Raw genomic sequence first — 111982 nt, forward strand, 5'->3', positions numbered from 1 at the left:
GTGGGTAATCACGCACACAAAGCCGGTCGCCAGCAACGACGATCGGCAGTCTCAGATGCCATGGTGCCAATCGGGCAACGGGATCGCAGCGGATGACGGAAGACGAACGGCAAGGCATAGAGCGCGAGATGCGTGAACTTTCGAAGGCGGCGGCGGAACTCGTGAGTGCGACGCGCAAGGCGGATGAAAGCATGCGCAAGCTCGAAGACACCATGGCCGAGACACGCAGGACGCTCGTCGATGATCTCCGCACCCTCCTCCGCGCCGAACTGCAAGCGCTGCAGCAGTCGCTCGATCAGAAGTTCGAGCGACTGCTGCGCGGGCGCTGATCCTTCTCGGGGGACCGCGTTGCCGTGAGCCGCGCCGAACTCCGATATGCTTTAGCGGAGAGCGCCATGTCATACACGATCTGAGAAAAGGGGGAAAAAATGTCCACTCAAGCACTGCTAATAGTGCACGCCGAAGTTCCCAATGAAGTGGACCGAGCCCCGTTCGACAAATGGTACGATCGCCACATGCCAGACGCATTGCGCGTGTTTGGGGCGCTCCGGGCCTGGCGCACCTGGAGCCGAACCGATCCCTCGAAGCACACTGCCTTCTATGAGTTCCCCAGTTTGGAGGCGGCGAACGCCGCTATTCAATCGCCGGGCACAGAATTTGATGCCACCTGGGGCTTGCGCGCGACACGCACGCGTGACGTTGTCGAGGTTGTTCAGCGGCTGCCAATTTCAAACTGAGACACTACCGAAAATCGTGCCAGTTCAAGCTGGGCAAGAGGAAAATCGAACCGGGATCAGCGCTGTATTGCATGCCGCCAGCATCACCTAATGACCGATTGCGCTAAAACCTCGTCGTGGCGCATGGCGAAGCGGGCGCGGCGATATATTCGGCGCTAACTGAGCCAACGTCGGTGATTGTAGCTGGCGGCGGACGCATCACGCCGGAAATCTTAAACCGGGCTCGGTGGAAGGGAAAAGCGGGACCGTTGAGCCGCCGGCCCAGATACCGATTCCGCCAGTCGCGGCGCCTTTAGCCAAATCTATAAAACATTGGTCTTATTGAAGATTTTGGTGGGTGATCACGGGCTCGAACCGTGGACCCGCTGATTAAGAGTCAGCTGCTCTACCAACTGAGCTAATCACCCGTCCAGAACCGCGTCGCTGCGGTCTGGTGGGGCGTATAATGGCGTTCGCCCGGCTTGTCCAGCACCCTTTGCAAAATTTTTGGGAAATTTTTCAACGGTTCACAGCGTGGCCGCGAAGCCTGTGATGCGGGTGGCGTGCACGACGCCGCCTGGCCCTTTCCCGCTGTCGGGGCGGCGCCGTGTGTGCGCGAAACCGCTCACGCTTATCCCCGTCCCGCTCTAGACTGGGCTCATCGGGTCGGGCTTCTGAAGGAGCAAGAAAATGGCGTCCATGACGGTTGAATTGCGCAATGTCGAAGGTACGGAGGCGGCGATCGGATGGGCCGGCAGCCACACGGTGGTGGTCGATCGGCCAGAGGGCAAGGCGGGAGGCCGCGGGCTTGGCTTCAATGGCGCGCAACTGTTGGCCCTGGCACTTGGCGGCTGCTTCTGCAACGACCTGCGTTACGCCGCGCACCAGATGGGCGCCGCCCTCGGCAAGATCGCCGTTAGCGTCACGATCGAACTCGAAGGCGAACCGTTGCTGACGACGGCCGCGGCCATGTCGGTCCACTGCGAAACGCTCGACGGCTCCGATCCGCAGGAGATCATCGACCGCGCCAAGGCTATCTGCATGGTCGCCAACACGCTGCAGAAGGGTGTTCCGGTGGCGATCCGGTCGGCTGCCGCTGCGTGATCCCCGGATCGGAACCGGTGAAGGATGAAACCCGTGCAACAATTCAAACTGTTGCATCAACCTTTTGCGCGCCACGGGCACCCCACCCACCTCATTCCTGTGCTCGTCACAGGAATCCGGCGCGCTCAAGTCCTTGGGCGCGAGAGAATCATGGACGTAACAGATGTGGAATCACAACACTGGCAGCCCCTGTGTCGGTGCGAGACGGAGTCATTCACGGCGCGGACGCGCCGTGGCTGGATTCCTGTGACAGGCACAGGAATGAGGGCCCGGCAGAACCTTGCCGTACCGCCACAAAGGAGATGCAGCACGCTGCTGTCACATATGAGCGCGCCCGAAAGGACATGCGGCGCACGGCCGCCGCCCTATCCCACTTCTACGAGCAGCGCCCGATGGTCGGAAACTTCCGGCTCTTCGACGACGTCGAAGTGGAGCACCTTCACCTCCGGCGTCACCAGCAGGTAGTCGGCGAAGCGGTTCTTCTTTTCATAGTGGGAGGTCCGGGTATCCGTGAAGCCGCGTGACGTCACGAGATCGGTAAGCCCGAGCTTCCCCAGCACCTCGAAGGTCTCGCTTCCCGGCAGGACATTGAAGTCGCCGCAGACGACCAGCCGCTCGTTGTCGTGCCGGACCCGCTCCACCAGGCCCACTAACGCCTCCGCCTGCGCCCGGCGCGCCGGCGTGTCCTCTTTGCCGGCAATGTCGCGCAGGCCATGCATATGGGCGATGGTGATGGTGAAGCCGTCCTCGTAGTTCATCAGCCGCAGGCAGTGGGCGTTTCGCGCCCGCGGATGCGCGCCCCAGCCGTTGGCCGAGAAGCTGCCGTGGACGAAGTCGAGCGCCTGGCCGATGACCGGCAAGGACTTGCGCACGAAGGTCGCGAGCCCGAACTCGGAGTGAACCACATCCTCACCGTCGGAGAGCTCGCCCCTCGCCGTCGGGCAAAAGAACCCGTCATGCCCCGGAAGCACGGCGGCGATCTCGGCAAAGAGATTGGCGCGCTGCGGCAGTTCGAGCCCGCGATCGCGGTAGATCAGCCAGTCGGCCCCACACGCGACCGTGCGGGTCACTTCCTGCAGGCAGAGCACATCCGGGTCGATCTCGGCAAGATAGCGCAGCAGCGGCGCATGCACCCGGCCGCCCCAGGCGTTCAGCGAAACTATGCGCAATGCCATGCCTTTGCTTCCTCCGCACACCGATGAGCACGCACCTTGCCCTGAGATGAAGATCAGATCGCCAGTTCGCCGCCCGCAACCTTGACCGCATGACCGCCGATACGGGCGGTCGCGATCTTGCCGCCGGCGATGTCGAGATGCAGGTGGATGAAGGATGGCCGCCCCATCTCCACCCCCTGCTCGATCAGGATCGGATGGTGCCCGTCGACCAACTCGTCGAAGAGGTTGATGGCGCCGGCGAGGGCAGCGACGGCCGAGCCGGTCGCCGGATCCTCCCGCATATCCGGCTTGAACATGCGGGCGTGGAAACGCGCCATGTGGTTGACGCCGCCGCGGCAGTAGAGATAGGCGTTGGCGAGCCTGCCTTCGGCCATCGGCGCAAGCTGTTCCCAGCGTTGCGCGTCGAACTCCACCGCCGCCGCCGCGCCGACGTCGTGCAGCGGGACCATGACGAAGGGCACGCCGGCGGTCCAGAACGAGATCACGTGGTTCTCGAAGCCGATCTGCGTTGCCTTCAGGCTCAGCGCGTCGGCGATCGCCTGCTTGTCGAAGCGCGCGTCGAGCCGGCCCGGCTTGCGCGGCAGGTCGAACTCGGCAAAGGTCGCCTCCCCCGGCTTCAGCCGTACCGCCGAGCGCACCGGACCCACCCGTTCCTCGAGCACCTGCATCAGGTCGAGCGGCTCGCCGTAGTCGCCATGGTTGGCTTCCGCCAGCGCCACGGCGGCGCCGACGGTCGGATGGCCGGCAAAGGGCAGTTCATGCGTTGGCGTGAAAATCTTCAGCCGCGCCGAATGGGCGGCACTTCCCGGCCGCTGCACGAACACCGTTTCCGAAAGATTGAATTCCTGGGCAATCGCCTGCATGGCCCCGTCGCTCAGGCCATCGCCATCGAACACTACGGCGAGAGGATTACCCTCCAGACGCTTCTCGGTGAAGACGTCGTAGATCGCGTAGCGCCGTGTCATGCATTTCCCCTCGCCGGTGCCGCATGATTCCTCAAATCGGAACTGATTCAAGAAGAAAATCATGCAGAAATTCAAAATGCTACAGCGACCTGCGCCTCTTGATTGGACGCGCTGGCGCTATCGCGTGTGGCTATGGAGAACCGACCAGCCCTTGCGAAGGAATCACACGCATTTCAAATGTCGTGTCGCACTCACGAAGTCATCCGCAGGCATCGCGGCGCTCCACGAAAGACCTTGCAATGCCATCGCGCGGGCGGCAAGGCAAAAAGCGCTACGCGCGAGCAAGCGCCTCACTGCGCCTCGGGCGTCGCCGCGCTGATCTTGATGGCGAACTCCGCGATATAGCCGAGCAAAGGCGCCGGGTCCTGGCTGTCCACGGCCACCGCCACATGGCCGTCCGGACGCACGAGATACGCGGCGTCGCGGCTCAAGCCCGCCTCTCCGGCGCCCGGCGTCCAGGCAAAGGCGTGGATCGGAATCCCGGTTGGGGCAATTGCCGCGCGGAAGGCCGGGCTCGCCGCGCCGTAGACGTGGATTTGCCAGTCGAGCGAGGAAAGCGGCGCGAAATTGTCGCCCTCGCCAACATCGGCCAGCCCCTCGACGTAGGGCAGCCGATCGCCGCCGCGCACGCGCCCGGCCGCGCCGCGACTGAGGAAGCTGTCCCCATAGGCAATGCCGATCTGCGACACCGTCCTGAAGGCAAGCCGCGCGCCCGCCCTGTTCGCGACGAAGAGCGCGATCATCTTCGGCAGGAGGTAGCGCCGCCAGAGGCCGACGAGCGCCGAGCGGCTGGTGATCACCCGGAACACCTGGTCGGTGCTCTTGATCAGCCGCCGGGCAAACACGATCCGCTCCGGTTCGTAGCTGTCGAGCAGCCGTGCGTCCCCGCGCCCGCCAAGAACGGCGGCGAGCTTCCAGCCGAGGTTCACCGCATCGCCGATGCCGGTGTTCATGCCCTGCCCGCCGGCCGGGCTGTGGATATGGCCGGCGTCACCGGCAAGGAACACCCGGGCCACGCGAAAATGCTCGGCAACCCGGTGGTGGAGCCGATAGGTCGAGAACCAGTTGACCGCGCTGACCGTGACGCCGGTGATCCGCTCGACCTCGGCGCGGATGGTCTCGAAGCCTATCGCCTCGCTCGCCGCGTCTGCGTCCGGCACGACGCCGATCAGCCGCACCGAGCCCGACTGGCGCACCGGCAGCACGATCGCGAATCCGTGCGTATCGAGGCTGACGTTGAGGCCGCTCGGAGCATTCCCCGCCTCGACGTCGGCAACATAAAAGCACTGCTCGTAGGTGCCGCCTGGAAAGCCGAGCTTCAGGCCGTGGCGCACCGTGCTGCTCGCACCGTCCGCACCACAGAGATAGGCGGCCCGGATGACCTCGCTTGCGCCGTCCTTCATGACCGTCGCGGTTACGCCCGCCGGATCCTGCTCGAAGCCGACGAGTTCCGCCGGCCGCTCGACGGCAACGCCGGCCTTTTCGAGATGGCCGATCAGGATGCGCTCGTGGATGTCCTGCGGCAGCGCGAAGGCGAAGGGATAGGGGCTGAGCCCGGCGCCGAAATCGCCGAGCTTCAACGTTGCGGCGGTCCCCGAGGGCGTGCGCATGGCCAGCCGCTCCACTCGGATGCCGGCCGCCAGCGCGTCGTCCACGATGCCGAACTGGCGGTAGAATTCGAGCGTGCGCGCCTGCACCGCGATCGCCCGCGAGGTCTCGCCCGGCGCGGGTGCCTTGTCGATGATGCGGAGACCGACGCCGAGCCGCTTCAGCCACAGCGCCAGGACGAGCCCTGTCGGCCCGGCGCCGACGATCAGAACCTCAGTCTCTGAACTCGTCATCGAACTTGCTTTTCCTCCGTGGGCCAGCGCGGACGAAGGCCCCATGCGTGCGCCCGCTTTCATGGACCGCCTGCTCCACAGTTTTATCCTTAAATCGGCCAGGATTTAACGGGCGACGCAAAGGCCAAGCTACAGCGTTGCGTCGCGGACGGCGCAGCACACGACAGCCGCAACCAGGAAGCCTCGCCGCGGCCGACCGACATTTAGGACTTTAGCGATTGCTCAACAATGGGATCGCACATAAACTGCAACGCGCGAGATGCGGTAGCAACGGGGACGGTGATGGCCATTTTCATGGACCGGCATGACCTCAAGGGGTACACGGCGGCCGATGTCGCCGAGGCGCATCGCAAGGATCTCGAAATCCAGGATCAGTACGGCGTAAAATTCCTCACCTACTGGTTCGACCAGCAGCGCGGCACCACTTTCTGCCTCGTCGATGCCCCGGACAAGGAAACCGCCCAGTGCGTGCATCGCGAGGCGCATGGCCATGTTGCCGGCGAGATCGTCGAGGTCGCGCTTTCGGCGGTCGAGGCTTTTCTCGGTCGCATCCAGGACCCGGAGCCGCTCGCCGACCATCCGCAGGACAATAGCGACTGCGGCCATCGCGCCATCATGTTCACCGATATTGTCGGCTCCACGGAAATGACGGCGCGCCTCGGCGACCGCATGGCCACCGAACTGGTGAGAGCACACGATTCGATCGTGCGCAGGTGCCTGAACGACTTTGGCGGGCGCGAGGTGAAGCACACCGGCGACGGGATCATGGCGTCCTTCGCGTCGACGAAGCACGCCGTCGAGTGCGCAACCGCGATCCACTGGGACTTCCGACGCTACAACAGCGGAAACGCAGAACCGATCCACATCCGCATCGGTATCGATAGCGGAGAGCCGGTCGAGGACAGCAACGACCTCTTCGGCACCACCGTACAACTCGCGGCCCGCCTGTGTTCGGCTGCCGCCGCGGATCAGACCCTTGTTTCGGAGAATGTGTACCGCGAGTTTGGCAGCCCTGACGCCTTCAGCGCGACGAAACGTCGGCGGCTCAAAGGGTTTTCCCGGCCTGTCGCAGCATTCGAATGCACCCCGGCAGGGTCCGGATCACGGTGATTGTGGATAGAGTCCAGCGCCTCATTGTACCGCCACACTACCGCGCGGCTTTCCGATGAAATGAAGCAACGGCCCGCGTCCCTCGAGGGCCAGCACCTTCACGTCATCAACGTGGGCAACCGGGCCGCCAGCGCATCGACCGCATAGCGTACTTTCAGCGGCAGATGCGGCGTCTGCAGCCAGAGCGCATAGTTGTCGTAGTGAAGCCCGGGCTGGTCGGACAGCAGCGGCACGAGTGCGCCTGCCCGGATGCGTTCGCGGACGAGCCAGCCGGGAAGCCAGGCGAGGCCCATGCCGGCGACGGCAGCGTCGGCGATCGCATCGAGATCGTCGAGGCGCAGGCGGTTGAGCGGTGTCACCTCCGCCGGAGCACCATCGTCGCGCGGGAACAGCCAGGGGTGAACACGACCCGACCGGCTGTAGATGATGCCCTGGTGGCTGCCGAGATCCTCGATCTGCCGTGGCCGGCCGTGCCTGTCCAGATAGGATGGCGAGCCGCAGATGACCATGTGGTGACGCGCGACGCGGCGCATGATCGTCCCGGCGCGGTCGTCGAGATTGCCGCTGCCCGCCCCAAGGCTGCGGATCGCGAGGTCATAACCATCGCCCGCGAGGTCGGCGAAGTTATCGCTGAACGACAGGTCGAGTTCGAGCGCCGGATATCGCTCGGCAAGCTTGAGCAGGATGGGGACCACACAGCGCCGCCCGAACAGCGCCGGCATCGTGACCCGGAGCCGTCCGCGCGGCTCGGAAAGATGGTCGGCAGCGAGCGCATCCGCAGCCTCGGCTTCGGCGAGCACGACACGGCAGCGCTCATAATAGGCGCGCCCGAAGTCCGTCAGGCTCTGGCGCCGCGTCGTGCGATTGAGGAGACGCACGCCGAGCCGCTCTTCGAGGAACCGGACATGCTTGCCGACCATCGGCCCGGACAGTTCGAGCGCGCTCGCAGCGGCCGCAAACGAGCCGAGGTCGACGGCTTTGACGAAGACGGCCATGCTCGCAAGGCGGTCCATATTCAAAACTCCGGGTTTCTTCTGTCCTGCACATCAAGCTATTTATCCGCCAATAACGCGTTGGCATAGCTCATTCAGTTCAATTGCTTTGGAGTTGCGCCTATGGTCCGTGTCGTTCGCTTTCATAAGCTTGGTGGTCCCGAGGTCCTTCGCATCGAGGACGTCGACGTTCCGGCGCCAGGTCTTGGCGAGGTCCAAATCCGCGTCAAGGCGCTTGGCCTCAACCGGGCCGAGGCGCTGATCCGCGCCGGCGGCTATATCGAGACGCCCACGTTGCCCTCCGGTCTCGGCCTCGAGGCGGCAGGCATCGTGGAAACCCTCGGCGAAGGCGTGGAGAGTTTCGCACCGGGCGACGCCGTCAGCGTCGTGCCGCCACCGTCGATGGTCCGCTGGCCCGCCTATGGCGAGCTTGCCAATTTTCCGGCGAGGCTCGTCGTCAAGCACCCGCCATCGCTCGGCTTCGAGGCGGCGGCCGCCGTCTGGATGCCCTATCTCACCGCCTATGGCGCGCTGGTCGACATCGCCGGACTGCGCCGCGACGATTTCGTCGTCATCACCGCCGCATCGAGCAGCGTCGGGCTCGCCGCGATCGAGATCGCCAACAGGGTCGGCGCCACCGCGATCGCCGTCACGCGGACCTCCGGCAAGAAGCAGGCCCTGACCGACTTCGGCGCCGCTCATGTCATCGCCTCCGCCGAGGAGGATCTGGAAGCCCGATTGGCGGAGATTCCCGGCGCGGCCGGCGTGCGCGTGGTGTTCGACGCGGTCGGCGGCCCCGCCTTCGAGCCGCTGACGGCCGCGATGTCACGGGGCGGCATCCTCATCGAATATGGCGGCCTGAGCCCCGAGCCCACGCCCTTCCCGCTCTTTGCCGTATTGAGCAAGAGCCTGACGCTGCGCGGCTACCTCGTCCACGAGATCATCTCCGATCCGGCGCGGCTTGCGGCGGCCAAAGCCTTCATCCTCGAGGGGCTGGCGGACGGTTCGCTCCGGCCGATGATCGCCAGGATCTTTCCGTTCGAAGAGATCGTCGATGCGCATCGCTTTCTCGAGTCGAACGAACAATTCGGCAAGATCGTCGTGACGGTCTGATCGCGCGGCGCCGCGCCTCAATCGTCGGGAAAGCGTTCGTATTGCGGCAGATCGTCGGTGATCTGGAACCATGCCGCCTTCGATCCAACGAAAATATGCGCCGAGGGCCGGATCGCCGGTGCGTCGACGAGGGTACCGAGCGTCACATGCGCATAGGCGCCCTCGCGCACGACGGAATAAAGCAGGGAGCCGCAGGCGGCACAGTGGATGTCGTGTACGTCAGCCTCATCGCCATAAATCAGGCGCGCTTCCTCGCCCCGAACGAGGCTGAGTTCGCCGCGCCTGACGCCGGCGAACGGCTTGAAGGCCGAACCCGTCGCGCGCCGGCAATTCGAGCAATGGCAGTTCATTGCATATTCGAACCGGTCCGCCACCCGGTATTCGACTGCCCCGCACAGGCATCTGCCGGTCAGCATCCGGGCGGTGCCGAAACTCGCGTCAGCCATGGCGTCCTCCTGTCTTCGCCCGGCAGGCTACATGACGCCCGCCGAGGTCCGCAACCGGGTCAGCACGCTTGTTCCAACCTCGCCATGCTGGCCGCAGTCGCGGCCGGCGATCACCGCTTCGCCCCCTTGGCGTCAACGACTTGATCGGCGTCCACATCCTCGCCCAACAATTCCGAAATCCATTTGCTGGACGGATGCTGGCTGCAGAAGGTCAACAGCGCTATCGTGATCGGCACGCCGATGAAGGCGCCAAAGATTCCCCAGAGATAGCCCCACAAGAGAACGGAGAACAGGACAATGACGGGTGACACCGACAGCGCGCTGCCCGCAACGCGTGGCTCGACATAACTGCTCACAACGAACTGAATGACATTCAACCCCACGAAGACCAGCAAGACGCTTTCCGCAGTGCCGAACTGGATAAGGGCAAACAGCGTCGGGAACAGGGTGGCGAAGAGCGGTCCCAGAAACGGGATGTAGTTGAGAGCGAACGCAATGAAGCCCCACTCCTCGGCGAGAGACAGCCCGACGGCGCGGGCGAAAATCCAGACCAGAAGCCCGGTGACGACACTCATCGCCGTCCTGATCATCATGTAGCGGCGGATCTTCATGGCTGTTAGTCGGCTGCCATGAAGAAGCAATGCACTGGCGGTCCGGTTTCGCAGCGCCCCGATCCTGCGCTCGAAGGCCTCGATCTCCATCAGCCCGAGCAGGACATAGACCAGAGCGATCAGCCAGAAACTGAAAGTGCTGTTAAGGCGGCCGCTTACGGTCTGTACCGTACGCAAAATCCAGCCGACGCCGAAGTTGTCCGACCAAAGTACGTCGACGACGACGCCACGTTCCTCGAGCCAGAGGCGAACGTCGTCATAGAGCTGCTGAAAACGCGCGGCATCCGCGATGATCCACCGGCCGACCTGCCCGAATGCCCAGGCTATGAGCCAGCCGAATGCGAGGAAGGCTAGCACGACCATCAGGAAGCTGATGACGAACGCCAGATAGTGGGGGAGCACGACCTGCAACCGGCGCTGCACCGGCCATACGAGCGCGATGATGAACAGCGCGAAAGCAACGGGCGCAAAAACCGAACTCGCCACCGAGAGCATCGCGACGAAGAGCACAGCCACGATCAGCATTTGGGTGGTGTAAATTGCCTTGTATCCTGCGGCCCGCACGCGCTCCACCTCCCAGATAAATTCCACTTGTCTGTCGGGACGTCAGGCCGATCGCTCTCCCGCAGGGGTACCGCATGTCGAAAGGAAGCACGGGCTGCGGCGGTCCCCAATGGAGCGCCAGATGCAAAGAGGCGAGAGCGCGGGACAGCTCACAGCGTGTTCTTGTGGATCCTGCCATCTTTCATGATGACGACCAGGTTCTTTGCCGGGTCTTCGATCAGGTGAATGTCCTCGAGCGGATTGCCATCCAGAACCAGCATGTCCGCGAACGCGCCTTCCTCAATGACACCCAGCTTGCCAGGGTACGGTGTGCGAAGGTTGGAAAGCGCAAGCAGCTCCGCATTGACCGATGTCGCCATGCGCAGCGTCTCCGCGTTCGTGTACCAGTTGCTGAGATGGGTCAGCATGATGCCCTGGCGCGGTGTTATTTCAGGTGAGAACAGGACGTCCGAACCCCACGCCGCCTTGATCCCGTGCTTCCGAATAAGCTCGTAGATCCTCGGAGTCCCGGCAAACACCTGATGCATGCGTTCGGCGGATGGCCCTGACTGCGGAGCGACATCCTCAGTCGACAGGAAAGGCTGGGTGCTGAGCCAGACCCCCTTTTCTGCCATGATCCTTGCTGTCTCTTCGTCCATCAGATGCGCGTGCTCGACGCAGGCTGCTCCCGCCGCGATGGCCCGCTGGACGGTGTTCGGGGCATAGGCATGGACAGTGACGTAGGTGTTCCAGTCGCGGGCAACGTCGATCGCCGCACGGAGCTCGTCCTCGCTGAACGTGGACATGTCGAGGGGACTGCGCGGAGACGACACACCACCGCCGCCGACGATTTTGACCTGCGAGGCGCCCTGCAGCAGCTGCTCCCGTACGCGTTGCTTCAAGTCTCCGATACTGTCGGCGATCGCTGCGGCACCCACCAGTTCGCTCACGCTGAGCCGCCCTGAGTCGGGCGGAATCTCGCTCGGCATGCGAAGGTCGCCATGCCCGCCGGAGGTCGTGATCATCGCACCTGACGGAAAGATGCGGGGACCGGGTATCACCCCGCTGTCGATCGCTTGCTTGAACGAGAAGACCGGACTGCCCAGATCGCGTACGGTGGTAAAGCCGCGCATGAGGGTCCGTTCGGCTTCAGCCGTGGACGCGGAGAAGACGAAGCCGGGATCGCCGGTCGCTATAACCGCCAAAGGAACAGCTGCATACAAGGTGTGCCAGTGGGCATCGATCATGCCAGGCATCAGAACGCGATCGCCGCAGTCGATGACGGTCGCGTCGGACGGCGGCGGGCTGTTCGTCGTGTCGACGGACGCGATCCTGTTGCCCTCGATCAGGACCTGGACCCCTGCCCGCAATGTGTCGGACTTGCCATCGAACAACCGAACCTTGCTCAGGAGAACCTTGGAGACCGGCCCCTGGGCAAAGGATGGCGCAGGCATCATTCCGGCCATTGCCGCCGCTCCAGCCCCCGCGAGAAAGTACCGTCGCGAGAACGCATCGAGACGACGTGAGGCTTCCTGGAGAACGGGACTGAAGCAGGCGCATCCCGCGCCGTGAGCCAGGTGTTGATACTTCCTGCCTAACCGAAGCATGGCATCCCCCGACGCGCTGCAAGAAGAAGTTGTTCAACCTAGCATCCTACTCGCGCAGAATCCACCTACAGCGGCAATACTGGTGCGCGATATCCATCCTACCGAGCATCACAAAGTATTACGCCGCGGCGGGGGCCTGACGCTCCCATGGTCGCGGCGCTTCGATTCTTTGCGCACCGTCTGTCCCTATCGACCAAGCGTCCCGGACGACGCCACTTACAGCGTTAAATGTCCTTTTGTTGATTTTAATCGCATCAGTTTAAAGCGGATGCGAACTTAATACGGATCTCTCGAACCCGCATCAACACTGTTGCGATTTAATCGGATGCGATTTATATAATGACCGACAGCAAGAACCGGATTGGATATGCCCATGACCCCCTCCCAGACAGCAAAGAGCCCGGATGCGGCCACGCCCGCTCTCCCGCAAGCAGGCAAGGAAAAATCGAAACTGGCGAATTTTCTGTGCTTCGCGATCTACTCGGCAAATCTTGCCTTCGGCCGCGCCTACAAGCCGCTCCTGGACGAGCTTGGCCTCACCTATACCCAGTACATCGCCCTGGTGGCACTCTCCGAGAAGGACGACCAGACGGTCGGCGAACTCGGTGAAAAGATGTTCCTCGAATCCAACACGTTGACGCCGATCCTCAAGAAGCTCGAGCAGATCGGTCTGATCAGCCGTCGCCGCGATCCGGAAGACGAGCGGCAGGTTCGGGTGAGCCTGACACCCGCCGGCCGCAGCCTTGCAGACGCCGATCCCGGCGCGTCATTGACGGATGCCACCGGGCTTGGAGAAGAATTTGACGAGGTCCAGCAAAGCGTGGCGCGGCTGCGCGACAACCTCATGCGCGCCGCGCAGGGCAAGCCGTAATCGGCCGATCGGCCATTCCTTCCCTGTCGCGGAACAAAGTGTGAGCTTCGGTATTTATACGAAGTCGTCCTTTATCCGAGGTCGGCGTACACGTCACACCGAACAGCAGCAGTGTCCGCAATCCGGCGGGCACTGCCGGATTGCGGCAATGTCTCTAAAGCGTATCGCGTTTAATCGGCCTCATATCCGGCAGCCTTGAAGTAGTTGCGGCATTCTGTGACGGAGAAGAGGTTGCAGATGTCGCCGAGCGCCTGTGCGATGGCGTCAAAGCTGCGGGCGGCGCGTTTTCGCAAGAGTGTCTTGAGTTTGGAGAAGGCCATCTCGATCGGGTTGAGATCGGGCGAATAGGGCGGCAGGAACAACAGCCAAGCGCCGCGCGCTTTGACCAGGTCCTCGGCCCGTTCGCTCCTATGGAAGCCGACATTGTCGAGAATGACGACGTCACCCGGTGACAGGGTCGGGGCGAGTTGCGTTTCGACCCAGGTGTCGAAGATGCGCCGGTTCATCGGCGCATTGACGATCCAGGGCGCAACCATTCCATGCGAGCGCAGGCCGGCGATGAAGGTCTGTGTTTTCCACGAACCGAATGGCGCGTGACTGCGGTAGCGCCGCCCTCTCGGTGACCATCCTGAGCGCTTGGTCAGCTTTGTGTTGGTCGATGTTTCATCGATAAAAATCAGCCGCGCCAGTGCCTTGTTGAAGAAACGCCGGCGCCGCCTGATCCACAACTCACGGGCTCGCGCGATCTCCGGGCGTCGATGCTCGCTTGCCCGCAGGCTTTTTTTTGTGGCTCAGCCCGAGCCGATGGAGAAAACGGCCGACATTGGAGCGGTGCACGAGGACGCCGCGGCCAGCCAGTTCCACGCACAGCTCGTCCAGCGTCAACTCGCCATTCTCCGCCAGGCGCTCGCGCATCCATGCATCATGGGCATTCAACTTGCCGCCACCCAGATGACCTTGCCGCCGGGGCGCAAGCGATCCGGTCGCGCGTTTCAGGATCATCAGATTGTTCACAAAACGCGGCGACACGCGGAAGTGCCGAGCCGCCTCTCGATGGCTATGGCCTTCCTCGACAAACGCAACAACACGCACACGCAACGCGATCGGATGTGATTTGCCCACGGCGCTCCTCCCTCTGTCAATCAAAGGGAATCACATCTCCACTGATTTGAGAATCCTGAATCTCAAAAGCCGCGACACGCTTTAGTGCGCAACGGAAGAGCAAGACTCGCACTGGCTCTACCACGTCATCGACAGCAGCTTCGTGCCCTCAAGGACCGGGAGATGGAAGACCTGTTCGAGGCCTATGCTCTTGCTTCAGGGGCCATTGAAAGCCTGCGCAACGAGTATCCTCGGCGGGAGGAACTGCTGCTCGAATACCAGAACCTGTGTCTCGACATGCAGGCCGAGGTCGTAGCCTTCCTGGAAGGCGGCCCGGCCCCTGACGCACGACAGCCGGAAGGTGAGTAACAGGCTCCTGCCTGGCTCAGACAGGCGTGTATTAGGCCGATCGGCAGGTTTAACCCCAACGCGTTAGCAAACAGAGCCCCCAGTCATCTCTCAGGGGCTCTGCTCTAAATTGCTACTGAAAAGGAATGGGTGATGGTATGACGCTACAAAGTTGTAGCCGAATCATTTTGCCAAACTAAAATTGCATGTCTACTAGCCTATAAGGATTATTACGCGACAGCCGGCCGTGCCGAAGCTCGTCTGCGTTTGCGCTGCGGAAGCTGGGGAAAAGGAGCCCGCCACATGGAATGATCGGGAATCCGGCGGGCCCTGAGTTTGACGCCAATTATGTTGGCGACCCAATCGTGCCAGAATTGACTGATTTGTCTACTAACCGATAGGGCTAGATCAACCCGTGCTTGCGTCGGCAATGGAGTTGCCTACGCCAGCGTGCTCGTTGTTCGTTGATAGGCGACGAGAGCTATCATGCGGAAGAATGAAAGAAGCCCACTTCCGGGGAAGTGGGCCCTGAAAACGTTCTAAAACCACTTAACAATATGGGTACAACCTGCCAGATTTTTTCTCGTTTTCCAGTAACATTTTAGGGGTAATCGCAACCTGGCGTGTCCACCCGTCGGATTGCCCCCTCACCACTTCCCATGTCCCGTAAAGACGTAGTCCCTTGGCTTCGTAAGCTCGCGACACGCACGCCCGCACTTGCCGTCGTTGCCGTGCATGGAGGCGGTAGGTCTTAGCTCTCGGGGTTCGTTGGACGGAGCCGTGGCCTAGGGCACATGAGCCGGTTTTTGCGATCGCGCGACGATAATGATGCCGATCAGCGAAACGACCAAGCCCCCGGCCATCGCAAAGGACAAGGGTTCGCCGAACATCACCCAGGCCCAGATCATCGTCACCGGCGGGCTGAGATAGAGGATGGCGGTAACCCGGGCCGGAGAGGATTTGCGAAGCGCGATATAGTAGAGGCTCCATGCCCCGAAGGTCGCGACGAAGACGAGCCAGAGGATGCCGCCGATAAAGCCCGTGTCGAGCACGGGGAGAACGCCTCCTTCGTGCCAGGCGAATACCGCGAAGATCGCGGCCGCCGAAAGGCATTGGATGCACAGACTCTGGTAGACGGGCATGGAATTGGTCGGGCTGCGTTTCTGCAGCAGCGTTGCCATTGCGAGCGAAAGCGTGCCGAGAACAGGGAGGCCATAGGCCCAGAGCGATACGTCGCCCATGTTGAGCGACCAGCCAGAGGCGATCAACACGCCGGCCATGCCGAGGATGGAGCCGAGCCACTGGCGCGCGGTCAACGCCTGCCCGAGGACCGGACAGGACAATATCGCCACCGCCAGCGGCAGCATGTCCGCGATCAAGGCGACGAGACCGGTTGGCACCCCATAGGAAATCGCAAGCGCAAACCCGGCGAGGTAACCGGACATCGCCAGCGCGCCGAACAGCATCTGCGACAAGGCATCTTTCCACCGGATCGCCGGCCCCATGGCAAGCGCGAAGGGAAGCAGCACAAGGCCCGACACAAGGCTTCGCCACAGAAGAATCAGAAAAATCGGCGCGTGGTCGATCGCAAATCGGATGCCGACAAAGCCGGCGCTCCAGGAAATCACCAGAGCCGCTTCGAGGATGATCAGGACGAGAACCGCCGAGATTCCCCTCTTCGGACGGTACGGGACCGCGGCAACAGCTTCACTCATTGATGGGGTCCGTTTCAGGCGGTGGCAGAAGTTGTGTGAGAGATTCGAGGGGAGAACCTCCCCCTTCAGAACTGGTCCAAGACCGAGGTTGCGATCTTGCGCGCGGTTTTCAGCCGTGCGTCATGCCCGTCGAGGCCCGCGCGCGACATCGCGCCCTCGAGCAGAAAAGACAGGTGTTGCGCCGTCTCGTCGATGGCTGAGCCGGCTGCCGGTTGCATCTCGAGGAGGTGTTCCCTGAACAGCCGCTCCACCTCTTCCTTCTGGACCGCGACCACTGCCCGGCCGGGGTCGCCGACGGGAAGCTCCGCGGCGGCGTTGAGGAGCCCGCAGCCTCGAAACCCCCACGCATAGGCAAGGGCCGCATGGTCCACATAGGAGTCGAACACCGCCAGGATACGCTCCTGCGGCGTCGTCGCGCTCCTCAGCCGCTCCTGATAGACGTCCCGCCACTCATCGAGACGTCGCTGCATATACGCATTGACGAGATCGGCCTTAGACGAAAAATTGTTGTAGAGGCTCATTTTCGCGACGCCCGCATGGGCGGTGATCGCATCGATGCCCGTCGCTCCCACCCCCTCGCGGTAGAACAGCTCCGCTGCTGCATTCAGCAGGCGCTCCCTGGCAGGCATTCTCTCGGTCATACGGTCTCTCCAGAATTAGGTAGACCGATCTACCCAATTCTGGAGGTCTGTCAAGTCTGTTGGCGGATAATCTGACGTCGTCGCGGAGGGACGGCGAGAGCGAAACCAGCAGGCGGGGCCTTCACAACACCGCCTGTAGCTCACCTATCTACCGCTTACCCATCTATCGCTTTCCCAGGAGCGGAAGTGTCTGCAGCGACTTCGACAGTTGGATCGCGCTCCACGGCATGTATTCGGCGATCGCCAGCCCGACGACGTCGGCTTCGGCATCCACGGCCGTGAGGATCCTTGCTACCTCCTCGAAGCGCATGCGCCCTTTGGCGACGCCTTCGTAGGTATTCGGCTTGGCCGCGGGATCCTGGAGAAGGAGGAAGTCGTAGAGCGTGGGATCGAGCACATCCAGGTCGAAATGCACCGCGACCTTCTTCGCGCCGGCAGCGCGCAGCCAGTCAAGGACGGGCTCGGCCGAGCCTGCCAGGTCTTCCGGGCTGAGACGCGCCAGTCCATGCTTGGCAATGAAGTCTGTTTCGAACGGCGTGGTTTCGGTCAGACCGACATAGAGGATCTGGCGCGCTTGCACCGGCTTCGGGACAGCGGCCACAAAATCGGGATCGCCTATCCCCATCAGCATGGCGAGCACATGCGCATGGGCATTTCGGAACTGCCCTGCCCCCATCACGTCGGGGTGCGCATCCACCCACAGAACCGCCAGATCGTCGCCATAGCGCTCGTTGAGATAGGCAACCGGCGCGAGATTCACGAGGCAGTCGCCTCCGAGCGTGACGACAGCATCGGGACTGTGTCGGCGGATGGCCGACATGGCCGCCGCAGCGAGATCCAGAAGCGGTTGGCGGGAAACGATGCCTTGATCGGCCGGCCGAACATCGTCATGGGCTTCGGGCACCGCAACCGTCTCTTCCGGTCCGAGCGGCTCGGGGGCTATGGCGGCAAGAACGCGCGCGCCTATTCTGTAATCGGGGTGGTCGCCGCCCTGCCATTGAGGCAGGTTCAGGCGCAGAACCTTCTTCGGATCGATTGTCATCGTCTCACTCTTTCCTGTCAGCATCGGCACTCCCCTGTCGGGAGCAGGAAATAGCTGGTGATTGAAATCGGAAACAAAATGGCTCATCTGTGACATGTCTGTCCACGAGCGTGGACAATCCCAGCTGGAGAAACACGATGAACCAGTTGCTTGCGATGCGAGCCTTTGTGCGGGTCGTTGAATCCGGTTCTTTCCGGGGCGCTGCCAACCAGCTTCTGGTGCCGCGCTCGACAGTCAGCAAACTTGTGACGGATCTCGAAAAGCATCTCGGGACAAGGCTGATGCACAGGACCACGCGCAGCGTCGTGGTGACCCCGGAAGGCGAGGAATATTATCGATATGCGGCGCGCCTGGTCGCGGAGGTCGACGAGGCCGACAGCGCCGTGCGCGGCAAGAAGGTGACGCCCAGGGGCCATCTTCGCATCGAATCTCACCCGACCTTCGCGCAGAATGTTCTGATCCCCCATCTCCCGGATTTCCATCGGCAATATCCGCAGATTTCCATCGCGTTGGGCATTGGCAACCGAACTGCAAACATCATCGGGGAAGGCGTCGACTGCGCCATCCGCGCCGGCGACATCGGCGACGAGTCGCTCGTCGCAAGACATTTGTTCGATGCCGAGTTCGCCACATGTGCGTCGCCGGCCTACCTGGAGCGGATGGGGTTGCCCGCGTCTCCCGAAGATCTCGACGACAAACACGTCAAGGTCGGCTTTTTCTCACACGCCGACGGCAGGATGAAGCCTCTGGTCTTCACCAAACCGGACCGCAGATACGTCGTCAGCGATCTGCAGTTCTCGGCCAATGAAGACAATGGCCAGATTGCAATGATGCTGGCCGGGATGGGGATAGGCCAAAACCTGAGACCGTTCCTGCTGCCCTATCTGCAGTCGGGGCAACTGGTCGAGGTCCTCGGCGAATGGAGCCACCCGCCCCTGCCCTTCCATGTCGTTTATGCCTCGGGCAGGCATCAGAGCGCCCGGCTGAAGGTCTTCATCCAGTGGCTCGTCGAGCGCTTCGGAAAGACCAACAGACCTCGCGTATCCAGCGGCGCCAGGCTAAATGCCTGATATCGCCTGCCGCAAGCAAAACCCGATCCTTTCTTAAAAGGGGAGAGAGAGTGACCAGCCGCCCTGTTGCCTGCGCCACCCCACGCCAACACCATCGCGGCGTCGGTCGCCAGCTTGTTCCGTCGCTGCTGTAAGCGGGCGAGGCCGAAGGCTGCGCAGGGCGAGGAAATCCGCCGCGGCCGGCCAGGACGCGGCGGTGGAGGCTGCTACTGGCCGTGGCCTGTCCCCATGTCGGCGGGGAGCATCAGGTGCTGATACTTGGTACCGGGAAACATCACGTAGGCATGCGCTGGATTGGCGTCCACCTCGTGCGGATAATTGGCCGCCATCTCGTGCGCTGCCTTCCCGACTATCATGACATGCGGGCCCGTCCGAATCCAATGCGATTTGTCAGTCGCATAGGGATCATGGTTGCTGGTGCCCAGGTCTCCGGCAAACATGTAGATGAAGCCGGTCTTGTCCGGCGGTTCGGCCTGGGTCGAAATCGCCCTGAACCATTCGAGCCCGACGGCATCGGCACACCACGGCTCGCCGCTCATATCGACGGCGCAAGTCCACATGTTCGTTCCGGTCCTGATGGGGGTAACCTTGAAGCCCTCACCTATCCGAATGATTGTGGCATTCATCCCGATATCCGCTGGGGCAGCGGACATCGCCTTTGCAATGAACTCGGGATCTCCCTTGGGAACCTCCGCCGTAAGTTCAGCGGCGAGGCTGGGGGAAGAGAACGCTAACGTGACCGACGCGAGGGTAAAGAGCCATCTCATGGCTGCCTCCTGTTGTGAGCGGCCGGCCCGGCTAACCTAGCGCAGAAGTCGTACTCAGAGAAGAGGTTCAAATAGGCGAGACGAAGGACAGAAAACCACCCGATCCGGAGTTGGTACTCTGACGTTCGAGCTCTGAATCGGACCGGAATCTGACGCGAGCGGTCGTTCCTGCCGAACGGGGTGATTTCCTCCCAATTCGGCTCGCTCGCCCATGGCTTCACCTAACGTAATGACGCGGCGGAAAGCCCCTTTGCCTCCATCATTTCGGCTGCCTTGGCGTAGCCGCCGTCCATGCCGTCGAGGAAGTGCAGATGCGAATCCGGCCGATCGGACGGCACGAGGCAGGTCATCAGCGCGTGAGACTGGCGATGCAGTCCGAAGTTGACCTCGCCACGCGCCCTTGCCGCGACAAGGATGGCTTCGACCGCTTCGATCTGTTCGGCCGTGCAGTCGAGCGTCAGGCGCAAACCATCGTCGTATTTGCGGAAGTCGGAGTTGAAGGCGACCTCCGCCCACATTTTCGGATCGACGTAGGTGGCCTTGTTCTTGGGAATGCCCATGTCCTGCGGCACCGGATGGGACTGCCGCGATGCGGCGTTGAAGACCGCCAGTACCTGCCTGGCGAGCGCCGCAAAGACCTCTGGGCTCGTATGCTCAAAGGGCTCGACCAGCAGCGAGAGGATCTCGCCCTGCTGGCTCGCGAACGGCGTCCATTCGCACGTGAGCCCGGTCAGATCCGGTTTCGTCGTGTACCTGCCCGGCTTGACCAGGTACCGCCCCTTCTTGATGCGCTCTTCCGCCCATTTGAGCCCACCGCCCGAAAACATCGCATAGGTGGCGCTTTCCGAGGCCGCGTATCGTGCGACGCGCACGTCCCGCCCGCCGGCGCGGATTTCGCCGACAGGCAGCAAGCCAATTCGAAGATTGAGACCAAGATTGGTCTTGGCAAAGGCCGCGACCTGTCGCAAAGCCGACGTGGCGACCATGAAGCCTTCTGGCGGCAAGGCAAATGCAGCGCCGTCGCCACGAAACACGAAGGGGAAATCGAAGGCGCCCCAGGCGTTGCCGAGCGCGGCAATGATCGACGCGCCGGCGTAGTTGACGTCTTCGTAGCGCCCGGAGCGGATCGCCGACGTCGAGCCGACAACATCTGTTATCCCGACCAGCCAATCATCTGGCAGTGGCTCGTAGATCGACGGATCGAGCACAAGCGAAAACTCGCCGTAGGCTTGCGGTGGCTCTGCGCGGCTGTCGGTCATCGCGTGTTTTTCCCTTGTGGTCGTATCAGCAAGGCGTCGGGTCCGCCTACGCGAGCGGTTCGCTGCTTCGTTGAACCAGCGAACCGCTCTATGCTTTGAACTCACGCAATTCCTCAACGGAAAACCGCTACACACTTTTCCTGGAATTGCTTTGAAACTCACGCAATTCCTCAACGGAAAACCGCTACACACTTTTCCTGAAATTGCTTTGAACTCACGCAATTCCTGAACGGAAAACCGCTACACACTTTTCCTGGAATTGCTTGAGAGGCAGACCCCAGCGATCCCGTTCAGATGAGGCTGGTGGTCACGTCGATGTTGCCGTGCGTAGCCTTGGAGTACGGGCAGATCCCATGCGCCGCCGCGAGCAGCTCTTCACCCAACTCGCGATCGATACCCGGCAGGCTCACGTTGAGACGCGCCCGCAGGAAGTAGGAGCCGTCGTCGACATTGAGATCGATCTCGGCATCGACCTCGGGACCCGCCGGTAGCTTGACGTTTCTCTGCGAGGCGGCGAGCTCGATCGCTCCCATGTAACAGGCCGACCAGGCGGCGCCGAAAAGCTGCTCGGCGGCGGGATGCGGCTGCGAAAGCTTCAGGTCAAGCTTGCCGTCGCTGCTTCGTGTGCCGCCATTGCGGCCGCTGGTATTGTGGGTCTTGCCGGTGAAAATAAGCTTCTCGGTCATTGGGAAATCCTTTCTGGTCCAGTTAACTCGGATCCGCTTCAATCGGATGAGCTGTAAATACGCAAGAGAGATGGCCGTGTCAATCGGTTTCGATTTACTCGGATACGATTTATTTATTGAATGGCATCGCGGGCGACGGACAACGCCCTTAGGCTCTGAAGGCCCTTTCGATTTTTTCTGTGCCCGAAGAGCTTTTTGTGCGAAATTGGCGCTGCCCATTCCGAAGGCATTACCGCTGCTGCATGTTTCCTTAGATCGGAGCTGAATTAAGGATTAAAACATGCAGCAATTTCAAAGTACTGCCGCGTCCGTTGTGCGTCTTGTCAGACGCGCGGCGCTGTAGGGGGCCGCAGCGGATATGGAGGATATGCCGCTGCCGCGCGTTGTGAGTTCCGACGTCCGCATCTCGTAAATCGTAGCACTGTCACATTCCGACTTTCGCTCAGGAGGGTTCGATGTCTACGCTTGAGACCGCACAAGAAATCCGAACGGAGACTCCGCTCTCGTCTGATGAGTTGCATCTGCTCGATGCCTACTGGCGAGCTTCCAACTATCTCTCGGTCGGCCAGATATACCTGCTCGACAATCCGCTGCTCAAAGAGCCGCTGAAGCGCGAGCACATCAAGCCGCGGCTGCTCGGCCACTGGGGAACCTCCCCCGGCCTCAACATGCTCTATGTGCACCTGAACCGGGTGATCAAGCGCGACGACCTCAACATGATCTACATCATCGGCCCCGGCCATGGCGGGCCGTCACTCGTCGCTCACGCTTATCTCGAAGGCACCTACAGCGAGGTCTATCCCAATATCAGCCAGGATGCGGAGGGTTTGAAGCGGCTGTTCAAGCAGTTCAGCTTCCCCGGCGGCATACCGAGCCATGTCGCGCCTGAGACGCCCGGCAGCATCCACGAGGGCGGCGAACTCGGATATGCGTTGAGCCATGCCTACGGCGCCGCGTTCGACAACCCCGACCTGATCGTCGCCTGCGTCGTCGGCGACGGGGAGGCCGAAACCGGGCCGCTCGCTACCGGTTGGCAGGGCAACAAATTCCTCAATCCGGCCCGCGACGGCTGCGTGCTGCCGATCCTCCACCTGAACGGCTACAAGATTGCCAACCCCTGCTTCCTCGCCCGCATCCCAAAAGAGGAGTTGCAAAAGTTCTTCGAGGGGATGGGCTACAAGCCCTATTTCGTCGAAGGACGCGACCCGGAGGACGTACACCGACAACTGGCCGGCGTGCTCGACACCGCCGTCGCCGAGATCCGGAAAATCTGGGCCGATGCAAACAGCGGCAATCTCAAGCGTCCGGCTTGGCCGATGATCGTGTTCCGGACGCCAAAGGGCTGGACATGCCCGGCGGAGATCGACGGCAAGAAGTGCGAGGACTACTGGCGGTCGCATCAGGTGCCCATGGGCGAGATGGACAAGCCGGAGCATATCCGCATCCTCGAACAATGGATGAAGAGCTATCGACCCGAGGAGCTTTTCGACGACGCCGGCCGGTTCAAGGCCGAGATCGCATCGCTCGCTCCGGCGGGCCGTCGCCGCATGAGCGACAATCCGCACGCCAACGGCGGACTGCTGCTGCGTGATCTGAAGATGCCGGATTTCCGCGACTACGCCGTCGAGTTTTCAGGCCACGGTGCGACCGTAGCCGAGTCCGCCCGCGTGATGGGCACGTTCCTGCGCGACGTGATGAAGCTGAACATGGAGGCCAGGAACTTCCGTCTGTTCAGCCCCGACGAGAACAACTCCAATCGCTGGCAGGATGTGCTGCAGGTGACCAACCGCTGCTACATGGCGGACATCTACCCGGAGGACGACCATCTCTCGCCGGACGGCCGCGTCATGGAAGTGCTGAGCGAACACCAGTGCCAGGGATGGCTCGAAGGCTATCTGCTGACCGGCCGCCACGGCTTCTTCTCCTGCTACGAGGCCTTTATCCACATCATCGACTCGATGTTCAACCAGCACGCCAAGTGGCTGAAAGTGTGCAACGAGATCCCGTGGCGCAGACCCATCGGCTCGCTGAACTACTTCCTGAGCTCCCATGTGTGGCGGCAGGACCACAACGGCTTTAGCCATCAGGATCCCGGATTCATCGACCACGTCGTCAACAAGAAGGCGGACGTGATCCGCGTCTATCTGCCGCCGGATGCCAACACCCTGCTCTGCGTGACGGACCACTGCCTGCGCAGCCGCGACTACGTCAACGTGGTCGTCGCCGGCAAGCAGCCGGCGCCGCAATGGCTGACCATGTCGGAGGCCGTGCGGCACTGCGCCATGGGCGTCAGCATCTGGGATTGGGCGAGCAGCGACCAGGGCAGCGAGCCCGATGTCGTCATGGCCTGCTGCGGCGACGTTCCGACGCTCGAAACGCTGGCGGCGGTGCAGCTGCTCCGCGAGCATCTGCCAGAGTTGAAGGTCAGGGTCGTCAATGTCGTGAACCTGATGAAGCTGCAGCCGGAGAAAGAGCATCCGCATGGACTGTCGGACCGCGATTTCGACGGCCTCTTTACGAGGGACAAGCCGATCATCTTCGCCTTCCACGGCTATCCGTGGCTGATCCACCGGCTCACCTATCGCCGGACGAACCACGACAATCTTCACGTGCGCGGCTACAAGGAAGAGGGCACGACGACCACCCCGTTCGACATGGTGGTGCTGAACGAGCTCGATCGCTTCCACCTGGTCGAGGACGTCATCGACCGGTTGCCGCAACTCGGTGCGCGTGCGGCCTATTTCAAGCAGGCGATCCACGCGAAGCTGATCGAGCATCGCGAGCATATCGAAAAATACGGCGACGACATGCCCCAGATCAGCGGCTGGAAGTGGGGCGCGAAGAGTACCCCACCGGCCCGCCCGAGGACATCGACCGAGGGAGACAACGTCTGAGCGAGACTGCTGCCGTAGCGGACCAGCAATATGTCACGGATGCTCTCGATCGCCCCGAAGCTGCAGCGCATGCCGACCGAGCAGGACCTCGGTCGGCTGCAGTTCACGACGATTCTCTACTGCCTTCAGTGCACCAATCCCGATAACGGCCTCGTCCGCGACAAGACCGCGCCCGACGCGCCGGCGAGCATCGCGGCGATCGGCATGGCGCTGGCGACGCTTCCCGTGGTCGTCGAGCGCGGCGTCCTGATCCGCAAGTTCGCCGCCAAGCTCGCCCGCAGAAAGCTGGCGTTTCTGCTGGCATGCCCCCAGGGACCGGAGCCCGACGCGTCGGGCTACAAGGGTTTCTTCTATCATTTCCTCGACATCGAGACCGGCCGCCGGGTCTGGCAGTGCGAGCTGTCGACGATCGACTCGGCCTTCCTCTTCGCCGGCGCCCTGACCGCTGCCGCCTATTTCGACGGGGACAGCCCAGACGAGGTGGAGGTCCGGTGGCTTGCCAACACGCTCTACGAACGGGCCGACTGGAACTGGGCCTGCGACCACGGGCTTACCCTGACCCATGGATGGCGGCCGGAGAGCGGGTTCATCCCCTATCGCTGGCGCGGTTACGACGAGGGCCTGCTGCTCTACATCCTCGGGCTGGGATCGCCGACGCATCCGCTGCCGCCCGAAGCCTATTCCGCCTATACCGAGAGCTACGAATGGCGAAACATCTATGGGCGCGAGTTGCTCTATTCAGGACCGCTCTTCACCCACCAGCTCTCGCACATGTGGATCGACTTCCGCGGTATCCGCGATGAATTCATGCGCCATCACGACAGCGATTACTTCCAGAACAGCCGCCATGCGACCTATGTCCAGCGCGAGTACGCCATCCGCAACCCGCTGAACTTTGCGGGTTACGGCGAGCACTGCTGGGGATTCACCGCCAGCGACGGCCCCGGCTGGGTCAAGAGAAACGTCGATGGCGGGGAAAGGGAGTTCTACGACTATATCGCCCGCGGCGCCCCCTTCGGACCGGACGACGGCACCGTCTCGCCCTGGGTGGTCGTGGCGTCCCTGCCCTTCGCTCCGGAGATCGTCATTCCGACCGTCTGGAACTTTGCGAGGATGCCCTTGGGAATGACCCGCCTCTACGGCTTCAAGCCATCCTTCAACCGGACTTTTACGGTCGAAGACAGCGACCCGGGTTGGTGGGTAAGCCCTTACCACTTCGGCGTCGACCAGGGCCCGGTGGTGCTGATGATCGAAAACTACCGCACCGGCCTCCTCTGGAACATCATGCGCCATTGCCAGCCGATCGTCGCCGGACTGCGCCGCGCGGGATTTTCCGGCGGCTGGCTCTGAGGGCGTGCGGCATTACTGGCTTGGATCTTCACCCCTGAAACGGACCTGCGCGTAGGCGGGCCGACCGAAGACTGGTAGAGTAGTCATTCGGCAACCTTCGGGCGCCAAGAACCAACCGGAGCGTGCCGGGAGGGGGCATCCATGGCTTTGGACATCATTGGGGCCGGCTTTGGCCGCACCGGCACGCATTCGCTCAAGCTGGCGCTGGAGCAGATCGGGTTCGGGCCCTGTCATCACATGAGCGAGGTCGGCCGCAGCCCCGAGCAGAAGGCGCTATGGCGCGCCGCGGGCAAGGGGCAACTGCCGGACTGGGACGAGGCCTATGCCGGCTACCGTTCTGCGGTCGACTGGCCGACGGCGCATTTCTGGCGCGAACTCAGCGCCTATTATCCCGATGCGAAGGTCATACTCACCGTTCGCGACCCCGAAGCCTGGCACAGGAGCGTCATGCACACGATCGGGCCCATGTCGGATCCGGCTACGAACGACCCGGCCTCCTTCGGCGTGGCGGTGGTTGGACAGACCGTTTTCGACGGGCGCATCGGCGACCGCGACCACGCAATCTCCGTTTACCAGGCGCATAATGCGGAGGTGAGAAAAGCGCTGCCTGCGGGGCGCCTTCTCACCTACGAGATTTCCGGTGGGTGGGAGCCGCTTTGTTCCTTTCTCGGGGTTCCGGTCCCCTCCCAACCCTTCCCGCACAGCAATTCGACCGCGGAGTTCCGCTCGCAGTTCGCGCGATGACGTTCAGCGGAGCGACAGGTGCAATTGCCTTGGGCGGCCGGGCCTCCTGCTGGGCTCTCCAGCGACAGGAACGAGGACGGGACGGGCTTCACTCCGGCAGGCCGGCCTTCAGCAAGCCCTGGCGAAACAGTTCGCGCTGTTCGGCCCGCTCCAGGAGCAGGCCGCGCCTGATGAAGTCCGCGGTCGAAAAATCGGGGGACAGCTTCAGAAGGCGCGCCTTGGCCGCATCGGTCGCGGCCGTGTCTCCGGATTGCGCGTAGCAGGCGACGAGACGTGCGCAGGTGAAGGGGCCGGGATTGGGCAGCTCGTTCAGCGCCGCCGCCGCTTCGTCATATCGGCCGAGAATGTAGAGGGCGTTGCCAAGGGCAGCGCTGTACCATGGCGGCGGGAACGGATTGAGCCGGAAGCCCTCGTCGATCCACCGTATTGCTTCCTCGATCTTGCCGCGCCGCGCGAGCAGCCCGCCCATCTGCACCAGCGTGTTCGCATCGTTGGGGTTGAGCTGGTAGGCGCGGCGATAGTGTCGTTCCGCCAGGTCGAACTCGCGACGGTTCGTGTGAATGAGCGCCAGCAGGCGCTCGCAGCCGCTTTCCCCTTCGTCGAGCAGAACCGCCTTTCGCGCGAGCGCGAGCGCAGCGTCGAGAATGTCTGGCGGCGCGTTGGCGTAGCCATGGAGCGCGATCGTGCTCAGCGCCAGATAAGCGTGGGCGAGCGCAAACTGCGGGTCACGCTCAAGCGCCGCCTCGAACATCATGCGGGCCTGCCGGTTGTCGTCGACGCCGTAGCTGCGCATATGCACGACCCCGCGCAGGTAGAATTCGTAGGCCGCAAGGCTCGTCGTCGGCTTGCGCAGCGCCTGTCGGACATCGGCACTCTCGATGTGCCCGGCGAGTGTCGAGACGATCATCCTCGTCACCTCGTCCTGGACCGCGAAAATATCGGTGACGCTGCGGTCGTAGTGCTCCGACCACAGGTGCTTTCCGCTCGTGGCTTCGACAAGCTGCGCCGTGATGCGGATCCGTTCGCCCGACTGTCGAACGCTGCCTTCGACCAGATAGGTGACGCCGAGCCTGATGCCGATCTCCCTGAGCCCCACCCCCTTGTCGCGAAAGCTGAAGGAAGAGCTGGCGGCGATGACGGACAGTGAGCGAAACCGGGCAAGGCCGCCGATGATATCCTCGGTGATGCCGTCGCTGAAGAAGTCCTGGTCCGGCGCTCCGCTCAAGTTCTCGAACGGCAGGACCGCGATCGATGTTCGTGCTGCCGGAGACGTCGATGGCCCGGCCATCGGCGCGTGCCCCCAGTGCCAGACGTGGACGGGCCGCGCAATGTTCTTCAGCGCGGTCTCGCCGCCGTCCCGGAAATCCGACCGGCACTTTGCGCCGAGTTGCCGGTGAACGATGTCGGCGATGCAGATGCCGCCTGGCTCGGCGGAAGCCTCCAGGCGGGCTGCGACATTGACCCCGTCGCCGAACAGATCGTCCCCGTCGATGACAACATCGGCCAGGTTGATGCCGATCCTGAAAAGGATGCGGTCGTCGAGCGCGACGTCCTTCTGATCCGACACCAGTTCTTCCTGAAGCGATATCGCACAGTCCACCGCGTCGACCGCCGAGCTGAAGACGACGAGCGAGCCGTCGCCCATCAGCTTCACGATGCGGCCGCCGCGTGCGGCGATATTGGGCGAGAGGATGGAAGCCTGCAACCGCTTCACGGCCTCGAGCGTGGCGGTTTCGTCAGCCTCCATCAGGCGGGAGTAGCCGACGATATCGGTTGCCATAATGACCGCAACTCGCCGTTCGACGCGCTCGTCCACCATCCCGCCTCCACACGCAGTACGTGATACCTTAGCCCGTCCTCACGGACGCCGGAAGAGGTAACGGAGCGGGGACCGAAGGTGCTGAGCCGATTGCTTCCGCGTACGGCGCGCTGCGTGCTTACCGCTTCTTCGCAAAGAGCCATTCAAGAATTGGCGGGATGAAATCCGGATAATTGTGCGCCTTGGGGTCCGGCCCGCGGATCGCCACCGCCTCCTCGATTTCCGGATGCGCGTCGGTCGCGACATGCTCGGCCACCTTCGCCACGATTTCGTCGGCCGTCGCCGCCAGCCGGTGGATGCGGAACACCGTGAGGGTGCCGTTCATGTGCACCGCCTGGTAACCGGGCTCCGCTGTCGCCTCGGAGAGCTCGATGCCGGTCTCTTCCCGCACCTCGCGGGCAATGTTGCCGTCGAGGTCGCAGCGCCCGTCGATGATATCCTCGGGCTCCAGTGACCCGCCCGGGCTGTAGACACGCCCCGGGTTGGCCGTGTGGCTGCCCATGCGGATGGCGATCATCGCACCGTCCGAAGAAAGGATGAGCGGCATGCCGAAGATGTGCAGGGCGCCGGGCGTGCGGCTCCTTCGCCACCAGAGAAAGGTGGAATAGGGAACGACATGGCCGCTCGCGGCAATCCGCCCGTCCTCGATGCGGATCGCCCGCTGCAGCACCATCTTGCCGTCGAAGAGATGCGGGTTGGCGGCAATCTCGTGCTGCCAGCTTTCCCACGCGCGCTCAGCTTCCGCCACATGATAGGGATGCTGTTCGGGGGAAACATCGATCCGGACTGCCGAGATCGGGAAGATCGTGCCCTCGGCGGGCCATTCGGCGCGGTTGCTTTGAACAAGGCTCATGGTCAGATATCCAATGTCATGACGACCGGGCAATGGTCGGAGGCCTTCGGGCGGTCCCAGCCGGTGCGCGGATAGCGTTCCACCTCCTGCCCTTCCGGAAAGATCGTCCGGAACGGCTGGCCCGCGCGGACGATCTCTGGCGTGCGGGTCGCGTTGCGGCTGGCGAGCGCCGGCGACAGCCAGATATAGTCGAGCTGGCAGAGATGCCGTTCCGCCGGCCCGCGGCTGTGGAACAGCGTCCAGCGGTCGAGCGCCGGCCGGCGCAGCATCGGGTTTTCGACAAAGCCGTCGAACGAGAGGATGTCGAGCGCGCTTTCCGTCTCCTCGCTCGGCACGAATTCGTAGCCGATGCGTCGGTCGCCACGGATCTCCACCTTCTCCTGGTAGTCGTTCATGTCGCCGCAGATCGCAAACATCTTGTCGGCGGTGCGGCCCCGCCCGAAGCGGCTTTCGATGATGTGGCGTACGGCCGTCGCCTCCGCGACGCGGAGCGGCATCGTCGCCTGCCGGCCGTCGAGCCCCTCGCGCGCCGGCCCCATCGACTTGAAGTGCACGACGTAGAGCGTCAGCGGCCGGCCGCCGATCCTCAAGTCCACCTCGAGGCAGTCGCGCTTGAAGATGCGGTCGCCCGGCCGGTTGGTCTGCGCCAGCTCGTCGTTGAACAGATCGAGGTCGGCATAGGTGAGGCCCGCATGGCTCTTGACGTCGAGGCACTCGATCGGCTGGCCGTCGCGCGTCTCCTCGCGCATCAGCACGGCGACATCGATGCCGCGCGAATCATTGCCCTCGATCAGGTATTTCTGCCGGTAGCCGTTGCCGACCATGCGGAAGAGATAGCCGTATTCGAAAGCCTGCAGCGCCGCCATGTTGTCGGCTTCCTGCAGACAGAGGATATCCGCGTCGCAATCGGCGATCGCCAGCGCCGACATCTGCCGCGTGTCGTCCGTATGCGCGATCGTGCGCGCCTCCTCGAGCCGCTGATATTCCGCCTCGCTCCTGACGTCGAACAGCCTCAGCACCCGATCCTGCTTCAACTGGTTGCGAAAGCCGGAAAAATCGAAACGGCTCATGAGGTTTTCGATATTGAAGGTGGCAAGGCGAAGCGACATCAGGCAATTCCGTAAAACAAGTGTCGCGGAGCTTAGGCATTGGGCGGCAAATGTCGAGGGGTTCCCGTCGCGTCGCCCCTTAAATCGGAGCAGATCCAGGGACGAAAATCATGCAGCAAATCAAAGCGCTGCAGACATCCTTGCATGTCTGATCGGACGCGCAGCTCTGTCGTGACATCATGGAATGCGCAGCCTCACCGCGCCGGCGCGCCATTCGCGTAAAGATGGAGCGCCCGGTAAACCGCGGTATGCGCAGGGGTCGGGATGCCGAGTTCCTGTCCGAGCGCGTGCATCCGTCCCGACAGCCATTCGAGTTCGATCCGCTTGCCGCGCTGAAGGTCGCTGGCCATGGAGGACTGCGTTTCCGGCGGCAGCATCTGCCACAGCGACGTCGTCTGCTGCACAAAACCCTCCGGCATCGGGTGGCCCTTGGCGGCTGCGATCGCCATGCCTTCGTCGCGCAGTTGCTCCATGAATTTCCGGCCTTCCGGATCGGCGATGATCGCCCCGATGCCGGAGCGCATCAGGCTGGTGCCGCCGGCAAAGGCGGCGAGTGTCACGAACTTCATCCACAGCGCCGGGTCGACGTCGTCGACAACCTGGAGCGCGATGCCGTCGGCCCGCTCGCAGGCGTCGCGGAAGGCGGCGATCATCAGGTCGCTGCGCCCGCCGATCGTCATCTGCGTCATCCCACTTATCTGCTTGATCAGGCCCGGCTCTTGCAGATAGGTGGACATGTAGATGGCGCCGCCGACGACCTGCGAGTGCGGCACCGAGCGCGCGAGGATATCGACCCCGTCGACACCGTTCTGCAACGTCAAGACAGTCGTCTTCGGCCCGACCATCGGGACGATCGCGGCCGCCGCTTCCTCGCTGTCGTAGAGCTTGACCGTGAAGATCACGAGGTCGACGACGCCGACCTCGGCGGGATCGTCGGTGGCGTTGACACTCGGCAGGCTGACATTGCCGAGCGGGCTTTCGAGCCTGAGGCCCCGGCTGCGCATCACGTAGAGATGCTCGCCGCGCGCGATGAACGTGACGTCTTCGCCCGCTTTCTGAAGCCGCAGGCCGATATAGCCCCCGATGCCGCCCGAGCCCATCACTGCGATCCGCATGGCCTTCCCTCCCCGCGCCAATCTTCGCGCAAGATATCAGTTTCGCCTTTCGGCGGCACGGTCAAATCATGCCTCTCCTCAAGCGACGGACCAGCCGCCATCGACAAGGAGATTGAGCCCCGTGATCAGCGAAGCGGCCGGCGAGGCCAGGAAGACGACGGCGCCCACGACGTCGTCCGTGTCGCCGATCCGGCCGAGCGGAATATGGCCGAGCGTCTGCTGGTAGAAGTCCTTGTTCGAGAGCGCCGGCTTCGTTCCGTCGGTCCAGATGAAGGTCGGGGCGACGGTGTTGACCGTGATGCCGTATCGCGCCCATTCGGCGGCGAGGCAGCGCGAGAGATGGTTGATCGCCGCCTTGCTCGTGCAATAGATCGCCTCGCCGCGCAGCGTCACTGTGCCCGCCTGCGAACTGATGCTGATGATGCGGCCGGCCTTCTGGGCGATCATCTGCCGGCCGACAGCCTGGGTTATCAGGAACGTGCCCTTGACGTTGACGTTCAGGATCTCGTCGAGATCGGCCTCTACGACGTCCTCCGCCAGGTTTCCGGGCGCGACGCCGACATTGTTGACGAGCACGTCGATGCGCTCGAACATCGCGGTTGCTTCGGCAACCGACGCCTCGATGTCGGTGCGTTTCGAAAGATCGAGCCGCACGGGAAGGACTTCCCGTCCCATGTCGCGGATCTCGCCGATCAGTTCCGCGGACGCCGCGATGTCGCGCAGACCGAGCACGATGTCCGAGCCGGCGGCCGCGCAGGCGAGCGCGCAGGCGCGGCCGATCCCGCGCGAGGCGCCCGTGACAAAGGTCACCTTGCCTTCCAGGCTGAAATCCGGCGCATGCTTGAGTTCGTTTGCCACGGTACCCTCCTCCAGCAATTCGCGGGCAAAATGAATGGAGCGAATCGGAGAGATTCCGGCGCCGGTCCAGTTCGGCTGCGCCGAAATCGAATTTTACCCCGCCGCTCCGTCGCTCACTGCTTCAGGGCGCCGCTCTTCTTCGCCACCCAGGTGGCCACGAAGTCCATCAGTTCCGGCGACAGGCAGTCATAGGGCTCCAGCCCGATCCGCCTCAAGTGATTGCGCACGCCGTTCATCTTCGCGGGATCGACGCCGCTTTCGATGATCGAGGAAACGAAGGCGGCAAAGCCCGGTTCCGGCCAGCCGGTCTCTTCGAACCGCTCGGGATGGATGAAGTCGAGCCCCTGGAACGGATGCTCGCGCTCCACCGGCCCGTACATGTGCACGCCGCATTCCTTGCAGGCGTGCCGCCGGATCAGCGCGGTCGGATCGACGATCGCGAGTTTGTCGCCGTTTTCGACGACGGTGATGCTGTCATGCGGTGCTACCGCAACGATCGAGAAGGCGGCCCCCTTCGGCTTCCAGCATTTGGTACAGCCGCAGGCGTGATTATGGGCGATCCCGCCGTTGACGCGGACCCGGACGGGACGGTCCTTGCAGGCGCAGACCAGCGTCCCGCCACTGAAGGTGGCATTCCCCTTGGCCATGCCGGCGTCGAGATAAGGGTGTAGTGCAACAGGATTTTCCATGCTTTCCTCCCTTGGACCACGAGGATTTTGTCTCGCCGGCCGCTCCCGTGCCGGCGGCAACCTCATGTTTCATTCTCCCTTCCTGAATATACCATCGCATCCGCAAGATTGTCTCCGGGGGCGCAGGCGACGCGTGGCAAACGCCTCGCGGTTGTAACCGTGAGGATTTCACCGCGCACAAAACGGTTGCTTTATTGCGGAACCGGCGCCGGGCAAAGCCTGCTGTCGTTGGAGGACATCGGCCCGAAACTCTCCTCGGGCTGGCGGCATTCAATCTTCGTGCCGACGACACTATCCCAACCGTTCATGATAATTTCCCGCGCCCTTTGCTGTTCTTCGACGCTTGGAAAAGCCGGATCGGCATAGCCCACGCCGCCCTCGAACGGCGGCAGGCGGTTGCGCAGCTCGGTCGGTACCTTTTCGCTGCGCACAAGGTCCGCAAGGCGGATCGGCGAGCAATGGCCCTTCAGGAAGGCGAGCTGCGCCTCGTCCGAGTAGAGATATTCCATCCACAGCCGCGCCGCATGCGGGTGCTGAGCCCGGGCGCTGATCGCCTGCACATAGACCCCTGCAACGGCGCCGGTCTTCGGCCTGACGACTTCGACCTTGGTTTTTCCCGCAAGGCGGTCGCGATCGCCGCGTGCCAGATAGTCCCAGCGGATGAGGATCGGCGTACGGCCATCGGCCAGCGAGCGGTAATCGCCGACGAGCGGAACGAAATTGCCGTTGCCGTGGAGATCCGCAAAGAATTTGAGCCCCCGATCGGCGGCTTCCTCCCTATTCCCGTTCGCAGCCGAAAGGCCCGCGGCGAACACGCTCTGGATCGCCTGGTTCGAGAAAATGTCGCCGGCGAGGCCGACGGCGTTCCTGTAGTCGGGGGAGAGAAGGTCGGCCCAGTCCTGCGGCAGCTTGGCCACCAGGTTCGCGTTCACCTCGAAAACGAGCACGCCGTAGTAATCGCCGTACCAGTATCCATCCGCGTCCTTGGCGTCGTCCGGGATCGTGTCCCACGTCGAGACCTTGTAGGGCTGCAGCAGGCCCTCGCTCTTCGCCGCCGGGGCAAAGGCCAGGCCGACATCGATCACGTCCGGCATCTCCGCGCCGGTCTTGCCCGGCTCAGCCGTGATCGCCTCGATCTCCTTGGCGGACGGGGCGTCGGGCTGGAGCTCGTTGACGCTCAGCCCGTATTTCGCGGCAAAGCCATCGATGATGCCGCCGTATTCGCACCAGTCGCGCGGCAGCGCTATGACGGTGAGCTGCCCTTCTTTTTTGGCGGCCGCCACCAGTTCATCCATGGCGTCAGCGGACGCCGTCGGGGCGAATGCCACAAAGGCACGCGCCGCCGCAGCCGCCGCCAGGATTATCGCATACCACCTTCGTCTCATGGCCGTCCCTCCCCCGGGCTTATGGACAGCGGCACGGAAAAGTTTAGCAGCTTCTAATGGCCTCAGAAAGCGCCATCGTACCGCCCGCTTCCCACCAAACAAGACGTCTTCCCTGCCGCAACGGCCGTGCTACAGTTTGCGTTACGGCGCCGCGCGTCCAACCGGATGCGCAAGGGTCGCGGTAGCACTTTGAACTGCTGCATGCGTCATGGGGCTGACGGGGGGGTGAAGTCCGGATGAAGGCTTTGGTTGCGAAGGTCGCTGCGGCCGCCTTCGTTCTGTTTGCCCGCGCGATAACCGCGGTTCGCGCCATCTGGCCGGAAGAAGGATTGCCGGCCAAGCCTTGTGTCTATTTTGCCAATCATTCGAGCCACGGCGATTTCGTCCTGGTCTGGGCCGTGCTGCCGCCGAGGCTGCGCCACCGGACCCGCCCTGTCGCCGGCGCCGAATACTGGCTGAAATCGCATACCAATGCCTTCATCGGGCGCGACGTCTTCAATGCGGTGCTGATCGAGCGCGACCGGGACAAGCGGACGCAGGATCCGATCGCCCTGATGGTCTCGGCGATCGATGACGGCTCGTCGCTAATCCTCTTTCCCGAGGGCACGCGGAACCAGACCGAGGAAAGGCTGCTCCCCTTCAAGACCGGCATTTTCCATCTGGTCGATCAGCGCCCCGAGGTCGATCTCGTGCCGGTGTGGATCAACAATCTGAACCGCGTGATGCCCAAGGGCGAGATCGTGCCGATCCCGCTGATCTGCACCGTCACCTTCGGCAACGCACTCCGTGTCGCGCCCGGCGAAGACAAGGAAGCATTTCTAGAACGGATGCGTGCCGCCCTCCTGGCGCTTGCTCCGAAACCGGCAGGAAGCGGCGAATGACTGCGGCAAGCTCCGATCTCGTAACCCTCGTCTTCGGCATCTTCGGCGTGCTGATCGTCGCCTCCGCGGTCGGCTACCTGCTCGAGCGGCGTCTCGCAACCGACGGACCGAACGCGGCGGTCGAAAACCTCAATGCGCGCATCCGGGCCTGGTGGGCGATGGTCATCCTGATCGGCCTCGCCTTCATCGCCGGCCGCGTCGGCGTCCTCGTGCTCTTCGCCTTCTGCTCCTTTGCGGCGCTAAGGGAGTTCATCACGCTGATCTACACCCGGCGCGCCGACCACTGGGCACTCGCTTCGGCCTTCTTCCTCGTCCTGCCGATCCAGTATTACCTGCTCTGGGCCGAGGAATACGGCATTTTCTCGATCTTCATCCCCGTCTATGCCTTCCTGCTGATGCCGATCATTTCGGTGCTGCGGGGCGATACGGAGCGCTTCCTGCTTCGCGTCGCCGAAGTGCAATGGGCCCTGATGATCTGCGTCTTCTGCGTGTCGCACGTGCCGGCACTGCTGACCCTCGACATACCGGGCTACGAAGGCCGCAACGTGCTGCTGATCGCCTTCCTGGTGATCGTCGTGCAACTGAGCGACGTGCTGCAATATGTCTGGGGCAAGCTCTTCGGCCGCACCAAGATTGCGCCCAACCTCTCGCCGTCGAAGACGGTCGAGGGCTTTGTCGGCGGCGTTGCCAGCGCCACGCTGATCGGCGCCGCGTTGTGGTGGATCACGCCGTTCACGCCGGTGCAGGCGGGCCTCTTGTCGTTCATCATCACCCTCATGGGCTTCCTCGGGGGGCTGGTGATGTCGGCGATCAAGCGCGATCGCGGGGTCAAGGACTGGGGCCACCTCATCGAGGGTCACGGTGGGCTGATCGACAGGCTGGATTCCGTCGTCTTCTCGGCGCCGATCTTCTTCCACATCGTCCGCTACTGGTGGTCGGTGTCATGACGGCTGTGTTGAGCCGGTGGGCGCGCAGCAGCACGGTACACGTGCTCTTCGCCTTTCTGGCCATGGGCGGCTGGGCGGTCTTCGCCAACAGCGGCCACCCCATGCCACAGCCGCTTATCTCGGGCTTTCTGCAAGGCGCCCTGTCGGCCGGTCTGACACTTTTCCTCAAGTCCGTGATCGACTGGCTTTCGAAGCGCTTCGGCGGGCCTCCGCGTTTCTGGGCACCGCCGCTGATCGCCTGCCTCGGCTCGGCAAGCCTGCTGGTATCGCTCCACGCCCTTGGTGGAACGCCCGAAATATTGAAAACCGTCACGGTTCCGCTGCTGGTCTCGACGACCTACGCGTGGACATATGCGTATTCGATCTCCAGGAGAAGAGGCCAACCATGACCGAGACAGGCGACCGGCGGCCACTTGCAAGCCGCAACACGCGCTGGGCCGGCGCGATCGCCCGATGGATGGCGGCCCGGGCGATAACGCCCAATCAGATCTCGCAGGGGAGCATGGTGGCGGCGGCTCTCGCTGGCGGCGCGTTCTTTCTGGCGGGTCAGAGCGCGGGTACGACGCGGATCGTCTGCCTGCTTCTAGCGGCCTTGTTCTGCCAGCTCCGACTGCTCTGCAACCTCTTCGACGGCATGGTCGCCGTCGAGGGCGGCAAGGGAGAACCGGACGGCCCCTTCTGGAACGAGTTTCCCGATCGTGTCGCCGACATCCTGATATTCGCGGGGCTCGGCTACGGCATCGGCGCACCCGGCCTCGGCTGGGCGGCCGCCGCCTTCGCCGTGCTCACCGCCTATGTGCGCGAGCTTGGCCGCGCCACCGGAAACCCGAGCGATTTTTCCGGGCCGATGGCCAAGCAGCACCGCATGGCGACGGTCACCGCCGCCGCTGCCATCGCCATCCTGGAGCCCCTGTGGCAAGGCCACAACGAGGTGCTGGCGATCGGCCTCTCAGTGGTTGCGCTCGGCGCGGCGCTGACGGCATTCCGCCGCGGACGGACATTGGTCCGGCGGCTGAAAGAGCCGGACAAGCGCTGATCCTGCCATTGCCGCGGAGCGGCGACGAAAGATTGGCTTCGATATAGCCGGTTGTCTTGCGCAGCCGCCACCGTCAAGCGCCGTACGCCAGCGTCCGGGAACCTCCAGTTCAAGCCTTCCCCGCGAGGCGCGCCTCGACCCGTGCCAGCGCGCGTTCGAACACCGCCGTATCGTCGAGCGCGCGACCGAGAACCAGTGCGCCCTGAATGGCGATCACCGCCTCTTCGGCAAGTTCGCCCGCGGTGGCCGGGTCATTGCCAGCTTTTTCGAGCGCCGTGGCGAGCGCCGCCCGCCACTCGGCGAAATAGTCGCGCACCTGATCGGCGAAGCGGTCGCGGACATCGTCGAGCGCGAAGGCGCCGACGAGGCAGACGCGGCGGCCCGAGCGGAAATAGTCCGCCACCGACCGGCACATGGCGCTGATCGCCGTGTGCGGATCCTCTGCCTCGCGAAGTGGCAGGTAGACGTGCTCCTCGAACCATTGGTCGATGTCGCGGAGCACCGTCGTCGCCATCTCCTCCTTCCCGCCCGGGAAGAAGTGATAGAGGCTGCCCTTGCCGAGCCCGGTCTTCTCGCTGATGACGGAAAGGCTCGCGCCTTCGAAGCCATGCTCCCGGAAGATCTCGGCCAGGACGGGAGTGACGTCCGAGCGCTCCGCGACGGTCTTTGCCACGATGTTACAATCCGAGTTTCGAAAGGCCGGGATGATCCGCCGGCCGCGGTCCGGACCTGTCCCAGAAGAACTTCCGGTCCGCTTCCTTGATCGGCATGTCGTTGATCGAGGCGTGGCGCGTGTGCATCAGGCCGTTTTCATCGAACTCCCAGTTCTCGTTGCCATAAGCACGATACCAGTTGCCGGAGTCATCGTGATACTCATAGGCGAAGCGCACCGCGATCCTGTTGCCGTCATGCGCCCAGAGCTCCTTGATCAGGCGATATTCGAGCTCCTTATTCCACTTGCGCGTCAGGAAAGCGACAATCGCCTCACGGCCCTCCACGAATTCAGCGCGGTTGCGCCAATGGCTGTCGACGGTGTAGGCGCGCGACACCCTTTCCGGATCGCGGCTGTTCCATCCGTCTTCGGCAGCGCGGATCTTTTGAACGGCCGTCTCGCGCGTGAAGGGCGGCAGCGGCGGACGTTGTTCGGACATCTTCATCTCCTTCGTCAGCCAGTGTACTGATCGGTAAACTATGTTCCAATCGGTACAACAAAGACGGAGGCACGTCAATGCCGACGTTTCGAGCACCGCCAATTTGCCGTGCGAATCTGAAAAACACGCGCAAAACGCGCCGCCGTCGCGTGATGCCGCCACGGCCCGGTTTTACTGAACCATGGGTTCTGGTAAATGTGTCGCACAATCGCCGGTGGAGGGCGACTCAGGAGGAACTTGATTGCGTCTCGCAGCGCGAATACTCGTCGCCGTCTCTCTCGCCTTTGTCATCGCCCTCGTTACCGTCTGGGCGGCGCTAGCCCTTTGGTACCGCCTTCCCTTTCCGGAGCTGGCGAAGGCCGTGACGAGCGGCGCTTTTATCCTGCTCGGCCTTGTGGCGATCGTCGCGCTATTCACCCGCTGGCGTTACCGCGCCGGCGCCGTCTTTCTCGTCGCGCTTGGCGTCATGCTCGCCTGGTGGAGCACGATCAGGCCGCCGAAGGACGCCGACTGGGCGCCGGACGTCGCGCGCCAGGTGACGGGCACGCTGAACGGCAATCTGCTGACGCTCACGAATGTCCGCGACTTCGAGTGGCGCAGCAACAGCGACTTCACCGAACGCTGGACGACCCGCACCTACGATCTCGACAAGCTGCGGTCGCTCGACCTCTTCATGTCCTACTGGGCCGGCCCGGAAATGGCCCATGTCATCATGAGCTTCGGCTTCGAGGGCGGCGACCAGCTCGCCTGGTCGATCGAGGTGAAGCGGCGCATCGGCGGCCAGTTCTCGCCCGTTGCCGATCTTTTCAAGAGCAATCCGCTGGTGATCGTCGCGGCCGACGAGCGCGACGTTGTGCGCGTGCGGTCGAACGTTCGCGGAGAAGACGTCCAGATCTATCGCCTCAGGGCCCCGCCGGAGGCCGCCAAGACACTGCTGCTCGAATATGTCCGGGACGCCAACGCGCTCGCCACGACGCCGGAGTTCTACAACTCGATTACCACCAACTGCACGACGACCATCGTCAAGATGATGCGCGCCGTCGGCGACGTCGTCCCCGGTGACTGGCGGCTGATCGTCAACGGCTATCTTCCCGACTATGCCTATGACCGTGGCGCGGTGGACACGAGCATGCCGCTCACCGAACTCCGCTCGCTCGCTCACATCAAGGACCGAGCGCAGGCGGCGGGTCTGTCGCCGGACTTTTCCGGGCTCATCCGCGTCGGCGTGCCCTCCCCGCCGCAGCGCCCGAGGTGACGGCTGTTCGGCACGGTCGGCGACCTTTAAGAGCGCCCTCACGCCTTCCAGGCGGCCTCGCTCTTCTGTTTGTAGTGGGTGAAGGCCTTTACAAGCCCTCCGAGGACCTCGGCCGAGGTCTCGAACATCGCCTTGAATTGCGGGTCGTCGACCTTGTCGATGTCCTCACGCAGGTGGACGATGAGGGCGTTCAGCTCGCCCTTCATCTTCTGCGTATGATGCGTCGCATTTGCATCGGTGTGAGCCATCTCTGCTCTCCCTTCGAAATCGGTTGGACCACGGCACCGCGCACCCGCTCGGACGCCGAAAAGCCCGCCGATAACAAATTGAATTTACGCACGATTCCGTCCCGTTTCCATTCAGGTCAGGAAGCCATGCCACAGGCTGAACGTTTCGGATTTCGCTTGGTTCCGGGAGCGGTCGTCGTCGCACGGAAGACAATCGTGTTTCGTTACAGATCGCCCCTAAAAGTTACTGGACCGGAGCCTGGGATTTGGCAAATATGAGCGCGCAAATCCGTGAGAATTCTTTTCAAAGAATTCATTTCAGTAGCCATTTAGATCAGAGCTCGCTGGTATCAGTCGGGCTCTGATTGTGAGTGCGAACTCGCAGGAATGGCGGCGGTTCCCGAGGGGGGGTATAAACGGATTGGCCCCGAAGTTTTCGTCGGGCGGGCACGGCGTTTCTGGCAATAGATGAGCGCCAGTAGATTGGCAGGCATTTCGTCGCAGACTACCAACAGAGCCCGTTCCTACAGGACGGGCTCTGTTTTTGCGTTTCGAGGCACGGCGCGATGCCAGGAACCAAAGATCGGGCGAAGCGTTCGGGGACTTCGGAAGGAGAGCATCCGATGGAACCGATTTTCACTCGTTTTGCGAACAAGATGTCAGATCTCGCCGGGCGGCCGGCAACATTCGCCATCGCATTCCTGTCGATCGTCATTTGGGGCCTATGCGGGCCGGTATTCGATTTCTCGCAAAACTGGCAACTCGCAGTAAATACCACGACAACGATCACGACATTCCTGATGGTTTTCATTCTGCAGAACTCGCAAAACCGCGATGGCCAGGCACTTCAGGCCAAACTCGACGAGTTGATCCGCACCAGCAGTGCCGAAAATCGCTTCATGGGCATCGAGGAACTCGACGGCAAGGAACTGAGGAAGGCTCGCGACGACATAAACGGCAAGGCTCAAGCGCAGGAGCACTCCACTGGAAGCGCCGAGTGAATCATGCCCGCGGCTGTCTCCACAGTTCGGGAGCTCGAAATGCGCATCAGGGGAACGCCTGCGTCACAACCTCAACGACAACGCCCGCCTGTTGTCTGTCACGTCGATGGCCCTTCGACCGCTACAGCGCGCGCGTCCAAACGGACGCGCTAAGGTCGCTGTAGCGCTTTGAAGTGCTGCATGATTTTATCCTTAAATCGATTCCGATTTAAGGAATCATGCAGTAGGCCGGTGCCCGCGACCGCGATCCGCTCATCAACGCCGTTGAGAGGGTCGCGCCGGATTGCGAGCATCGGTCAAGGCCGGCGGACGCCGCGTCGGCTGCTCGTGACAAGCCTTAGCCATGGCGCCGTATGGAAGACGCTCATGAGCAGGTACATCAGGGCCATTCCGTCCAGGGGCAAACCGCCCGGCGTGGAGGAGCAGACCATGTCGGCGCCACCCGTTGCAGCCGTCAGCAGTGCCATGACCACGAAAGTGGGGGCAGCGGCAAGGCACAGCCAGTCGGCTGCGCCTTTCGAGTTCTCGGGATGGCGCAACATCGGGTGTCAGCCCCGGCCATAGGCGTCGCGATGGCGCCACCAGATACCGTTCTCGTTTCGCCCCAGAGGCGCCCGGTCGAGCCACTGGTACACGCCCCACAGCCCGTCCAGTCCGCGCGCATAGCTGGAATAGCTGTGATAGACGACGCCGTCGTCGAGCACGAAGGCGCTGACGCCGGGCCTGTCGCGCGTGTAGGTGGGAACATCGGTTCCTGTCATGGCGGCGATTTGTGCGACCGGGCCCTCGTTGCCGCGCCACTCCTGAACGGTCTTTCCGGCAAGCGGCTCCGGCGCCGGCGGCTCGCGGCGGAAGTTGTATTCTATCGTCCCCTTGCGCTGCTCTTCCTCGGTGAACCAGACGCAGAAGTCACGGTTGAAATCGCCATCGTTCGAGGAGGCCCAGGGAAAGGTCCAGTCCATCCGCTGCTTGAACGCCTGCAGTTTTGCAAGCGGCGCGCGCGAGACCGCCGAGAACGCGACATCGTGGTTTTCGAGATGGACGACGATCCCGTTGAACCCGTCCGCGATCGATGAGCAGGACGGGCACCCGGCCGTGTAGTCGGGGCCGAACATGAAGTGGTAGACGAGGAGCTGCGAGCGCCCTTTGAAGAGGTCTTTGAGCGAGACGTTTCCGTCCTCGGTGTCGAACCGGTAATCCTTGTCGATCCGCACCCAGGGCAGCGCCTGGCGCCGCAGCGCCAGCTCGTCGCTGCGCCGCGTCAGCTCCTTCTCCTCCTGGAGCAGGTCGACCCGCGCTGCCAGCCACTCGTCACGGGTTCCGGTTGCATGTGCCGTCATCACTCTTCTCCTTTGGCCAGTTGTCGTCGTACCTTCCCGGCGCGACGTGTTGCTTCGTGAGTGAGGTTAGGAGCGGATTTCGAATGGTGAGAGTGACAAGTGTGACGGGATTCCGATGGACTCGCTGATCACCGCCGCGGCACGCGCGCTTGCGACGGGCGATCCGCTTGGCGCCTTGAAGCGGGTTGCGCTGCGCGATGACCCGCCCGCGCTCGCGCTCCGGGGCATCGCCATGGCGCAGCTCGGCGATCTCGTCCGGGCAAAGGCGCTGCTGAAGAGCGCCGCGCGCGCCTTCGGGCGGAGGGAAGCCGTGGCGCGCGCCCGTTGCGTCGTCGCCGAAGCCGAGATCGCCCTCGTCTCGCGCGATCTCACCTGGCCCGCAAAGGCGCTCGACGCCGCGCGCGCAACGCTCGAAGAGCACGGCGACCGGGTGAATGCCGCGCATGCACTGAACGTCGAGGTCCGGCGCCTGCTGCTGATCGGCCGCCTCGACGAGGCCGAGCGCATGCTGGCCGGGTTCGATCCCTCCCCGCTTCCGCCAGGCTTGCGGGCCGCCCATGAACTCGCAGTTGCGGGCATCGCCGCCCGGCGCCTGCAGACGCATGCCGCGCACGCCGCGCTGACGCGGGCCGCCGAGGCCGCGCGCCAAGCGGATATCCCAGCGTTGACAGCGGAGGTCGAAAGCGCATCGCTGGTGCTGAAGACACCGGCGGCGCGCCTGATTGCGCGGGGCGAGGAACGGCCCCTCCTGCTCGAGGAGGTCGAGGCCCTGCTTTCGTCCGGGGCGCTTGTCATCGACGCCTGCCGCAACGTCGTCAGGGACGAGAGGCTGGCGGTCTCGCTCGCGACGCGCCCGATCCTGTTCGCGCTGGCGCGTGCGCTCGCCGAAGCCTGGCCGGGAGACGTGACGAGGAGCACGCTGCTTTCCCGCGCCTTCCGCGCCAAACACGCCGACGAATCCCATCGCGCGCGGCTCCGGGTGGAAATCGGCCGGCTTCGCGCGGAGCTTCGGGCGCTCGCAGACATAAGCGCGACCGACCGAGGCTTTAGGTTGGCACCGCGCCATGCGCGCGAGGTCATCGTGCTGGCGCCGCCCGTCGAAGAGCGGCACGCGGCGGTGCTCGCCTTCCTCGCCGACGGCGAGTCCTGGTCAAGCTCGGCACTGGCGATCGCGCTCGACGCGAGCCCCCGCACCGTGCAGCGCGCGCTCGAGCAGCTTGCGGCGGATGGCAAGGTGCAGGCTTTCGGCCGCGGCCCGGCGCGCCGCTGGATGACCCCGCCGCTCACCGGTTTCCCGACAATCTTGTTACTCCCCGGCCCGTTGCCCAGCGACTAGTGTGAGGCGACCTCATCAGCCAAGGACGGATTGATGCATGCCGACTAAAGACAGATACTTCTATGCAGGCTTCTGACTGGATGGAGAAGCGCGATGGACATTCGATCGACACTGACGGAGCTGTGCGGAGCCTTCAATGCCCATGATCTCGATCGCATCATGACGTTCTTTTCCGACGATTGCGTGCTGGAGATGCCGAGAGGAAGCAAGCCCTGGGGCTCGCGGTTCGAGGGCAAACGGAACGTACGTGAAGCGTTGGCAACACGCTTTGAAGGCCTGCCTGATGTCCACTACGGCAACGACGAACATTTTGTAGATGAGGCCGCTGGTACCGGCATCTCGAAATGGACCCTCACGGGCACGACGCGCGAGGGGAACAGACTAGAGGTCCGGGGTTGTGACTTCTACACGTTTCGCAACGGGAAGGTGATCCGCAAGGACTCCTATTGGAAAATCGTCGAGTAAACCGGCGATGCTGGCCGATCGGATCGATCGGCGCACCGCAAGCCAAATGCTGCAGAGGGCTTTGTACCGCGCTGCAGGAGATCATGCATCAGGAGGAAAGCATGAAACGATCCGCCGCCGAAATCCTTCGTGAATACGGCCCCTTCCCCGAAGCAGACAACGTGCATGGTGTCACCTTCGACGGCAGTCACCTCTGGTTCGCCTCGGGCGACCGGTTGAACGCCGTCGATCCGGCGAGCGGGGAACTCACACGCTCGATCGATGTCGCCGCCCACGCGGGAACGGCCTTCGACGGCCGGCACCTGTTCCAGATCGCCGAGGACCGTATCCAGAAAATCGATCCGAAGACCGGCCGCGTGCTCGCGACAATCCCGGCGCCGGGCGGCGGCGGTGACTCGGGGCTCGCCTGGGCCGAAGGCACGCTCTGGGTGGGCCAGCACCGGGGCCGCAGGATCCACCAGATCGATCCCGAGACCGGCAAAATCCTCCGCACCATCGAATCCAACCGGGTCGTTACGGGCGTCACCTGGATCGACGGCGAACTCTGGCACGGCACCTGGGAAGGCGACGAGAGCGATGTCAGGCATATCGATCCCGAAACGGGCACGGTCCTGGAGCGCCTCGACATGCCGCCTGGCGTGGGCGTGTCCGGGCTCGAATCCGACGGCGGCGACCGCTTCTTCTGCGGTGGTGGGCACGCCGGCAAGATCAGAGCCATCCGGAGGCCGAGGTAGGATTGGGCGATCCGCCGCCGAACCCGCGCCGGACGTAATGAGCGGCGGCAGGTCGCGCCACGTCAGCGGCAGATTTTTTGAGGCATGTCGATTTTCAAGCAACTCGTTCGTCTTTGAGAAGCGCCGCTCATCTGAGGCCCGGCGTCGCCAATTTTTCCACGAGGTCTTTCCATGTCGAAAGCACAGATTCAGACGCAAAGTTCATATCGCTGGGTGATTGTCGCCGCCGGTGGCCTGTTGGGCTGCATCGCCATCGGCGCCATGTTTTCGCTGCCGGTTTTTCTCCGGCCCATTTCCCAGGAGACCGGGTGGTCCGTTACCGGTGTCTCCAGTGCCATGACCATCGGCTTTATCGCGATGGCGCTGGCAAGCATGATCTGGGGTACCCTGTCGGACCGCTGGGGGCCTCGCGTGGTCGTTTCGATTGGCTCGGCTATCCTGGCGGGAGCGCTGGCTCTCGCGAGCCAGGCGACCTCGCTCATCGAGTTTCAGCTCGTCTTCGGGCTGGCTGTCGGTGGCGCCACCGCCGCAATCTTTGCTCCGATGATGGCCTGCGTGACCGGCTGGTTCGACACGCAGCGCAGCCTTGCCGTGTCTCTCGTGTCAGCCGGCATGGGCATGGCGCCCATGACCATGTCTCCCTTCGCGGCCTGGCTCGTGACCATCTATGATTGGAGAACGTCGCTGCTGATCATCGCCGCCCTTGCCGGGGCCGTGATGATCCCGGTCGCGCTGCTCGTACGCCGCCCGCCCGCGCTCGAGGGCCAAAATGCCGTCGCCGCTTCGGATGGAGAACAGCTCGACATGTCCGTGGGGCAAGCGATGCGATCGCCCCAGTTCATCATCCTGTTTCTGACGAACTTCTTCTGTTGCGCCACCCACTCGGGCCCGATCTTCCACACGGTGAGCTACGCGATCAGCTGCGGCATCCCGATGATTGCGGCGGTTTCGATCTACAGTGTGGAAGGGCTTGCCGGCATGGGCGGTCGCGTGGCGTTCGGTCTTTTCGGGGATAGGTTCGGCGCCAAGCGCGTCCTCGTCTCTGGGCTGCTGTTGCAGGCGTTCGGCGCACTGGCCTACTTTTTCGTCCGCGATCTCGGCGCGTTTTATGCGGTGGCGGCGGTGTTCGGCTTCATCTACGCCGGCATCATGCCGCTCTATGCCGTTATCGCCCGCGAGAATTTTCCCCTGCGCATGATGGGCACCGTCATCGGCGGAACGGCGATGGCCGGCAGCCTGGGCATGGCAACCGGTCCCCTGGCCGGAGGCCTGATCTACGACACCTTCGCGAGCTACGGTTGGCTCTATATCGGCGCCTGGGGCATCGGGATCGGCGCCTTCCTGATCGCCCTCACCTTCCGGCCCTTTCCCAAGGCCACAGCCGAGCCCGCCCCATTGCCCGCGTAAGGGAAGACGAATGCGGTCGGCCGCGACAGGCGTGTCGCGGCCGCTTCGCAGCGCCTCACTCGGCGCGCGCCTGCCGGTTGGTGTGCAGCATTTCGGTGGGACCAGCGTCTGCCGCAACGTGCAGTAGCGTCAGAACGGGTTGATATAGTTCGTGATCGCGATCTGCCGGAGCAGCACGCGGCGGATCACATGCGCGGGCTTGACCCGGTCGGTGAAGATCGCCGCGTCGCCGGTGGCGCCAGCCGGCAGGCGGTTGGCGAAATCCTGATCGTCCAGCCGGACCCGGACGACGAAGGGCACGCTCTTGATCGCCGTCGGCGCAACCGCCGCTCCTGATACTTGCGTCTGCCCGCTGGCAACGGCCTGCAGGACGCTTTCGACCTTGCCGGTATAAACCTCGCCCGGCGCGAATTTGAACGTCGCCTCGACCCATTGCCCGGGTGCGATATAGCGCGCGTCGATCTGCGGGATCTCGACGCCAATGATCGTCTCGGACGTGTCGATGAACGCCATCACCGGCGATAGCGGCAGGTTGGAAACACGCGCGCCTTTCCGGAGCGCCAGATTGGTCACGTAGCCGTCGGCCGGCGCCCGGACGGTCGTCTTGTCGAGATCCCATCGGGCATTGGTGATCTGCGCCTTGAGATTGTCGACCTCGGCCTGCCGCTGCTGGACGTCGAAGGCCGGGCCGGCGCCGGTCGTCTCAAGTTGCGTCGTCTGCGCCAGCCGCAGTTCCTGGAACTTGAGCTCCGCCTGGAGCGCCTCGACCTTCGACTGGTAGGGCACCGGATCGATGCGGAAGAGCACGTCGCCGGCCTTGAGTTGGGCGTTCGCCGCCACTGGCACGTCGACCACCTCACCCGCGACGTTCGGCACGATGCCGATCGAATTGCGCACGACCAGCGCCAAGCCTTGCGGCGCGCCCCAGTTCATCGGGATGAACAGGCCGACCAGCAGCAGGAGCAGCACCAGGATCGGCGAGATCTTCCAGAACAGGTTGAATGGGATGATCCCGAACTTCACCAGGCAGAACAGGAGGAGGAGATAGACATTGAGGAGGACGACGATCATGGCTGCCGCTCCCTTGCAGCCGATGCCGGAACGTCGACATAGGCCCATATCAGCACAAGCGGCCAGAAGACGAAGCCGAAGAACAGCGTCACCCAGCCGCCGACTGTCACCGCCTCCGCCCAGGGATGGTTGCGCCGCTTCGCGATCATGCCCGGCAGCATGGCGAGGAAGACGATCACGAAGACCGTGCTCAGTACGAGCACGATCAGCACGATCCAGGCAAAGATGTCGATCATGCTCACGGCCGGCCTCCTTCCTTTCTCGGCGAAGGATACGAAGTCCGGGGCCGATGGATGAAGTACGTTACTGTTACATTCGGCCGAAAGCCCGCCCTACAGCGCCGCGCGTCCGATCGGACGCGCAAAGGGCGCTTTAGCACCTTGAATTGCTGCACGTTTCCATCCCTGAACCGGCCAGAATTTGAGGGAAACATGCAGTGGCTCAGCCGTAGAGATATTCCGGCAGCCAGAGCGTCATGCCGGGCCAGAGATACATGATGATCATGCAGAGGATGACGATCAGCATGTAAGGCATCATGCCGGCGAAGATCTGGTTCAAGGTGACGTGCGGCGGTGACACGCCCTTCAGGTAGTAGGCCGACATCGCCACCGGCGGCGACAGGAAGGCCGCCTGGAGGTTGACGAAGACGAGCACGCCCCAGAGCACCGGGTCGATGTCGAAGTGCCTCAGCATCGGTAGGAAGATCGGCACGAAGATGATGATGATCTCCGTCCATTCGAGCGGCCAGCCGAGGATGAAGATGATCGCCTGCGACAGGATCATGAACTGAATTGGCGTGAGATCGAGCGCGAGCACCCATTGCTCGATCAACGCCTGCCCGCCGAGGATGGCGAAGACGGCGGAAAAGAGCGCCGAACCGACGAAGAGCCAGCACACCATCGCCGTGGTCTTCGCGGTCAGGAACACCGCCTCCTTGGTGCGCTTCCAGTCGAGCGTGCGCGCCTGGAAGGCGAGCAGGAAGGCGCCGGCGGCGCCGACCGCCGCGGACTCGGTCGCGGTGGTGATGCCGAACAGGATGACGGCGAGCACGACGACGGTGAGGATGCCGAGCGGCATGACGGAGGAGACGAGCAGCTTCATCACCTGAAGCCGCTCGGCGCTCATGTTGCGATAGTAGCGGATGAGGACCAGGGCGGCGATTGCGGCGGCGATGGCGAAGGACACATAGAAGGCGGTGCTCGGCCCGTTGACGACCGCCGGCCCGTTGTCGACGGCAGGTGCCCCGAGTTGTTCCAGCCCCTCCGGCGCTTCCGTTTCGGCGGCGGCCTGCGGATGGATGACGGCATACCACCACACGAGCGCGAATGTGAGTACGGTCAGCGCGAAGGGCACGAGTGCCGCGGCGAAATTCTTGAGGAGCCGCCAATAGGTTAGCCGCCCCTCGCCCGTCTCCAGCGCCAGCGCCTTCGCCGGCGAGACCAGCGCACGGAAAAGCCCGGCCAGCATGTTGGGCGAATAGGCTGCCTGCAGCTTGCCCATCCAGGCGGCGACCGGAACCCGTGTCTGCTCCTCGGGCAAAGCCGGCGCGATCTTCGGATTGATCGCCGCCCAGCCGAGAATATAGGCGAGATAGAGGAACGACAGGAAGAAGCCCGGCAGCATCGTTGCCGCATAAAGCTTGACCACGGATTGCCCCGCGACCGCGGCGTAGACGATGATCATTACCGAGGGCGGGATCAGGATGCCGAGCGTGCCGCCCGCGGTGATCACGCCCGAGGCGAGCTTGACGTCGTAGCCGGCGCGCAGCATCGGGCTCATGGCGATCACGCCCATCAGCACAACCACGGCGCCGACAAGGCCGCTGGCGATGCCCCAGAAGGTGCAGACGATCAGCGTCGCGACCGCGAGCGACGCCGGCACCCGCCGAAACGAGAGCTGGATGCTGTAGAACATCTTGTCGACGAGCGCCCCGCGCTCCATCACATAGCCCATCAGCACGAAAAGCGGGATCGAGATCAGCACGTCGTTGGTCATCGCGCCATAGGTGCGCTGGACCATCAGGTCGAAGACGCGGTTGTCGATCCAGTGTTCGGCCGGATTGTAGAAGGCGTAGAAGCCGAAGAGCATGCCGAGCCCCATCAGCGTGAAGGCGGTCGGAAAGCCCATGACGATGACCACGACGATGAGCGTCAGCATCGTCAGTCCGAGAAACTGATCGCTCACGGTTCGACCTCCCCGCCCAATCCCCGTTGCCGGGCCGCCTTATCGATGTTCTGCGCCCGTTCGATCGCCGCATCGCGGGCTTCCGCGTCGACGTATTCGCTCCCGGCGAGCTGCTGGGCGACCACGTCGATCTCCTCCACGTCGCGCAGCCGCTCAGGCCACTCCCCGGTCCTGAGGCACAGGACGCAGCGAACGATCTCGGCAAGCCCCTGCAGCATCACCAGCGCACCCGCGATCGGAATGACCGTCTTGAAATAGTAGATCGGCGGGCCTTCCGCCGTCACGGTCGAATGCTCGCCGATCCGCCAGGACAGCGCCGCATAGTCGTAGCCGGCATAGATCAGGGCCGCGACGCCGGGCAGGAAGAACAGAATGTAGAGCAAAAGGTCGAGCGCCGCCTGCGTCCGGGGCCTCAGCGAACTGTAGAGAAAATCGCCGCGGACATGGGCGTTCTGCGCCAGCGCATAGGCGCCGGCAAGCATGAACAGCGTGCCGTAGAACATGTTGCTGGCGTCGAAGATCCATGCCGTCGGCATGTTGAGGATGTAGCGCTTGACGACCTCGACGCAGACAAGCGTCATCAGGCCGATGATCAGCCAGGCGGAAGCCTTGCCGATCCATACGCTGATCGCATCGACCCTCAGGAGAAAATACTGAACGTTCACCCCGCGCCTCCCACCGGCGGCGGCAGACGCAGCCGGGGCCGCATCACCGCTCTACTTTTTGCAATCGGTGACGTTTGCGGCCCTGGGCCGGCGGCCCAGGGCCTTCTCGAAGCGGGATGAGGAAAAGTGTATTTTCCGCCCGCATCCCGCTCTAACTGTTTAGAATCGATCACGTTTATGATTTTAGGTCGATCCACCTAAATCATCGTGATCTAGAGCTCCTTGGCCACGCCCTCCTGGCCGAAATAGTGGTCGAACGCCAGCCGCCGGCCAACGACGGTATCCTGTTCCCATCGCGTCGCCCGCTCGGCGAAAGCGATCTGGGATTGCAGGATCTCCTTGAACAGCGGGTTTTCCCCGGCCTTCTTCTTCACGACCTCGTCATAGACTTCCAGTTGCTTCTTGAGGATCGCATCCGGTGTCTTGTAGAACTTGACCTGGTCCGTCGTCTGCATCGCCACATAGTCTTGCGAATAGCGGTCGATCGCCTTCCAGGCCATGTCCTGCGACGCCGCCTCGACCGCATTGGTGATGATCGCCTTCATCTGGTCGGGCAGTCCCTCGTATTTCGGCTTGTTGAACAGGATCTCGAACTGCTCGGCATTCTGGTGGTAGCTCTGCAGCATGCAGATCTTCGAGACGTCGGGGAACCCGAGCACCCTGTCGGAGGACGCATTGTTGAACTCCGCGGCATCCAGCAGGCCACGGTCGAGCGCCGCGACGATCTCGCCGCCCGGCAGGGCGTTGACTGCCGCGCCGAGGCCGGTGAATACGTCGATCGAGATGCCGACGGTGCGGAACTTCAGGCCCTGCAGGTCCTCGGCCTTCGCCACCGGCTTCTTGAACCAGCCGAGCGGCTGCGTCGGCATTGGCCCATACGGGAACGACACGACATTGGCGCCGATCGAATCATAGAGCTTTGCCAGCAGTTCCTTGCCGCCGCCGTATTTGTGCCAGGCGAGCAGCATATTTGCGTCCATGGCAAATCCCGGGCCGGAGCCCCAGAGTGCCAGCGCCGTCTGCTTACCGTAGTGATAGACAAGCACGCCGTGGCCCCCGTCGAGCGTCCCTTCCGAAACGGCGTCGAGCAGGCCGAAGGCCGGCACGACGGCTCCCGCCGGCAGCACCTCGATCTTGAGGTCGCCACCGGTCATGTCGTTGACCTTCTTGGCGAAATCGAGTGCGAATTCGTGAAAGATGTCCTTCGAAGGCCAGGTGCTTTGCCAGCGCATGTTCACCGGCCCCTGTGCCTTGACGACGCTCGGTGCAGCGATCATCGCCGCCCCGGCCATTGCTGCGCCGCTCAGGAATTTGCGACGCGACGTCCTCCCCCCAACCTGGGTTCTACGCTTCATCTTTACCTCCCGAAAACATAGGCTTCTTTCGCCTAGCGCATCGGCCCGAAAATCGGAATCGATTTTCGGAAAGCACGATGCGTAGATTCAAAGACTTGCAGCGTCCTTTGTGCGTCCTGAAGGACGCACGGCGCTGTAAGCATTACAGAATACTCCTCCATGACGCCCCAAGCAAAGATTGCAGGGAACGATGGTTGCGCACCCGTGTTAGGAGCGCATGATAAATAATCTGGAGCGGATCGAAGTGTTGTGTAGGGGCGCGAGGAATTTCCGCTCGAAGGACGCAAGATGAAAACCGGTTCGCCTGGAATTGTCGCTATCGTTACTATCACTCTTACCGGAGCGCTCGCTGCCGGTTGCGCCGGCGTTTCGGCACAAGGACGTGCGGAGCAAAACGGCATCTATGGCCCCGATCCGAAGCTGCCGGCGCCCAGCCGCACGCTGGTCCCGACCGTCAACATCGCCGAAGCCAAGGGCTGGCCAAATGGCGCCAAGCCGAGGGCGGCAAGCGGATTGGCGGTGAAGGCCTTCGCAAGCGGCCTCGATCATCCCCGCTGGCTGCACGTGCTGCCGAACGGCGACGTGCTGGTCGCCGAAAGCAATGCTCCCGCCAAACACGATGAATATTTCAGCCTCAAGAAGGTCTTCACGGACCAGGCCCAGAAGCGCGCCGGTGCCGCTACCGAGAGCGCCAACCGCATCACACTCTTGCGAGACACCAACGGCGATGGTGTCGCCGACAGGCGCAGTACATTCATCGAAGGCCTGAACTCGCCCTTCGGCATGACCCTGTCGAAAGGCAAACTCTACGTCGCCAACACCGACGCCCTCGTCGCCTTCCCCTATTCCGATGGCCAGGCCCAGGTGAAAGCCGCGCCCGAAAAGATCGTCGATCTGCCCGCGGGGAACCTCAATCATCACTGGACCAAGGATGTCATTGCCAGCCGCGATGGCCGTAAGCTCTATGCCACCGTCGGATCGAACAGCAATGTCGGAGAGAACGGCATCGCGGCGGAGCAGAACCGCGCTGCCGTTCTGGAGGTCGATCTCGCGAGCCGCCGCACGCGCGTGTTTGCCTCGGGCCTCCGGAACCCAAACGGGCTTTCTTGGAATCCGGACGACGGCAGGCTCTGGGTTGCCGTCAACGAGCGAGACGAACTCGGCGACGACCTTGTGCCGGATTACATGACCTCCGTGCGTGCCGGCGGCTTCTACGGCTGGCCCTACAGCTATTTCGGCCAGAACGTCGACGAGCGCGTCAAGCCGCCGCGGCCGGACCTCGTCGACAAGGCGATCAAGCCGGACTATGCGCTCGGCGCCCACACAGCCTCGCTGGGGCTGACCTTCGCCAACGGCGCGCGGCTCGGGCCGGGTTACGGCAACGGCGCCTTCGTCGGTCAGCACGGCTCGTGGAACCGCAGCGTGCGCAGCGGCTACAAGGTGATCTTCGTGCCTTTCCGGAACGGCAAGCCCGCCGGCCCGCCGAAGGACGTGCTGACTGGCTTCATCGACAGGGACGACAAGGCCCTGGGACGCCCCGTCGGCGTGGCGATCGACAAGAAAGGCGCCCTGCTGGTCGCCGACGACGTCGGCAACACGATCTGGCGCGTAGCACCGGCAAGCAGGCGTTAGGCGCAAGACGCCGAACCCGAATATCTCACCGGCGGGTAGCAGGCGCGCCCTCTGCGATTGATCTCTCGCCCTGCGGCATGATTCCCTAAATCGGAATCGATTTAAGGACAAAATCATGCAGCGCTTCAAAGCGCTATAGCGACCTTTGCGCGTCCGACTGGACGCGCGGCGCTGTAGTGGCGCATTGTTCCTTATCTGCACGGTTGAGGTTCACGCCATGAAGCGCGGCCTGGTTTTCGCCATAGCGGCTTGCGTCGGCCTGCTTTGCGGTTTTGCTTATTTTGCCCTCGGCTCGTCCGGCGTCTCGCCCGAAGCGATCCAGGCCGCAGTCATTCGCACGCCGGAATTGGTCGATCGCGCCTGGCAGCTTCCCGTGGCGGCCACCTTCGGGAAAGATGTGACCTGGCAATCGAACGGCTCGCGCTGCGGCCCATCCAGCATCGCCAACACGTTCCGCTCCATCGGTGAAGAGGAGACGACCGAAGCCGCTGTCCTGGAAGGCACGGGCAAATGCTGGACCGGTTTCTGCATCATGGGGCTTACGCTCGATGAAGTTGCCGACGTTGCGCGAACGAAGACCGGACGGCAGGTCTCGGTTTTGCGGGATCTGACGGCGGAGGAGTTCCACCAGCACATGAAGCACGCCAACGATCCCAACCGCCGCTACATCGTCAACTTCAGCCGCGAAAAGATCTTCGGCGCCGGTGTCGGTCACCACTCCCCGATCGGAGGATACCTGGAGGCGGAAGACATGGTCTTCGTCCTCGACGTAAACGAAAACTACAAGCCCTGGCTGATCAAACGCGAGCGGCTGTTCTCGGCGATGGATACCGTCGATGGCGACAAGAAGCGTGGGCTGCTGCTGATCGAATAAGGTCCGACCTCGCGACTCCGGCGCCGTCGTCGCGGTCCGCGCGCCACTAACAATGTCCACGCATGTGAGGATAAGGTTATTTGAAGGGTCGCAACCGCAGTCGGCTTCTATGGTCGCCGGGTCCGCTCTCTCCTGAAGGAAGCTCGCCGCGAAAGTAGGATTTTTGCCATCGCGCCTGGGCAGCGGAGGACTCCGGATTGGCAAGATCCCGGTTGAAGTTGTACCGGCTCTCCGACCAGAGCCGGTACTCGCGCTCGATCTCCGGAGCCTCGGCAAGCGGGCGAAGGGTGGGCGTGACGGTTTCGAGCGCACCGCGTTTCACAGGAAAAATATGGCAGAACGGCTCGTCCGCCGCGAAATGCACCCGGTGCGCCGGGCGGGTAAAGATCCAGTTCATTGTGAAGGTGTACGGCGACCAATCGGCCTCCACGATGCCGGTCAACGGTGCTATTCCGTCCTTCGGGTTGTTGATCGGCCCGGTGACGTAGAGATCGAAGCCGGGCTCGGTCTTGAATATGCACGGCACGTGAAATGTCAGCACGCCCTCGCCGAAATGACTGACGGCAAGTGGCGGCTTGTCCGACCGCGTCTTGATGCGAACCGCATCCAGTGCGTAGCGCCCGTCCCAGATCGCGGAGAAGGCCGTGCTGCAGAGTATTTCCCAACCGTGTGTATTGGCGATGTTGAGCGGCAGGCATCGATAAGCGAAGCGTTGGTTCGTTCGGTCCATCCATCGGCGCTCGAGCGGCGCCGGACGGATGCGGACCTCGTGGCCCTCAAGCACGTAAGCTGTGAGTTCTTTCATTCTTCACCTTGCCGCGGGGCCTCACCAATTCACCCTCAGCCCGATCTTACCGTCGAAACCACGATTGTCGCGGTCAAAGGTCGTTTCATAGTTGACGTTGCCGTAGAGTGTGGTGCTTGCCGTCAGTTGCACGCTCGCTCCGATGCCGAACTCGATCCAGTTCTCGTCGAGTTTCGCCGAAAATGGCACGAATCCATTGGCGGAGGATACTTCCGTCGTCGTCTCCCCCAGAAACTCGCGCCAGAGATTGATCCTTCCCCAGGCTGTCACGAGCCTTGGTTCACCGCCGGCGCTGCTTTCGCTCTCGTCGACAGCCCAGGTCCGCGCCAATCGGGCGCCGATCCGTCCCGTCAGGGACTCATAGTCGCCGAGACGGATCTCCGCCGCCCCATCATTGAAGTCGTCGAAATCGATCGTCTGGTAAATGAGCTGCGCCTGCGGCTCCAACTGCCAGCCGTCTCCGAAATAGAACGGGTAGCCACCCTCCAGAGAGGCTGCAAAGCCGAAGCCCGAAATATCCTGCTCGGACTGGAAAACCGAGTTCGGCAAGCGCGTCAGCGTCACGCGCTTCGAATGCGTGGTCACGTCGTACCAGGTTCCCTGCACGACGCCGTCGATGTACCACTCCCGCTCGCCTCCGAAACGCGTCCAGTACCCCCCTAACGTATAGGCGTCGAAGCGATCGGTACCCGCGTCGATCTCGCGTTGAAGCAGGTTGTGGGTCACGTCGAGTTCGGCATGCCCAAAGGCAACATAGAGGCCGGCGTGATCGCGCACGCCGTTTTCCTGTTCCCGGCGATAGACATCCATCCCGGCCTGAAGCGCGGTGAAATCGTAGTCGAAGGCGGGCGAGCCCTGATAGATGCCGTGCGCGTCGCCGTCGCGCTCGCCGTGATGGCCGATCAAACGGCTCCAGACACCGTCGAACGTGCCCTCCCCGGGAACGCCGCCCAGCTGTTCTTCCTCGCCCACACGCTCATGCAGCGTGCCGATGAGGTTTCTACCGTAAATCGCCGCCATCGGAGCAAGGGCCGCATAAAGCGAAACTTCCTGTCGATAGTTCGGTGCTGGCCCCGGCGATGGACCGGGAGGCGGCCCCGGCGGTGGGCCAGGCGGCGGCCCCGGCGGTGGGCCAGGCGGCGGCCCCGGTGGAGGTCCCGGCGGCGGCCCCGGCGGTGGTCCGGGAGGCGGTCCCGGCGGCGGCCCCGGTGGCGGCCCCGGCGGTGGTCCGGGTGGCGGTCCGGGCGGCGGTCCGGGAGGCGGACCTGGTGGCGGCCCCGGCGGTGGCCCGGGCGGTGGTCCGGGAGGCGGCCCCGGCGGCGGTCCGGGAGGCGGCGACGGAACCAACTCGCTCCTCAGATACCAGTTCTCTTCTGTGCCGGCTGTCACGCCACCGCGGAAAAGCAAATATTCATAAGGTCCGGCGACCACCGGTCCGGCGAGCGAGAAGGCTCCCACGGCCGTAGCGCCCCCATTGATGGTATCGACGACGAGGATGCCATCGCCGACAGTCGCATCTCCGAGGCCGGTCGTATTGATGATGAAGATGCCGGTGGTACCGGAAGCCGTTCCCCCATCGATGATCAGCCTGTCCGACGGCGAACCGTCGGATCCGAGAAACGTATTGAAACCAAGCAGGCCATCAAAGCCCTCATAGTCGCCCACGATGGTCAGCCGGTCGTCGTCGTGGATCGGCCCGTTGGTCAGATCGATCGTTCCGGCGTTGTCGACGGTTACGTCCAGGCCGGCGGTAAAGGCCTCGATCGCGTGAACTCCGTTGCCTGCAAACAGCACGCTCGTACCGTCGATCGAGAGCTGACCCGTGCCGGTGCCGCTATCACCCAGGATCAAGGCATCGGAAGCCTCGGAGAACGTCAGCTCGGAATTGCTGGTGAGGTCTATCGTCTCCCAGTTGACGTAGCGGCCAACCTCGTCGCCGACCGTGCCCTCCCACAACAGCTGGTCGGCAGCGCCCAGCCCGCCGTCGACAAGCAAGCCGGGCTTCAGGTTTGCGCTCGTCAAATTGCGAAATATTGCCTGGTCGGTTCCGTCGTTGCCGTTGATCCCACCGACGAACCCGGCATTCCATTCGATGAGGTCGTTGCTTTCGTTGCCGCTGACAGCGCCGGTCGCCGTAACGCCTGCAATCGTGATGTGGTCGTTGCCAAGATTGCCCGACACGGTGCCGGTGACGACGCCACCCAAAAGGTCGATCGTGTCGTCGTCTGTTGGCCCGGCGCCAGGAATAAGCTCCGTGCCCTCACCGCTTATCGAGCCGGACACCGTGCCGCCGGTCATGGTGATCACGTCCGCACCGCGGCTGCCCGACACGTTGCCATTGATGGTCACCGCATCGCCGATATTTACGACATCATCGCCTCTTTCGCCCGCGACCGCATCACCCGTGGACAGGGGGGCGTTGATAATGCCGATATTCAGGTTGAAGGTGTCGACGTGGTTGGGCTCCGAGGCGCGACCGTCCGAGCTGGACTGGCCACCGTAGAGGGTTCCATTGATCGTGGCGCCGTTCAGATTGAACGTATCGGCTCCCGCACCGCCCGAGATCGAGCCGCTCGCGGTCCCGCTGTTCAGGTGGATCGTATCGGCGCCGTTCAGCAACGACGACGGGGGAATATAAACCGGGTCCGGCTGATCCGTGCAGGTAATCGTGTCCGCTTGCTGTGTCGGAAGCGGGTCGCAGGCTGCCAACGCGCGGCTACCGAATGGCAGGGAGAACGCGGTAAGTGTGATGAGCGATGTGCTGGCGAGCAGCCACGCCTTGCCGCTCCGTCTTGCTGCCAAGCCGCGATGACGCGCCCGTGGTAGTGGCACATGAAACGGATTGTCGCCGGCAGGAGAAACGCCACTAATGACGGCAAGGTGCAAGGCAGCATCGTTCATCCGCGCAGTCGCCTCCCCCGTTAGCCAGGCGTGGCCAACAAGCCCCGCCGCGCGCGATCATCATGTATCGCCGGTCTTTCAGAAGGTCCCCGTCCGCCGCCTTCGACAACTCCTCGTGTGTGTCTCTGAGCCGTCGTCAGCTTCGGATTGCATTGCGGGCACTCTAAATGGTTGAGTGACTTTTCGCAATGCGGTAGTAATTTCTTTTTCAATCGTTTCGTATTTGCGTCCAACTTCGCGATGTCATCGGTGCAAGTTTTCGAGATCGTGCCAACCGGCACGGCTGTTCGTAAATTCATTTGGCGCCACCTTGATGGACTCGCGCCTTCGCGGTTGGTAGTCTGCGCAGGCGGGATGGGGAATACCGCCACGCGGGGTTTCCGCTATCCCGCACTTCACTTCCAAAAGCCGGTCACGCCGATGATTTGGATTGGCTCGATCCAAAGCCGTTGTGTTCTAGAGTCATGGGAAACTGACGCATGAAGCGGCGGCTGGCAGCAATCCTGGACGCGGACTTTTCCGGCTATAGCCGGATGATGCGGCATGACGAAGCCGGCACGTTCGCGGCGCTGAAGGCCCATCAGACGGAAGTCATTCTTCCCGCCATTGCCGGACACGGCGGACGGGTTGTCAAGCACATCGGCGATGGTCTGCTCGCCGAGTTTTCGAGCGTCGTCGAGGCCGTCACTTCGGCGGTCGAGATCCAGCAGGCAATGCTCCGGCGCAATGAAACCGTGAACCCAGATCGGCACATGCACCTGCGCATCGGCATTCATCTTGGCGACGTCATCATCGACGATGACGGCATCCACGGCGACGGCGTCATCGTCGCCGCGCGGCTTCAGGAAATCGCCCCACCGGGCGGCATCTGCCTGTCGCAACAGGTCCACGACCATATCGGCGCAAAGCTCGATATTCCCATGACCGATCTCGGCCGCTGCCCGCTCGCCGACATCCGCCACCCCGTACGCGCCTGGCGCTGGACGCCGGACGAAGCGTCCGGGAGCCCGGCGGCGGCTCGAGCCGACAGAGGGCCGCGGTCCGACCGCCCGCCCTCCGCCCGCAGCCTACCCGACCGCAAGCGACCGTCGATCGCCGTGCTGCCCTTCATCAACCTGTCGAGCGTCGACGAGCAGGAGCATTTTGCCGACGGCTTCACCGAGGAGCTCATCCACACGCTCGCGCGCTGCCGCTGGCTGCAGGTCGTCGCCCGCAACTCCTCCTTCGCCTACAAGGGCAAGCCGGTGGACGTCCGGAAGGCGGCCGAAGATCTTGGCGTCAAATACGTGATCGAGGGTAGCGTCCGGCGCTCCGGCGACCGCATCCGCATCACCGCGCAGCTTCTGCGCGCGGAAAGCGCCACGCTTCTATGGGCGGAGCGCTACGACCGGACCCTCGATGACCTCTTCGTGCTGCAGGACGAGATCGCCGGCGAGATCACCGGGACGGTCGAGCCCGAGCTCGGCATCATCGAATTCGCCGCGCTTCGCGGACAGACCGCCGCCGATATGGATGCCTGGGACATCTACCTGAAAGGCCTCTGGCATCTCTACAAGTTCAATCTGGACGACCTCAAGATCGCGAAGGACCTCTTCGAACGCGCAGCCGGCGTCGATCCGACATTCGCGCAGGCCTATGCGCGCCTCGCTTATGTCCACATCCAGCTCGGCTGGTACGGCGCCCTGGACGAGCGGGACGCCAGGATCGCCGATGCCATCCGTCTCGCGGAGCGGGCGATCGCCCTCGACAGCCGGGAGCCCGCCGCCCATCTCGCGCTTGGCCGGGCACTGGCGCTGCGCGGCCAGCCGGAACGCGGCATCACGTATCTGCGCACTGCACTCGAACTCGATGCGAGCTTTGCGCAAGGGCATTTCGCCCTCGGCCAAGCGCTTTGCTACGTCGAGCGCCCCGAGGAGGGCATCGCCGAAATCAACGAGGCGTTCCGGCTGAGCCCGCGCGATCCGCATCTCTGGACGTTTCATAACATGCTTGCGATCGCGCATTACCAGTCGGGCCGGTTCGCTGAGGCCGAAGCGGCCGCCCGCGCGTCGCTCAGGCAGGAAAACACCACCTTCTGGCCGGCGATGGTGCTGACAGCCGTCGTCGGCGCCCAAGGGAACGCCGAGGCGGCACCTGCGGCGGTCTCCGAGCTTCTGAGGTTCCGACCGGGGATGACGCTCGAAAAGGCGCGCTCCGAATTCTATTTCGGCGGTATTCCGGCCATGCCGGAACACTTCATCGACCGCTTTGCCACCGATCTCGAGCGGGCCGGGCTGCCGCAATAAACAGTGCCGGAGAAGCCGCGGCGCGAGAAGACTCGCCTTTTGCCGCTTGCTTCTCCGGCTCCCCCGCCTAAGCAATTCCACGAAAGACGCGTAGCGGTTTTCCGTTCGGAATTGCGGAATTCAAAGCAATTCCAGTGTGCGACGGCCGGAACTGCGTCAAAGAACTATTGCAGCGTGCGCGATGTGATCTGTGCCGGCTGTCCGTTGGCCATCTCCGGCTGGCCCTGAATGTCGCCGGTCGTGCGCGGACTGTCGAGACCCGTTGCCACCACCGAGACGCGGAAGGTGCCGTCGAGCGTGCGGTCGAAGATCGCGCCGACGACGATGTCGGCCTCGTCATAGACCTCCTCGCGGATGCGGGTCGCCGCCTCGTCGACCTCGAACAACGTCATGTCCATGCCGCCCGAGATCGAGACCAGCACGCCCTTGGCACCGCGCATCGAGACCTCGTCGAGCAGCGGGTTGGCGATCGCCGCTTCCGCCGCCATCATCGCCCGGCTCTCGCCGGTCGCCTCGCCCGTTCCCATCATCGCCCGGCCCATGCCCTTCATCACCGTCTTCACATCGGCGAAGTCGAGGTTCATCAAGCCTTCCTTGACGATCAGGTCGGTGATGCAGCTGACCCCCGAATAGAGCACCCGGTCGGCGATCATGAAGGCGTCGGCAAAGGTCGTCTTCGCGTCGGCGATGCGGAAGAGGTTCTGGTTAGGGATGACGATCACCGTGTCGGCGCTCTCGCGCAGCCGCTCGATGCCCATCTCCGCAGTCTGCATGCGCCGCCGGCCCTCGAAACTGAAGGGCTTGGTGACGACGGCCACCGTCAGGATGCCGGCCCGCCGCGCAGCCTCCGCAATCACCGGCGCCGCGCCCGTACCTGTACCGCCGCCCATGCCGGCAGTGACGAAGCACATATGCGTGCCGCCGAGATGATCCATGATCTCGTCGATCGACTCCTGCGCCGCCGCATTGCCGATATCCGGCAGCGAGCCGGCGCCGAGCCCTTCAGTCACGGCTGTGCCGAGCTGGATTCGCCGCTCCGCCTTCGACATCGAAAGCGCCTGCGCGTCGGTATTGGCGGCGATGAAATCGACCCCCTGCAGGTTCTCGGTGATCATGTTGTTGATGGCGTTGCCGCCCCCGCCGCCGATACCGATGACAGTGATTTTCGGACGCATCTCCGTGATGATCGGCTTCTTGTACTCTGTCATGGCTCTTCTCCTTGGGCAGTTCCGTGGGGTCGTCAGAGGCGCTGGTCGGTCCCCGGAAACTGCGACGAAAGCGGTGCGGGCGCGAATCAGTCTCTCATTTTAGGAACTCAAAAAGGCCACGGAGAAGGCAAGAACGGCAAAAACGAGGCAAGTCCACAGTTACGTGCGGCCGGCCTCATATAACGGCACGGCGTCTAGATCTGCTCCACCGGCGGCGGCGCTGCCCATCGCCGAACCGGAGGGTCGCGGTCGTCGAATGCCGCCTCGAAGCAGGCGGAGGCGAGCACCGCATGGATATGAAGCATCGCCGGACCTATGTTGCGGAAGCCGTGCCGGAGGCCGGCGGGAACGATCAGCGATTGACCCGGCGTCAGGACTGCGCGCTCTCCGCCGAGGCGGATCTCTGCCTCGCCCGCCAGCACGGTCAGTACCTCCTCGACGAAATGGAAATGGTCAGGCGCACCGGCTCCGGGCAAGACCCACTGCTCGAAGATGCAGAGCTCGCTTGCGCCCACGGTAGCGGCGACGTTCATCCGCGTCTGTACGCCCGGACGCCATTCCTCGAGCGGCTGGTCGGCATGCGACAGGATTTTCATTTGCAGCCCCTGTTACGCTAAAATGGTGCAGTAGGCGAAGAAAGGCATAGCGGCGGGTCAGTCCTACCCCGATGCGGGTGCGATGTAGCGGCGGCGCACGGCCTCGGCGATCCTATCGCGACTCTCGGCGGGCGAGAGCGAGCGATCTTCCTCGATCCCTGCGGCGTCCTCCGCCAGCTCCGCGTCGCCGATGCTTTCCCCGAACCATTTCGAGTAGTCGCCGCCCCGCAAATGATGCTCCCAGGTCTCGTCGTTGATCCCCTCGGCAATCTGCAGGAAGATCATCAGGTTGTGGGCGCGCAGGTTCATCTCCTCGTCCGGACCGCGGAAATAGAAGCTCGCCTCCTCGTCCAGATGGCCTTCGGCATATTTCAGCGTGTGGCGCTTCCGGACCTGCCGCGGCTTTTCAATCCGGATATGCCGCACGGGCGCGGCGCTCGATCGCGGCCAGAAAAGAACCTCATCGTGCGCCGGCGCCTCGTCAAGACAGTCCGGCGGCGCTTCTTCTTGAACCGCGCAAACAGCTTGGATCGCCTCGCGCGCCTTCGGACCGAGTGCCGCGACGGCAGTGACTGCCGCAAGCACGTCCGGAGAAACGGACTCCGGATGAACGGTGATCATGATCATGCCCGAACGATCGTCCGCCAGAGCGAGCGAGGCGCTGTCGCGTGACGCCGGCAGGGCGAGATGCGCCTCGTCGATGACCAGCCAGTGCGGCCTGCCTGTCTTGGCGCGAAAGGCAGAAAGGGCCGGCATCAGCTCGGCGAAGAACGCCGGGCGTTCCTCGACTTCAAGACCGAGGGCATTGATCACGACATTGTTGTCCGGATTGGCGAGGAGTTCCACGACCTCGCCGTCGGTGGGCGGCACCAGATTGCTGCCCGCGGTCACGGTACCTTCGAGCCCCTCATAGTCGCCTTCCGCATCGAAGACGCAGAACTGTGAACGCCGCTCCTGCAGCCGCTCCGAAAGCGCCGTCACCAGCCTCGACTTGCCGCTGCCGGAGCTTCCGGCAATCAGCAGCACGTCGCGCGGCCCGATTTCCACTGCCCCGTCGCCATCCTCGCCGATCGGAACCCGGTGCCGCTCGTTGATGCAAAGCGCGTGGTCGCGTTCGATGATCGCCGCGATCAACTCCTCGACGCCTTCGCCGCGCGCGCCGACGAGCACGAGATCGGCGGTATCCTTCAGCGCCGGCAGGGCATTTGCCACCGCAGCACCGCAACCGGCCGTCCGCAGCAGCGCGTGATCGTTCTCGGCATCGCCGACAGCCACGACGTTCAGGAAGGAAAGCTGCATCTCCTCGAGTGCAGATTTGAGCCCGGTCGCCTTGTTGACGCCGGTCGGAAGCACCATCACCGCACCCTTGTTGAAAATGATCTCGAGTTCGAGACCCAGTTCGTTGATCGCTTCGAGCGCGGCAGCCTGATGTGGCTCCCAGGTGGCGACGACAGAACGCCCGACCGATATGTCGTCGACGCCCTTCTGCCGCAGGCGTTCGACAAATTCCGGCGGCGGCGCCGGGGCGACCGGCTTCTCTTCCTCGCTGTCGGGCGAATAAAGCAAGGCGCCGTTCTCGACGACGATCTTGTCGAACAGGTCCGTGTGAGGAAAGACCCGCTTCAAATCCGGCAGCTCACGCCCGGTGACGAGCAGCAGCCTGCGCCCGGTCTCCTTCAGTCTCTTCAAGGCCTCAAGCGTTTCCTGCCGAACCACGCCGTCCTCTGCCAGCGTGCCGTCATAATCTGTCGCAAGGGCCATGAGATACATGTGCGCGCCGCCTCTGTTGGTGGCGGTGCGCACGGTTCCTCCCGGCCGCCGCCATTTTCGTGCTGCTGAGAGGAACGTGCAGGCCCGGTGCTGGTTCCCTGGCTACAGCGCCGCGCGTCTTGTAAGACGCGCAAAGGATGCTGCAGCACTTTGGACTACTGCATGCTTTTGTCCTTAAATCGGCTACGACTTAAGGAAAACATGCAGTAGACCTTAAGTCCGATACGTGAGGAACAGAGCGAGGCGTCGCTCAAGCATTCCAGCTCGGCCGGCTCCTGACCCGCTCGTTCCAGCGCTTCACATTCTCGAGCGAATCCGGGATTTCCATGCCGAAGGCTTCGCCCAGCCAACCGCAGACGCCGGCGGTAATGTCGGCGATCGAAAAATGCTCGCCGGCGAGGAATGGCCGGCCATCGGCAAGCTCGCGATCGAGCCAGGCCCATTTCGTCGGCGCCGCCTTGCGCTCGGTTTCCGCGAAGGCCGGAAACTGCGCCAGGCGATCCTTGAAGAAGTCTTCGGTGTGGAGCGCGACATTGCCGATGGTCGTGAAGATCACCAGTTCCGCCCGCCGGTTCCACATCTCGACCTTGGCGCGGCTGACGGCATCGGTGCCGAAGAGCGGCGGCTCGGGATGCGTCTCCTCGAGATACCGGCAGATCGCCACGCTCTCGGTGATGATCGTGCCGTCATCGAGCGCCAGCACCGGGATCTGTCCGAGCGAATTGAGCTTAAGGAAGTCCGGCGCCCTGTGCTCGCCCTTAAAGAAATCGATGTCCACCATCGGCAGTGTGATGCCCTTTTCCGCCATGAAGATGCGCACGCGATAGGAATTCGGGCCGATGCCCTGGTAGAGCTTCATTGTTTCCTCCCTTGTTTGGTCAAGTACCCGCATTATCGCATCATTGATTGCAAATAGCAACCAGTTACCTTTTTGATCCAGTATCAGCGATCGAGGCTCCATCCTCACGTCATCACGGACGGGCCGTTCCATCATCGTCGGCTGACCATCCGTATCTCCGCGTCAGGCTCAAAACCTACCCACTCCGTCATCCTCGGGCTTGACCCGAGGATCCAAACGCAAGGCATTCAAAACGCTGCCAATAAAATCCCTTGATGATGAATCCTCGGGTCAAGCCCGAGGATGACGACAGGAGAGATCATGCACCTGCTTGCGGCACCCTCTCGCAACCAGGCCTGGCACCCAGCGCCAACCTCAAAGCCGCCAGCCGCCCGCGATCACGAACGGCACCGCCTGCCCCTCCGCGATCGCCACGCTGCTGAAGGCCTTCAGGCGCTGGCCGTCGGGAAGCGCGAGGTCGAGTGCGAAACGCTCTCCTTCGAAGATGCACGACACGACCCGCATCCGAACGCCGTCGGTGCCGCGGTGGACGTGTTCCGGCCGCACAAGCACATCGGCAAGCGGCACATCGGCAACCGGCCCGCCGGCCGCGCCCATGGCATCACGCGGCCCGAGCGCCTCGCGCAGCACAGGCCAGCCGAGCTGCCGCTCCCCGGTCTCCGCCAGCGGCAGCCGCAAAATGCTGCCGCGGCCGATCAGGCCGCCGACGACGCGGCCCTCGGGCCTGGCGTAAATCTCCGCCGGCGACGCCACCTGCAGGAGCCGGCCTTCCGACATCACCGCGACGTCGGTCGCAAGCGCCATCGCCTCCGCCTGGTCGTGGGTGACGTAGACCATGGTGGCGCCGGAGCGCTCGTGGAAGGCGCGGAACGTCTCCTCCATCGCCTTCCTCAGATGCTGGTCGAGATTGGCGAGCGGCTCGTCGAGCAGCACCACATCCGGCTGCGTGACGAGGCAGCGGGCGAGCGCCACCCGCTGGCGCTGGCCGCCGGAAAGTGCCGACGGCCTCCGCTCGGCAAAGTCGGTGAGTTTGACAAGCGACAGCGCCTCGCCCACGAGTTTCCGCCAGGCCGCACCGGAAATGCCCCTCACCTTCAAGGGATAGCCGACATTCTCCGCGACCGTCATGTGCGGCCAGAGCGCGTAGGACTGGAACACCATCGCCATGTTGCGTTTTTCCGGCGGCAGCGCACGCTCGGCATCCGAAAGCCGCCGATCGCCATAGAAGATCGAGCCGTCCGACGGCTGCTCGAAGCCGGCGATCATCCGGAGCACCGTCGTCTTGCCGCAGCCGGAGGGGCCGAGGAGCGCGAGGAAGGCCTGGCGGCGCAGCGTCAGCGAGACGTCGGCCACCGCCGGCCTGCCATTCCCGAAAGACTTGGTGAGGTGATTGAGGATCAGTGGCGCCACGGCAGCACGCCCTCCGGCAGGTACTTTGCAAAAAATTCCAGCGCCGCCATCAGCGCGATCACCAGCACGACAACGAGCACCGAGAGCGCCGAGGCGAGATCGGAGGAGCCGCTGTCATCGAGATTGAAGATCGCGACGCCGAGCGTCTGCGTGCCCGCCGACCAGAGCAGCGCCGAGACCGTCAACTCGTTCGCCGCGATCAGGAAGACGAGGATGACGGAGGCGCCGGCGGCAGGCGCGATCAGCGGCAGCAGCACGTCGCGCATGCGGCGGGAAAAGCCCGCCCCGGCAAGCCTTGCCGCCTCCTCGAGCGAGGGGTCCATCTGCAGGAACGCGCTCATCACCGGCTTCAGGCTGACGGCGAGGAAGGAGGAGAAATAGGCGGCGAGAATGATCCAGATCGTGCCATAGAGCGACAGGCCGATGAGGGGCAGCGGCGCGGCGAAGGTGAGGATGAAGGCGACGGCGAGCACGATGCCGGGTAGCGCATAGGGGATCTCGATCAGGATGGCGATAAGATTGGCGAGCGCGCCCGAGCGCCGCGTCAGGAGATAGGCCGCCGGCACCGTGACGGCGAGCAGCCCGAGCGCCGCGGCCGAGGCGAGGAACAGCGAATTTTTCAGCGCCGTCAGTGTGATCGACTGGCGGAACAGGATTTCGCCATAGGCGCTGAGCGACATGGTCTTGAGATTGAGCGGCACGCCATAGGCCGGCACCAGCGAGCTTGCGACGAGCGCCAGCAGCGGCGCGACCAGCACCAGCGCCAGCACGGCCCAGAGCAGCGCTTCGACTGCGATGCGCAAGCGCCCGAGCGCGAAGGCGGCGCGTGCGCCGGTGTGGCCGATCAGGCGATAGTCGCGGCCGGAAAGTGCCCGCTGCTGCACGAGAAGCCCGCCGGCGGAGATCGCCGCAATCAGCGTGGAAATCAGCGCGATCTCGCCGAAGGTGGCGGCGCCAAAACTCGCGAGCCGGCTGAAGATCAGCGTCGGCAAGGTCTCGATCCCGGCGGGAATGCCGAGGATCGCCGGAATGCCGAAATTGCCGATGCCGGAGACGAAGGCGATCGCCCCGCCGGCAATCAGTCCCGGAAGCCCAAGCGGCAGCACGATGTCGCGAAAAACCCGCAGCGGGCCGGCGCCCGCAAGCCGCGCCGCCTCGATGCCGTCGCGCGGGCTCGCCGCAAGCCCGGCTTTCAGCGCCAGGAAGACGAGCGGCGCATGCTGCACGCCGAGGAGCAGCGCGATGCCGGAAAGGGAATAGAGCGGCTGCGGGCTGCCGAGCGGCGGCGCAAGCCCGAGCGTCTTCAAAAGCGGGCTCGCCGGCCCGGACATCTCGACCCAGGCAAGCGCCGTCACCTGCGGCGGGATCATCATCGGCAGCATGAAGGCGAAGCTTAAGGTGAGCTTGCCCCTGATGTCGGTGAGCGCCACCGCGAAGGCGAAGAGCGAACCGAGGAGAAGCGAGACGACCATGCCGCCGGTGGCGGTGACGAGCGTGTTGCGGAGCGCCGCGAAGGTCGCCGGCTCGAAGATCAGCCGCGCCGCCTCACCGCCGACAAGTCCGCTCAAACCCGCCCCGGCCAGACGGGCGAGCGGCAAGACGGAAAGCAGGAGCACGGCACCAAGCACGAAGGGCAGCAGCCAGGCCGGCTCGCCGGACACTGATCCCCGCCTTAGCGAGCGGAAGGTGAACCACCGCCCTGCCCGGCCGCCGCGCGGCACCTTAGCCTTGGGGAAACCATCCTCCGTAACGTGAGGCATCGCCGGCAGCTCGACGCCGCGCAGCGTCCGCGTCAATGCGTCCGGCAGCTTTGCGGAAGCGGTTTGGGGAGGCAGGCTTTCCGCCGCCTCCCCGCCGCCGAAGAAAAACCGCAATGGGCCGAACCGCCGCGCCCTGGACAAAAAGCGTCGAGGCGGCTCCAGAAACCCGGCGCCGCCTTCCGCATCAGCTTCCGCCGGCGCGCTTGAGCGCCGGCTGCGGGCGATCTCGTCCGCTCGTGTCATCAGGCGATCAGTTCGTCCCGAAAATGCCGGAGAAGGTCTTGAGATCCGTTTCGGAATTCTTGACCGCCGCGGCGGCATCGACCGGCAGCACCTTGATCGTCTCGCGGGCCGGATAGCCTTCCGGCAGCGCCACGCCGTTGCGGGCCGGGATATAGCCCATCTTCACCGCCACCTTCTGGCCTTCCTCGGAGATGAGAAAGTCGACGAATTTCTTCGCGGCGTCGACGTTCTTCGCGGTCTTCAAAATGCCGACCGGCTCGGTGACGGCGGAAACGCCCTCGGCCGGGAAGACAAACTCCACCGGCGCGCCCTTGGCCTTCTCGCGGATCGCCATGAAATCGACGAGCATGCCATAGGCCTTCTCGCCGGTCGCGACCGCCTTCAACACGCCGCCATTGCCGCCGGCGGCCGTCGCGCCGTTTTCGGCGAGCGCCTTGTAATAATCCCAGCCGAGGCCGGGAATGGTGGCGAGCGTCTCGGCATGAATCAGCGCCGCCCCGGAGGTAAGCGGGCTCGGCATGGTGACGAGGCCCTTTGCCTCGGGCTTGGCAAGATCCTGCCAGCCTTCCGGCTTCATCTCAGCAGACGTGTTGTAGACGATGCCGGTGGTGATCATCTTGGTCGAATAATAGGCTCCATCCGCATCGTAGAGCGCAGCATCATAGCCCGCCGCCTCGGGCGACTTGTAGGGAAGCAGATGCCCGCCCTCCTTCAGCCGCTGCATCGTCACCGTATCGGCGATCAGAAGCACGTCCGCCACCGGATTGCCCGCCTCGATCTCGGCCATCAGCTTGGCCATGATCTTCGTCGTCCCCTCGCGCACCCACTCGACCTCGACGCCCGGGTTCGCCGCCTTGAACGCATCCACCGTCGCCTGCGCATCCTCGTTCGGCTGGCTGGTATAAAGCACCAGGCTTTCGGCATAAGCCGCGGTGGACATGAGACCGGCGACGGCTGCTGCGGCAACGGCGGAGAGAAGCGTTTTCATGGATTTGCCCTCGGTGGGAGAAAGATCGCGCCGAGGGATAGAGCGGGTGTTTTACAGGGGTGTGACAGGAGGGCGGGAGCGGGTGACAAGCTTTGCAGTCGTCATCGCGCGAGTGCGGTGCAGCGTGCGCGACCACTTTCACTTGAGATGATCAATATCAATCGGGAATATGCTCCATGATGATTTGCGTGTGCAGCATCGGCGCTTCGGATCCGAAATAGGTTTCCAGCAGCGGTAGAAAATCCTCCGACATATAGAACTCCGTCAACGCACGATCGGCCAGCAAGCGGAAGTCGGCGTCGTCGCGCGGCAGGGCTATCGCATAGGGTTCATGCGTAAACAGCCGATCGCCGATATGGAGCGAGGACGGATCGCGCGCCCGCTTGGCCAGGCTGATGAGCAACACCTGATCGGCGATATAGGCATCGATCTTGTGATCCTCCAGCGCCGCAAGCCCTTCCTCGTGCGTTTCGAAATCGGCAAGCTTCGTCTCCGACACCTGGGTTGCCAATGCCTCGCGCAGCGTTGTTCCCGTTGTCGTGCTCGCACGCACTCCGATTACGCGCGTGGATGCGACAGGCTGGTCAACGGAGAGAACAGCAGGCTTATCGATAAAAAGAGTCTGCAGATAGTCAGGCGAATCTTTGCGGAGCAGCGCGGTCGCTCCCGTAAGAAAGATCGGTTGTGAGAAGTCGACGATTTCTCGCCTCTTCAAATTGACGGTGATCGCACCGCAAAGCAGATCGACCTGTCCATTTTTCACTGCATCGAAGCCGTTAGCGAGCGTCATCTCAATGTATTCGCGCTCCAGTTGCGGCACCTGATGCTCTATTTCATCGACGATCTTGCCACACAGGTCGATGGCATATCCCACCGGATCGGCGCCCGGCTTGGTGGAGGAAAAGGGCGCCTCATCGGCGATGTAGCCGATGCGCACGCTGCCGCGCTGGGTGAGCGTGTCGAGCGTCGCAGCGCCTGCCGCGGCAGCGGAAAGCCAAAGGACAACATTCGCCAGCAGAAATCGTCTCATGCACTTTGCCATGGGCATGAACCTCATCTCCGAAGAAAACGGGGCGATCTAAAAGGCGTACGCGCAGATTATGGGCCGTCCGCCATTTGTCAACTGAACGCGCCTCGCTCCCGGTGGAACTGAAATGCCATACTTGCACTGCGTTCGGGATCGGATCGATGTGTGAAGAACCGTTGAGCGCCATTGTAGGGTGGATGGGTGACCGCTTATGGCACTATTGTGCGTGGCACGATTCAGCGCTGTATTCGCCGACCGAGGTAAACAATATTGCACACAATCCGCATCGCCGCCGCCTTGCTACTCCGCCCCGACGGGCAAACGCTCCTCGTGCGCAAGCGCGGGGCGAGCGCCTTCATGCAGCCGGGTGGAAAGATCGGCCCCGGTGAAACGCCGGATGCGGCCTTGGCCCGGGAACTCAGGGAAGAGATCGACCTTGACGTCGAGCCGGCGTCGTTCGAGGTCCTGGGTGAGTTCCATGCCGAGGCAGCCAATGAACCGGGACACCGCGTCCATGCGGATGTCTTCCTCGTCAGGACGGAGCAGGTTCACTTTCACCCCGCGGCCGAGATCGAGGAGGTAAAATGGGTGTCGCCCTTTGACGCCGGCGGGCTGGCGCTCGCGCCGCTGACCGCGGATCACATCTTTCCGCACTACCGGGAGATGGTCGGGCGCAGCTCCTTATAATATTACGACTGTTCCAGCGCCCTTCCCGGATCGTATTTCCGCGTCCCCAAAACCGGCCTTCCCGATTAAAATCCCCCGGTCCATTGCATATCCGGCAACAGCGTCTATATAAGGTCCATCGAACATTGCTTGTGACCTTTGCCTGAGCGCCGACGCGCTCGTCAGATTTCCTCTCAAATATCGATCAAGTCGGATGAATATTCGTCCGGGAACTCCAGCGATTGAAAGGAAATCGTCATGAATTCAGGCACTGTAAAGTGGTTCAACAGCACCAAGGGTTTTGGTTTCATCCAGCCCGACGACGGCACGACGGATGTGTTCGTGCATATTTCTGCCGTTGAACGCGCCGGAATGCGTTCGCTCGTCGAAGGCCAGAAGGTCAGCTACGACATCGTGCAGGACAGAAGGTCCGGCAAGAGTTCGGCCGACAACCTGCGCGCCGCGTAATTTGTCATTCGCCGCCGCTGACCACGGATGTACTGGCAGCGGCTGGCGCGGATGACAGGAAGAGGTCGGGGTAATGCCCGGCCTTTTTGTTTTGCCTCCGGGAGTTCCCCCGCGCCGGAAGTTTTGCGCCGGAAGTTTCGGATAAAGGAGATGGCGATGAGCCGCAGCAGCTACAGTGTTGGCGATACGGTCGTGCTCAGGGCCGACCTCACCCGGACCGCGAGCGCCGACAGAAAGTGCCGCATCGTCGGGATTCTGCCGGCAGCCGAGTACGGCGAGCCGCAGTATCGCATTCGCTTCGGCACCGAGAATTTCGACCGGCGCATCTTCGAGGGTGACATCGATGCCTCCGAAACGGCGTTGCCGGTTCGGCAGGGCGACGCGGCAGCGATGGTGAGCGGCCGGCCCTGGCTGAAGCCGTTGAACATCAAGACGTCCAGGTGAAGCAAAAGAGGGACATTCCCTCTTCAAATCAAGACGAAAACCACTTTCGACCAACGCAAAAACACGGCAGATGCCATTGAAAAGGAAGGATAGCCTTTGCAAGTACTCGTCCGAGACAACAATATCGAGCAAGCCCTTCGCGTTCTGAAGAAGAAGATGCAGCGCGAGGGCATTTTCCGCGAAATGAAGGCGCGCAGCGCCTACGAAAAGCCGTCGGAAAAGCGTGCGCGCGAAAAGGCGGAGGCCGTTCGCCGCACCCGCAAGCTGGCCCGCAAAAAGCTCCAGCGCGAGGGTCTGCTGCCGGGGCCAAAGAAGGTCGCCCGCTCCCGATAACGGAAGACCGGCGCCGGCGAAGGGATCTTGATCCTTGCGCCGGACATGCCCGAATCGATGCAGTTCACTGCTGCAATGAGCGTGCGCGCCTCACTACACAGTACACGACAGGAACTCCGTCTCGCAGAAACGCAAACGCTGACAGAGTCGTGGAGCATAATTCTCCCGCGCCCAAGGACTTGGGCGCGCTGGTTTCCTGTGAAAAACACAGGAATGAGGAGCGTGTGTGGCCGTATGCCCAACATGCAAGTGGCACTGCGATCAGGCGCGCGAAAGGCGCTGTAGCACTCTGAATTTCTGCACGTTTTTTTCCTTAAATCAGTGACGATTTAAGGGAATATGCAGGCGCGTCGCAGTTCCCCGACCCTTCCGGACGCCGCGCGTCTGGCGGCATCTTCCCGCCGCCTCACCCCCGCTGTACACTCCGCTTCCGCCTGATCCCGTCCTCACCCGGACGCAGAGCAATTCCAGGAAAAGTGTCTAACGGTTTTTCCGTCCAGAATTGCGTAGCTTCAAAGAATTGGATCACGCGGGCCAGCCAGCCGCTGCCGGGGCAAGCAGCGGCGGGCGTTGTGCGCGCCCCTACAGCGCCGCCGTGTCTTATCAGATGCGCAAAGGACGCTGTGGCACGTTGAATTGCTGCAATGCTTTTATCCTTAAATCGGTTAGGATCTAAGGATACATGCAGTCGGGGGGAGCTACCGTGGACGATGTTCAAACGCCGCTGAAAACGGACACCGGCGCAAGCGGTCCGGCCAGCCCGCCTTCGATCGAGCCGCGGGTGACCGAGTTTTTGCGGCTCGGCGTGCTGGCGCTCTTCGCCTACTGGTCGCTGACCCTTGTCGCCCCCTTCGCGATCATCGCGATCTGGGCCGGAATCCTCACCGTCGCGCTCTACCCGGCGTTCAAGGCGCTCGCGGCCCTCCTCGGCGGCCGGCCTCGGCTTGCCGCCGCGACGATCACGCTGCTTGCGCTCGCGGTGATCGCCGGCCCGCTGGCGGCGATCGCGCTGAGCTTCGCCGAAACGGTGCAGGCGCTGCTCGGGAAACTGGCGGCCGGCACCTTCGCCGTGCCGGCGCCGCCGGATGCCGTGCGCGACTGGCCGCTGATCGGCGACTGGCTCCACACCGCCTGGACCCAGGCCTCCGGCAATCTCGAAGCGACGCTGCAGCGCCTCGCGCCGTCGCTGCTGCAGGCGGGCGGCACGGTGCTTAGCAAGATCGCCGGCATCGGCCTCGATCTCATCGGATTCATCGTTTCGGTCATCATCGCCGGCTTTCTCTTCCGCCCCGGTCCGCGGCTCGGCGAAGGCCTGAAGCTTTTCGCCCGCCGGGTCGCCGGCGAGCGCGGAGCCGGCTTCGTCGATCTCGCCGCCGCAACGATCCGCAATGTCGCCCGCGGCGTAATCGGCGTGGCGCTCTTGCAGGCGCTGCTTGCCGGGCTTGCCTTCTCGCTCTTCGCCATTCCCGCGGCCAGCGTGCTCGCCTTCGCCGTGCTCATCTTCTGCATCGTCCAGATCGGCCCGGCCCCGGTGCTGCTGCCGGTCGTCATCTGGGCGTGGATGTCGATGGAAACCCGCGCCGCCCTCGGCCTGACGCTGATCCTCCTTTTCATCGGGCTGATCGACAACGTCTTGAAGCCGATGCTGGTCGCCCGCGGGCTGAAGACGCCGATGCTCGTCATCCTCGCCGGTGTGATCGGTGGCACGCTCTCCTACGGTCTGATTGGCCTCTTCCTCGGCCCGATCGTGCTCGGTGTCTTCTACGATCTCGTCGTCGCCTGGATGGGCTCGACCCGGCGGGAGGACGAGGCGAAGCCGGTTTGAGGCACTCCCTACAACTAAGCTGTCGATAACCGATCAATCTGAAGTTGCGTGACTTGCCAGGGCGGAAGTGCTCTGATTTCAAATACTCCAGCGGAGAATAAGGGCCGCCTCAAGCTGTTTCGTTCATAGGGAGGACGTTGCATGCGTGGTTCGAGGATCCTGGCTGCCGCCCTTTCATCGGGCTTGCTTGTCGCAATCAACATCTCATCGCAAACGGCCCTCGCCCAGCAGGCGCAGGCACCGGCGCCTGCCGTGGTCGTGGCGCCGGCCGCGATCATGGATCTGCGCGAAAGCGCGGATTTCACCGGCAAGGTCGTGGCGATCCAGAGGGTCGATATTCGCGCGCGCGTTTCCGGCTTCCTGGAGAAGGTCAACTTCACGGAAGGCGATAAGGTCACCGCCGGCACCTTGCTCTATGAGGTCGAGGACGGCACCTATCGGGCTGCCGTCCAGGAGATCCAGGGCTCGATCGAGGCCGCCGAGGCAGCCCGCGACCTTGCCGTGCTCGAGCGCGACCGCGCGCAGCGGCTGATCTCCAGCAACACGGTCGCACAGGCAACGGTCGACACCGCCAATGCGCAGGTTAAAAAGGCCGAGGCCGATATCGTCCGCCTCACCGGCAGCAAGCAGGCGGCCGAACTCAATCTCTCCTATACCCGGATCGTCGCGCCATTCGAGGGTGTCCTCGGCCTTACCACCGTCGACGTCGGAGCGCTGGTTGGGCCGGACTCCGGCGCACTCGTGACGCTGACGCGGCTCGACCCGATCAATGTCGAGTTCCCCGTCGCCACCGCGCTATTCCTCGAATACCGCCAGCGGGCGCTTCGAGGAGAAGTTGGTCGCGATGCCAATGTCGAGCTTCTTCTGCCGGACGGCACGACTTATCCAAAGAAGGGCACGATCAACTTCGTCTCCAGCAACGTCGCGGCGGGCACCGACACGATCACGGTCAGGGCCGAGTTTCCGAACCCCGATGCCCTCCTGCTCGATGGCACGCTGGTAAGGGTCACGCTCGAGGCAACCGACAAGCAGGAGGTGCTGGCGGTTCCCCAGCAGGCGATCCAGCGCGACCAGCAGGGCGCCTTCGTCATGGTGGTCGGGGCGGACTCGAAGGTCGAGCTTCGCCGTGTCGACGTCCAGCGCACAGCCCGCGGCCAGGCGGTCATCGCCAAGGGCCTCAAGGAGGGCGAGCGGGTGATCACCGACGGTGTCGGCAAGGTCAGGCCGGGCATCGTCGTCGATGCGGCACTGGCAACGGGCGGCTGAGCCATGATCTCCGAAATCTTCATCGATCGTCCCCGCTTCGCCGCGGTCATCTCCATCGTCCTGACGCTCGCGGGGCTGATTGCGCTCACCGCGCTGCCGGTCGCGCAGTTTCCCGATATCGTGCCGCCGCAGGTGAGCGTGACGGCCAGCTATCCGGGCGCCGGCGCCGAGGTGGTCGAGTCGACCGTCGGCCAGCCGATCGAAAGCCAGATCGTCGGCGTCGACGACATGCTCTACATGAAGTCGACGAGCGGCGCCGACGGCTCCTACACGCTGACGGTGACCTTCGCCGTCGGCACCGATCCGGATATCGCCACCGTCAACGTGCAGAACCGCGTCTCGCTCGCCGAGGCGAGGCTCCCCTCCGAAGTCAAGCAGACCGGCGTCAGCGTGCGCAAGAAATCCTCCGCACTGATGCAAGTGATCGCCATCTATGGCGAGGGCGAGAACAACAGCTTCGACAACCTGTTCCTGTCGAACTACGCCACCATCAACGTGATGGACACGATCAAGCGCGTGCCGGGCGTCGGCGACGCCTCGCTCTTCGGCGCGCAGGATTATTCGATGCGGGTCGTGCTCGACATCGACCGGCTGACGAGCCTCGGCATGACGCCGACGGACGTGATCAATGCGCTGAAAGCGCAGAACATCCAGGCGGCGATCGGCCGCATTGGCGCCCAGCCGATGACCAACGATCCGCTCTTCCAGCTGAACCTCCAGACCCAGGGCCGGCTCACCGATCCGTCGCAGTTCGAAAACGTCGTGCTGCGCGCCGAGGACAATGGCTCCTTCGTGCGCATCCGCGATGTCGCCAAGGTGGAGCTCGGCGCGGCGAGCTCGGATTCGAGCGCCCGCTTCAACGGCAAGCCGGTGGCGATGATCGGCACCTATCTGGCGCCGGGCGCAAACGCGCTTGAAGCCGCCGAGGGCGTCCGGGCCGCGCTCGATCGCCTGTCGCAAGCCTTCCCGGAAGGCCTCACCTACAAGATTTCCTATGACACCTCCGAATTCGTCGAGGCGAGCGTCGAAAATGTGGTGCAGACGCTGATCGAGGCCTTCGTCCTGGTGATCATCGTCGTCTTCCTCTTCCTCGGCAACTGGCGCGCGACGCTGGTTCCGCTCGTCGCCGTGCCGGTCGCCCTCGTCGGCACCTTCGCGGTGATCCTCGCCATGGGCTTCTCGCTCAACACCGTGTCGCTGCTGGCGCTGGTGCTCGCAATCGGCATCGTCGTCGACGACGCGATCGTCGTCGTCGAAAACATCGAGCGGGTGATGGAGGAAAACCCCGGCATGCAGGCACCGGAGGCCGCGCGGCTTGCCATGGGCGAAATCACCGGCGCGATCGTCGCCATCACGCTCGTTCTCTTGTCGGTGTTCGTCCCGGTCGCCTTCATACCGGGCCTGAGCGGCCAGCTCTTCCAGCAGTTCGCGGTCGCCGTCTCGGTATCGATGGTGATCTCCGCCATCAACGCGCTGACCTTGAGCCCTGCGCTCTGCTCGATCCTCTTGAAGCCGCATCACGGCGAGAAGCGCGGCATTCTCGGCTGGCTCTCGCGCCGCATCGACAACGGCCGCGACGGCTATGTCTATGTCGCCGAAAAGATCGCCCGGCGCGCCATCATCGGCCTCCTCCTGATCGCGGTCGCGATCGGCGCCACGGGCTGGCTGTTCCGTATCGTGCCGACCGGCTTCCTGCCGAGCGAAGACCAGGGCATGTTCTTCACCGAAGTGCGCCTCCCCGAAGGCGCCTCCTACAACCGCACCAATGTCGCGCTGCGCCAGGTCGAAGCCTTCCTCAGCGGCATCGAAGGCGTGCAGGACGTGACCAGCGTCGCCGGCTACAGCTTCCTCGACGGTATTTCGAAGTCGAACAGCGCGTTTGCGGTCGTCACCATGAAACCCTTCGCCGAGCGCGAGGCGGCGTCGGCTTCGGTCACCAGCGCGGTCGCCACAGCCATGGCCAAGGGCGTGACGATCCGCGAGGCGCAGGTCTTCGCCTTCAACCTGCCGCCGATCCTCGGGCTCGGCACCGGCTCCGGCTTCGAATTTCAGTTGCTCGACCTGCAGGGGCGCTCGGCGGCCGACCTTTCCGCCACTGCCGGCGGGCTGATCATCGCCGCCAACCAGAACCCGAAGCTCGGGCCGACCTACACCACCTATTCGGCAAGCTCGCCGCAGCTCTATCTCGATATCGACCGCGACCGCGTGCAGGCGCTCGGCGTCTCGATCAGCGATCTTTTCGCGACGCTCCAAGGCACACTCGGCTCCTACTACGTCAACGACTTCAACCTTTTCGGCCGAAGCTGGAAGGTGAACCTCCAGGCGTCCGAGGCCGACCGCGATTCCGTCAACGATATCCAGCGCCTGCATGTGCGCAACGCTTCTGGCGGCATGGTCCCCGTCGCCTCGGTCGCGCGTGTCGACTATATCGTCGGCCCGCAGACGATGGTGCGCTACAACAACAACCGCTCGATCACGCTCAACGGCCAGCCCGCCCCCGGCGTCTCCTCGGGCGAGGCGTTGCAGGCGATGGCCGCGCTTTCCGCCACCACGCTGCCGCCCGGCTACAGCTACGCGTGGACCGGCACGGCATTGCAGGAGCTCGAGGCTGCCGGCCAGACCACGGTGATCCTCGCGCTCGCGGTGCTCTTCGCCTATCTCTTCCTGGTCGCGCTCTATGAGAGCTGGACGATCCCGATTCCGGTGCTCTTGTCGGTGACCGTCGGCGTCGCGGGCGCCCTGGTCGCGGTGCTGATCGCCGGCCTCTCCTTTGACATCTACGCCCAGATCGGCCTCGTCGTCTTGATTGCGCTCGCCTCGAAGAACGCGATCCTGATCGTTGAATTCGCCAAGTTCCAGCGGGAAAAGGGCGCGGGCATCGTCGAGGCGGCCGTCCAGGGGGCGCGCACCCGCTTCCGCGCGGTGATGATGACGAGCTTCGCCTTCATCGTCGGGTTGATCCCGCTGGTGACGGCTGAAGGCGCCGGCATGCTCAGCCGCCGCGCCGTCGGCACCGGTGTCGCCGGTGGCATGCTCGCCGCCTCCCTCCTCGGCATCTTCGTCATCCCCGCCCTCTACGTCGCCTTCCAGTGGCTGCGCGAACGCGGCCACAAGCTCGCCGGACTGGGAGAGCACAGGACAGGCGTACCTCCAGCGGCAAGCGAGGCGGCCGAGACCCGGAAAGAGCACGGGGAGACTGGCGAGACAGAGCGGGCCCCGGCGCCGGTCGGGCAGGACTGAGGCGACGAACACGCGCTCAGCGCTCATGTCATCAATCAGTTGCCCGATCGACGACCTCGTCAACTTGGTTCGCCCGGCGCACTCACCCGCCTCAAATCCCCTGACCCCAAACATTCTCCCTATTCCCTTCACCCGCCCTTAACGTGCGCCCGTCTATTTTCGGCCGTTCGATCGGATGCATCAGGCATCGTTCCGTCCGCATCATGCGGGGTCGAAGAAAATCCTTGCCGTTTTCCGATCCGAGGCTTCCGCTTCATGCGTTCCCTCCCCGTCCCGCATCAACGCTTTTCCTGAAAGGTGCCGCACCATGGCTGTCGTGAGCCCTTCCCCGAAACACATTGCGCAGCAGATCCGCCGGGACGTCTATTACAATGCCTTCGCCACGCTGGAGCGACTGCAGATCGATGCCTCGCCGGTCAATTACGAGCTGATGTGCGAAATCATCAGCGGCAACAATCCGGAACTGCGCGAGAAATTCGCCCGGCTCGGCCGCGACGTGACCGAGGAGGATCTGGACATTCTGGCGCGCATGTACCTGCCGCACCATTTCGGACAGTCGAAGATAGAGGAGTCTGCCACCCGCATCCAGAGCGAACTCTCGACCTTGAAGGAGTCGCTGCAATCGGGCCAGCATTCGCTTTCGAGCTATTCGACCATGCTCGGCCAGGCGAGCGGCAATTTCTCCTCGATCGATCCGGGTGATACCCAGAGGATCCAGTCCGAACTGCAGGCGATCCGGGCGGCGACCGACGTCCAGCGCTCGAAGAGCGACGAGATGCTGGAAAGCGTTTCGACCCATGTCTCGGCGGTGACCGCGATTTCCGGCGATCTCGACGAGTTCGAGCGGGCGAAATTCACCCACGCTGCCACCAATCTCGCCAACCGGCGCGGCTTCAACCGCAAGCTCGCCGAGCTTTACGGTGGCGAGCGCTATCCGGACGGCGCGGCGCTCATCCTCTGCAATCTGCTGGCGCTCGAACCTTTCGAGAAGAAGGAGATGATCAAGCTCAAGGAAGCGATCCTGCAGCGGCTCGGCTCGGTTGTGTCACAGGTCGTTCACGCCACCGATTTTGCCGCCTGGCTCGACCGGCCGCAGATCGGCATCCTCGTCGCAACCACCAGCGAAGCGGAAATCCAGCGGGTCGCCGAGCATATCCGCGTGAGCTGCCTGCGCGCCTTCAGCGGCCAGCGGCCGGGCATGCCCGCCGTCACGGCGCATTTCGGATGCAGCACGACCTATGACGCCGATACAGCGGCGAGCCTTTTCCTCCATGCCGAAACGGCGCTCGAAACCGCCACCGAACAGGCCGACGAAGCCGTAGCCTTCTTCTTGGACAGCAAGGCCGGCGGCCAGCGCAAAGACTGGTCGCTCTACAAGCGCTGACCTTTTCCAGCCGGGACGTTCGCCGCTCTCGCGCTACTCCCCTAGTTCCAGGCTGCATTCCCCAACCGGATCGGTTGAGGGAGCGTGCAGCCATTCCTGTTTCACGGCCGCGTCCCCTCTCTCCGCACCGCCTCGTCATTTCCGATCGACCGCAGTTTCTAATTTACCAGCCATTAATGAACGCGCGCTTACTCTAGGTTGTTCGACGAGACGCAGTCGCGTCAATCAAACCGCATGAATGGCGGAGCCGAACGCGATACTCTCGCTGCTGCATATCGATACGAGGCTCCGGCCTCACGCGTACCTGTCCGACCGTCGTCCCAGGTGCATTTGCCTGAGACGCTTCATGCGAAAGGCGCTGCATTATGGCGATTGCGAATTCATCCCCGAAACAGCTTGCGGAGCAGAACCGCAAGGAACTCTGCTACACGGTCTTTGCCACGCTGAACCGGCTGGAGATCTATGCCTCTCCGGTCAATTACGAGCTCATGTACGAGATCATCAGCGGCAACAATCCGGAGCTGCGGGAGAAGTTTGCCCGCCTGGCCAAGCCGATCCCGGAGGAAGAGCTCGACGCGCTCGCACGTGCCTATCTGCCGCATCATTTCGGCAAATCGCTCGTCGATGAATCGACCAACCGCATCCAGAGCGAGCTTTCGACGCTGAAGGAGTCGCTGCAATCGGGCCAAAGCTCACTCTCCAGCTACTCAAGCCTGCTCGGCCAGGCGACCGGCAAGATCTCGTCGATGGACCCGAGGGACACGAAGTCGATCCAGTCCCACCTGCAGGCAATCCGGCAACTGACGGAGGTCCAGCAGTCGAAGAGCACGCAGATGCTCGAAAGCGTTTCGACGCAAATCACGGCCGTCGCGGCCATTGCTAGCGACGTCGAGGAATTCGAACGCACGAAATTCACCCACCTCGCTACCAATCTCGCCAACCGCCGAGGCTTCAACAAGAAGCTCGCCGAACTCTATGGCGGCGAGCGTTATCCCGAAGGCGCATCGCTCATCCTCTGCAATCTGCTGGCGCTCGAACCCTTCGAGGCCAAGGAACTCGTCAAGCTCAAGGAAGCGATCCTGGAACGGCTAGGCTTCGTCGTGTCGCAGATCGTGCAGACGACTGATTTCGCCGCATGGCTTGACCGGCCGCAGATCGGCATTCTTGTCTGGACGAGCGCCGAAGCAGAAATCCAGAAGGTGGCAGACCAGTTGAAGAAGAGCTGCCAGAGCGCATTCGACAGCCGCCAGCGCCGGATGCCGGTGGTTCTCGCCCGCTTCGGATGCAGCACCACCTTCGACGCCGGCACCGCCTCCGAACTGGTCGGCCACGCGGAAAAGGCCCTGCAAACCGCCACCGAATCCGCGAGCGACAAAGTCGTATTCTTCGCCGACAGCGAAGCCGGAGGCGCGCGAAAGGACTGGATGCTCTACCGGAAGTGAGTCCGCGGGCGAGGCAAGGAAGCAAAGCGGCACCGCGATTCTGGATCCTCGGGTCAAGCCCGAGGATGACGGAACGAGAGGAGCGCCCAGCGGCAAACAACAATGTGAATAAGGCAGCGGGCCGTTCGTTCCCACGATCAACGCCGCAGCGTGGCCTCCGTCATCTCCGCACTCCACCGTCATCCTCGGGCTTGACCCGAGGATCCAAACACAGGCAGCCGACGCCTCGTGAGCCATGCCGTGGCGCTCGACCTTGCGTCCTCGGGTCAAGCCCAAGGATGGCGGAAAGAGAAAGCCCACCAGCAAAACAACAATGCGGCGTGCTCATGCGAACTCGCAGGAAGCCACCACAACCCGCTGATCCGACGTCCTAACTACGCTACCCCATCACCGCTGACCCCGCACATAACTGATATAGCCGCGAACGTCCGCCGCCGGCTCGCTATAGGCGCTGCCGAGCGCCTCCTCCATCGACGTCATATAGTCCTTGGCCCAGGCCGGCAGCGGATAGTCGATCACCGCGAGGAATTCGAGGGTCGCAGCCAGCCTGATGTCGGCGATCGAGGGCTTCGCGCCGCCGATGAAGGACCTGTCGCCGATAAAGAACTTGCGGAACACCTCGAGCGGTTCGGCCAGCGCCTCGGTCGCCGCCATGCGCGCATGCTCCTTCGTCACCGGGTCGGCATCGCTGTAGCCGACTTCGCCCGGATATTGCGGGAAATTGAGCGCCGGATAGGTGGCGCGGGCGAGATAGGGATAGAAAGTGCCGATCAGATAGAACATGGCGCTGTCGATCATCGCGCGCGCCTCCGGGTCCTTCGGGTAGAGATGATCGAGGCCGTTCTTGTTGCACAGATACTGCATGATCGCGCAGCTCTCCCAGAGCGCCCCCTGCGGCAGGCAGCCCATTTCGATCATCGGCGTCAGATGCGACGGCGCCTTCGCAAGGTATTCGGGCGTGCGCGTCTGGCCGAAGACGTCGTTCTCGTTGAAGTCGAGGCCGGCCGCGCGCATGAAGACACGCGCCGTCATGTTGTTGACGCTGGGCTTGATCACGTTGAGCTTGATTTCAGGCATGGTTGGTCCTCCCTTTTGTTCCCACTCTCATCAATAGGGGTTCTTCGGCGTCCGATCCGCCGACAGCGACCCCCGCGTCCGTTCGATCAGCGCTTCGATCGCATCGGCAAGGTGCGCCTCGGCGATGTTGTAGTCGCCGCGCGCCACCCGCACTTTGTGCGCCTCCATCAGCACCTCGGCGTGGGTGTGGCCGGCCGGCGGCTCGAAGCGATAGGAAGCGAGCTCGACGAGCAGCCCGAGCGGATCCTCGAAATAGATCGAATCCATGAAGCCGCGATCCTTGACCCCGCTGTGGCGGATCTCCCGCTCGTTCAGGCGCTCGACCGCCTGCTGGAACGTCGCGCGCGAGACGGCAAAGGCGATATGGTGCACGCAGCCGATATCGGTCGAGGTGCGCTTTGGATCGGGCTTGCGGTTCTCGTCGGTGAAGACGGTTATCAGCCGGCCGTCGCCCGGGTCGAAATAGAGATGGCTTTCCGTCGCCCGGTCGAGGTTCGGCTGCTCGAAGATGAAGGGCATGCCGAGCAGGCCTTCCCAGAAATCGATCGATGTCTGCCGGTCCGCGCCGACCAGCGTGATGTGATGGACCCCTTGCGCTTGCAGCTTTCGCATCGTCATCCTCCCGTTTTCGTTTCGCAGCACGTAGGCGGAAGCCACGCCGCGCCAGCCTGATTTTACTCCACCCTCTGCACCAGTTTCGATTTGTATTCGCTGCGTTGAAGCGACCCCCAGGGCAGGACCTCTATCCGCGTCGAGACGACAAGGACCTCGCGGATGCGCTTCTCGATGTTCGCGGCGAGTCCCGGGCCGCCTTCGCTGTCCTTGCCGAGTTCCACCGAAACCGGCAAAGGCGGCTCCTGTCGCGGGCCGGTCGCTATCGGCCGCACCAGGATCACGCCGCTGACTGCCGGCGCAAATTCGTTGACCACGTCGCGGATTGCCGAGGGAAAGACGTTGACGCCGCGCACGATCAGCAGGTCGTCGGTGCGACCGATGCAGCGCACCCGCGGCGCCGTCCGCCCGCAGCGGCAGGTGGACGTCCACATCTCCACATGGTCGCGCGTGCGAAACCTGAGCATCGGCGCCGCCCGGTGCTGGAGATGCGTCAGCACCAGTTCGCCGCGCGCGCCGTCCTCAAGCGCGATAGGCGCAGCCGTTTCCGGGTCGATCAGTTCGGCATGCACGAAGCCGCGAGCGCCGAGATGCATGCCGCATTGTTCCTCGCATTCGCCCCAGAGCGACACGCCGATATCGCCGATGCCCATCGCCTCGGTCACCTTCGCGCCCCACGCCTCTTCGAGCCGCGCCCGGAATTTCGGCTCACCGCCGCCGGGCTCGCCGGCGACCAGCAGCCGCCTGACGCTGGAGCCTCTCAGGTCGAAGTCGCGCTCGGCCGCCCACTCGCCGAGATAGACCGCATAGGAGGGCGTCATCACCGCAGCCGCGGGCCGCAAGAGGCGGATCGCCGCCATCAGCCGCTCGGTGTTTCCGGTGCCGACCGGGATATGGCACAGGCCCATCCGGTCGAACGCGGCGAGTGCCGCGCCGGCCACAAACGGCCCGGCATTGTAGGTCGAAACGATCACATCGCCCGGCCGGATGCCGGAGGCGGAATAGCTGCGCGCGGAGGTCGTCACCCAGTTGTCGAGGTCCCCCGCCGTCAGTGGAATGTAGCTCGGCGTCCCCGTCGTTCCGCTGGTCGAATAGATCCGCACGATCTCGCTGCTCGGCGCGGCCACATGCGTTCCCATCGGGTCGGCGGCGCTGCAGTTTGCGCGGATTTCGCTCTTCTCGGTGAGCGGTAGTTCAGCGATGGCGGCAAGACCGCCGATCTTGTCGGCGGTGGCGAAGCCGGCGGCCTCCAGCTTTCTCCGGTAAAAGCGCGAACGGGCGAGCAGATATTCGATCTGCTGTCGATAGAACTGATCGTCGAGCCGGACCTGCTCGCGCCAGGGCAGCGTTTCGATCTCGGGGTCAAACATGGTCAGCCGCCGCCCTCCTTTTCGTCGTCCCGGTAGATGACCGCCGCCTCCGCCGCCGAGGCCATGGCGAAGCCGATCGGGTTTGCCCGTTCTTCCGTCAGGTGCGCGAGGATGCCGCCAGCCCGGGCGAGCAGCGGCACCGCCTTGATCATCGTCACCAGGAAGCCGAGGTCGAGCAGCACGGCGGCAATCGGCATCGACACGTTCATCACCAGCGGCTTGCCCCAGACTTCGGCGGCGATCGTGCGCATCAACCGTGCCAGCGCCACATGGGTGCCGCTTACGCCACGCTCATCGGCAAGTTCGAGAATGCGCTCGGCGCGCGGATCGACGGGCCGGTGCACCGGATGACCGAAACCCGGCAGCCTGCCGCCCGCCTCGCGAATATCCTTGACCAGCGCGCGCACCACCGCATCGGCATTCTCGCCGCCCGCGATGCGCGCCTCGGCCTTGGCCAGCAGCGCGCCGCAGAGCTCGGCGGTTCCGACCAGCACGGGCCCGCAGCCGAGAAGGCCGGCTGCGAGAGCGCCCTGCAGCGAGCCTGGATCGGCGGCAAGCGTCATCCGCGCCGCCTGTACGGTCGGCATCATGCCGTGTTCGGCGATCGCGATCAGCAGCAGATCGAGAAAATAGCGCTGGTCCTCCGTCGGTTCCCGGCCGGTCGCCAGCAGGTGGAAGTATTCCGTAAACGTCAGCCGTCCCATCAGGTCGCGGCAGAGATCGCGGCCGCGCACCTCGACCCGATCCGCGCTCACCGTTGAGATCCGGCTCGTCGCCGTTCTTTGTTTGCCGATTTGCATGCGCTCCCCCGGGACCTAGAGCAATTCCAGGAAAAGTGTGTAGCGGTCTTCCGTAAGAAAATTGCGTAGTTCCAAAGAGTTAGAGCATTTCGCTGTTTTCAGTGAAATGCTCTAACGGCTTGCCGTCACGACATGAGCCCGGATCCGCCCGTCGATTGCGCCCTCGCCATGGCGCCGGCGAAGGGCATCGGTTGCCGCCCGCGTCGCCGCGCCGAGGCCCGAAGGATCGCGCGCCTCGATTTCGTTTCTAAGCGGCGTTCCCTGGCAGAAGCCGGTCGCGATCTCCTCGGCCGAAAGCGCGCCGCTCTTCTTTTCCAGCGTCTCCAGCGTGATGTCGCGGAAACCGGCCGCCTCCAGGTCGGCACGAAGCAAGGCTGGGTCGCCGTAACCATGCGGCGTCCTCGCCAAGAAGCGCGGCGGGTCGGCGGGGAAATGCTCGGCCAGCGCCTCAGTCACGGTCAACGGCAATTCGTTCGCCTCGATCGCGTCCCAGACATTGAGGAGAAAATAGCCGCCCGGCTTCAGCACGCGATGGACTTCGCGGTAGGCCTGCACCCTGTCGGGGAAGAACATCACGCCGAACTGGCAGAGAGCGACATCGAAGCTCCAGGCCGGGAACGGCAGCGCCAGCGCGTCCGCCTGCCGCCAGGTGATCCGCGGATCGTCGCCCTGTTTTTCTGCCGCCAAGTCGAGCATCGGCTGGTTGAGGTCGGTGGCGACGAGCCGCGCATTCGCATCCATCTGCGGTGCGAGCGCGCGGGTGACGACGCCGGTTCCGGCCGCGATCTCCAGAATGTCATGGGGCTTCAGCCTGGCCACGCGCCCGGCAAGGTCGCGCGCGTAATCCGAGAAGATAAGCGGCACGAGCAGCCGATCGTAAAGATCCGGTATCGCCCCCGCGAAGACCTTGTCCATTTCCGCCATCGTGCCCGCCTCCCGTCAAACAGATGACCTACTTTGAATCGCTGCATGCCTTGTCCCTAAACCGGCTCCGATTTAGGGAAACATGCGCGATCATACGCCGGTCGGGGGGAGCGCGGAAGGTGGATGCGAACTCCGCGGATGCTTATCGGTATCCCGTCGCGTCCGCCGGTTTGCCGGGATCCATCACCTCGTCCATGTAGCGCCAGCAATCGGGTCGCGAGCCGTCGAGATCGGTGAAGCCGTAAACCTTGGCAAGGCCGCCGCTCGAAAGAGACTTGCCGTTCCAGCGGGCCTTGTCCGGGTCGGCAGCGAGTGCTGCGACCGCGCGGCCAATGAAATGCGGTGTCTCGGAGATGACGAAGTGCGGCTGCTTCTCGGCCGCGTCACGCCAGTTGGCCTCCGCCACGCCGAAAGCTTCCAGCATCATTTCCGAGCGCAGCCAGCCGGGCGTCAGCGAAACCGCCGTCGCCCCGTGCGCCGCGAGATCCTTCGCATGTGCCCAGGCCATCCGGTTCGCCGAAACCTTGGCGAGATCGTAGAAAGGCGAGAGCCGATAGTGTTCGGCATTGTATTCGGCCGTTCCGTCCGTCACCTCCACAAGAAGCCCGCCCGGTCGCTCGATCATCAGCGGCAGCGCGTAATGTGCGGTGATCAGATGCGTGTCGATCGCAAGCCGCAAGATCCGGAGGCCGTTTTCGAGATTGTGATCCCAGACCGGCTTGTTCCACTCGAACAGCCGCTCGCCACCCCAGATGTCGTTGACGAGAATGTCGAGCCGGCCGCGCTCCTGGCGGATGCGGTCGACAAGCGCCCTCACCTGGTCCGGCTGCAGATGGTCGACCTGGACAGCGATCCCGACGCCGCCGGCCGCCGTCACCCGCTCCGCCGTTTCCTCGATCGTCTCCGGCCGTTGATACTCCGATTGCTCCGTGCGCGTCGTCCGCCCGGTGACATAGACGGTCGCGCCCGCCGCCCCGAGTTCGACCGCGATCCCGCGCCCCGCGCCGCGTGTTCCCCCGGCGACCAGCGCCACTTTTCCCGTGAGCGACATTCTCTCCTCCACCGAAAATCATTGGCATTCGTCGTGACTTACATATATAAACGCTTATTCGGTTATAAATAAAGGTCCAAAATGCCTCGCCCCAAAACCTTGCCCGACGAAGACGTGCTCGACATGGCGCTCGCGATCATGCGTGAGGACGGACCGGACGCCCTCACCTTTGCAGCGCTTTCGGCCGGCTGCGGCCTTTCCGCCTCCACGCTGGTGCAGCGCTTCGAAAGCAAGGCCCGCCTCATCCAGGCAGCGCTGTTGCAGGCCTGGGATCGGCTCGACCGCCTGACGCTTGAGCTGGCCGAGAACATGCCAAAGACACCGGAGGGCGCAGTCACACTGCTTGTCGGGCTTTCGGGCGATTACGGCGGCATCGAATCCTATGCCGACGACCTCATGATCCTGCGCGAGGATCTCCGCGATCCGGACCTGCGCGCCCGCGGCGCGCACTGGCGGGACGTGCTGTCTGAAGCGATCGAGGCTCGCTTCTCCGGCGTGCCGGCCGCTCCGGCCGGCATCGGCCTGATGATGGCCTCCCAATGGCAGGGCGCCCTCCTTTGGTGGAGTTTTGACCCGCGCGTGCCGGTGCAGGACTACGTCCGCCAAAGTCTCGAAGGCTTTGTCGCGGCCTTCACGGAAACATCTTCGGGGCCATGAAGGCATCGGTTCTCCCTCCGTCATCTTCGCATTCCTCTGTCATCCTCGGGCTTGACCCGAGGATCCAGAACACGGACAGCCGACAATCTTCGCGAGGCTGAAGTGGCGCTGGATTCTGGATCCTCGGGTCAAGCCCGAGGATGACGGAGCAAGGGGAAGCCGCGGATAAAAGCCCCCTGGTTGCTGACGGCGAGACGCGCCGCGGCTGGAACCCTCCGGCTCCCCTTTTTCCCACCGCGATTGCGCCCTATAGTCATGGCGCGACGGCATCGGCCCGAACACGAGGGATTTCGACATGGCGCTTACACTCTATCTCCATCCGCTCGCCTCCTTTTGCCACAAGGTGCTGATTGCACTTTACGAGACCGGAACGCCCTTCGAAAACCAGCTGGTCGACCTCGCGGATGCGGACGAGCATGCCCGCTTCCTCGACCTCTGGCCGGTCGGCAAGATTCCGGTGCTGCATGACGACGCCCGCCACCAGACTGTGCCGGAAACCTCGATCATCATCGAATATCTCGAACGCCACTATCCCGGCAGGAATCCGCTTATTCCGCTCGACGCAGCGCAGGCCCTCGAAGCGAGGCTCTGGGATCGCTTCTTCGACCTCTATGTCCAGGTGCCGATGCAGAAGATCGTCACGGACAAGCTGCGGGCGACCGGCGAGAACGACCGACGCGGCGTCCTCGATGCGCGCGCGGCACTCCCTGTCGCCTATGACATGCTAGAACGGCAGGTGGCCGACAGGACTTTCGCAATCGGCGAGAGCTTCACGATTGCCGACTGCGCCGCCGCTCCCGCCCTCTTTTATGCCGGCATCGTCGTGCCTTTCGACGGCACGCATCCCAATCTCGCCGCCTATTTCGAACGCCTGCTCGAACGCCCCTCCTTTCAGCGCACGCTCGCCGAGGCGCGACCTTACTTCCCCTTGTTTCCTTACCACGACGCGATTCCCGCCCGCTTCCTTTGATTCACGGGTGCCACCGCCGCCGGCAATATGCGGTAGAATGCACACGACACGGTCGAAAACCACGGAAGGATCGGGAAATGGAATACCGCCTGCTCGGCCGCTCGGGCCTGAAAGTCTCGACGATCACCATGGGCACCATGACCATCGGCGGCGAAGGCAAGTTCGCCCAGGTCGGCAATGTCGGCCTCGACGAAGCGCGCCGCTATGTCGATCTCTGCCTCGATGCCGGCGTCAACCTGATCGACACCGCCAATGTCTATTCCGCCGGCGCATCGGAGGAGATCATCGGTGAGGTGCTCGGCGGCAAGCGCAAGAACGGCGTGCTGATCGCCACCAAGGCGCGCTTTTCCATGGGGCCGGGCCCGAACGACGGCGGCCTCTCGCGCCATCACCTGATCAGCGAATGCGAGGCGAGCCTGAAGCGGCTGAAGACGGACGTCATCGACCTCTACCAGGTGCATCAATGGGACGGCCAGACGCCGCTCGAAGAAACGGTTGCCGCGCTGGACACGCTCGTCAACCAGGGCAAGGTGCGCTACATCGGCTGCTCCAACTATTCCGGCTGGCACATCATGAAGGCGCTCGGCATCAGCACGCACGAGCATCGCCAGCGCTTCGTCAGCCAGCAGATCCACTACACCCTCGAAGCCCGTGAGGCCGAATACGAGCTGATCCCGATCGCGATCGACCAGGGTCTCGGCGTGCTCGTCTGGAGCCCGCTCGCCGGCGGCCTGCTTTCCGGCAAGCACCGCCGCGGCCAGACGCCGGAAGGCACGCGCCAGCTCGCCGGCTGGAACGAGCCGCCGATCCGCGACGAGCAGCGCCTGTGGAAGATCGTCGACATGCTGGTAGCGATTGCCGGCGAGCGCGGCGTCTCGCCCGCGCAGGTGGCGCTCGCCTGGCTTATCGGCCGCAAGGGCGTCACCTCCGTCATCATCGGTGGACGCAAGGAGGAACAGTTCCGCGACAACCTCGCCGCCGCCGGCCTCAAGCTCACCGACGAGGAGCGCGAATTGCTCGACGCCGTCAGCCTGCCGCCGGTGATCTATCCCTATTGGCACCAGCTATGGACCGCCAAAGACCGCCTCGGCGAGGCCGACCTGTCGTTGCTCGGGCCGCATGTCTGAGGAGACATTGCGGCATGCCTACTTCGCCGCCGCCTTTAGAAGCTCCTGGAAACGTGGGTGATCGCGGATCGAATCGAGATCCGAATCGTTCCAGATCCAGGCGTGAAGTTCAGGCGAGACGAGCGGAAGGGAGTGTTCCAGCAGCTCCATAGCCAGCTCGCGCTCTCCAAGCAGCGCGTAGGCGCAGGCGTTGTTGTAGCATGCCCGCGCGTCCTCCGGGTCGATGGCGTTGACCCGCGCAATCAAGTCCAGCGCGCGCTCGCGGTCTCCGAGCGCCGCGCATGTGCATGCCCCAAGTTGGGCGGCATCGGAGCTTTCCGGGTGCAACACCATGCTCCGCTCCACACGCTCCAGGCCAATCCTGATGAGCCTTTCCTTCTCTTCCCACTGGCCGAGACGGTCCAGCGCGTTTCCGGCAAGAACGGGAGAGCGGTAGTCGTCGGGGCGGATCTCGGCGGCGCGCTCGTAATGCGCGACTGCTTTCTCGTAGTCGCACCGGACAAAGCAGTGGCGTGCATAGAAATAGTGCGCTTCGTGGGAGTTCGGATCAAGCGCGAGCGCCCGCTCGAAAGCGAGGGCAGCCTCCTCGTAGCGCCCCACCGTCGAGAGCGCGTAGCCGTGGGATGCGTGCACCTCCGGTAGATCGGGATCGAGCTCGAGTGCCTTGGCGCAATTTTCGAGGAGGTATTCCGGCGGGATATTTACGCCGTGGAATCCGCAAAGGAAGGAGTCGCAGTCGGCAATACCGGCATAGGCGCGCGCGAAACGCGGATCGAGCTCCGCCGCGTAGGTGAACATCCGCCGGGCATGCTGCAGCGAGGCTTTCGTCATCGTGTGGAAAAGCTCTCGCCCCTTGAGGCAATAGTTGTAAGCCTCGACGCTTGCCGTGGCAGGCTGTTCGATCGCCTTCCTCTCCCTCGGCAGCAGCCTGATCCTTAGTTGCGTGACGATCGCCTCGGTGATCTCGTCCTGGATGTCGAAGATGTCGGTGAGGTCCCGATCGTAACGCTCGGCCCAGACGTGCCGCCCGTCGCTGCCATCGATCAACTGTCCGGTGATGCGTACACGCTGGCCCGCCTTGCGCACACTTCCTTCCAGCAGGAAGCTGACGCCGAGTTCGGCGGCGACGCGCTGCGCCGTCACCCGCGTGCCTTTGTAGGCGAAGACCGTGTGCCGGGCGACGACGGAAAGGCCCGAGATTTTCGAGAGATCCGTGATGATGTCCTCGGTAATGCCGTCCGAAAAATACTCCTGCGCGGGATCATCGCTCATATTGTTGAACGGCAGCACGGCGATGGACGGCTTGTGCGCCGTTGCCGGCACCCGGTCAGATCGGTCGCTTGCCGCTTGCGAGGCATCGATAACGACATTGTAGACCCTGACCGGACGTTCGATGTTCTTCAGGAGCTGTTCGCCGGCATCCTCGAAGATGAGATCGAGCCGGTTGCCGACATGTTCGCGCACGGCCGCCGACACCGCCACGCCACCCGGCGTCGCGAAGCTCTCGATCCGCGCCGCAATGTTGACGCCGTCGCCGAAGATGTCGTCATTCTCGACGATCACGTCGCCAATGTTGACACCGATGCGAAACTCGATCCGCCGGTCCGCCGGCACGGCCGAATTGCGCGCACGCATCCCTTTCTGGATCTTGGCGGCGCAATCGACAGCGCTTACCACACTCTCGAACTCGACCAGCATGCCGTCGCCGATCAGCTTGACGATGCGCCCCTGATGGTCTGCGACCATGGCGTCCACGAACTCCGCCCGATGCGCCGTCAGCGCCGCGAGCGTTTCCGCCTCGTTTGCTCCCATGAGGCGACTGTAGCCGGCCACGTCGGCCGAAAGGATCGTGGTGAGGCGACGCTTCATCGAAAGGCCTCTCCTTCGGAGAGATGAAACTTATCAGGTTTAAGCCCGGAACGGCACCAGAATCAGGTTTGCGTCCAACGGCAGCGGCGCGCCGGTTAGAGCCGTCCGCATCGCGATTGCGGGCGTTGAAAAGAAAGGCGGCCGCGACAACCTTGGCGCGGCCGAGCGCAGGTCATGATATACAGTTAGCAACAGGAAGCGGCGCCCTCGTCTTGATGGAGGATGTGATGCAGGCAATCATTGTCGATGCGAAGCCTCAACCGGTCTCGATTGATCCCGCAAAGGCCGCGATTCTCGTCGTGGACATGCAGAATGATTTCGGCTCCGAAGGAGGCATGTTCCACAGGGCCGGAATCGACATTTCGGGCATTCGGCAGGCCGTCGGCCCGACGGCGACCGTCATAGCCGCCGCTCGCGATCTGAACATTCCCATCGTCTATCTGAAGATGGGCTATCGTCCCGACCTCTCCGACCTAGGCTCGTCGGACGCCCCCAACCGGCTGAGGCACCTCCATCTCTTCGGGGTCGGAGAAACGATCACTGCCCCGAACGGCAAAGATGGCCGCATTCTGATCCGCGACACATGGGGAACGGACATCGTCGACGAACTCGCGCCGGCGGCAGGCGATGTCGTTCTCTACAAAACCCGGTTCAGCGGCTTCTACGAGACCGAGCTCGATGCCGTTCTGAAGTCGGCGGGCGTCAAGCACCTCATCGTCACCGGATGCACGACAAGCGTATGTGTCGAGTCGACCATCCGCGATGCCTTCTTCCGGGATTATCACTGCCTTCTGCTCACCGATTGCACCAGCGAGCCGATCGCTCGCGACGCCCCGAGAAGCAATCACGATGCCTCGGTCACGCTCGTGGAAATACTCTTCGGCTGGACATCGACCTCCGACCACTTCCTCCAAGCGGTCGGGACGCGTGCACAGGGCAGTCTTGAAGTGGCCGAATAGCGCTCGGCAGCTTTGGTCCGCCGCATAGGCAAAAATATCGTCCCTTGAAATGCGAGATTTATATCATATGATATGATGAAGCAAGTCAGAGGAGACGATCATGTCGAACCTTCAGCGCGCGATCGTCCCGGATCGCGGCGCGGCGAAACAGGAAGAAGCCGTCATCGTCAAGGCGGTGGTGCGCGCCTGCGAGTTCTGGAAGCTGACCAACAAGGAGTCAGCCGAGCTCTTCGACGTGCCGATCGCCACCTGGAACCGCATGAAGGCCGGCGACTTCCGGGGCAAGCTCGACCAGGACAAGCGGACGCGCGCGAGCCTGATCGTCGGCATTTTCAAGGGACTGCGGCTCTTCTTCAACGGCCCCCTCACCTATGACTGGCCGAAATCGGCCAATACCGGCCCGGTCTTCAGCGGCAAGACGCCGGTCGCCACGATGATCGAGGGCGGTATCCCCGCGATGCTCCGCGTCCGCCGCTATGTCGACGGCCTGCGCGGTGGTCTATGATCCCCGAGATCGACTTCACCGATCCCGCCACCGTCCGGCTGATCTCGACCGCCTATATCACAGAGCCGGCAGTAAAGCCGCTTTGCGACAACGAGGACGAGCTGGAGATCCTCAACCGGCTGGAGGCGCAGACCTCGGCGCGGCTGAGTCCTGTTGCGCTTCCGTCCGGCGTGAGCCCGGCCGAACTCTTGAATGAATCCTTCGGCTATGGCTGGTCGCTGATCAACGCCGCGTTCTGCCATGCCCGTCCGCCGGGCAATCGCTTCAATGGCGAGGAGCGCGGCGCCTGGTATTGTGCTTTCGGGACGTTGGCGAGCGAGACCTGCCAGGCGGAAATCATCTTCCACCGCACGCGGGCGCTACGCGACGCCGGCAATTTCCACGACATCGGCCACTATCGCGAACTGATCGCCGGCTTCCTCTGCCGCTTCCATGACGTGCGTGGCGAAACCGGCGCGGCCTATCTCGATCCCGATCCGGCAATCGCCTATCCGGCCGGCCAGGCGCTCGCCGGCACCATCCTCGCAGAGGGCGGCAATGGCGTGATCTACCCCTCGGCCCGCCATCCAGAAGGCGAATGCCTTGCCGTGTTCCGCCCCTCGGTCATCCAGAAGATCCGCCAGGGCCGCACGATCACCTTCGAATGGACCGGCTCGCCAGTGCCGAGGGTCTTGAGCGATATGGCTAGAGCGGAATGAGCTAGGCCGCAAGAAACGCACGGGCAAAGCCTGGTTCCGTGACCTGAATAGATCCTTCCGGGAGTTTCAGAACCCGCTCCACAGCCAGACCATAGCTCTGCATCCAACTATCGAGCATGGCCGCAGCGCTCTCGACGTCGCCGGCTTCCGCCTGCTGCAGGGCGCGGTACATGACCTTCGCGACACCGAGCCTCAGATTGAGCAGCATCAGTGCCATCGCTTCGGGATCGGGTGCATCAAGGCTTCCCTCCTCCTGGCCCCGCCTCAGGATTTCCGTCATGAACGGCAGGGTGACCTCGGTCAGCGCCTCGTCGATGCGATGGTAAAGCACGGTGTTTTCAGGTTTGAAGAGCGCATTGAACGTGTTCTTCAATTGCGGGGCCATGTCCACCTTCATGCGCCGCGAATTGGCAAAAAGCGCGTTCAGGCGGCCGACGGCGTCGAGAGACGGATCCTCGATGAGCGGCCGCATCTCGTCCAGGCTCTGACGGGCCATCCGCGCCGCAAGCGCCTCCAGCAGCGCCTCCTTGGATGCGAAGTAGTGGTAGAAGGCGCCTTTGGAGAGACCCGCCTCCCGGATGACGTCGTTGACCGTGGTATTCTCGTATCCATGTTCGAAGAAGAGACGCTGCGCGCAATCGATAAGCTCGTTCGTTCGAACATCCGGCGATTTTATAATTCGGGGCATGGGTCGTCCTGGAATGGGGCCGCGACGTCCTTATAGGTGATATCGAGCCGTGCGAAACCCTGCAGTGGAACTATCACTTGATAATAGACCGACGGTCGGTCTATTACTAGAGTGCCTCTGGCTCCCGAGGTGAATGCTCCAGATCAAAGCCGCATGCGCGCTTTGCGCGTTTAATCGAGGCGATCTGAGGCAGGCATCGGGTTTCGTGGAGAGATTTCGTGCGGTTGAAGCGTTATGCAATCGGTTTTGCAATGGCCGCGGTGGTAGGTGCGGCGGCTTACTGGTACGTCTCCCGTCCGGCGCCCGTGACAGTGGTGACGCCGAAGCGCGGCGATGCGGCCGAAATCGTCTATGCCAGCGGCGTCGTGGAACCGCGTATCTGGGCGAAAGTCACCCCCACCGTGCGCGAGCGGATCGTCGAGCAATGCAATTGCGAGGGCGAGCGCGTGGAGAAGGGCCACGTGCTCGCACGCCTCGACGACACCGAGGCGCGCGCCACGCGCGGCGAACTCCAGGCGCGCCTGTCGCTGGCGCAGGAGGAATATCGCCGCAAGCTCGCTCTTTCGGCGCGCAACACGATCAGCGTGCAGGAGGTCGACAGGGCCCGCACCGAAGTGGCGCAGTTGGAAGCATTGGTGGCGGCCCAGCAGGCACGGCTCGCAAGCTACGTGCTGCGCGCGCCGAGCGCCGGGCAGGTGCTGCGCCAGGACGGCGAGATCGGCGAGGTCGCGGAACTCGGCACCGTGCTCTTCTGGGTCGGCGAACCGAAGCCGCTGATCGTCACGGCCGAGGTGAACGAGGAGGACATCCCACGCGTCGAGGTAGGCCAGCGGGCGCTGTTGCGGTCTGACGCGTTTGCCGGCCGTGAACTGGAGGCGGTCGTCGACAGCATCACGCCGAAGGGCGATCCCGTTACGAAGACCTACCGCGTCCGTTTCCGCCTGCCCGACGACACGCCGCTCAGGATCGGCATGTCCACCGATGTCAACGTGATCGTGCGCCAGTCGCCGAACGCATTGATCCTTCCCTCGGGCGCAGTCAGCGGCAAGCGGGTCGCCGTGGTCGAGGGCGACGACGTGCGCTTGCGCGAGATCGAGATCGGCATACGCGGCACGGGCGGCGTCGAGGTTCTTTCAGGACTTGAGGAGACAACACAGGTCATCGCCCCCTTCCCCGCTGAGCTTGCCGAGGGCACGCGCGTGACCATTGCGGGAGGCGGCAGCAACTGAGGCCATCATGCACCTGATCCTCGATATCGCCTGGACGCATATCGCCGGACGCGGCCGCCAGACCGTCGTCGCGATAGTGGGCGTGGCGGTCGGCGTCGGCTTCTCCATTGCGATGGCGGCGCTGATGCAGGGCGGCCAGGACGATTTCGTTCGCCAGCTCGTAGATACCATGCCGCACGTGGAGGTGAGCGACGAGCAGCGTTCGGCGCGCCGGCAACCGGCGGAGGACGTCTTCGAGGTCGCCGCCATATCGGGCTTGCGGCCGCGCGACGACCGCCGCGGCATCATCAACCCGACGGCCGCGCAATCCTGGCTCGATGAATGGATCCCGGGTCGGTTCGCCGCAACGCTCCATGCAGAGGGCGTCATCCGTTATTCCGGCCGCGAGGTCGGCGCCGTGGTGATCGGCATCGATCCGGAGAGGGAAGCGAGCGTCTCGCCGATCGTCGAGGATTTCCGCGAGGGAAGCTTCGCCGCGCTCACCGCCGGCGGCAACAATGTCGTGATCGGCGATACGATGGCGTCGAGACTGGGCGCCGGGCTCGGTGATACGATCACCGCGGTCTCGTCCGAGGGGCTCACCCGCAACTTCAAGATCGTCGGACTGTTTCACACCGGAACCACCGCGCGCGACGAGGGCGAGGCCTATGTGCTGCAGAAGAATGCCCAAATCCTGTCCAACCGGCCGAACGCGATCAACCGGATCAGCATCAAGCTCGACGATCCAAATGCCGCCCCCACGATTGCACGACGCGTCGAGGCGGAACTCGGCTACAAGGCGGTTGCCTGGCAAGAAGCGAACGAATCCATTCTGGAGGCGCTCGTGGTCCGCAACATCATCATGTACACGGTCGTAGCCGCCATCATGCTTGTCGCCGGCTTCGGCATCTTCAATATCATCTCGACCATCACCCACGAGAAGGCGCGCGACATCGCCATCATGAAATCGCTCGGCTTCTCGGAAGCCGACATGCGGCGCCTCTTTGTGCTCGAAGGGCTGGCAATCGGCGGCGCCGGTTCGCTCCTCGGTTGGGCGCTCGGGTTCTCGATCACCTACGCGCTTTCTCTCGTGCACTTCGAAATCGCTGCGACCGGCCAGGAAATGACGCGGCTGCCGATTGCCTGGAGCATGCTCCACTACCTGATTGCGACGGCCTCCGCGGTCGGCTCCGCGGCGGTTGCCGGCTACCTGCCGGCCCGGCGCGCGGCCCATCTCAATCCGGTCGACATCATAAGGGGCGCGACATGACGACCCTGATCGAGACGACCGACCTCACACGCATTCTCCACGAGACGGTGCCGGTCACGCTGGTGAGGGATGTCACCCTCAGCATCGGCGAGCGCGAATTCGTCGCGGTGACCGGCCCCTCCGGGTCGGGAAAGTCGTCGCTCCTCTATCTCCTGGGCCTGCTCGACCGACCGAGCGCGGGAACACTCAAGATTCGCGGCCGCGATGCCGAACCGATGAGCGAGAAGGAGCGTGCCGCGACGCGCCTCGCCAATATCGGCTTCGTTTTCCAGTTCCATTTCCTGCTGCCGGAGTTCACCGCGCGCCAAAACGTCGAGATCCCGATGCGCAAGCTCGCCCGCCTCACCCGCGGCGAGATGCGCGAGCGGGCGACAGCACTGCTCACTTCGCTCGGGCTCGAAGGTCACCTCGACAAGCGGCCCGACCAGCTTTCCGGCGGCCAGCGCCAGCGGGTGGCTGTCGCCAGAGCGCTCGCCAACGATCCGCCGCTCATCCTCGCCGACGAGCCGACGGGCAGCCTCGACAGCAAGAGTTCGGAGCAGGTCTTCGCGATCCTGGAAGCACTCGTCAACGAGCGCGGCAAGACGGTCGTTGCCGTCACCCACGACCTCGACATGGCCGCCCGCATGCATCGACGCATCCATCTCGTGGACGGCCGGATCAGCCAGGAAGAAGGCGCCAGAGCCGGCCTTTAGAGGCGTCCCAAGATGGCAGCGTGCCGCCCGACAATGCGGCTCCCGCACTTCGCGCACAAGCTACTTGTTCCGGGCCGCGCCAACGATCGTCTCTCCGAAAATCGCGCGTTGCAGAGGAGCCGCGAGCGATTCCGCGTAGGGCGTGGCGATGTGGTGACGATCGCGGAAGGTCAGTTTGCCGTCGATGACCGCGGGGCAAGTGGTCTTGCTGCAGAAGAGGTCGACGACGTCGACATAGGAGGCGTGGCCGACTTCCGACACGACCTTCCGTTCCGCTGCCGGGATCGTCTCCTCCACGGCCTCGTTGCGCGGTGTGTCGCAAACGCTGGGGCTGTCGTCCTGCCACAGGGCACGCGCGACACATTTGTCGAGGTAGGATTTGTGCAGCGGGCCGTCCCGGAGCACGACGACGACGCTGCCGGTGTCTTTCAACGTCTCGACCGTACGCTTGATGCCCTTCGCCCAGTCGCTGACCTCGATCTGATAGCTGGATATGTAATTGATGTCGTTTCGGACGTAGCTCGAGGAATACTCCGAAAGAATCACGACATCGGGCTTCAGCGAGGCAATCTGGCCGAACACCAGCTTCCTCCACTCGTCGCACTCGCTGTAGTTCCGCGCCAACACGGTGTTCCAGGTCGTCACACTCGCCGCCGGGCATGACGACTTCAGATAGGTGACGAGCCGCCAGCCATTGTTCTCGGCAATTCGCTTGAGCGGCGTCGACCAGTGATCGGCATGGGAATCGCCGAAGAGAACGATGGTCTTTTTCGAATTCTTGGCGCCGAATTCACAGGCCTTTGGCGCGATCTGGTCCCTTTCGAGCACGCAGGCCGAATCGAATTCCCGCGCCGCCGACTTCCGCTCGGCGCTTGTGAGGACCTGCCGCTGCTCGGAATCGAGGTTGTAGTTTGCCAGGGCTGCGCTTCCGTAGGCGACCGTCGCGCCCGTCGCTGTCAGCATCGCCGCGAGCCCCAGCGACCGGCTGGTCTTGGCCGCCAGCCAGCCGCTATGGCGCACCGGATTTTCGATGAAATGATAACTGAGAAGCGAAAGAACGAGTGTGAGCGCCAGACACAGGAGCCGATCGGCGATCGTCAGGTCCAGATCGAGGATCCCCGCATAGACGATCACCGGCCAGTGCCAGAGATAGAGGGAATAGGAGAGCTTCCCGATCTCCTGGAATGGCTGCAGGGCGAGAACGGATCTCGGCCCGATGCGGCTTTCATGCGCGCCGCTGAGAAGCACCATCACCGTGCCCAACACCGGCACCAGGGCAATCGAGCCCGGAAAGGGAATATCCTCCGTGACGGTCAGATAGGCCGCCGCGATCAGGGCGAGCCCAAGCCAGCCGAGGGCGGGCGAAAAGCGGAACCGCCTTGCCCATTCCTGCGAGACCGCCATCGAAGCAAGGCCACCGGCAGCGAACTCCCAGGCTCTCAGCGGCGAGAAATAGAATGCCCAGGGCTGGGAAATCGCAGTCATCCGCCAGCAAAGCGCAAGGGAAACCACGGCCACGGCAGCAAGCAGAAGGAACGGGTTGCGCTTGCCCGGAAGAAACCGCGCAAGGGCCAGGAGAAGCGCAGGCCAGACGAGATAGAACTGCTCCTCGACCGAGAGAGACCAGTAATGGATAAACGGGTTGTTCGACGCGTCCGACGCAAAATAATCCACGGTCCAGCGAATGAGCCACAGATTGATCATGTAGGACGAAGCAAACAGCGATCCCTTCGAATAAAACTGCTGCTCCGACGGCGAGAGAATGAAGTAGCCGAAAAGCAGCGTCACCAGGATGACGAACAGTGAGGCCGGGAGCAGGCGGCGGGCGCGCCGGGCGTAAAAGCGCCAGAGATTGACCGTGCCGCTCCTGGCGATCTCCTGCTGCAGATGCCTGGTGATCAGGTACCCGGAGATGACGAAGAAGATATCGACGCCGATGAAGCCGCCGGGCAGACCGGTCATGCCGAAATGAAAGGCGACGACACCGGAGACTGCCAAGGCGCGCAGTCCTTCGATGTCCGGGCGAAAGCTTCCTGGGGCCGCTTGCATACTCATACCGCTGATTGTATTTCTCTCAGGCGCCCCAGTCATTCATCGCATGAACAGACCTGGAGGCAAAGGCGTGACTTGACGCGACGCAACATTCTCCGCCGCAACGCAGCACGTCGTCGTGAGGTGATCCTGACCGAAAATGAGGCGGCAATATGGGGCTTTTTTCAATTTTTCTGAAGTTTGCGCAGCTGCCCGCTCGCGAGTAGCTCTCACGCCGTCCGGCGAAACCGGATAATTGTTGCGCGGGCGCCCCTCGGTACCACGCCGCCAAGATGCAATCATTGATTGATCTGCCCAAATAACACGCCCCCTCAAAAAAGGAGGGTCGGCGCGTCGAAAACGCAAGAAACTCAGCGCCCGGCAGCCCTGCCCGACTCGGCGCAGTTACGCAGGGCCTCTCTCAGCGGCACCCGGGATTATTGCCGCTGACGAAGATAGGTAGAGAGACATGCGACTTTGCCGCGCCCGCGGGTCGCTGGCGCTTCCAGAGCTTCAGGAGACACTTGCTCTGCAGCGCCCCGGATCTGATCGCCACGCATGGCGACGAGACCGCCGTGGCCGTGCTACAGGCCCGCCTACGTCGTCACGACAATGCCCGCAAGCGGCACCGACGTGTCCATCGCGGTCGCCACCTCCATCAGCTGCAGTGTGTCGACAAATTCCATGATCTCCACCATCAGCCCGTCCCTGAAGGTGACCTTGTCGATAAATTCGGTTTCGAAACGGGCATCGCTCGGGACGAACCGGACCTCGCCGGCGCGATGGGCGCAAACCGTCTCGCCATCGATATGAAGAGCGAGCGTCGCCACCCTGGAAAGGTCCCAGACGTCCATCAATTCCTTGAAGTTGAGGCGCACGGCATCGCCGCCTTCGATCTTCCGGCACATCGGACCGAGCCGATCGCTTCCGGCGATGCGGAAGCTGCAGGCGGGGTGTACATAGGCCATCAGGGCGTCGAGGTCGTTGTCGTCCCGCGCCTGGTAGATCGCCTGCATGATGTTTTCGAGTTCGCTTCGATCGGTCATGGCAGTCCTCCCCTTTCGGTTACTGCACAACGCACATGAATCGGAAACGATGACAGCCGGCTCCGCTCGTCATGCGAGAGGCTGGGCTGGCTCGCAAGTTTGCCGTCAATCGCCACGGCTGGCAACAGCGAAAGAGACCGCAGGCCCCCGCCACGGCGATCGCGGAGCAGGTACTGCCGACAAAGAGAAAGGCCCGGCGTTTCCGCCAGACCCTTGAAATGCTCGCCTTGTCCTTCGGGCTCAGGCCGCCTCGGCGACCTCACCGCGGATCAAGTCTCCTAGCCGGCGGATGCCCTCTTCGATCATCTTGTCGTTGGCGCAGGAGAAGCTCAGGCGCAGCGTGTTTTCGCCGGACCCGTCGGCGAAGAAGGCGCGGCCGGGGACGAAGGCAACCTTCGCCGTCTGGATCGATTTGGCGAGAAGCGCGGCCCCATCCGTGCCCTTGGGCAGCGTCACCCAGACGAACATGCCGCCTTCCGGCTTGGTCCAGGTCACATCTGCCGGCATGTATCTTTCGAGTGCGGCCAGCATGGCGCTGCGGCGATGCTTGTAGACCTTGTGGATCTTCGCCACCTGCTCGTCGAAGCCGCGCTCGGCAACGGTGCAGATCGCCATCTGGTTGATCGTCGAGGAATGCAGGTCGGCGGCCTGCTTCATCAGCACCAGCTTGCGGATAACAGCTTCGGAGGCGCAGACCCAGCCGACGCGAAGTCCCGGTGCCAGCGTCTTGGAGAAGCTGCCGCAATAGATCGTGCGGGCGCTGTTGATGTCGCCCTTGCGGGCAATTTCCAGCGCCAGGATCGGCGGGATCGCCTCGCCGTCGTAGCGCAGCGACTGATAGGCCGCATCTTCGATGACCGCGACGTCCAGCTCTTCCGCAAGGTCGAGGACACGCTCGCGGCCGGCACGGTCCACCGTCTCGCCGGTCGGGTTGGCGAAATCGGCGGAGAGATAGGCGAACTTCACCCGGCCGCCCGCCTCGGCCGCCTGCTGCCGGTAGGCTTCGGGCGTGCGGTTGCCGCCGGGGTTCAACTGGTCGTAGGCCGGCTCATAGGCATTGAAGGCCTGCAGTGCGCCGAGATAGGTCGGCCACGTGACGAGCGCGGTATCCTTCGGCGACAGGAACAGCTTGCCGAGATAGTCGAGCGCCTGCTGCGAGCCGGAGGTGATGAAGATGTTGTCGACCGTCGCCGGAATGCCAAGCGCCGCCATCTGCTTGGCCAGCCACTCGCGCAGCGGCCGGTAACCCTCGCTTACCGAATACTGCAGTGCCGCGCTGACCGCCGGGCCGCCGAAGATCTCGGCATAGGCCGCCTTGAATTCAGCGTCGGGGAAGAGTTCGGGATCGGGAATGCCGCCAGCGAAGGAAATGATATCGGGACGATCGAGCAACTTCAGAAGCTCACGGATTTCAGAGGCGCGCATCCGGCTCGAACGCGTCGCGAAGATATGGTCCCAATTCAGCATGGGCGGTTTCCTCGAGATCTTTGCAACGGGACCACGGAAGAAGAGGATTTCCGACGTCCCGCGTTTCTTTGTCGATTGTCCGGCGACAGGATCACGTCCGCTATTTTATGTCAACGTTATTGACCTAAATCAGTTCTTTTTTCGTGGTCCAAGGCTTACAAAACAGGTTACTGCCGCATGGTTACTTGCGTGACGTAACGTGAGACATTGGCACATCGCATAGCGCTCGGAGATGTCGCGGGCTATGCTAAATTTCCGAACTCGTGCAAGGTCCTTCAATCCGTAGTGATCCGCTTTCGGGGAGGTTTTCGTGAACGACACGTCGTCAGCGTCCGCTTCGCTCAGGATTCCGACATTCGAGGATGTGCAAGCGGCGCGACAGCGCATTTCCGGCGCCGCGCACCGCACCCCCGTTCTGACATCGCGGACAGCCGACGGAATGGCTGCGGCGTCTCTCTTCTTCAAGGCGGAGAACCTGCAACGCGCCGGCGCCTTCAAGTTTCGCGGCGCGTACAACGCCATTGCCGCACTCGACGAATCTTCCCGACGAAACGGCGTCGTGGCTTTCTCCTCCGGCAACCACGCCCAGGCGCTGGCCTATGCGGCGAAGCTGCAAGGCGTTCCGGCAACGATCGTCATGCCGACGGACGCGCCGGAGATAAAGATCGCCGCGACGAAGGCCTATGGAGCCGAGATCCATTTCTATGACCGGTATACGGAGGATCGTGAGGAAATCAGCCGGCGCCTCGCCGCCGAGCGTGGTGCAGTCTTGGTCCCGCCCTTTGATCATCCGGATGTGATTGCGGGACAGGGTACCGCCGCACTGGAGCTGATCGAGGAGGTCGGAGAGCTCGATCTGCTCGTCGTACCGCTCGGCGGAGGCGGCCTGCTCGCCGGCAGCGCGCTCAGCGCCCGCGCGCTCTCACCCGCCTGCAGGATCATCGGCGTCGAGCCGGAGGCGGGCAACGACGGCCAGCAGTCGCTCAAGAAGGGCGAGATCGTGCGTATCCCGGCGCCGAAATCCATCGCCGACGGCGCGATCGTCACCCACATCGGCGAGCGCAACTTCGCCATCCTGAAACCTACGGTCGACGAGATCGTAACCGTTACCGATCCGCAACTGGTCGAGACCATGCGGTTCTTCGCCGAACGCATGAAGATCATCGTGGAGCCGACCGGTTGCCTCGCCGCAGCAGCCATATTGCAGGGTGTGCTGCCCTGCCCCGGTGCGAGAGCAGGCATTCTCCTCAGCGGCGGAAACGTCGATCTCAAGACGTTCAATGCACTGTTGAGCGCGCGCTAAGCTCTTTCGAGAGATCGCGCATCGGTTCAAGGCCGCGTGAGCCGCTTGTCCGGCATCACTGCCCGTCTTATCAGATGCCCAATAGCGACAAGGAAACGAGATGCCGCCGCTCCGCGACGAGACGAATGCCTTCTACCGCGACAATGCGGCAGCCTATGCAAATCGGGAGCGCAAGGCGCCGGCGGCGCGCCTTGAACACTTCCTCGCAAGGCTCACGCCCGGTGCCCGGATTCTCGAACTCGGCTGCGGCGGCGGACAGGACAGCGCCTATATGCTTGCCAAGGGATACGATGTGGCGCCAACCGACGGCTCACCGGAGCTTGCGGCCGAGGCAGAGCGTCTTCTCGGGCGGCAGGTCGACGTCGTCCGGTTTGACGAGATCGCATGGCGCGACGTTTTCGACGCGGTCTGGGCCGAAGCGTGCCTTCTTCACGTGCCGCGTGCCGAGCTTGCTGGCGTGCTTGCCCGCATCCTGCGCGCACTGAGAGGCGGCGGGATTCTTCATGCCAGTTTCAAGGCTGGAAACGGCGAAGGCCACGATCGTTTCGGACGCTACTACAACTATCCTTCGCGGGACTGGCTGATGCCGCTGTTCAAGAGGAACGGTTGGGCGAACGTGGATATCCTGGAAGCGGATGGGGGCGGCTACGACGGAGAGCCGACCCGCTGGCTGCACGTGTCGGCCGCAAAACCGATTTCATCAGAACAACAGTGAATACGGCCGGACCATGTCCGGCCAGCAAGGCTTTCAGCCTGGATATCGCTCTCAGGCCTCCCCCTCGTCCCAGTAGCTGCAGATCAGCAGGAAGCAGATCGCAACCAGGATGAAGAAATCGAAGAGAGCGAAGTGCTGCAGAATCGTCGTCATTACGCTTCCTCCCGCCAACAAACACATCAGAACACAAATCGGGCTCCACAGGAAGAAGAAATTCCGAATAATACTTGAAGCATTTATTGTTTAGCAAAGTATATACTGCGTCGCACAATAAAATACTGCAACGCACAATGCACTGTTCGCGGCAAGGATGGACCGATTTAGCCAGAACTAGCGCACGGAAAGGCACGCGGCTTCCCTGCCGAGACTGCGTGTCAAAGATATTTTCCCGCTGAGCCCGCGGATTCCACGCTTGCAATATTGAGGACATAGCGTGCAAAGCTGTCGGTCAGCGAGCGCGCAAGGGTACAAACATGACCGCGTTGATTATTTCGTCCGCCGTCTTCGTGAGTTTGTGCATTGCGTCGTTTGCCACCATGCACTTCCACCCGAAACTTCCGCTGCGGCACCGGGACGACGATACAAACACCGTCGTGCGACTCGTTGCGAATATTTTCGTGGTCATGACCTCGCTGGTCTTCGGTCTCATGATCAATTCCGCGAAAAACACGTTTGAAAACATCGACGCCAATGTTCATTCCTATGCGACCAATCTTATCCTGCTCGATAGGACGCTGAGGACGTACGGTCTGGGCGCAAACGACGCCAGGCAGCATCTCATTCGCTACGTCGAAGAGGCGATCGCAAGTCCCGCACGCGCGGACGACACGCTCCGAAACGAAAGGGATACGGCCCGATTTCGCCTGGATATGCTCGGGGAAAGCCTTGCCGCGATCACACCGTCCGACAGTTTTCATGAGTCCATGTTTGCGGGCGCGCGGCAGCAATACAATCGCATCGTCGAACAGCGCTGGACGATTGTCGAACAGTCGGAGGGCGCAATCCCCATGCCGCTCATCGGGATGCTGGGTGCATGGCTGACGCTGATTTTCGCGAGCTTCGGTTATCGGGCGCCGATGAACACCGTGGTCGCCACGATGTTCCTCGTGTCGGCTCTGTTGATCGCCGCTTCCGTCTATCTCGTCCTCGACATGGACATCCCCTTCAGCGGAGCCATCCAGATTTCCGATGCGCCACTACACAGGGCGCTGGCGGAAATGAAAAGCGGAACATGATGACGCGGCGGGCGGAAGCCCGTTACGCCTTTCTCGGGATTGATCTCAGGCCGGCTGCACCGATTTGACGCTGCCGCTGCTGTCGACGACGCAGTTGAACTTGCGCCCGCCGGCATCGACATCGACGGCAAATGTCGTTGCATCGAGCTGGCGCGAACTCATCGGCAGAACCCTGGCGCCGCTGGCTTGCGCAACGACGGCATTGGCGCAGATGAGCTGCAGGTCCGCTGGAGCGGTCTGCAGGCTTGTGCGGGCCATGTTCTGGGGCTCAGGCGTCGATGACTGGCATCCGCCGAGAAGCGAGAGGCCGACGACAACAAATGCGCAGCGCGCGATCGAATATGCGTTCAACTTGGTCGTCGACAAATCCTCACCTCCAGATGTCGCCTTCGCTGGCCCTTGTTTACACGCCCTTGCTCACACGCCCTGTTCAGACGCCCTGTTCAGACGCCCTTGTAGAGCGCCGCCCCCTGCATCAGCACGATGACCTTGGCGCCAATTTTGACGCGGGAATGCAGATCGACGATGTCGTCGTTGTTCATCCGGATGCAGCCGGAGGAAACGTCGAGACCGATCGTCCAGGGCTCCACCGTGCCATGAATGCGGTAGATCGTGTCGTTCTCGCCTTCGTAGAGGTAGAGCGCCCTCGCCCCCAGCGGATTGTCCGGCCCGCCCGGCATGCCGGCCGCCCATTTTGCCGCGTTCGGGTCACGCGCCACCATCTCGGCGGGCGGCGTCCAGGTCGGCCACTCAGCCGTACGGCCGACGCGAACGATGCCTGCCCAGCCGAAGCCCTCGCGTCCGACGCCGATGCCATAGCGGATCGCCTGGCCGCCGGGCTGGACGAGATAGAGGAAATGCTGGTTGCCATCGATGATGATCGTGCCGGGCGGCTCGGCGGTGCGGAACGTCACGACCTGGCGGCGAAAGGCCTCCGGCACCTGCTTGTTGCGCGCGAAATACTGCCGCGCCTTCCGCTTGTCGTAGTCGACCCATTTCTTCGTGCGGGCGTCGTAGATCTGCGTCGCGGCGAGCGCCGCCAGCGGCCCGAGGCACAGGCCGGCGGCAAGCACGATCAAGCCGATTTTCCGCATCGTCCCGCCACGTTTTACGTCGCCCTCGAGGCTGTCCCGGATCACCGTCATTGCTTTGCCCACCCGTCTATGCGTGCTGCGTTGCCGTCGACCCATTTCTTGGCGTAGTCGGGGGGCGTCTGGCGTTCCACCTCCAGCGCGTAGCTCATCGCCGTCACCTCGTCCGGCGAGAAATCCACCTCCTCCAGGAACTTCGCGATATCGGGATGCTTCTTGCCGAAGGCCGCCGCATAGGCGATGTGGAAATGCGCCGTATCCCAGCCGGTGGCCGCGCTCGACTTGGTGACCCACAGCGGATCGTCCGCCGGCACGATCTTCCATTTCGCCGGGTCATGTGCCGGCTCCTCGATACGTGTGAGCTTGTGCAACTCGAAGACGTGGTGCGGCGCATAGCAATAGAACACCATCGGCCGGGCGGTCGCGACCGCCGCATCGACCGCCGCCATCGCCACCTCCTCCTCGGTTTCGACGAGCGTCAGGTTTGCGGCATAGCCGTAGCTGTTCGCCCGTACGCGCTCTATCCCCGTCGAAAGCCAGGTCGGCGCGCCGATCCACACTTCGCCGCGTCCATCCCCGTCGGTGTCGAGCACTGCGGTCTTCGCCGGATCGCTGAGGTCGGCGATCGTCTTGAGGCCGGCAGCGGCTGCCTCGGGCGTGGCGCAAAGGCCCTGCCACGCCGGAACGGCGCGCCCGCTCAGGACGACGGCACCCTTGTCCGTCACGTATTTCTTGATGAGATCCTCGAAATTCGGCCGCCACACTTCGGGCTGGATGTCGACCTCGCCCTTTTCGAGCCCGACAAAGGCGCTGATCGTGCCGAGTTCGCGCACGTCGGCCTCGAGCCCGAACTTCTTGGCGATGCTCAATTTGAGAATATTGGCCGTTGCCTGTCCGGACGGCCAATTGGGCATGGCGATCACCAGGTCGGCCGCCTCAGCCGGCAGAGCAACAGTTGCGGCGAGCGCGGCTGCGAAGGCGGCCACGCGGAATTTCATGCTTCTCTTCACAGTGCCCTCCGAACAGATTCCCCGAATGCTGCGGCTGATGTCTTGTGAATGAATGCTATGAGTCGAGTCGAAACTTGGAACGTCGCGCTATGTCGGACGCGACCTACGCGTATGCACGCACTTGATCTGACTGCGGGTCGAGGCGACCCGGAGTACTATACAGGCATATCTTGACGGTCGGCAGGATGCACCAGCTTCTTCCCATCCGTCAACTTATCGTTGCTGAGTTTTGGGATTCCTCGCTCCCGTTGGCCCTTGAGGAGCACAACGATCGCCGCAGCGAGGATCATGAGCTCGAACAATAGAGGACCAAGAACGTGGGCCGCTAAATCTCCTGTTCCACGACCAGCCTGTCGACATAACTTTCAACGCCGTTGATATTCTCCATCAGCACCTTGATCGCGCGACGCTCCAGCTCGCTCTTCAACTTGCCTTCAAGCACGGCGCGGCAAGCTTCCACGGTGACCGTGATGTTGCGCAGATCCAGGCCGAGGTCGGAGCGAAGGCGCGCGCGGATCGCGACGGCAAGCGCCTCGTCTCCCCTGACCGCGCCCTCACCGGGAACGTCGACGATCGCACGCAAAAGGTCGACGCGGCTGATGATGCCTACCAGCGTGCCATTGTCCACGACCGGCACGCGCTTTATCTTGTGCTCGAACATCAGTTCGGCAACGGCGCCGATCGGCGCGTCGCGTCCGACGGTGACGACCTCGGTCGACATCAGATCGGTGATGCGCCAGCTGTTGCTGCGGATGTAGCGGTCGAGGTCGACGAGGGCGCTTTCGGCCGCGCCAGTGCCCCCGCCCTTGCCGAGTTCGACACGGCGCAAAAGGTCGCCTTCCGTCAGCATGCCAGCGACCGCACCATCGTCGTCGATGACAGGCAGACCGCTCAGCCCTTTCGTCACCATGGTTTCGATCGCGTGACGTACGCTGCTTGCCGTACTGATCGTCGCCACGTTTGTTGTCATGATTTCATCGGCGCGCATTTTGGCCTCCACCTGTTGCGGGAGAAACGAAAGCACTTTCTGCCTGACGGATTTGTCTGAGAGGAGGAAAGATGCAGGAAATGCCGAACATTTTCAAATCTTTCCGAAGGGCCTAAGCGCGAAATCGGCTTCCTACGGCGCAACGGCAATACCCGCCTCCCTCGATGCATCAAGAAAAGTGATCCGGGCGACGTAAGCCGGGAGATGGCCGCTCAACACCTCCTCGCATGCGGCAACAGCAGTGTGATAGGCAGGCCCCCTCCGCTGCGGCCAAGCCTCCTGCAGCAGGGCGAGAGCCTCGCTTGTGGTCGACACAAATGCCAAACCGCCTTCGCCAGACCTCACGACGACACATTCGTTCCAGGGACCGGCACTCATCATTCGTCTCCCGTTGGGCAGCGCAACTGGACACCGTTGTAAGTAACGTAGCAGCCGCGTTTTTGAAGTCGTGCCCGGGACAGGGAGTGCTGAAAATCTTTGGAACCCGACCATCCTCGCGACCGTCGGCCACTCACGGTTGGGAGATGCGGCGCGAGCACACGGGCGCAAGCGGCGGCGGTGCGCCGCAGGGGTTGGGCTTCAATCTGCCCGGGCCATCAGCCCAGTTGCAGGCCCGCCGCCCGGGCCGTCTCGCGCAGGAACGGCAAGCCGACCTCGATGACGTCGCGCGGGTCTTCGGCGACCGGTCGCCAGATTGCCAGCCCGCCGGCGATGTCCTGGTCGACATGGTTCATGCTCTCGAGCGTGATCGGGCCCTCGTAGCCGATGTCGGCGATCGCCTTCATGCAGGCCTGCCAGTTCAGCATGCCGCGCCCCGGCACCCCGCGGTTGGCCTCGGAGACATGCACATATCCGAGATAGGGCGCCGCTGCCTCGAACCCGGCGCCAAAGCTCTCCTCCTCGATATGCATGTGATAGGTGTCGAGATGGATGAAGATATTGTCGGCACCGATCCGTTCGATGATCCGCGCGGCGTCGATGCCGCGGTTGATGAGATGGGTCTCGTAGCGGTTGCAGGGCTCGATGCCGAGCTTCACGCCGTGCGACCTTGCCGCCTTCGCCGCCCGCTCGAGGAACCGGCACATGCCGTCGATCTCCCTGGTCGTCGCGGCGCGGCCGGTGGTCTTGCCGATCGAGCCATAGGTGACGCCGGCGAGCCCGAAGCTGCCGACCTCCTCGCAGACCCGGAAGGCCGGCTCCAGGAAATCGAGCCCGTCTTGTGGGTGCGCGCCGATGTCGAGCGCCCGGGGCAGCCCGAGCGACGGTATCAGCTCGACGCCATAATGGCCGGCAAAGGACCGCGTCCGCCGGGTGTCGATTTCCCTCGGCCTCAGCAGCGGAATTTCCAGGAGCCCGACGCCGAGCTCCTTGAGGCGATCCATTTGCGGCTCGATGCGCGAGAGATCCCAGACAGGCGCGATCGCGAAAGTGTGCAGTCCGAAGGTATTCATGAAGTCAGCCCCGTTGTTCGTGCATGGCCGCAGCCGAAAGGTCGCCGCCGCCGACGATGCGGCTGACGACCTCGCTCATGTTGGTTCCGGCGGTGGCAAGATTTGCGTCGGCCCGCCCGTGACGCAGGACGACGATGCGGTCGGTGACCGCAAGCACGTCGTTCAGGCGATGAGAGATCAGGATCACGGCAATGCCTTCCGATTTCAGCCGGCGGATGAGATCGAGCACGCTTTGCACCTCGCGCACGGCAAGGGCCGCTGTCGGCTCGTCCATGATGACGAGCTTCGGATTGAAGGTGAGCGCCCGGGCGATCGCCACGGTCTGCTGCTGGCCGCCTGAAAAGGAGCCGACCGAGCGGTTTATCGACGGCAGGTGGGCGCCGAGCCGCGCGATCATGCTTGCCGCCTCGCGGTCCATCCGGGCCTTGTCGATGAAGCCCGGAAACAGCCCGAACAGCTTCCGCGTCGGCTCGCGGCCGAGGAAGATGTTACTCGCCACGTCCTGCTGTTTCGCCAGCGACAGGTCCTGATAGATCATCTCGATACCGAGTTCGCGCCGTGCGCCGGGGTCGAGCGGCAGTACGTCCCTGCCGTCGAACTCGATCGAGCCGGCGTCGGCCCGGTAGATGCCGGTGATCGTCTTCATCAACGTCGACTTGCCGGCGCCGTTGTCGCCGACGAGGCCGACGACCTCGCCCTTCTCGACGGAGAGATCAACGCCATGCAGCACGTCGACAGCGCCAAAGCTCTTGCGGATGCCGGAAAGCGTGAGAAGGGTCATACGCGGCTCTCCCTGCGCACCTGATACTGGTCGATGAAGACCGCGAGGATCAGCACCGCGCCGATCGCCATCTGCTGGTAATAGGATTGCACCGCGAGCAGGTTGAGCCCGTTCTGCAGCACGCCCATGATCAGCGCGCCGATCATGGTGCCGAGTATGGAGCCGCGGCCGCCGAAGAGATTGGTGCCGCCGATGATCGCCGCGGTGATCGCCGTCAGTTCGTAATTGAGCCCCGCCGTCGGATCGCCGGAGTTGATGCGCGCCATGAACAGCATGCCGGCAAGCCCTGCGAGCGCGCCGGAAAGCGTGTAGAGGATACGCCTATGGCGCTCGACGCGGATGCCGGCGGCGCGCGCAGCACTTTCGGAATCCCCGAGCGCCATCGTGTGTCGGCCGAATTTCGAATAGGCGAGCACGCAATGGGCGACGATCGCGGTGACGACGAAGATGATCACCGGCATGGGAATGCCAAGCGGTCGCCCCTGGCCGACATAGACCATCACGGCCGGCAGGCCATAGATCACCCGCCCGTCGGAAATCACCAGCGCAAGCCCGCGCGCAAGGCCCAGCATGCCGAGCGTGACGATGAAGGCCGGGACGAAGGCGCGCGTGATCAGCTGGCCGTTGACATAACCGGCGGCCGCCCCGGCAAGAATGCAGGTGGCAAGCCCCACGGGCGAAGGCGCACCGAGATTGACGGCGACATAGGCGCCCGCCACGCCGGAAAGCCCCATCACCGAGCCGAGCGACAGGTCCAGCCCGCCGGACCCGATGACATAGGTCGCGGCGATCGCCAGCACGCCGATCGTCGAGGTGGCCAGCAGGATGTTCAGAAAATTGCTGAGCGACAGGAAGAACGGCGACAGCACGGCCATGACGGCGCTGAGCACGATCAGGACGATGAAGGATTCCAGCCGTATGTGCAGTTGCTCGACCGATGTTCGCTGCGCCCGCGCCCAAAGCCCGGGCTGCGCCGTTTCATGTGTCATCGTTCCCACCCACTACAAGAGGCAGCTGGCGCAGTATGGCGCGCCAGCCGGGTTCGGCAAAGCTCACTTGACGTATTGAAGCATCGGCTCCTTGCCGGCATCGAGCACGTCCTTGGTCAGTACCAGCGTTGGCACGGCGATGTCCGCCGTGACGCTTTCGCCGGCGATCGCCTTCTTGACGTTCTCGACCGCCTGTTTTCCGACGAGATAGGGAAGCTGGGCGACCGAGGCGTTGAGCCTGCCGTCCTTGATCGACTTCACCGCATCGGAGTTGCCGTCGACGCCGATGATCGTCACCTGGTCGCCCTTGCCGGCGGCATAGACCGCCTCGACTGCGCCGAGCGCCATGCCGTCATTGGCGGCGAAGATGCCGAC

General features: G+C 63.3%; 108 protein-coding genes and 1 tRNA gene (1 of these 109 only partly in view). 46 read left to right on the forward strand and 63 right to left on the reverse strand.

From position 1 onward, the window contains the following. Positions 1–92: 92 nt before the first annotated feature. The gene (locus tag FKV68_RS12780) at positions 93–329 is read left to right on the forward strand and encodes a hypothetical protein (RefSeq protein ID WP_180938194.1); all 237 of its coding nucleotides are present in this window, start codon (positions 93–95) and stop codon (positions 327–329) included. A gap of 99 nt (positions 330–428) precedes the next feature. After that, positions 429–737, forward strand: a complete 309-nt coding sequence (locus FKV68_RS12785) for an EthD domain-containing protein (RefSeq protein WP_180938195.1) — start codon at positions 429–431, stop codon at positions 735–737. A gap of 331 nt (positions 738–1068) precedes the next feature. Here FKV68_RS12785 and FKV68_RS12790 read toward each other — a convergent pair. Continuing rightward, positions 1069–1144, reverse strand: a tRNA-Lys gene (locus tag FKV68_RS12790). A 262-nt stretch (positions 1145–1406) separates the two neighbouring features. Between FKV68_RS12790 and FKV68_RS12795 the strand changes: the two genes are divergently transcribed. Further along, on the forward strand, positions 1407–1820 hold the full coding sequence (locus FKV68_RS12795; protein WP_180938196.1) for an OsmC family protein: 414 nt from the start codon (positions 1407–1409) through the stop codon (positions 1818–1820). A 365-nt stretch (positions 1821–2185) separates the two neighbouring features. Here the strand turns inward: FKV68_RS12795 and FKV68_RS12800 are convergent, their stop codons facing one another. The 3 genes from FKV68_RS12800 to FKV68_RS12810 form a co-directional block, all read right to left on the reverse strand. Continuing rightward, positions 2186–2989, reverse strand: a complete 804-nt coding sequence (locus FKV68_RS12800; protein WP_180941492.1) for an endonuclease/exonuclease/phosphatase family protein — start codon at positions 2987–2989, stop codon at positions 2186–2188. 59 nt (positions 2990–3048) lie between these two features. Further along, positions 3049–3960 (reverse strand): PhzF family phenazine biosynthesis protein, encoded by a 912-nt coding sequence (locus tag FKV68_RS12805; protein ID WP_180938197.1) that lies wholly within the window; start codon positions 3958–3960, stop codon positions 3049–3051. 290 nt (positions 3961–4250) lie between these two features. Beyond that, positions 4251–5801 (reverse strand): FAD-dependent monooxygenase, encoded by a 1551-nt coding sequence (locus FKV68_RS12810; RefSeq protein ID WP_180938198.1) that lies wholly within the window; start codon positions 5799–5801, stop codon positions 4251–4253. A gap of 282 nt (positions 5802–6083) precedes the next feature. On the opposite strand from FKV68_RS12810, the gene FKV68_RS12815 reads away from it, so the two are divergent. After that, positions 6084–6911: a nickel-binding protein gene (locus FKV68_RS12815; RefSeq protein WP_180938199.1), complete on the forward strand. Its 828-nt coding sequence runs from the start codon at positions 6084–6086 to the stop codon at positions 6909–6911. Between the two features lie 98 nt (positions 6912–7009). Here FKV68_RS12815 and FKV68_RS12820 read toward each other — a convergent pair whose 3' ends face one another. Next, positions 7010–7924: a LysR family transcriptional regulator gene (locus FKV68_RS12820; protein WP_180938200.1), complete on the reverse strand. Its 915-nt coding sequence runs from the start codon at positions 7922–7924 to the stop codon at positions 7010–7012. A 102-nt stretch (positions 7925–8026) separates the two neighbouring features. Here FKV68_RS12820 and FKV68_RS12825 point away from each other — a divergent pair, with 102 nt between their 5' ends. Continuing rightward, positions 8027–9016, forward strand: coding sequence for a zinc-dependent alcohol dehydrogenase family protein (locus tag FKV68_RS12825; protein ID WP_180938201.1), 990 nt, complete (start codon positions 8027–8029; stop codon positions 9014–9016). Positions 9017–9033: 17 nt separating this feature from the next. Here FKV68_RS12825 and FKV68_RS12830 read toward each other — a convergent pair whose 3' ends face one another. The 3 genes from FKV68_RS12830 to FKV68_RS12840 form a co-directional block, all read right to left on the reverse strand. Beyond that, on the reverse strand, positions 9034–9462 hold the full coding sequence (locus tag FKV68_RS12830) for a GFA family protein (protein ID WP_180938202.1): 429 nt from the start codon (positions 9460–9462) through the stop codon (positions 9034–9036). 110 nt (positions 9463–9572) lie between these two features. Beyond that, on the reverse strand, positions 9573–10637 hold the full coding sequence (locus FKV68_RS12835) for an AI-2E family transporter (protein ID WP_180941493.1): 1065 nt from the start codon (positions 10635–10637) through the stop codon (positions 9573–9575). A 149-nt stretch (positions 10638–10786) separates the two neighbouring features. Next, entirely contained in the window at positions 10787–12223 is a 1437-nt protein-coding gene (locus tag FKV68_RS12840) for a metal-dependent hydrolase family protein (protein WP_180938203.1), read from the reverse strand. A gap of 373 nt (positions 12224–12596) precedes the next feature. Between FKV68_RS12840 and FKV68_RS12845 the strand changes: the two genes are divergently transcribed. Continuing rightward, complete coding sequence (locus FKV68_RS12845; RefSeq protein WP_180938204.1) at positions 12597–13094, forward strand: MarR family winged helix-turn-helix transcriptional regulator; 498 nt, start codon at positions 12597–12599, stop codon at positions 13092–13094. 170 nt (positions 13095–13264) lie between these two features. On the opposite strand, the gene FKV68_RS33080 is transcribed toward FKV68_RS12845, so the two are convergent. Next, positions 13265–13822: an IS630 family transposase gene (locus FKV68_RS33080; RefSeq protein WP_245182071.1), complete on the reverse strand. Its 558-nt coding sequence runs from the start codon at positions 13820–13822 to the stop codon at positions 13265–13267. A gap of 1 nt (position 13823) precedes the next feature. Further along, a complete protein-coding gene (locus FKV68_RS33085; protein ID WP_246452504.1) occupies positions 13824–14216 on the reverse strand; it encodes a helix-turn-helix domain-containing protein in 393 nt (130 codons plus the stop codon). A 162-nt stretch (positions 14217–14378) separates the two neighbouring features. Here FKV68_RS33085 and FKV68_RS12855 point away from each other — a divergent pair, with 162 nt between their 5' ends. Continuing rightward, the gene (locus tag FKV68_RS12855; RefSeq protein WP_245181896.1) at positions 14379–14564 is read left to right on the forward strand and encodes a hypothetical protein; all 186 of its coding nucleotides are present in this window, start codon (positions 14379–14381) and stop codon (positions 14562–14564) included. A 764-nt stretch (positions 14565–15328) separates the two neighbouring features. Here the strand turns inward: FKV68_RS12855 and FKV68_RS12860 are convergent. From FKV68_RS12860 to FKV68_RS12870, 3 genes are all read right to left on the reverse strand, one after another. Then, the gene (locus FKV68_RS12860) at positions 15329–16258 is read right to left on the reverse strand and encodes a DMT family transporter (RefSeq protein WP_180938206.1); all 930 of its coding nucleotides are present in this window, start codon (positions 16256–16258) and stop codon (positions 15329–15331) included. A gap of 65 nt (positions 16259–16323) precedes the next feature. Continuing rightward, a complete protein-coding gene (locus FKV68_RS12865; protein WP_180938207.1) occupies positions 16324–16899 on the reverse strand; it encodes a TetR/AcrR family transcriptional regulator in 576 nt (191 codons plus the stop codon). A 163-nt stretch (positions 16900–17062) separates the two neighbouring features. Then, positions 17063–17965 (reverse strand): arginase family protein, encoded by a 903-nt coding sequence (locus FKV68_RS12870; RefSeq protein WP_245181897.1) that lies wholly within the window; start codon positions 17963–17965, stop codon positions 17063–17065. Positions 17966–18078: 113 nt separating this feature from the next. Between FKV68_RS12870 and FKV68_RS12875 the strand changes: the two genes are divergently transcribed. Further along, positions 18079–19011 (forward strand): LysR family transcriptional regulator, encoded by a 933-nt coding sequence (locus tag FKV68_RS12875; RefSeq protein WP_180938208.1) that lies wholly within the window; start codon positions 18079–18081, stop codon positions 19009–19011. Positions 19012–19217: 206 nt separating this feature from the next. Here the strand turns inward: FKV68_RS12875 and FKV68_RS12880 are convergent, their stop codons facing one another. The 3 genes from FKV68_RS12880 to FKV68_RS12890 all read right to left on the reverse strand — a co-directional run bounded on the left by FKV68_RS12880 (position 19218) and on the right by FKV68_RS12890 (position 21723). Continuing rightward, the gene (locus tag FKV68_RS12880) at positions 19218–19778 is read right to left on the reverse strand and encodes a hypothetical protein (RefSeq protein ID WP_180938209.1); all 561 of its coding nucleotides are present in this window, start codon (positions 19776–19778) and stop codon (positions 19218–19220) included. Between the two features lie 221 nt (positions 19779–19999). Continuing rightward, entirely contained in the window at positions 20000–21037 is a 1038-nt protein-coding gene (locus FKV68_RS12885; protein ID WP_180938210.1) for a DUF3095 family protein, read from the reverse strand. A gap of 290 nt (positions 21038–21327) precedes the next feature. Next, positions 21328–21723 carry an Ohr family peroxiredoxin gene (locus tag FKV68_RS12890; protein WP_180938211.1) on the reverse strand — a complete coding sequence of 132 codons (396 nt, stop codon included), beginning with the start codon at positions 21721–21723 and terminating at the stop codon, positions 21328–21330. Between the two features lie 455 nt (positions 21724–22178). Between FKV68_RS12890 and FKV68_RS12895 the strand changes: the two genes are divergently transcribed. The 3 genes from FKV68_RS12895 to FKV68_RS12905 all read left to right on the forward strand — a co-directional run bounded on the left by FKV68_RS12895 (position 22179) and on the right by FKV68_RS12905 (position 26711). Then, positions 22179–24617 carry a phosphoketolase family protein gene (locus FKV68_RS12895; protein ID WP_180938212.1) on the forward strand — a complete coding sequence of 813 codons (2439 nt, stop codon included), beginning with the start codon at positions 22179–22181 and terminating at the stop codon, positions 24615–24617. Positions 24618–24647: 30 nt separating this feature from the next. After that, the gene (locus tag FKV68_RS12900; protein ID WP_180938213.1) at positions 24648–25967 is read left to right on the forward strand and encodes a glucoamylase family protein; all 1320 of its coding nucleotides are present in this window, start codon (positions 24648–24650) and stop codon (positions 25965–25967) included. Positions 25968–26108: 141 nt separating this feature from the next. Beyond that, positions 26109–26711, forward strand: coding sequence for a sulfotransferase family protein (locus FKV68_RS12905; protein WP_180938214.1), 603 nt, complete (start codon positions 26109–26111; stop codon positions 26709–26711). 88 nt (positions 26712–26799) lie between these two features. Here FKV68_RS12905 and FKV68_RS12910 read toward each other — a convergent pair whose 3' ends face one another. The 7 genes from FKV68_RS12910 to FKV68_RS12940 form a co-directional block, all read right to left on the reverse strand. Beyond that, positions 26800–28530: an adenylate/guanylate cyclase domain-containing protein gene (locus FKV68_RS12910; protein ID WP_180938215.1), complete on the reverse strand. Its 1731-nt coding sequence runs from the start codon at positions 28528–28530 to the stop codon at positions 26800–26802. A gap of 118 nt (positions 28531–28648) precedes the next feature. After that, a complete protein-coding gene (locus FKV68_RS12915; protein WP_180938216.1) occupies positions 28649–29383 on the reverse strand; it encodes an NUDIX hydrolase in 735 nt (244 codons plus the stop codon). A 2-nt stretch (positions 29384–29385) separates the two neighbouring features. Beyond that, positions 29386–30492 (reverse strand): endonuclease/exonuclease/phosphatase family protein, encoded by a 1107-nt coding sequence (locus FKV68_RS12920; protein WP_180938217.1) that lies wholly within the window; start codon positions 30490–30492, stop codon positions 29386–29388. 194 nt (positions 30493–30686) lie between these two features. After that, complete coding sequence (locus FKV68_RS12925; RefSeq protein WP_180938218.1) at positions 30687–31607, reverse strand: ketopantoate reductase family protein; 921 nt, start codon at positions 31605–31607, stop codon at positions 30687–30689. A gap of 78 nt (positions 31608–31685) precedes the next feature. Beyond that, positions 31686–32465, reverse strand: coding sequence for an SDR family NAD(P)-dependent oxidoreductase (locus FKV68_RS12930; protein WP_246452506.1), 780 nt, complete (start codon positions 32463–32465; stop codon positions 31686–31688). 113 nt (positions 32466–32578) lie between these two features. Beyond that, the gene (gfa, locus tag FKV68_RS12935) at positions 32579–33154 is read right to left on the reverse strand and encodes an S-(hydroxymethyl)glutathione synthase (RefSeq protein WP_180938219.1); all 576 of its coding nucleotides are present in this window, start codon (positions 33152–33154) and stop codon (positions 32579–32581) included. A 191-nt stretch (positions 33155–33345) separates the two neighbouring features. Next, a complete protein-coding gene (locus tag FKV68_RS12940) occupies positions 33346–34539 on the reverse strand; it encodes an ABC transporter substrate-binding protein (RefSeq protein WP_180938220.1) in 1194 nt (397 codons plus the stop codon). Between the two features lie 236 nt (positions 34540–34775). Here FKV68_RS12940 and FKV68_RS12945 point away from each other — a divergent pair, with 236 nt between their 5' ends. Genes FKV68_RS12945 through FKV68_RS12960 form a run of 4 tightly spaced genes read left to right on the forward strand, consistent with a single transcriptional unit; the run spans position 34776 to position 37403 of the window. Then, positions 34776–35420 (forward strand): lysophospholipid acyltransferase family protein, encoded by a 645-nt coding sequence (locus tag FKV68_RS12945; RefSeq protein WP_180938221.1) that lies wholly within the window; start codon positions 34776–34778, stop codon positions 35418–35420. After that, the gene (locus FKV68_RS12950) at positions 35417–36367 is read left to right on the forward strand and encodes a phosphatidate cytidylyltransferase (protein ID WP_180938222.1); all 951 of its coding nucleotides are present in this window, start codon (positions 35417–35419) and stop codon (positions 36365–36367) included. Before FKV68_RS12945 ends, FKV68_RS12950 begins: the two co-directional genes overlap by 4 nt. After that, positions 36364–36756 (forward strand): hypothetical protein, encoded by a 393-nt coding sequence (locus FKV68_RS12955; RefSeq protein ID WP_180938223.1) that lies wholly within the window; start codon positions 36364–36366, stop codon positions 36754–36756. The genes FKV68_RS12950 and FKV68_RS12955 overlap by 4 nt, the downstream gene beginning before the upstream one ends. Next, a complete protein-coding gene (locus FKV68_RS12960; RefSeq protein WP_180938224.1) occupies positions 36753–37403 on the forward strand; it encodes a CDP-alcohol phosphatidyltransferase family protein in 651 nt (216 codons plus the stop codon). Before FKV68_RS12955 ends, FKV68_RS12960 begins: the two co-directional genes overlap by 4 nt. Positions 37404–37512: 109 nt before the next feature. Here FKV68_RS12960 and FKV68_RS12965 read toward each other — a convergent pair whose 3' ends face one another. After that, positions 37513–38076, reverse strand: a complete 564-nt coding sequence (locus tag FKV68_RS12965) for a TetR/AcrR family transcriptional regulator (RefSeq protein WP_180938225.1) — start codon at positions 38074–38076, stop codon at positions 37513–37515. A gap of 4 nt (positions 38077–38080) precedes the next feature. Next, positions 38081–38554: a nuclear transport factor 2 family protein gene (locus FKV68_RS12970; RefSeq protein WP_180938226.1), complete on the reverse strand. Its 474-nt coding sequence runs from the start codon at positions 38552–38554 to the stop codon at positions 38081–38083. 241 nt (positions 38555–38795) lie between these two features. Between FKV68_RS12970 and FKV68_RS12975 the strand changes: the two genes are divergently transcribed. Next, entirely contained in the window at positions 38796–39809 is a 1014-nt protein-coding gene (locus FKV68_RS12975; protein WP_180938227.1) for an Lnb N-terminal periplasmic domain-containing protein, read from the forward strand. A 38-nt stretch (positions 39810–39847) separates the two neighbouring features. Here FKV68_RS12975 and FKV68_RS12980 read toward each other — a convergent pair whose 3' ends face one another. After that, complete coding sequence (locus tag FKV68_RS12980) at positions 39848–40057, reverse strand: hypothetical protein (protein ID WP_180938228.1); 210 nt, start codon at positions 40055–40057, stop codon at positions 39848–39850. A 602-nt stretch (positions 40058–40659) separates the two neighbouring features. On the opposite strand from FKV68_RS12980, the gene FKV68_RS12985 reads away from it, so the two are divergent. Further along, positions 40660–41037: a low affinity iron permease family protein gene (locus FKV68_RS12985; RefSeq protein WP_180938229.1), complete on the forward strand. Its 378-nt coding sequence runs from the start codon at positions 40660–40662 to the stop codon at positions 41035–41037. Positions 41038–41333: 296 nt separating this feature from the next. Here the strand turns inward: FKV68_RS12985 and FKV68_RS12990 are convergent, their stop codons facing one another. Together FKV68_RS12990 and FKV68_RS12995 are read right to left on the reverse strand one after the other, a co-directional pair. Further along, positions 41334–41579: a hypothetical protein gene (locus FKV68_RS12990; protein ID WP_180938230.1), complete on the reverse strand. Its 246-nt coding sequence runs from the start codon at positions 41577–41579 to the stop codon at positions 41334–41336. A 6-nt stretch (positions 41580–41585) separates the two neighbouring features. Next, positions 41586–42377, reverse strand: coding sequence for a DUF899 domain-containing protein (locus tag FKV68_RS12995; RefSeq protein WP_180938231.1), 792 nt, complete (start codon positions 42375–42377; stop codon positions 41586–41588). 115 nt (positions 42378–42492) lie between these two features. Between FKV68_RS12995 and FKV68_RS13000 the strand changes: the two genes are divergently transcribed. The 4 genes from FKV68_RS13000 (at position 42493) to FKV68_RS13015 (ending at position 46319) form a co-directional block, all read left to right on the forward strand. Beyond that, entirely contained in the window at positions 42493–43713 is a 1221-nt protein-coding gene (locus FKV68_RS13000) for an ATP-binding protein (protein WP_180938232.1), read from the forward strand. A 93-nt stretch (positions 43714–43806) separates the two neighbouring features. Further along, on the forward strand, positions 43807–44178 hold the full coding sequence (locus FKV68_RS13005; protein WP_180938233.1) for a nuclear transport factor 2 family protein: 372 nt from the start codon (positions 43807–43809) through the stop codon (positions 44176–44178). 101 nt (positions 44179–44279) lie between these two features. Beyond that, positions 44280–44912 (forward strand): Vgb family protein, encoded by a 633-nt coding sequence (locus tag FKV68_RS13010; protein WP_180938234.1) that lies wholly within the window; start codon positions 44280–44282, stop codon positions 44910–44912. 171 nt (positions 44913–45083) lie between these two features. Next, complete coding sequence (locus FKV68_RS13015) at positions 45084–46319, forward strand: MFS transporter (RefSeq protein ID WP_180938235.1); 1236 nt, start codon at positions 45084–45086, stop codon at positions 46317–46319. A gap of 129 nt (positions 46320–46448) precedes the next feature. Here FKV68_RS13015 and FKV68_RS13020 read toward each other — a convergent pair whose 3' ends face one another. The 5 genes from FKV68_RS13020 to FKV68_RS13040 all read right to left on the reverse strand — a co-directional run bounded on the left by FKV68_RS13020 (position 46449) and on the right by FKV68_RS13040 (position 51594). Further along, entirely contained in the window at positions 46449–47390 is a 942-nt protein-coding gene (locus FKV68_RS13020; RefSeq protein WP_180938236.1) for an HlyD family secretion protein, read from the reverse strand. Next, positions 47387–47632 (reverse strand): DUF3302 domain-containing protein, encoded by a 246-nt coding sequence (locus FKV68_RS13025; protein WP_180938237.1) that lies wholly within the window; start codon positions 47630–47632, stop codon positions 47387–47389. The genes FKV68_RS13020 and FKV68_RS13025 overlap by 4 nt, the downstream gene beginning before the upstream one ends. A gap of 199 nt (positions 47633–47831) precedes the next feature. Further along, positions 47832–49574 carry a TRAP transporter large permease gene (locus FKV68_RS13030; protein ID WP_180938238.1) on the reverse strand — a complete coding sequence of 581 codons (1743 nt, stop codon included), beginning with the start codon at positions 49572–49574 and terminating at the stop codon, positions 47832–47834. Further along, positions 49571–50239, reverse strand: a complete 669-nt coding sequence (locus FKV68_RS13035) for a TRAP transporter small permease subunit (protein ID WP_180938239.1) — start codon at positions 50237–50239, stop codon at positions 49571–49573. The genes FKV68_RS13030 and FKV68_RS13035 overlap by 4 nt, the downstream gene beginning before the upstream one ends. A 212-nt stretch (positions 50240–50451) precedes the next feature. Beyond that, positions 50452–51594, reverse strand: a complete 1143-nt coding sequence (locus FKV68_RS13040; protein ID WP_180938240.1) for a TRAP transporter substrate-binding protein — start codon at positions 51592–51594, stop codon at positions 50452–50454. Positions 51595–51882: 288 nt separating this feature from the next. On the opposite strand from FKV68_RS13040, the gene FKV68_RS13045 reads away from it, so the two are divergent. After that, a complete protein-coding gene (locus FKV68_RS13045; protein WP_180938241.1) occupies positions 51883–53226 on the forward strand; it encodes a PQQ-dependent sugar dehydrogenase in 1344 nt (447 codons plus the stop codon). 217 nt (positions 53227–53443) lie between these two features. Continuing rightward, the gene (locus tag FKV68_RS13050) at positions 53444–54100 is read left to right on the forward strand and encodes a phytochelatin synthase family protein (RefSeq protein WP_180938242.1); all 657 of its coding nucleotides are present in this window, start codon (positions 53444–53446) and stop codon (positions 54098–54100) included. Positions 54101–54176: 76 nt separating this feature from the next. Here the strand turns inward: FKV68_RS13050 and FKV68_RS13055 are convergent, their stop codons facing one another. Beyond that, entirely contained in the window at positions 54177–54905 is a 729-nt protein-coding gene (locus tag FKV68_RS13055) for a DUF6065 family protein (RefSeq protein ID WP_180938243.1), read from the reverse strand. Between the two features lie 21 nt (positions 54906–54926). Beyond that, a complete protein-coding gene (locus FKV68_RS13060; RefSeq protein ID WP_180938244.1) occupies positions 54927–57806 on the reverse strand; it encodes an autotransporter family protein in 2880 nt (959 codons plus the stop codon). A gap of 479 nt (positions 57807–58285) precedes the next feature. Between FKV68_RS13060 and FKV68_RS13065 the strand changes: the two genes are divergently transcribed. Continuing rightward, positions 58286–60091 (forward strand): adenylate/guanylate cyclase domain-containing protein, encoded by a 1806-nt coding sequence (locus FKV68_RS13065; protein ID WP_180938245.1) that lies wholly within the window; start codon positions 58286–58288, stop codon positions 60089–60091. A gap of 164 nt (positions 60092–60255) precedes the next feature. Here the strand turns inward: FKV68_RS13065 and ftsZ are convergent, their stop codons facing one another. The 8 genes from ftsZ to FKV68_RS13105 all read right to left on the reverse strand — a co-directional run bounded on the left by ftsZ (position 60256) and on the right by FKV68_RS13105 (position 69862). After that, positions 60256–61299 (reverse strand): cell division protein FtsZ, encoded by a 1044-nt coding sequence (gene ftsZ / locus FKV68_RS13070; protein WP_180938246.1) that lies wholly within the window; start codon positions 61297–61299, stop codon positions 60256–60258. A 194-nt stretch (positions 61300–61493) separates the two neighbouring features. Continuing rightward, positions 61494–61895, reverse strand: coding sequence for a cupin domain-containing protein (locus FKV68_RS13075; protein ID WP_180938247.1), 402 nt, complete (start codon positions 61893–61895; stop codon positions 61494–61496). A 63-nt stretch (positions 61896–61958) separates the two neighbouring features. Beyond that, positions 61959–63665, reverse strand: coding sequence for an HAD family hydrolase (locus FKV68_RS13080; RefSeq protein WP_180941496.1), 1707 nt, complete (start codon positions 63663–63665; stop codon positions 61959–61961). 250 nt (positions 63666–63915) lie between these two features. Next, the gene (locus FKV68_RS13085) at positions 63916–64524 is read right to left on the reverse strand and encodes a glutathione S-transferase family protein (protein WP_180938248.1); all 609 of its coding nucleotides are present in this window, start codon (positions 64522–64524) and stop codon (positions 63916–63918) included. A gap of 354 nt (positions 64525–64878) precedes the next feature. Next, positions 64879–65934: an ABC transporter ATP-binding protein gene (locus FKV68_RS13090; protein WP_180938249.1), complete on the reverse strand. Its 1056-nt coding sequence runs from the start codon at positions 65932–65934 to the stop codon at positions 64879–64881. Continuing rightward, positions 65922–67937, reverse strand: a complete 2016-nt coding sequence (locus FKV68_RS13095; protein ID WP_180938250.1) for an ABC transporter permease — start codon at positions 67935–67937, stop codon at positions 65922–65924. The genes FKV68_RS13090 and FKV68_RS13095 overlap by 13 nt, the downstream gene beginning before the upstream one ends. A gap of 7 nt (positions 67938–67944) precedes the next feature. Next, positions 67945–68925: an ABC transporter substrate-binding protein gene (locus FKV68_RS13100; RefSeq protein ID WP_180938251.1), complete on the reverse strand. Its 981-nt coding sequence runs from the start codon at positions 68923–68925 to the stop codon at positions 67945–67947. A gap of 157 nt (positions 68926–69082) precedes the next feature. Next, positions 69083–69862 carry an amino acid ABC transporter substrate-binding protein gene (locus FKV68_RS13105; RefSeq protein WP_246452508.1) on the reverse strand — a complete coding sequence of 260 codons (780 nt, stop codon included), beginning with the start codon at positions 69860–69862 and terminating at the stop codon, positions 69083–69085. Between FKV68_RS13105 and FKV68_RS33090 the strand changes: the two genes are divergently transcribed. The 10 genes from FKV68_RS33090 to FKV68_RS13150 all read left to right on the forward strand — a co-directional run bounded on the left by FKV68_RS33090 (position 69855) and on the right by FKV68_RS13150 (position 81020). Then, entirely contained in the window at positions 69855–70007 is a 153-nt protein-coding gene (locus tag FKV68_RS33090; RefSeq protein ID WP_246452510.1) for a hypothetical protein, read from the forward strand. The two genes, FKV68_RS13105 and FKV68_RS33090, sit on opposite strands and share 8 nt — an antisense overlap. 215 nt (positions 70008–70222) lie before the next feature. Then, positions 70223–70639 (forward strand): NUDIX hydrolase, encoded by a 417-nt coding sequence (locus tag FKV68_RS13110; RefSeq protein WP_245181899.1) that lies wholly within the window; start codon positions 70223–70225, stop codon positions 70637–70639. 237 nt (positions 70640–70876) lie between these two features. Further along, positions 70877–71086, forward strand: a complete 210-nt coding sequence (locus FKV68_RS13115) for a cold-shock protein (RefSeq protein WP_180938252.1) — start codon at positions 70877–70879, stop codon at positions 71084–71086. Positions 71087–71242: 156 nt separating this feature from the next. Next, the gene (locus FKV68_RS13120) at positions 71243–71530 is read left to right on the forward strand and encodes a cold-shock protein (protein ID WP_180938253.1); all 288 of its coding nucleotides are present in this window, start codon (positions 71243–71245) and stop codon (positions 71528–71530) included. A 96-nt stretch (positions 71531–71626) separates the two neighbouring features. After that, a complete protein-coding gene (gene rpsU, locus FKV68_RS13125; protein ID WP_180938254.1) occupies positions 71627–71863 on the forward strand; it encodes a 30S ribosomal protein S21 in 237 nt (78 codons plus the stop codon). 703 nt (positions 71864–72566) lie between these two features. Next, on the forward strand, positions 72567–73688 hold the full coding sequence (locus FKV68_RS13130) for an AI-2E family transporter (RefSeq protein WP_180938255.1): 1122 nt from the start codon (positions 72567–72569) through the stop codon (positions 73686–73688). A gap of 141 nt (positions 73689–73829) precedes the next feature. Beyond that, the gene (locus FKV68_RS13135) at positions 73830–74954 is read left to right on the forward strand and encodes an efflux RND transporter periplasmic adaptor subunit (RefSeq protein ID WP_180938256.1); all 1125 of its coding nucleotides are present in this window, start codon (positions 73830–73832) and stop codon (positions 74952–74954) included. 3 nt (positions 74955–74957) lie between these two features. Next, the gene (locus FKV68_RS13140) at positions 74958–78194 is read left to right on the forward strand and encodes an efflux RND transporter permease subunit (protein WP_180938257.1); all 3237 of its coding nucleotides are present in this window, start codon (positions 74958–74960) and stop codon (positions 78192–78194) included. Between the two features lie 307 nt (positions 78195–78501). Next, positions 78502–79578 (forward strand): diguanylate cyclase domain-containing protein, encoded by a 1077-nt coding sequence (locus tag FKV68_RS13145; protein ID WP_180938258.1) that lies wholly within the window; start codon positions 78502–78504, stop codon positions 79576–79578. Between the two features lie 365 nt (positions 79579–79943). Beyond that, entirely contained in the window at positions 79944–81020 is a 1077-nt protein-coding gene (locus FKV68_RS13150) for a diguanylate cyclase domain-containing protein (protein WP_180938259.1), read from the forward strand. Positions 81021–81407: 387 nt separating this feature from the next. Here FKV68_RS13150 and FKV68_RS13155 read toward each other — a convergent pair whose 3' ends face one another. The 6 genes from FKV68_RS13155 to FKV68_RS13180 form a co-directional block, all read right to left on the reverse strand. Continuing rightward, positions 81408–82097: a glutathione S-transferase family protein gene (locus tag FKV68_RS13155; protein ID WP_180938260.1), complete on the reverse strand. Its 690-nt coding sequence runs from the start codon at positions 82095–82097 to the stop codon at positions 81408–81410. A 30-nt stretch (positions 82098–82127) separates the two neighbouring features. Further along, positions 82128–82709 (reverse strand): VOC family protein, encoded by a 582-nt coding sequence (locus FKV68_RS13160; RefSeq protein WP_180938261.1) that lies wholly within the window; start codon positions 82707–82709, stop codon positions 82128–82130. 62 nt (positions 82710–82771) lie between these two features. Beyond that, positions 82772–84079 (reverse strand): phenylacetate--CoA ligase family protein, encoded by a 1308-nt coding sequence (locus FKV68_RS13165; protein WP_180938262.1) that lies wholly within the window; start codon positions 84077–84079, stop codon positions 82772–82774. Positions 84080–84081: 2 nt separating this feature from the next. Beyond that, positions 84082–84879 (reverse strand): citryl-CoA lyase, encoded by a 798-nt coding sequence (locus FKV68_RS13170; protein WP_180938263.1) that lies wholly within the window; start codon positions 84877–84879, stop codon positions 84082–84084. Positions 84880–84990: 111 nt separating this feature from the next. Next, the gene (locus tag FKV68_RS13175; RefSeq protein ID WP_180938264.1) at positions 84991–85803 is read right to left on the reverse strand and encodes a class I SAM-dependent methyltransferase; all 813 of its coding nucleotides are present in this window, start codon (positions 85801–85803) and stop codon (positions 84991–84993) included. A 142-nt stretch (positions 85804–85945) separates the two neighbouring features. Next, entirely contained in the window at positions 85946–86854 is a 909-nt protein-coding gene (locus FKV68_RS13180) for an SDR family oxidoreductase (protein ID WP_180938265.1), read from the reverse strand. An 81-nt stretch (positions 86855–86935) separates the two neighbouring features. On the opposite strand from FKV68_RS13180, the gene FKV68_RS13185 reads away from it, so the two are divergent. The 3 genes from FKV68_RS13185 (at position 86936) to FKV68_RS13195 (ending at position 89608) form a co-directional block, all read left to right on the forward strand. Continuing rightward, a complete protein-coding gene (locus tag FKV68_RS13185; protein ID WP_180938266.1) occupies positions 86936–87511 on the forward strand; it encodes a TetR/AcrR family transcriptional regulator in 576 nt (191 codons plus the stop codon). Between the two features lie 295 nt (positions 87512–87806). Beyond that, positions 87807–88481 carry a glutathione S-transferase family protein gene (locus FKV68_RS13190; RefSeq protein WP_180938267.1) on the forward strand — a complete coding sequence of 225 codons (675 nt, stop codon included), beginning with the start codon at positions 87807–87809 and terminating at the stop codon, positions 88479–88481. Between the two features lie 77 nt (positions 88482–88558). Further along, complete coding sequence (locus FKV68_RS13195) at positions 88559–89608, forward strand: aldo/keto reductase (protein WP_180938268.1); 1050 nt, start codon at positions 88559–88561, stop codon at positions 89606–89608. An 18-nt stretch (positions 89609–89626) separates the two neighbouring features. Here FKV68_RS13195 and FKV68_RS13200 read toward each other — a convergent pair whose 3' ends face one another. Next, positions 89627–91477, reverse strand: coding sequence for an adenylate/guanylate cyclase domain-containing protein (locus FKV68_RS13200; RefSeq protein ID WP_180938269.1), 1851 nt, complete (start codon positions 91475–91477; stop codon positions 89627–89629). A 227-nt stretch (positions 91478–91704) separates the two neighbouring features. Here FKV68_RS13200 and FKV68_RS13205 point away from each other — a divergent pair, with 227 nt between their 5' ends. The 3 genes from FKV68_RS13205 to FKV68_RS13215 all read left to right on the forward strand — a co-directional run bounded on the left by FKV68_RS13205 (position 91705) and on the right by FKV68_RS13215 (position 93639). After that, the gene (locus tag FKV68_RS13205; protein ID WP_180938270.1) at positions 91705–92436 is read left to right on the forward strand and encodes a cysteine hydrolase family protein; all 732 of its coding nucleotides are present in this window, start codon (positions 91705–91707) and stop codon (positions 92434–92436) included. Positions 92437–92536: 100 nt separating this feature from the next. Next, a complete protein-coding gene (locus FKV68_RS33095; RefSeq protein WP_180938271.1) occupies positions 92537–92941 on the forward strand; it encodes an antitoxin Xre-like helix-turn-helix domain-containing protein in 405 nt (134 codons plus the stop codon). After that, positions 92938–93639, forward strand: a complete 702-nt coding sequence (locus FKV68_RS13215; protein WP_180938272.1) for an RES family NAD+ phosphorylase — start codon at positions 92938–92940, stop codon at positions 93637–93639. The genes FKV68_RS33095 and FKV68_RS13215 overlap by 4 nt, the downstream gene beginning before the upstream one ends. 1 nt (position 93640) lies before the next feature. Here FKV68_RS13215 and FKV68_RS13220 read toward each other — a convergent pair whose 3' ends face one another. Next, complete coding sequence (locus FKV68_RS13220; RefSeq protein WP_180938273.1) at positions 93641–94327, reverse strand: TetR/AcrR family transcriptional regulator; 687 nt, start codon at positions 94325–94327, stop codon at positions 93641–93643. 251 nt (positions 94328–94578) lie between these two features. Here FKV68_RS13220 and FKV68_RS13225 point away from each other — a divergent pair, with 251 nt between their 5' ends. The 3 genes from FKV68_RS13225 to FKV68_RS13235 are packed head-to-tail and all read left to right on the forward strand — an operon-like array spanning position 94579 to position 97500. Further along, positions 94579–95556, forward strand: coding sequence for an efflux RND transporter periplasmic adaptor subunit (locus FKV68_RS13225; RefSeq protein WP_180941499.1), 978 nt, complete (start codon positions 94579–94581; stop codon positions 95554–95556). Between the two features lie 7 nt (positions 95557–95563). After that, positions 95564–96805 carry an ABC transporter permease gene (locus FKV68_RS13230; RefSeq protein WP_180938274.1) on the forward strand — a complete coding sequence of 414 codons (1242 nt, stop codon included), beginning with the start codon at positions 95564–95566 and terminating at the stop codon, positions 96803–96805. Further along, entirely contained in the window at positions 96802–97500 is a 699-nt protein-coding gene (locus tag FKV68_RS13235) for an ABC transporter ATP-binding protein (protein ID WP_180938275.1), read from the forward strand. Before FKV68_RS13230 ends, FKV68_RS13235 begins: the two co-directional genes overlap by 4 nt. A 60-nt stretch (positions 97501–97560) precedes the next feature. Here the strand turns inward: FKV68_RS13235 and FKV68_RS13240 are convergent, their stop codons facing one another. The 3 genes from FKV68_RS13240 to FKV68_RS13250 all read right to left on the reverse strand — a co-directional run bounded on the left by FKV68_RS13240 (position 97561) and on the right by FKV68_RS13250 (position 102044). Further along, positions 97561–99555, reverse strand: coding sequence for an acyltransferase family protein (locus tag FKV68_RS13240; protein WP_180938276.1), 1995 nt, complete (start codon positions 99553–99555; stop codon positions 97561–97563). A 572-nt stretch (positions 99556–100127) separates the two neighbouring features. Continuing rightward, positions 100128–100577, reverse strand: coding sequence for a nuclear transport factor 2 family protein (locus tag FKV68_RS13245; RefSeq protein ID WP_180938277.1), 450 nt, complete (start codon positions 100575–100577; stop codon positions 100128–100130). 240 nt (positions 100578–100817) lie between these two features. Further along, positions 100818–102044: an aminotransferase-like domain-containing protein gene (locus FKV68_RS13250; protein ID WP_180938278.1), complete on the reverse strand. Its 1227-nt coding sequence runs from the start codon at positions 102042–102044 to the stop codon at positions 100818–100820. A gap of 310 nt (positions 102045–102354) precedes the next feature. Here FKV68_RS13250 and FKV68_RS13255 point away from each other — a divergent pair, with 310 nt between their 5' ends. The 3 genes from FKV68_RS13255 to FKV68_RS13265 all read left to right on the forward strand — a co-directional run bounded on the left by FKV68_RS13255 (position 102355) and on the right by FKV68_RS13265 (position 105297). Then, complete coding sequence (locus FKV68_RS13255) at positions 102355–103347, forward strand: threo-3-hydroxy-L-aspartate ammonia-lyase (protein WP_209647373.1); 993 nt, start codon at positions 102355–102357, stop codon at positions 103345–103347. Positions 103348–103447: 100 nt separating this feature from the next. Then, complete coding sequence (locus FKV68_RS13260) at positions 103448–104062, forward strand: class I SAM-dependent methyltransferase (protein WP_180938279.1); 615 nt, start codon at positions 103448–103450, stop codon at positions 104060–104062. Between the two features lie 473 nt (positions 104063–104535). Then, positions 104536–105297 carry a bestrophin-like domain gene (locus FKV68_RS13265; protein WP_180938280.1) on the forward strand — a complete coding sequence of 254 codons (762 nt, stop codon included), beginning with the start codon at positions 104536–104538 and terminating at the stop codon, positions 105295–105297. 45 nt (positions 105298–105342) lie between these two features. Here FKV68_RS13265 and FKV68_RS13270 read toward each other — a convergent pair whose 3' ends face one another. From FKV68_RS13270 to FKV68_RS13310, 9 genes are all read right to left on the reverse strand, one after another. Continuing rightward, on the reverse strand, positions 105343–105663 hold the full coding sequence (locus FKV68_RS13270; RefSeq protein WP_425347639.1) for a hypothetical protein: 321 nt from the start codon (positions 105661–105663) through the stop codon (positions 105343–105345). Between the two features lie 77 nt (positions 105664–105740). Beyond that, positions 105741–106391 carry a L,D-transpeptidase gene (locus tag FKV68_RS13275; RefSeq protein ID WP_425347640.1) on the reverse strand — a complete coding sequence of 217 codons (651 nt, stop codon included), beginning with the start codon at positions 106389–106391 and terminating at the stop codon, positions 105741–105743. 47 nt (positions 106392–106438) lie between these two features. After that, positions 106439–107386 (reverse strand): ABC transporter substrate-binding protein, encoded by a 948-nt coding sequence (locus FKV68_RS13280; RefSeq protein ID WP_180938282.1) that lies wholly within the window; start codon positions 107384–107386, stop codon positions 106439–106441. 337 nt (positions 107387–107723) lie between these two features. Next, positions 107724–108386 (reverse strand): CBS domain-containing protein, encoded by a 663-nt coding sequence (locus FKV68_RS13285; RefSeq protein WP_180938283.1) that lies wholly within the window; start codon positions 108384–108386, stop codon positions 107724–107726. A gap of 132 nt (positions 108387–108518) precedes the next feature. Continuing rightward, positions 108519–108764, reverse strand: a complete 246-nt coding sequence (locus tag FKV68_RS13290; protein ID WP_245181901.1) for a DUF982 domain-containing protein — start codon at positions 108762–108764, stop codon at positions 108519–108521. Positions 108765–108982: 218 nt separating this feature from the next. Beyond that, entirely contained in the window at positions 108983–109837 is an 855-nt protein-coding gene (locus FKV68_RS13295; RefSeq protein ID WP_180938285.1) for a sugar phosphate isomerase/epimerase family protein, read from the reverse strand. 4 nt (positions 109838–109841) lie between these two features. Further along, positions 109842–110618, reverse strand: coding sequence for an ATP-binding cassette domain-containing protein (locus FKV68_RS13300; RefSeq protein WP_180938286.1), 777 nt, complete (start codon positions 110616–110618; stop codon positions 109842–109844). Then, positions 110615–111607, reverse strand: coding sequence for an ABC transporter permease (locus FKV68_RS13305; RefSeq protein WP_180938287.1), 993 nt, complete (start codon positions 111605–111607; stop codon positions 110615–110617). The genes FKV68_RS13300 and FKV68_RS13305 overlap by 4 nt, the downstream gene beginning before the upstream one ends. A gap of 63 nt (positions 111608–111670) precedes the next feature. Further along, positions 111671–111982, reverse strand: the 3' portion of a protein-coding gene (locus tag FKV68_RS13310) for a sugar ABC transporter substrate-binding protein (protein WP_180938288.1). 672 nt of this gene lie beyond the right edge of the window; 312 of the gene's 984 nt are visible here — the last part of the coding sequence; the start codon falls outside the window, past its right edge; its stop codon occupies positions 111671–111673.

It is taken from the genome of Sinorhizobium mexicanum (assembly GCF_013488225.1).
In the GTDB taxonomy this organism is placed as follows: domain Bacteria; phylum Pseudomonadota; class Alphaproteobacteria; order Rhizobiales; family Rhizobiaceae; genus Sinorhizobium; species Sinorhizobium mexicanum.

Bases quoted from the DNA above. Each gene is read 5' to 3' on its own strand.
- FKV68_RS12780 (WP_180938194.1), top strand. From the start codon at position 93: ATGACGGAAGACGAACGGCAAGGCATAGAGCGCGAGATGCGTGAACTT.
- FKV68_RS12785 (WP_180938195.1), top strand. From the start codon at position 429: ATGTCCACTCAAGCACTGCTAATAGTGCACGCCGAAGTTCCCAATGAA.
- FKV68_RS12795 (WP_180938196.1), top strand. From the start codon at position 1,407: ATGGCGTCCATGACGGTTGAATTGCGCAATGTCGAAGGTACGGAGGCG.
- FKV68_RS12805 (WP_180938197.1), bottom strand. From the start codon at position 3,960: ATGACACGGCGCTACGCGATCTACGACGTCTTCACCGAGAAGCGTCTG.
- FKV68_RS12810 (WP_180938198.1), bottom strand. From the start codon at position 5,801: ATGACGAGTTCAGAGACTGAGGTTCTGATCGTCGGCGCCGGGCCGACA.
- FKV68_RS12815 (WP_180938199.1), top strand. From the start codon at position 6,084: ATGGCCATTTTCATGGACCGGCATGACCTCAAGGGGTACACGGCGGCC.
- FKV68_RS12820 (WP_180938200.1), bottom strand. From the start codon at position 7,924: ATGGACCGCCTTGCGAGCATGGCCGTCTTCGTCAAAGCCGTCGACCTC.
- FKV68_RS12825 (WP_180938201.1), top strand. From the start codon at position 8,027: ATGGTCCGTGTCGTTCGCTTTCATAAGCTTGGTGGTCCCGAGGTCCTT.
- FKV68_RS12830 (WP_180938202.1), bottom strand. From the start codon at position 9,462: ATGGCTGACGCGAGTTTCGGCACCGCCCGGATGCTGACCGGCAGATGC.
- FKV68_RS12840 (WP_180938203.1), bottom strand. From the start codon at position 12,223: ATGCTTCGGTTAGGCAGGAAGTATCAACACCTGGCTCACGGCGCGGGA.
- FKV68_RS12845 (WP_180938204.1), top strand. From the start codon at position 12,597: ATGACCCCCTCCCAGACAGCAAAGAGCCCGGATGCGGCCACGCCCGCT.
- FKV68_RS12855 (WP_245181896.1), top strand. From the start codon at position 14,379: ATGGAAGACCTGTTCGAGGCCTATGCTCTTGCTTCAGGGGCCATTGAA.
- FKV68_RS12860 (WP_180938206.1), bottom strand. From the start codon at position 16,258: ATGAGTGAAGCTGTTGCCGCGGTCCCGTACCGTCCGAAGAGGGGAATC.
- FKV68_RS12865 (WP_180938207.1), bottom strand. From the start codon at position 16,899: ATGACCGAGAGAATGCCTGCCAGGGAGCGCCTGCTGAATGCAGCAGCG.
- FKV68_RS12870 (WP_245181897.1), bottom strand. From the start codon at position 17,965: ATGCTGACAGGAAAGAGTGAGACGATGACAATCGATCCGAAGAAGGTT.
- FKV68_RS12875 (WP_180938208.1), top strand. From the start codon at position 18,079: ATGAACCAGTTGCTTGCGATGCGAGCCTTTGTGCGGGTCGTTGAATCC.
- FKV68_RS12880 (WP_180938209.1), bottom strand. From the start codon at position 19,778: ATGAGATGGCTCTTTACCCTCGCGTCGGTCACGTTAGCGTTCTCTTCC.
- FKV68_RS12885 (WP_180938210.1), bottom strand. From the start codon at position 21,037: ATGACCGACAGCCGCGCAGAGCCACCGCAAGCCTACGGCGAGTTTTCG.
- FKV68_RS12890 (WP_180938211.1), bottom strand. From the start codon at position 21,723: ATGACCGAGAAGCTTATTTTCACCGGCAAGACCCACAATACCAGCGGC.
- FKV68_RS12895 (WP_180938212.1), top strand. From the start codon at position 22,179: ATGTCTACGCTTGAGACCGCACAAGAAATCCGAACGGAGACTCCGCTC.
- FKV68_RS12900 (WP_180938213.1), top strand. From the start codon at position 24,648: ATGTCACGGATGCTCTCGATCGCCCCGAAGCTGCAGCGCATGCCGACC.
- FKV68_RS12905 (WP_180938214.1), top strand. From the start codon at position 26,109: ATGGCTTTGGACATCATTGGGGCCGGCTTTGGCCGCACCGGCACGCAT.
- FKV68_RS12910 (WP_180938215.1), bottom strand. From the start codon at position 28,530: ATGGTGGACGAGCGCGTCGAACGGCGAGTTGCGGTCATTATGGCAACC.
- FKV68_RS12915 (WP_180938216.1), bottom strand. From the start codon at position 29,383: ATGAGCCTTGTTCAAAGCAACCGCGCCGAATGGCCCGCCGAGGGCACG.
- FKV68_RS12920 (WP_180938217.1), bottom strand. From the start codon at position 30,492: ATGTCGCTTCGCCTTGCCACCTTCAATATCGAAAACCTCATGAGCCGT.
- FKV68_RS12925 (WP_180938218.1), bottom strand. From the start codon at position 31,607: ATGCGGATCGCAGTGATGGGCTCGGGCGGCATCGGGGGCTATATCGGC.
- gfa (WP_180938219.1), bottom strand. From the start codon at position 33,154: ATGGAAAATCCTGTTGCACTACACCCTTATCTCGACGCCGGCATGGCC.
- FKV68_RS12940 (WP_180938220.1), bottom strand. From the start codon at position 34,539: ATGAGACGAAGGTGGTATGCGATAATCCTGGCGGCGGCTGCGGCGGCG.
- FKV68_RS12945 (WP_180938221.1), top strand. From the start codon at position 34,776: ATGAAGGCTTTGGTTGCGAAGGTCGCTGCGGCCGCCTTCGTTCTGTTT.
- FKV68_RS12950 (WP_180938222.1), top strand. From the start codon at position 35,417: ATGACTGCGGCAAGCTCCGATCTCGTAACCCTCGTCTTCGGCATCTTC.
- FKV68_RS12955 (WP_180938223.1), top strand. From the start codon at position 36,364: ATGACGGCTGTGTTGAGCCGGTGGGCGCGCAGCAGCACGGTACACGTG.
- FKV68_RS12960 (WP_180938224.1), top strand. From the start codon at position 36,753: ATGACCGAGACAGGCGACCGGCGGCCACTTGCAAGCCGCAACACGCGC.
- FKV68_RS12970 (WP_180938226.1), bottom strand. From the start codon at position 38,554: ATGTCCGAACAACGTCCGCCGCTGCCGCCCTTCACGCGCGAGACGGCC.
- FKV68_RS12980 (WP_180938228.1), bottom strand. From the start codon at position 40,057: ATGGCTCACACCGATGCAAATGCGACGCATCATACGCAGAAGATGAAG.
- FKV68_RS12985 (WP_180938229.1), top strand. From the start codon at position 40,660: ATGGAACCGATTTTCACTCGTTTTGCGAACAAGATGTCAGATCTCGCC.
- FKV68_RS12990 (WP_180938230.1), bottom strand. From the start codon at position 41,579: ATGTTGCGCCATCCCGAGAACTCGAAAGGCGCAGCCGACTGGCTGTGC.
- FKV68_RS12995 (WP_180938231.1), bottom strand. From the start codon at position 42,377: ATGACGGCACATGCAACCGGAACCCGTGACGAGTGGCTGGCAGCGCGG.
- FKV68_RS13000 (WP_180938232.1), top strand. From the start codon at position 42,493: ATGGACTCGCTGATCACCGCCGCGGCACGCGCGCTTGCGACGGGCGAT.
- FKV68_RS13005 (WP_180938233.1), top strand. From the start codon at position 43,807: ATGGACATTCGATCGACACTGACGGAGCTGTGCGGAGCCTTCAATGCC.
- FKV68_RS13010 (WP_180938234.1), top strand. From the start codon at position 44,280: ATGAAACGATCCGCCGCCGAAATCCTTCGTGAATACGGCCCCTTCCCC.
- FKV68_RS13015 (WP_180938235.1), top strand. From the start codon at position 45,084: ATGTCGAAAGCACAGATTCAGACGCAAAGTTCATATCGCTGGGTGATT.
- FKV68_RS13020 (WP_180938236.1), bottom strand. From the start codon at position 47,390: ATGATCGTCGTCCTCCTCAATGTCTATCTCCTCCTCCTGTTCTGCCTG.
- FKV68_RS13040 (WP_180938240.1), bottom strand. From the start codon at position 51,594: ATGAAGCGTAGAACCCAGGTTGGGGGGAGGACGTCGCGTCGCAAATTC.
- FKV68_RS13045 (WP_180938241.1), top strand. From the start codon at position 51,883: ATGAAAACCGGTTCGCCTGGAATTGTCGCTATCGTTACTATCACTCTT.
- FKV68_RS13050 (WP_180938242.1), top strand. From the start codon at position 53,444: ATGAAGCGCGGCCTGGTTTTCGCCATAGCGGCTTGCGTCGGCCTGCTT.
- FKV68_RS13055 (WP_180938243.1), bottom strand. From the start codon at position 54,905: ATGAAAGAACTCACAGCTTACGTGCTTGAGGGCCACGAGGTCCGCATC.
- FKV68_RS13060 (WP_180938244.1), bottom strand. From the start codon at position 57,806: ATGAACGATGCTGCCTTGCACCTTGCCGTCATTAGTGGCGTTTCTCCT.
- FKV68_RS13065 (WP_180938245.1), top strand. From the start codon at position 58,286: ATGAAGCGGCGGCTGGCAGCAATCCTGGACGCGGACTTTTCCGGCTAT.
- ftsZ (WP_180938246.1), bottom strand. From the start codon at position 61,299: ATGACAGAGTACAAGAAGCCGATCATCACGGAGATGCGTCCGAAAATC.
- FKV68_RS13075 (WP_180938247.1), bottom strand. From the start codon at position 61,895: ATGAAAATCCTGTCGCATGCCGACCAGCCGCTCGAGGAATGGCGTCCG.
- FKV68_RS13080 (WP_180941496.1), bottom strand. From the start codon at position 63,665: ATGTATCTCATGGCCCTTGCGACAGATTATGACGGCACGCTGGCAGAG.
- FKV68_RS13085 (WP_180938248.1), bottom strand. From the start codon at position 64,524: ATGAAGCTCTACCAGGGCATCGGCCCGAATTCCTATCGCGTGCGCATC.
- FKV68_RS13095 (WP_180938250.1), bottom strand. From the start codon at position 67,937: ATGACACGAGCGGACGAGATCGCCCGCAGCCGGCGCTCAAGCGCGCCG.
- FKV68_RS13100 (WP_180938251.1), bottom strand. From the start codon at position 68,925: ATGAAAACGCTTCTCTCCGCCGTTGCCGCAGCAGCCGTCGCCGGTCTC.
- FKV68_RS33090 (WP_246452510.1), top strand. From the start codon at position 69,855: ATGCGCACGCTGCCGCGCTGGGTGAGCGTGTCGAGCGTCGCAGCGCCT.
- FKV68_RS13115 (WP_180938252.1), top strand. From the start codon at position 70,877: ATGAATTCAGGCACTGTAAAGTGGTTCAACAGCACCAAGGGTTTTGGT.
- FKV68_RS13120 (WP_180938253.1), top strand. From the start codon at position 71,243: ATGAGCCGCAGCAGCTACAGTGTTGGCGATACGGTCGTGCTCAGGGCC.
- FKV68_RS13135 (WP_180938256.1), top strand. From the start codon at position 73,830: ATGCGTGGTTCGAGGATCCTGGCTGCCGCCCTTTCATCGGGCTTGCTT.
- FKV68_RS13140 (WP_180938257.1), top strand. From the start codon at position 74,958: ATGATCTCCGAAATCTTCATCGATCGTCCCCGCTTCGCCGCGGTCATC.
- FKV68_RS13145 (WP_180938258.1), top strand. From the start codon at position 78,502: ATGGCTGTCGTGAGCCCTTCCCCGAAACACATTGCGCAGCAGATCCGC.
- FKV68_RS13150 (WP_180938259.1), top strand. From the start codon at position 79,944: ATGGCGATTGCGAATTCATCCCCGAAACAGCTTGCGGAGCAGAACCGC.
- FKV68_RS13155 (WP_180938260.1), bottom strand. From the start codon at position 82,097: ATGCCTGAAATCAAGCTCAACGTGATCAAGCCCAGCGTCAACAACATG.
- FKV68_RS13160 (WP_180938261.1), bottom strand. From the start codon at position 82,709: ATGCGAAAGCTGCAAGCGCAAGGGGTCCATCACATCACGCTGGTCGGC.
- FKV68_RS13165 (WP_180938262.1), bottom strand. From the start codon at position 84,079: ATGTTTGACCCCGAGATCGAAACGCTGCCCTGGCGCGAGCAGGTCCGG.
- FKV68_RS13170 (WP_180938263.1), bottom strand. From the start codon at position 84,879: ATGCAAATCGGCAAACAAAGAACGGCGACGAGCCGGATCTCAACGGTG.
- FKV68_RS13175 (WP_180938264.1), bottom strand. From the start codon at position 85,803: ATGGCGGAAATGGACAAGGTCTTCGCGGGGGCGATACCGGATCTTTAC.
- FKV68_RS13180 (WP_180938265.1), bottom strand. From the start codon at position 86,854: ATGTCGCTCACGGGAAAAGTGGCGCTGGTCGCCGGGGGAACACGCGGC.
- FKV68_RS13185 (WP_180938266.1), top strand. From the start codon at position 86,936: ATGCCTCGCCCCAAAACCTTGCCCGACGAAGACGTGCTCGACATGGCG.
- FKV68_RS13190 (WP_180938267.1), top strand. From the start codon at position 87,807: ATGGCGCTTACACTCTATCTCCATCCGCTCGCCTCCTTTTGCCACAAG.
- FKV68_RS13195 (WP_180938268.1), top strand. From the start codon at position 88,559: ATGGAATACCGCCTGCTCGGCCGCTCGGGCCTGAAAGTCTCGACGATC.
- FKV68_RS13200 (WP_180938269.1), bottom strand. From the start codon at position 91,477: ATGAAGCGTCGCCTCACCACGATCCTTTCGGCCGACGTGGCCGGCTAC.
- FKV68_RS13205 (WP_180938270.1), top strand. From the start codon at position 91,705: ATGCAGGCAATCATTGTCGATGCGAAGCCTCAACCGGTCTCGATTGAT.
- FKV68_RS33095 (WP_180938271.1), top strand. From the start codon at position 92,537: ATGTCGAACCTTCAGCGCGCGATCGTCCCGGATCGCGGCGCGGCGAAA.
- FKV68_RS13215 (WP_180938272.1), top strand. From the start codon at position 92,938: ATGATCCCCGAGATCGACTTCACCGATCCCGCCACCGTCCGGCTGATC.
- FKV68_RS13220 (WP_180938273.1), bottom strand. From the start codon at position 94,327: ATGCCCCGAATTATAAAATCGCCGGATGTTCGAACGAACGAGCTTATC.
- FKV68_RS13225 (WP_180941499.1), top strand. From the start codon at position 94,579: ATGGCCGCGGTGGTAGGTGCGGCGGCTTACTGGTACGTCTCCCGTCCG.
- FKV68_RS13230 (WP_180938274.1), top strand. From the start codon at position 95,564: ATGCACCTGATCCTCGATATCGCCTGGACGCATATCGCCGGACGCGGC.
- FKV68_RS13235 (WP_180938275.1), top strand. From the start codon at position 96,802: ATGACGACCCTGATCGAGACGACCGACCTCACACGCATTCTCCACGAG.
- FKV68_RS13240 (WP_180938276.1), bottom strand. From the start codon at position 99,555: ATGAGTATGCAAGCGGCCCCAGGAAGCTTTCGCCCGGACATCGAAGGA.
- FKV68_RS13245 (WP_180938277.1), bottom strand. From the start codon at position 100,577: ATGACCGATCGAAGCGAACTCGAAAACATCATGCAGGCGATCTACCAG.
- FKV68_RS13250 (WP_180938278.1), bottom strand. From the start codon at position 102,044: ATGCTGAATTGGGACCATATCTTCGCGACGCGTTCGAGCCGGATGCGC.
- FKV68_RS13260 (WP_180938279.1), top strand. From the start codon at position 103,448: ATGCCGCCGCTCCGCGACGAGACGAATGCCTTCTACCGCGACAATGCG.
- FKV68_RS13265 (WP_180938280.1), top strand. From the start codon at position 104,536: ATGACCGCGTTGATTATTTCGTCCGCCGTCTTCGTGAGTTTGTGCATT.
- FKV68_RS13275 (WP_425347640.1), bottom strand. From the start codon at position 106,391: ATGCGGAAAATCGGCTTGATCGTGCTTGCCGCCGGCCTGTGCCTCGGG.
- FKV68_RS13280 (WP_180938282.1), bottom strand. From the start codon at position 107,386: ATGAAATTCCGCGTGGCCGCCTTCGCAGCCGCGCTCGCCGCAACTGTT.
- FKV68_RS13285 (WP_180938283.1), bottom strand. From the start codon at position 108,386: ATGCGCGCCGATGAAATCATGACAACAAACGTGGCGACGATCAGTACG.
- FKV68_RS13290 (WP_245181901.1), bottom strand. From the start codon at position 108,764: ATGAGTGCCGGTCCCTGGAACGAATGTGTCGTCGTGAGGTCTGGCGAA.
- FKV68_RS13295 (WP_180938285.1), bottom strand. From the start codon at position 109,837: ATGAATACCTTCGGACTGCACACTTTCGCGATCGCGCCTGTCTGGGAT.
- FKV68_RS13300 (WP_180938286.1), bottom strand. From the start codon at position 110,618: ATGACCCTTCTCACGCTTTCCGGCATCCGCAAGAGCTTTGGCGCTGTC.
- FKV68_RS13305 (WP_180938287.1), bottom strand. From the start codon at position 111,607: ATGACACATGAAACGGCGCAGCCCGGGCTTTGGGCGCGGGCGCAGCGA.